Origin of the sequence: Castellaniella hirudinis (assembly GCF_047468865.1) — a bacterium.
Taxonomy (GTDB): Bacteria; Pseudomonadota; Gammaproteobacteria; order Burkholderiales; family Burkholderiaceae_B; genus Castellaniella; species Castellaniella hirudinis_A.
The window spans coordinates 1-111,194 of record NZ_JBLGTV010000008.1 but is presented as its reverse complement, the minus strand read 5'-3'; the positions used below and the strand labels follow the sequence as shown (position 1 = coordinate 111,194).

106 protein-coding genes, 1 tRNA gene and 1 other annotated feature (1 of these 108 running past the window's edge) are annotated in these 111,194 nt (G+C 63.7%); of the genes, 49 read left to right on the top strand and 58 right to left on the bottom strand.

Going from position 1 to position 111,194, the window contains the following annotated elements; genetic code table 11:
- Positions 1-971: the 5' portion of a CoA-acylating methylmalonate-semialdehyde dehydrogenase gene (locus ACMHYJ_RS11355; protein WP_414246282.1), read on the bottom strand. 541 nt of this gene lie to the left of the window's left edge; only the first 971 of its 1,512 coding nucleotides appear in the window; its start codon is at positions 969-971; the stop codon falls past the left edge of the window.
- Between the two features lie 118 nt (positions 972-1,089).
- Here ACMHYJ_RS11355 and ACMHYJ_RS11350 point away from each other — a divergent pair, with 118 nt between their 5' ends.
- Positions 1,090-2,049, top strand: coding sequence for a LysR family transcriptional regulator (locus tag ACMHYJ_RS11350; protein WP_414246281.1), 960 nt, complete (start codon positions 1,090-1,092; stop codon positions 2,047-2,049).
- On the opposite strand, the gene ACMHYJ_RS11345 is transcribed toward ACMHYJ_RS11350, so the two are convergent.
- Positions 1,989-3,443 (bottom strand): PLP-dependent aminotransferase family protein, encoded by a 1,455-nt coding sequence (locus ACMHYJ_RS11345; protein WP_414246280.1) that lies wholly within the window; start codon positions 3,441-3,443, stop codon positions 1,989-1,991. The two genes, ACMHYJ_RS11350 and ACMHYJ_RS11345, sit on opposite strands and share 61 nt — an antisense overlap.
- A 183-nt stretch (positions 3,444-3,626) precedes the next feature.
- On the opposite strand from ACMHYJ_RS11345, the gene ACMHYJ_RS11340 reads away from it, so the two are divergent.
- Complete coding sequence (locus tag ACMHYJ_RS11340; protein WP_414246279.1) at positions 3,627-4,955, top strand: aspartate aminotransferase family protein; 1,329 nt, start codon at positions 3,627-3,629, stop codon at positions 4,953-4,955.
- Positions 4,956-5,072: 117 nt separating this feature from the next.
- On the opposite strand, the gene ACMHYJ_RS11335 is transcribed toward ACMHYJ_RS11340, so the two are convergent.
- The 3 genes from ACMHYJ_RS11335 to ACMHYJ_RS11325 form a co-directional block, all read right to left on the bottom strand.
- Positions 5,073-6,242, bottom strand: a complete 1,170-nt coding sequence (locus tag ACMHYJ_RS11335; RefSeq protein WP_414246278.1) for a vWA domain-containing protein — start codon at positions 6,240-6,242, stop codon at positions 5,073-5,075.
- A gap of 115 nt (positions 6,243-6,357) precedes the next feature.
- On the bottom strand, positions 6,358-7,215 hold the full coding sequence (locus ACMHYJ_RS11330) for an AAA family ATPase (protein WP_414246277.1): 858 nt from the start codon (positions 7,213-7,215) through the stop codon (positions 6,358-6,360).
- 8 nt (positions 7,216-7,223) lie between these two features.
- A complete protein-coding gene (locus tag ACMHYJ_RS11325) occupies positions 7,224-7,655 on the bottom strand; it encodes a DUF1841 family protein (RefSeq protein WP_414246276.1) in 432 nt (143 codons plus the stop codon).
- Positions 7,656-7,766: 111 nt separating this feature from the next.
- Between ACMHYJ_RS11325 and icd the strand changes: the two genes are divergently transcribed.
- Positions 7,767-9,023, top strand: a complete 1,257-nt coding sequence (gene icd, locus ACMHYJ_RS11320; RefSeq protein ID WP_414246275.1) for an NADP-dependent isocitrate dehydrogenase — start codon at positions 7,767-7,769, stop codon at positions 9,021-9,023.
- A gap of 172 nt (positions 9,024-9,195) precedes the next feature.
- Entirely contained in the window at positions 9,196-10,410 is a 1,215-nt protein-coding gene (locus tag ACMHYJ_RS11315; RefSeq protein WP_414246274.1) for a tyrosine-type recombinase/integrase, read from the top strand.
- Here ACMHYJ_RS11315 and ACMHYJ_RS11310 read toward each other — a convergent pair.
- Together ACMHYJ_RS11310 and ACMHYJ_RS11305 are read right to left on the bottom strand one after the other, a co-directional pair.
- A complete protein-coding gene (locus ACMHYJ_RS11310) occupies positions 10,395-10,643 on the bottom strand; it encodes a helix-turn-helix transcriptional regulator (protein WP_414246273.1) in 249 nt (82 codons plus the stop codon). The genes ACMHYJ_RS11315 and ACMHYJ_RS11310 overlap by 16 nt on opposite strands.
- Positions 10,644-10,745: 102 nt before the next feature.
- On the bottom strand, positions 10,746-10,970 hold the full coding sequence (locus ACMHYJ_RS11305; protein ID WP_414246272.1) for a helix-turn-helix transcriptional regulator: 225 nt from the start codon (positions 10,968-10,970) through the stop codon (positions 10,746-10,748).
- Positions 10,971-11,843: 873 nt separating this feature from the next.
- Between ACMHYJ_RS11305 and ACMHYJ_RS11300 the strand changes: the two genes are divergently transcribed.
- Positions 11,844-12,107, top strand: a complete 264-nt coding sequence (locus ACMHYJ_RS11300) for a transcriptional regulator (protein ID WP_414246271.1) — start codon at positions 11,844-11,846, stop codon at positions 12,105-12,107.
- Positions 12,108-12,183: 76 nt separating this feature from the next.
- On the opposite strand, the gene ACMHYJ_RS11295 is transcribed toward ACMHYJ_RS11300, so the two are convergent.
- Positions 12,184-13,074 carry a hypothetical protein gene (locus ACMHYJ_RS11295; RefSeq protein WP_368649517.1) on the bottom strand — a complete coding sequence of 297 codons (891 nt, stop codon included), beginning with the start codon at positions 13,072-13,074 and terminating at the stop codon, positions 12,184-12,186.
- A gap of 13 nt (positions 13,075-13,087) precedes the next feature.
- Between ACMHYJ_RS11295 and ACMHYJ_RS11290 the strand changes: the two genes are divergently transcribed.
- The 6 genes from ACMHYJ_RS11290 (at position 13,088) to ssb (ending at position 18,209) form a co-directional block, all read left to right on the top strand.
- Positions 13,088-14,002, top strand: a complete 915-nt coding sequence (locus ACMHYJ_RS11290) for a Dam family site-specific DNA-(adenine-N6)-methyltransferase (protein ID WP_368649516.1) — start codon at positions 13,088-13,090, stop codon at positions 14,000-14,002.
- 677 nt (positions 14,003-14,679) lie between these two features.
- The gene (locus ACMHYJ_RS11285) at positions 14,680-14,982 is read left to right on the top strand and encodes a helix-turn-helix domain-containing protein (protein WP_368649515.1); all 303 of its coding nucleotides are present in this window, start codon (positions 14,680-14,682) and stop codon (positions 14,980-14,982) included.
- 565 nt (positions 14,983-15,547) lie between these two features.
- The gene (locus tag ACMHYJ_RS11280) at positions 15,548-16,078 is read left to right on the top strand and encodes a JAB domain-containing protein (RefSeq protein WP_368649514.1); all 531 of its coding nucleotides are present in this window, start codon (positions 15,548-15,550) and stop codon (positions 16,076-16,078) included.
- A 150-nt stretch (positions 16,079-16,228) separates the two neighbouring features.
- Positions 16,229-16,645 (top strand): DUF6573 family protein, encoded by a 417-nt coding sequence (locus tag ACMHYJ_RS11275; RefSeq protein ID WP_368649513.1) that lies wholly within the window; start codon positions 16,229-16,231, stop codon positions 16,643-16,645.
- 583 nt (positions 16,646-17,228) lie between these two features.
- Positions 17,229-17,636 (top strand): DUF6573 family protein, encoded by a 408-nt coding sequence (locus tag ACMHYJ_RS11270; protein WP_368649512.1) that lies wholly within the window; start codon positions 17,229-17,231, stop codon positions 17,634-17,636.
- Between the two features lie 84 nt (positions 17,637-17,720).
- Positions 17,721-18,209 carry a single-stranded DNA-binding protein gene (gene ssb, locus ACMHYJ_RS11265; RefSeq protein WP_414246270.1) on the top strand — a complete coding sequence of 163 codons (489 nt, stop codon included), beginning with the start codon at positions 17,721-17,723 and terminating at the stop codon, positions 18,207-18,209.
- A 533-nt stretch (positions 18,210-18,742) separates the two neighbouring features.
- Here ssb and mobF read toward each other — a convergent pair.
- Complete coding sequence (gene mobF / locus ACMHYJ_RS11260) at positions 18,743-21,637, bottom strand: MobF family relaxase (RefSeq protein WP_414246269.1); 2,895 nt, start codon at positions 21,635-21,637, stop codon at positions 18,743-18,745.
- Positions 21,638-21,845: 208 nt separating this feature from the next.
- Positions 21,846-23,276, bottom strand: coding sequence for a hypothetical protein (locus ACMHYJ_RS11255; protein WP_414246268.1), 1,431 nt, complete (start codon positions 23,274-23,276; stop codon positions 21,846-21,848).
- 283 nt (positions 23,277-23,559) lie between these two features.
- Positions 23,560-23,613 (top strand) — a sequence feature (sul1 is cis-regulatory element that is thought to sense ions involved in sulfur or methionine metabolism; They are found in Alphaproteobacteria).
- A gap of 91 nt (positions 23,614-23,704) precedes the next feature.
- Here ACMHYJ_RS11255 and ACMHYJ_RS11250 point away from each other — a divergent pair.
- Both ACMHYJ_RS11250 and ACMHYJ_RS11245 read left to right on the top strand, forming a co-directional pair.
- Entirely contained in the window at positions 23,705-25,189 is a 1,485-nt protein-coding gene (locus ACMHYJ_RS11250; protein WP_113933137.1) for a SulP family inorganic anion transporter, read from the top strand.
- Positions 25,190-25,199: 10 nt separating this feature from the next.
- Positions 25,200-26,054 carry a universal stress protein gene (locus tag ACMHYJ_RS11245; RefSeq protein WP_113933136.1) on the top strand — a complete coding sequence of 285 codons (855 nt, stop codon included), beginning with the start codon at positions 25,200-25,202 and terminating at the stop codon, positions 26,052-26,054.
- A gap of 63 nt (positions 26,055-26,117) precedes the next feature.
- Here ACMHYJ_RS11245 and ACMHYJ_RS11240 read toward each other — a convergent pair whose 3' ends face one another.
- The 21 genes from ACMHYJ_RS11240 to ACMHYJ_RS11140 all read right to left on the bottom strand — a co-directional run bounded on the left by ACMHYJ_RS11240 (position 26,118) and on the right by ACMHYJ_RS11140 (position 43,174).
- Positions 26,118-27,716 (bottom strand): type IV secretion system DNA-binding domain-containing protein, encoded by a 1,599-nt coding sequence (locus ACMHYJ_RS11240; RefSeq protein WP_414246267.1) that lies wholly within the window; start codon positions 27,714-27,716, stop codon positions 26,118-26,120.
- A 13-nt stretch (positions 27,717-27,729) separates the two neighbouring features.
- Positions 27,730-28,170 (bottom strand): hypothetical protein, encoded by a 441-nt coding sequence (locus ACMHYJ_RS11235; RefSeq protein ID WP_414246266.1) that lies wholly within the window; start codon positions 28,168-28,170, stop codon positions 27,730-27,732.
- Positions 28,171-28,175: 5 nt separating this feature from the next.
- On the bottom strand, positions 28,176-28,883 hold the full coding sequence (gene stbB, locus ACMHYJ_RS11230) for a StbB family protein (RefSeq protein ID WP_298017113.1): 708 nt from the start codon (positions 28,881-28,883) through the stop codon (positions 28,176-28,178).
- A 4-nt stretch (positions 28,884-28,887) separates the two neighbouring features.
- Positions 28,888-29,373 (bottom strand): hypothetical protein, encoded by a 486-nt coding sequence (locus tag ACMHYJ_RS11225; protein WP_414246265.1) that lies wholly within the window; start codon positions 29,371-29,373, stop codon positions 28,888-28,890.
- An 18-nt stretch (positions 29,374-29,391) separates the two neighbouring features.
- Positions 29,392-29,850: a hypothetical protein gene (locus ACMHYJ_RS11220; RefSeq protein WP_414246264.1), complete on the bottom strand. Its 459-nt coding sequence runs from the start codon at positions 29,848-29,850 to the stop codon at positions 29,392-29,394.
- 484 nt (positions 29,851-30,334) lie between these two features.
- Positions 30,335-31,252 (bottom strand): TrfA, encoded by a 918-nt coding sequence (locus tag ACMHYJ_RS11215; RefSeq protein WP_414246263.1) that lies wholly within the window; start codon positions 31,250-31,252, stop codon positions 30,335-30,337.
- Positions 31,253-31,372: 120 nt separating this feature from the next.
- Complete coding sequence (virB11, locus tag ACMHYJ_RS11210) at positions 31,373-32,428, bottom strand: P-type DNA transfer ATPase VirB11 (protein WP_414246262.1); 1,056 nt, start codon at positions 32,426-32,428, stop codon at positions 31,373-31,375.
- A complete protein-coding gene (virB10, locus tag ACMHYJ_RS11205) occupies positions 32,400-33,527 on the bottom strand; it encodes a type IV secretion system protein VirB10 (RefSeq protein ID WP_414246261.1) in 1,128 nt (375 codons plus the stop codon). Before virB10 ends, virB11 begins: the two co-directional genes overlap by 29 nt.
- On the bottom strand, positions 33,524-34,360 hold the full coding sequence (locus ACMHYJ_RS11200) for a TrbG/VirB9 family P-type conjugative transfer protein (protein WP_414246260.1): 837 nt from the start codon (positions 34,358-34,360) through the stop codon (positions 33,524-33,526). The genes virB10 and ACMHYJ_RS11200 overlap by 4 nt, the downstream gene beginning before the upstream one ends.
- A 28-nt stretch (positions 34,361-34,388) precedes the next feature.
- A complete protein-coding gene (locus ACMHYJ_RS11195) occupies positions 34,389-35,075 on the bottom strand; it encodes a virB8 family protein (protein WP_414246259.1) in 687 nt (228 codons plus the stop codon).
- The gene (locus ACMHYJ_RS11190) at positions 35,068-35,217 is read right to left on the bottom strand and encodes a conjugal transfer protein (protein ID WP_368648806.1); all 150 of its coding nucleotides are present in this window, start codon (positions 35,215-35,217) and stop codon (positions 35,068-35,070) included. The genes ACMHYJ_RS11195 and ACMHYJ_RS11190 overlap by 8 nt, the downstream gene beginning before the upstream one ends.
- A gap of 97 nt (positions 35,218-35,314) precedes the next feature.
- Positions 35,315-36,265 carry a type IV secretion system protein gene (locus tag ACMHYJ_RS11185; protein ID WP_414246258.1) on the bottom strand — a complete coding sequence of 317 codons (951 nt, stop codon included), beginning with the start codon at positions 36,263-36,265 and terminating at the stop codon, positions 35,315-35,317.
- 9 nt (positions 36,266-36,274) lie between these two features.
- Positions 36,275-36,991, bottom strand: coding sequence for a type IV secretion system protein (locus ACMHYJ_RS11180; RefSeq protein ID WP_414246257.1), 717 nt, complete (start codon positions 36,989-36,991; stop codon positions 36,275-36,277).
- 80 nt (positions 36,992-37,071) lie between these two features.
- Positions 37,072-37,458, bottom strand: a complete 387-nt coding sequence (locus ACMHYJ_RS11175) for a hypothetical protein (protein ID WP_414246256.1) — start codon at positions 37,456-37,458, stop codon at positions 37,072-37,074.
- Positions 37,459-37,648: 190 nt separating this feature from the next.
- Positions 37,649-38,191: a hypothetical protein gene (locus ACMHYJ_RS11170; protein WP_414246255.1), complete on the bottom strand. Its 543-nt coding sequence runs from the start codon at positions 38,189-38,191 to the stop codon at positions 37,649-37,651.
- 46 nt (positions 38,192-38,237) lie between these two features.
- Positions 38,238-40,667 carry a VirB4 family type IV secretion/conjugal transfer ATPase gene (locus tag ACMHYJ_RS11165; protein ID WP_414246254.1) on the bottom strand — a complete coding sequence of 810 codons (2,430 nt, stop codon included), beginning with the start codon at positions 40,665-40,667 and terminating at the stop codon, positions 38,238-38,240.
- Entirely contained in the window at positions 40,664-41,065 is a 402-nt protein-coding gene (locus tag ACMHYJ_RS11160; protein WP_414246253.1) for a type IV secretion system protein VirB3, read from the bottom strand. Before ACMHYJ_RS11160 ends, ACMHYJ_RS11165 begins: the two co-directional genes overlap by 4 nt.
- A 3-nt stretch (positions 41,066-41,068) precedes the next feature.
- On the bottom strand, positions 41,069-41,389 hold the full coding sequence (locus ACMHYJ_RS11155) for a TrbC/VirB2 family protein (protein ID WP_414246252.1): 321 nt from the start codon (positions 41,387-41,389) through the stop codon (positions 41,069-41,071).
- A gap of 102 nt (positions 41,390-41,491) precedes the next feature.
- Positions 41,492-42,127 (bottom strand): transglycosylase SLT domain-containing protein, encoded by a 636-nt coding sequence (locus ACMHYJ_RS11150; RefSeq protein ID WP_414246251.1) that lies wholly within the window; start codon positions 42,125-42,127, stop codon positions 41,492-41,494.
- A 12-nt stretch (positions 42,128-42,139) separates the two neighbouring features.
- On the bottom strand, positions 42,140-42,823 hold the full coding sequence (locus ACMHYJ_RS11145) for a TrbM/KikA/MpfK family conjugal transfer protein (RefSeq protein WP_414246250.1): 684 nt from the start codon (positions 42,821-42,823) through the stop codon (positions 42,140-42,142).
- A 57-nt stretch (positions 42,824-42,880) separates the two neighbouring features.
- Positions 42,881-43,174, bottom strand: a complete 294-nt coding sequence (locus tag ACMHYJ_RS11140; protein ID WP_414246249.1) for a plasmid mobilization protein — start codon at positions 43,172-43,174, stop codon at positions 42,881-42,883.
- A gap of 113 nt (positions 43,175-43,287) precedes the next feature.
- Between ACMHYJ_RS11140 and ACMHYJ_RS11135 the strand changes: the two genes are divergently transcribed.
- The 3 genes from ACMHYJ_RS11135 to ACMHYJ_RS11125 all read left to right on the top strand — a co-directional run bounded on the left by ACMHYJ_RS11135 (position 43,288) and on the right by ACMHYJ_RS11125 (position 45,900).
- The gene (locus ACMHYJ_RS11135) at positions 43,288-44,754 is read left to right on the top strand and encodes an ATP-binding protein (RefSeq protein WP_414246248.1); all 1,467 of its coding nucleotides are present in this window, start codon (positions 43,288-43,290) and stop codon (positions 44,752-44,754) included.
- Between the two features lie 538 nt (positions 44,755-45,292).
- On the top strand, positions 45,293-45,589 hold the full coding sequence (locus ACMHYJ_RS11130) for a type II toxin-antitoxin system RelE/ParE family toxin (protein ID WP_414246247.1): 297 nt from the start codon (positions 45,293-45,295) through the stop codon (positions 45,587-45,589).
- Between the two features lie 5 nt (positions 45,590-45,594).
- Positions 45,595-45,900 carry an addiction module antidote protein gene (locus ACMHYJ_RS11125; RefSeq protein ID WP_414246246.1) on the top strand — a complete coding sequence of 102 codons (306 nt, stop codon included), beginning with the start codon at positions 45,595-45,597 and terminating at the stop codon, positions 45,898-45,900.
- A 65-nt stretch (positions 45,901-45,965) separates the two neighbouring features.
- On the opposite strand, the gene ACMHYJ_RS11120 is transcribed toward ACMHYJ_RS11125, so the two are convergent.
- Positions 45,966-47,234 (bottom strand): MFS transporter, encoded by a 1,269-nt coding sequence (locus tag ACMHYJ_RS11120; RefSeq protein WP_414246245.1) that lies wholly within the window; start codon positions 47,232-47,234, stop codon positions 45,966-45,968.
- A gap of 17 nt (positions 47,235-47,251) precedes the next feature.
- The gene (locus ACMHYJ_RS11115; RefSeq protein ID WP_414246244.1) at positions 47,252-48,109 is read right to left on the bottom strand and encodes a class I SAM-dependent methyltransferase; all 858 of its coding nucleotides are present in this window, start codon (positions 48,107-48,109) and stop codon (positions 47,252-47,254) included.
- Between the two features lie 77 nt (positions 48,110-48,186).
- Between ACMHYJ_RS11115 and tehB the strand changes: the two genes are divergently transcribed.
- Positions 48,187-48,753, top strand: a complete 567-nt coding sequence (gene tehB / locus ACMHYJ_RS11110; RefSeq protein WP_414246243.1) for a tellurite resistance methyltransferase TehB — start codon at positions 48,187-48,189, stop codon at positions 48,751-48,753.
- Between the two features lie 10 nt (positions 48,754-48,763).
- On the opposite strand, the gene ACMHYJ_RS11105 is transcribed toward tehB, so the two are convergent.
- The 8 genes from ACMHYJ_RS11105 to betB all read right to left on the bottom strand — a co-directional run bounded on the left by ACMHYJ_RS11105 (position 48,764) and on the right by betB (position 62,416).
- On the bottom strand, positions 48,764-50,014 hold the full coding sequence (locus ACMHYJ_RS11105; protein WP_414246242.1) for an ammonium transporter: 1,251 nt from the start codon (positions 50,012-50,014) through the stop codon (positions 48,764-48,766).
- Positions 50,011-50,349 (bottom strand): P-II family nitrogen regulator, encoded by a 339-nt coding sequence (locus ACMHYJ_RS11100; RefSeq protein WP_414246241.1) that lies wholly within the window; start codon positions 50,347-50,349, stop codon positions 50,011-50,013. The genes ACMHYJ_RS11105 and ACMHYJ_RS11100 overlap by 4 nt, the downstream gene beginning before the upstream one ends.
- A 125-nt stretch (positions 50,350-50,474) precedes the next feature.
- Positions 50,475-53,207 carry a PAS domain-containing protein gene (locus tag ACMHYJ_RS11095; protein WP_414246240.1) on the bottom strand — a complete coding sequence of 911 codons (2,733 nt, stop codon included), beginning with the start codon at positions 53,205-53,207 and terminating at the stop codon, positions 50,475-50,477.
- Positions 53,204-54,271: a sugar ABC transporter substrate-binding protein gene (locus ACMHYJ_RS11090; RefSeq protein WP_414246239.1), complete on the bottom strand. Its 1,068-nt coding sequence runs from the start codon at positions 54,269-54,271 to the stop codon at positions 53,204-53,206. The genes ACMHYJ_RS11095 and ACMHYJ_RS11090 overlap by 4 nt, the downstream gene beginning before the upstream one ends.
- Positions 54,272-54,279: 8 nt before the next feature.
- Complete coding sequence (locus tag ACMHYJ_RS11085) at positions 54,280-56,493, bottom strand: putative bifunctional diguanylate cyclase/phosphodiesterase (RefSeq protein ID WP_414246238.1); 2,214 nt, start codon at positions 56,491-56,493, stop codon at positions 54,280-54,282.
- Positions 56,494-56,553: 60 nt separating this feature from the next.
- Positions 56,554-59,133: an EAL domain-containing protein gene (locus ACMHYJ_RS11080; protein ID WP_414246237.1), complete on the bottom strand. Its 2,580-nt coding sequence runs from the start codon at positions 59,131-59,133 to the stop codon at positions 56,554-56,556.
- Between the two features lie 125 nt (positions 59,134-59,258).
- Complete coding sequence (gene betA, locus ACMHYJ_RS11075; protein WP_414246236.1) at positions 59,259-60,932, bottom strand: choline dehydrogenase; 1,674 nt, start codon at positions 60,930-60,932, stop codon at positions 59,259-59,261.
- Positions 60,929-62,416 carry a betaine-aldehyde dehydrogenase gene (gene betB / locus ACMHYJ_RS11070; protein WP_414246235.1) on the bottom strand — a complete coding sequence of 496 codons (1,488 nt, stop codon included), beginning with the start codon at positions 62,414-62,416 and terminating at the stop codon, positions 60,929-60,931. Before betB ends, betA begins: the two co-directional genes overlap by 4 nt.
- Positions 62,417-62,525: 109 nt before the next feature.
- On the opposite strand from betB, the gene ACMHYJ_RS11065 reads away from it, so the two are divergent.
- Together ACMHYJ_RS11065 and ACMHYJ_RS11060 are read left to right on the top strand one after the other, a co-directional pair.
- On the top strand, positions 62,526-63,428 hold the full coding sequence (locus ACMHYJ_RS11065) for a LysR substrate-binding domain-containing protein (protein WP_414246234.1): 903 nt from the start codon (positions 62,526-62,528) through the stop codon (positions 63,426-63,428).
- Positions 63,429-63,465: 37 nt separating this feature from the next.
- Entirely contained in the window at positions 63,466-64,407 is a 942-nt protein-coding gene (locus ACMHYJ_RS11060) for a choline ABC transporter substrate-binding protein (protein ID WP_414246233.1), read from the top strand.
- 351 nt (positions 64,408-64,758) lie between these two features.
- Here the strand turns inward: ACMHYJ_RS11060 and ACMHYJ_RS11055 are convergent, their stop codons facing one another.
- Genes ACMHYJ_RS11055 through trxB form a run of 3 tightly spaced genes read right to left on the bottom strand, consistent with a single transcriptional unit; the run spans position 64,759 to position 66,874 of the window.
- The gene (locus ACMHYJ_RS11055) at positions 64,759-65,091 is read right to left on the bottom strand and encodes a DMT family transporter (RefSeq protein WP_414246232.1); all 333 of its coding nucleotides are present in this window, start codon (positions 65,089-65,091) and stop codon (positions 64,759-64,761) included.
- 51 nt (positions 65,092-65,142) lie between these two features.
- Positions 65,143-65,928, bottom strand: a complete 786-nt coding sequence (locus tag ACMHYJ_RS11050) for a Smr/MutS family protein (RefSeq protein WP_414246231.1) — start codon at positions 65,926-65,928, stop codon at positions 65,143-65,145.
- Positions 65,915-66,874, bottom strand: a complete 960-nt coding sequence (trxB, locus tag ACMHYJ_RS11045; protein WP_414246230.1) for a thioredoxin-disulfide reductase — start codon at positions 66,872-66,874, stop codon at positions 65,915-65,917. Before trxB ends, ACMHYJ_RS11050 begins: the two co-directional genes overlap by 14 nt.
- A gap of 45 nt (positions 66,875-66,919) precedes the next feature.
- Here trxB and ACMHYJ_RS11040 point away from each other — a divergent pair, with 45 nt between their 5' ends.
- Genes ACMHYJ_RS11040 through ACMHYJ_RS11030 form a run of 3 tightly spaced genes read left to right on the top strand, consistent with a single transcriptional unit; the run spans position 66,920 to position 71,407 of the window.
- A complete protein-coding gene (locus tag ACMHYJ_RS11040; protein WP_414246229.1) occupies positions 66,920-69,271 on the top strand; it encodes a DNA translocase FtsK in 2,352 nt (783 codons plus the stop codon).
- A gap of 1 nt (position 69,272) precedes the next feature.
- Positions 69,273-69,974, top strand: a complete 702-nt coding sequence (gene lolA / locus ACMHYJ_RS11035) for an outer membrane lipoprotein chaperone LolA (RefSeq protein WP_414246228.1) — start codon at positions 69,273-69,275, stop codon at positions 69,972-69,974.
- Positions 69,974-71,407: a replication-associated recombination protein A gene (locus tag ACMHYJ_RS11030; RefSeq protein ID WP_414246227.1), complete on the top strand. Its 1,434-nt coding sequence runs from the start codon at positions 69,974-69,976 to the stop codon at positions 71,405-71,407. The genes lolA and ACMHYJ_RS11030 overlap by 1 nt, the downstream gene beginning before the upstream one ends.
- Before the next feature lie 105 nt (positions 71,408-71,512).
- Here ACMHYJ_RS11030 and ACMHYJ_RS11025 read toward each other — a convergent pair whose 3' ends face one another.
- The gene (locus ACMHYJ_RS11025) at positions 71,513-72,151 is read right to left on the bottom strand and encodes a HutD family protein (RefSeq protein ID WP_414246226.1); all 639 of its coding nucleotides are present in this window, start codon (positions 72,149-72,151) and stop codon (positions 71,513-71,515) included.
- A 213-nt stretch (positions 72,152-72,364) separates the two neighbouring features.
- Between ACMHYJ_RS11025 and serS the strand changes: the two genes are divergently transcribed.
- A complete protein-coding gene (gene serS / locus ACMHYJ_RS11020; RefSeq protein WP_414246225.1) occupies positions 72,365-73,705 on the top strand; it encodes a serine--tRNA ligase in 1,341 nt (446 codons plus the stop codon).
- A gap of 51 nt (positions 73,706-73,756) precedes the next feature.
- Positions 73,757-73,847 (top strand) — tRNA-Ser (locus ACMHYJ_RS11015).
- A 485-nt stretch (positions 73,848-74,332) separates the two neighbouring features.
- On the opposite strand, the gene ACMHYJ_RS11010 is transcribed toward ACMHYJ_RS11015, so the two are convergent.
- Entirely contained in the window at positions 74,333-75,394 is a 1,062-nt protein-coding gene (locus ACMHYJ_RS11010; protein WP_414246224.1) for a hypothetical protein, read from the bottom strand.
- A 9-nt stretch (positions 75,395-75,403) separates the two neighbouring features.
- On the bottom strand, positions 75,404-77,251 hold the full coding sequence (locus ACMHYJ_RS11005) for an SLC13 family permease (RefSeq protein WP_414246223.1): 1,848 nt from the start codon (positions 77,249-77,251) through the stop codon (positions 75,404-75,406).
- Positions 77,252-77,443: 192 nt separating this feature from the next.
- On the opposite strand from ACMHYJ_RS11005, the gene ACMHYJ_RS11000 reads away from it, so the two are divergent.
- Complete coding sequence (locus tag ACMHYJ_RS11000; RefSeq protein ID WP_414246222.1) at positions 77,444-77,797, top strand: hypothetical protein; 354 nt, start codon at positions 77,444-77,446, stop codon at positions 77,795-77,797.
- A gap of 49 nt (positions 77,798-77,846) precedes the next feature.
- Here ACMHYJ_RS11000 and ACMHYJ_RS10995 read toward each other — a convergent pair whose 3' ends face one another.
- Positions 77,847-79,421, bottom strand: coding sequence for an MDR family MFS transporter (locus ACMHYJ_RS10995; RefSeq protein ID WP_414246221.1), 1,575 nt, complete (start codon positions 79,419-79,421; stop codon positions 77,847-77,849).
- Positions 79,422-79,548: 127 nt separating this feature from the next.
- On the opposite strand from ACMHYJ_RS10995, the gene ACMHYJ_RS10990 reads away from it, so the two are divergent.
- On the top strand, positions 79,549-79,854 hold the full coding sequence (locus ACMHYJ_RS10990; RefSeq protein WP_414246220.1) for a biotin--protein ligase: 306 nt from the start codon (positions 79,549-79,551) through the stop codon (positions 79,852-79,854).
- Positions 79,851-80,639: a biotin/lipoate A/B protein ligase family protein gene (locus tag ACMHYJ_RS10985; RefSeq protein WP_414246219.1), complete on the top strand. Its 789-nt coding sequence runs from the start codon at positions 79,851-79,853 to the stop codon at positions 80,637-80,639. The genes ACMHYJ_RS10990 and ACMHYJ_RS10985 overlap by 4 nt, the downstream gene beginning before the upstream one ends.
- A gap of 28 nt (positions 80,640-80,667) precedes the next feature.
- Here the strand turns inward: ACMHYJ_RS10985 and ACMHYJ_RS10980 are convergent, their stop codons facing one another.
- Complete coding sequence (locus ACMHYJ_RS10980) at positions 80,668-81,012, bottom strand: carboxymuconolactone decarboxylase family protein (RefSeq protein ID WP_414246218.1); 345 nt, start codon at positions 81,010-81,012, stop codon at positions 80,668-80,670.
- A 155-nt stretch (positions 81,013-81,167) separates the two neighbouring features.
- On the opposite strand from ACMHYJ_RS10980, the gene ACMHYJ_RS10975 reads away from it, so the two are divergent.
- Entirely contained in the window at positions 81,168-82,088 is a 921-nt protein-coding gene (locus ACMHYJ_RS10975; RefSeq protein WP_414246217.1) for a DMT family transporter, read from the top strand.
- On the opposite strand, the gene ACMHYJ_RS10970 is transcribed toward ACMHYJ_RS10975, so the two are convergent.
- From ACMHYJ_RS10970 to ompA, 5 genes are all read right to left on the bottom strand, one after another.
- On the bottom strand, positions 82,078-82,641 hold the full coding sequence (locus ACMHYJ_RS10970; RefSeq protein ID WP_414246216.1) for a DUF924 family protein: 564 nt from the start codon (positions 82,639-82,641) through the stop codon (positions 82,078-82,080). The genes ACMHYJ_RS10975 and ACMHYJ_RS10970 overlap by 11 nt on opposite strands.
- 57 nt (positions 82,642-82,698) lie before the next feature.
- Positions 82,699-83,682, bottom strand: a complete 984-nt coding sequence (locus ACMHYJ_RS10965; RefSeq protein ID WP_414246215.1) for a diaminopimelate dehydrogenase — start codon at positions 83,680-83,682, stop codon at positions 82,699-82,701.
- Positions 83,683-83,778: 96 nt separating this feature from the next.
- On the bottom strand, positions 83,779-84,441 hold the full coding sequence (locus tag ACMHYJ_RS10960) for an HAD-IA family hydrolase (RefSeq protein ID WP_414246214.1): 663 nt from the start codon (positions 84,439-84,441) through the stop codon (positions 83,779-83,781).
- A gap of 3 nt (positions 84,442-84,444) precedes the next feature.
- The gene (gene ubiG, locus ACMHYJ_RS10955; RefSeq protein ID WP_414246213.1) at positions 84,445-85,152 is read right to left on the bottom strand and encodes a bifunctional 2-polyprenyl-6-hydroxyphenol methylase/3-demethylubiquinol 3-O-methyltransferase UbiG; all 708 of its coding nucleotides are present in this window, start codon (positions 85,150-85,152) and stop codon (positions 84,445-84,447) included.
- 89 nt (positions 85,153-85,241) lie between these two features.
- A complete protein-coding gene (ompA, locus tag ACMHYJ_RS10950; RefSeq protein WP_414246212.1) occupies positions 85,242-85,814 on the bottom strand; it encodes an outer membrane protein OmpA in 573 nt (190 codons plus the stop codon).
- 373 nt (positions 85,815-86,187) lie between these two features.
- Between ompA and gyrA the strand changes: the two genes are divergently transcribed.
- From gyrA to cysM, 15 genes are all read left to right on the top strand, one after another.
- Positions 86,188-88,830 carry a DNA gyrase subunit A gene (gene gyrA / locus ACMHYJ_RS10945; protein WP_414246211.1) on the top strand — a complete coding sequence of 881 codons (2,643 nt, stop codon included), beginning with the start codon at positions 86,188-86,190 and terminating at the stop codon, positions 88,828-88,830.
- Positions 88,827-89,957 (top strand): 3-phosphoserine/phosphohydroxythreonine transaminase, encoded by a 1,131-nt coding sequence (gene serC, locus ACMHYJ_RS10940; RefSeq protein ID WP_414246210.1) that lies wholly within the window; start codon positions 88,827-88,829, stop codon positions 89,955-89,957. The genes gyrA and serC overlap by 4 nt, the downstream gene beginning before the upstream one ends.
- Complete coding sequence (gene pheA / locus ACMHYJ_RS10935; protein WP_414246209.1) at positions 89,950-91,038, top strand: prephenate dehydratase; 1,089 nt, start codon at positions 89,950-89,952, stop codon at positions 91,036-91,038. Before serC ends, pheA begins: the two co-directional genes overlap by 8 nt.
- Before the next feature lie 8 nt (positions 91,039-91,046).
- Positions 91,047-92,159, top strand: a complete 1,113-nt coding sequence (hisC, locus tag ACMHYJ_RS10930; protein WP_414246208.1) for a histidinol-phosphate transaminase — start codon at positions 91,047-91,049, stop codon at positions 92,157-92,159.
- Positions 92,156-93,043 (top strand): prephenate dehydrogenase, encoded by an 888-nt coding sequence (locus tag ACMHYJ_RS10925; protein WP_414246207.1) that lies wholly within the window; start codon positions 92,156-92,158, stop codon positions 93,041-93,043. The genes hisC and ACMHYJ_RS10925 overlap by 4 nt, the downstream gene beginning before the upstream one ends.
- Entirely contained in the window at positions 93,040-94,386 is a 1,347-nt protein-coding gene (aroA, locus tag ACMHYJ_RS10920) for a 3-phosphoshikimate 1-carboxyvinyltransferase (protein ID WP_414246206.1), read from the top strand. The genes ACMHYJ_RS10925 and aroA overlap by 4 nt, the downstream gene beginning before the upstream one ends.
- Positions 94,387-95,082 carry a (d)CMP kinase gene (gene cmk, locus ACMHYJ_RS10915; RefSeq protein ID WP_414246205.1) on the top strand — a complete coding sequence of 232 codons (696 nt, stop codon included), beginning with the start codon at positions 94,387-94,389 and terminating at the stop codon, positions 95,080-95,082.
- A gap of 103 nt (positions 95,083-95,185) precedes the next feature.
- Entirely contained in the window at positions 95,186-96,898 is a 1,713-nt protein-coding gene (gene rpsA, locus ACMHYJ_RS10910; protein WP_414246204.1) for a 30S ribosomal protein S1, read from the top strand.
- An 8-nt stretch (positions 96,899-96,906) separates the two neighbouring features.
- Positions 96,907-97,257, top strand: coding sequence for an integration host factor subunit beta (locus ACMHYJ_RS10905; RefSeq protein ID WP_414246302.1), 351 nt, complete (start codon positions 96,907-96,909; stop codon positions 97,255-97,257).
- 159 nt (positions 97,258-97,416) lie between these two features.
- Complete coding sequence (locus tag ACMHYJ_RS10900; protein ID WP_414246203.1) at positions 97,417-97,740, top strand: LapA family protein; 324 nt, start codon at positions 97,417-97,419, stop codon at positions 97,738-97,740.
- A 10-nt stretch (positions 97,741-97,750) separates the two neighbouring features.
- Entirely contained in the window at positions 97,751-98,959 is a 1,209-nt protein-coding gene (lapB, locus tag ACMHYJ_RS10895) for a lipopolysaccharide assembly protein LapB (protein WP_414246202.1), read from the top strand.
- The gene (gene rfaE1, locus ACMHYJ_RS10890) at positions 98,956-99,891 is read left to right on the top strand and encodes a D-glycero-beta-D-manno-heptose-7-phosphate kinase (RefSeq protein ID WP_414246201.1); all 936 of its coding nucleotides are present in this window, start codon (positions 98,956-98,958) and stop codon (positions 99,889-99,891) included. The genes lapB and rfaE1 overlap by 4 nt, the downstream gene beginning before the upstream one ends.
- Positions 99,888-100,889 (top strand): ADP-glyceromanno-heptose 6-epimerase, encoded by a 1,002-nt coding sequence (gene rfaD, locus ACMHYJ_RS10885; RefSeq protein ID WP_414246200.1) that lies wholly within the window; start codon positions 99,888-99,890, stop codon positions 100,887-100,889. Before rfaE1 ends, rfaD begins: the two co-directional genes overlap by 4 nt.
- Before the next feature lie 107 nt (positions 100,890-100,996).
- The gene (locus tag ACMHYJ_RS10880; protein ID WP_414246199.1) at positions 100,997-101,512 is read left to right on the top strand and encodes a ComEA family DNA-binding protein; all 516 of its coding nucleotides are present in this window, start codon (positions 100,997-100,999) and stop codon (positions 101,510-101,512) included.
- A 229-nt stretch (positions 101,513-101,741) separates the two neighbouring features.
- Positions 101,742-102,647: a cysteine synthase CysM gene (cysM, locus tag ACMHYJ_RS10875; protein WP_414246198.1), complete on the top strand. Its 906-nt coding sequence runs from the start codon at positions 101,742-101,744 to the stop codon at positions 102,645-102,647.
- A gap of 47 nt (positions 102,648-102,694) precedes the next feature.
- Here the strand turns inward: cysM and mltB are convergent, their stop codons facing one another.
- The gene (gene mltB / locus ACMHYJ_RS10870; protein WP_414246197.1) at positions 102,695-103,876 is read right to left on the bottom strand and encodes a lytic murein transglycosylase B; all 1,182 of its coding nucleotides are present in this window, start codon (positions 103,874-103,876) and stop codon (positions 102,695-102,697) included.
- A 10-nt stretch (positions 103,877-103,886) separates the two neighbouring features.
- Here mltB and ACMHYJ_RS10865 point away from each other — a divergent pair, with 10 nt between their 5' ends.
- The 6 genes from ACMHYJ_RS10865 to rplS all read left to right on the top strand — a co-directional run bounded on the left by ACMHYJ_RS10865 (position 103,887) and on the right by rplS (position 110,017).
- Positions 103,887-104,810, top strand: coding sequence for a histone deacetylase family protein (locus ACMHYJ_RS10865; RefSeq protein ID WP_414246196.1), 924 nt, complete (start codon positions 103,887-103,889; stop codon positions 104,808-104,810).
- 63 nt (positions 104,811-104,873) lie between these two features.
- Positions 104,874-105,623, top strand: a complete 750-nt coding sequence (locus ACMHYJ_RS10860; RefSeq protein WP_414246195.1) for an electron transfer flavoprotein subunit beta/FixA family protein — start codon at positions 104,874-104,876, stop codon at positions 105,621-105,623.
- Entirely contained in the window at positions 105,624-106,553 is a 930-nt protein-coding gene (locus ACMHYJ_RS10855; RefSeq protein WP_414246194.1) for an electron transfer flavoprotein subunit alpha/FixB family protein, read from the top strand.
- Between the two features lie 92 nt (positions 106,554-106,645).
- A complete protein-coding gene (locus tag ACMHYJ_RS10850) occupies positions 106,646-108,451 on the top strand; it encodes an acyl-CoA dehydrogenase (protein ID WP_414246193.1) in 1,806 nt (601 codons plus the stop codon).
- A 116-nt stretch (positions 108,452-108,567) separates the two neighbouring features.
- Positions 108,568-109,209 carry a peroxiredoxin gene (locus ACMHYJ_RS10845; protein ID WP_414246192.1) on the top strand — a complete coding sequence of 214 codons (642 nt, stop codon included), beginning with the start codon at positions 108,568-108,570 and terminating at the stop codon, positions 109,207-109,209.
- Positions 109,210-109,645: 436 nt separating this feature from the next.
- On the top strand, positions 109,646-110,017 hold the full coding sequence (gene rplS, locus ACMHYJ_RS10840; RefSeq protein ID WP_414246191.1) for a 50S ribosomal protein L19: 372 nt from the start codon (positions 109,646-109,648) through the stop codon (positions 110,015-110,017).
- 136 nt (positions 110,018-110,153) lie between these two features.
- Here rplS and ACMHYJ_RS10835 read toward each other — a convergent pair whose 3' ends face one another.
- The 3 genes from ACMHYJ_RS10835 to ACMHYJ_RS10825 all read right to left on the bottom strand — a co-directional run bounded on the left by ACMHYJ_RS10835 (position 110,154) and on the right by ACMHYJ_RS10825 (position 111,021).
- Positions 110,154-110,345 (bottom strand): BrnA antitoxin family protein, encoded by a 192-nt coding sequence (locus ACMHYJ_RS10835; protein ID WP_414246301.1) that lies wholly within the window; start codon positions 110,343-110,345, stop codon positions 110,154-110,156.
- Between the two features lie 13 nt (positions 110,346-110,358).
- Entirely contained in the window at positions 110,359-110,772 is a 414-nt protein-coding gene (locus ACMHYJ_RS10830) for a type II toxin-antitoxin system HicB family antitoxin (RefSeq protein WP_414246190.1), read from the bottom strand.
- 63 nt (positions 110,773-110,835) lie between these two features.
- Positions 110,836-111,021: a type II toxin-antitoxin system HicA family toxin gene (locus ACMHYJ_RS10825; protein ID WP_414246189.1), complete on the bottom strand. Its 186-nt coding sequence runs from the start codon at positions 111,019-111,021 to the stop codon at positions 110,836-110,838.
- Positions 111,022-111,194 lie beyond the last annotated feature (173 nt).

Genomic DNA, 111,194 nt, shown 5'->3' with positions numbered 1-111,194 from the left:
GCTTGGGGATCCATGCCGTGGGACACCTTCAGGGTGCGGGCGCGTTCGGCCAGAATGGGGATGATGCGGTCAGCGGCATCGCCCACCAGCACGGCCACGGACACGGCCATGCAGCGTTCGCCCGCCGCGCCGTAGGCGGAGCCGATCAGGGCGTTCACGGCCTGTTCCATATCCGCGTCGGGCATGACCACCATGTGGTTCTTGGCGCCGCCCAGGGCCTGCACGCGTTTGCCGTGCCGGGCGCCGCGTTCGTAGATGGATCGCGCAATCGGGGTGGAGCCCACGAAGCTGATGGCCTGGACGTCGGGATGGACCAGCAGGGCGTCCACGGTGTCCTTGTCGCCTTGCAGCACGGTGAAGACGCCGTCGGGCAGGCCGGCTTCGCGCAGCAGTTCGGCGATGCGCAGCGAGACCGACGGGTCGCGTTCGCTTGGCTTGAGGATGAAGCAGTTGCCCGATGCGAGGGCCAGGGGGAACATCCAGCAGGGCACCATGGCGGGGAAGTTGAACGGCGTGATGCCGGCCACCACGCCCAGGGGTTGGCGCACGGTCCAGTTGTCCAGCCCGGTGGCCACTTGCTCGGTGTAGTCCCCCTTCAGCAGTTGCGGGATGCCGCAGGCGAATTCGATGATATCGATCCCGCGGGCCAGTTCGCCCAGGGCGTCGCTGAACACCTTGCCGTGCTCGGCTGTGATGATGGCGGCGAGTTCTTCGCAGTGGGCATTCATCAGCTCCAGGAACTTGAATATCACGCGGGCGCGGCGCGGCGCGGGGGTATTGGCCCAGGCGGGAAACGCGGCCACGGCGGACTCGACCGCCGCTTCGACGTCGGCCGGGCAGGCCAGGCGCAGTTGCCGGGCGACCTGGCCGGTGGCCGGGTTGAAAATGGCCTGGGTCTGCGTCCCTTGGCCCGGGGTGCGCTGCCCGTTGATGAAATGCCCGACGTCGGCGGTATCGGTGTAAGCCTGCATGGAAGCCTCCAGAAAATGAGGGGTGGGAATTGATCTGCGGGCCAGTGTAGGAAGGCCCCGGTGGCTTGCATAGACCAAAAGACTGGAATCATTGTTCAAAATAGAGAACAATGATAGTATGGATTACAAGAACATTGATCGGCTGTGGCCGCACATACACTGGCTGAATGTCCTGGCGGAACAAGGCAGTTTTACGTCGGCCGCCCGGCGGCTGGCCGTCAGCAAGGCCGCCATGAGCCAGCGGGTGGCCGAGCTCGAAGCCGCCGCGGGGGTGCCGCTGGTGCTGCGCACCACGCGCTCGGTGCGCCTGACCGATGCCGGGCGTCAATTGGTGGACGACACCCGCGATGCCTATCTGCATATCGCCCAGAGTTTCGCCGAGGTGCGGGATCTCTCCACCACGCCCGCCGGGCTGTTGCGGATCACTGCGCCGGTGGCGTTTGCGCGCCAGCAGCTGGTGGCGTGCCTGCCGGAATTCATGCGGCGTCATCCCCGGATTCGTCTTGAGCTGGATATGCGGGACAGCCTGGTCTCGCTGACCTCCGAAGGGTTCGATCTGGCTTTGCGCCACATCGAAGTCCCGCCGGATACCTATGTGGCGCGGGTGCTTTGCCCGACCCGCGCACTGCTGCTGGCCAGTCCCGCCTACCTGGCGCGCCAGGGCACGCCCCGCAACCCCGGAGATCTCAAAGGCCACAGCCAGCTGCACTATCCCCGCCAGCAGGGGGTGGCCAACTGGGTGTTTCAGCCCGGCCGGGCCGCCTCGCCGGCGGCGTCGGTGACGGTGCCCATCCAGCCCTGTTTCGTGGCCAACAACAGCGAAGTGCTGCGGGACATGGCCTGTGCCGGGCTGGGCATCGCCGTCCTGCCGGATTTTTCCGCGCAGCAGGCGGTGCGCGAGGGGGCGCTGGTGCCGCTCCTGCCGGACTGGCGGCCTGTGAATACCTTTGGGCGCACGATCTTTGCCTTGCGGCCGTATTCGGCCCGCGCGCCGCGCAACGTCCGGGTATTGCTGGATTATCTCCTGGAAGTCTTCGCCGGCGGGTTCGATGGCGAGGCCGCCGCCCGTTCCTCCTGAAAAAATCGCCACAGGCGCGGGCTGGCGCTGTAGGCGACATTGAAGCGCAGCCAGTTGGTCTCCCGGCCTTCGGGGTCGAAATAACTGCCGGGGGCCAGCCAGATGCCGGCTTCCAGGGCGCGTGCCGCCAGGCCGAGCATGCCGTCGCGTGGTGGGGGGAACGGTGGCCTGGCCCACAGGAACAGGCCGGCGCCGGGTTCGGTCCAGACCTCGAATCCGTGCGCGCGCATCGCGGCCGCGACGTGGTCGTGGGCTTCGTGCAGGCGTTCGCGGATGCCGCGCAGATAGGTGTTGTGGCGGCCGTCGCGCAGGACGTGGAAAGCGGCGCGCTCCATCAGTTCGGCGGAGGTCAGCCCCAGCGACATTTTGGTGCGGGTGCATTCTTCCACCAAGGGCTGGGCGCAGGTCAGGTAGCCCACCCGGATGGACGGCGTCACGTTCTTGGAAAAGCCCGAGATATGAATGACCCGGCTGACGCCGGCCAGCGCCGCCAGCAAAGGGGCGGGCTCCGGCAGCAGGTCGCGTGAGACATCGTCCTCGACGACCAGGAAATCGTGGCGCTCGGCCAGCTGCAGCAGGCGAAACGCGCCGGGCATCGAAAAGCTGGCGCCAGTGGGGTTTTGCAGGACGGTGGTGACGAAAATCATGCGGATCGGGTGCCGGGATGCCAGTTTTTCCAGCGTGTCCGCGCAAATGCCTTCGCGCGTTCGGGGCACGGCATGCACGACGATCCCGCTGAGGGCGAGGATCTGCAGCAGGTTGGCGTAGCCGGGCGATTCCACCACGACATGGTCGCCCGCCCGCAGCAGCGTGCGCACCACGATGTCCAGCGCTTGGGTGGCCCCGTGGGTCAGCAGGATTTGGCCGGGCGCCACGGCCAGCCCGTGCGTTTGCAGGCGTTGGGCCAGGTGTTCGCGCAGGGGGTGGTAGCCCAGCGGATGCCCGTAGGCGGATATCTGGCCGACGGGAACCCGGCTGATTTGCCGCAGCGCGGGGGGCAGCCCGGCGGCGTCATGCCAATCGGGCGGCAGCCACCCGCACCCCGCCTTGATCGCAATCGAGTGGTCGGCAAAGACATCCGCCAGCAGCCAGGCCGAGCCGATGCGGGGCCTGACCCATTGGGGCACGGTGCTGGGCGCGGCGGGTTTCTGGCGGCTGACCCGGAAATTGGCGCCCGGCTGCGACTGCACCAGCCCGCGTGCCGCCAGGCGGTTGTAGGCGGCCGTGACCGTGAACGTGCTGATGCCGTGATCCCGGGAGAATTGGCGGATGGAGGGCAACGCCATGCCCGGGCGCAGGATGCGCTGACGGATGGCTTTTTCCAGCGCCGCGACCACCTGATCCACCAGGCTGGGTGCTTCTTTGCGTCGGCGGTCGGGGGTGAAGAAAATCATGGCGGGTCGCTGGGGTGAATGGGATCGGGATTCAAGTCGATTCAGTATTCAATACAGTGATCTGGATTTCAACTGTACAGTTATCCAGAAATTCTGTCACCGTGTCTGGTTTTCGCGGGTCGGCCACGCCAGAATGGGCCTACCGAATCCTTGGTCTCCGAAACCCTGCTCTGAGAGGCTGTCATGCAAGAAGTGAAGAAAACCCCGGACATGTCCAATTTGTGGATGCCGTTTACCGCCAATCGCCAGTTCAAGGCGCATCCCCGCATGCTGACTGCGGCTCAGGGGATGTACTACACCGCGGGCGACGGCCATCAGGTGCTGGATAGCACCTCGGGCCTGTGGTGCGTCAATGCCGGCCATGCGCGCCGGCCCATCGTGGAGGCCATCACGCGGCAGGCCAGCCAGTTGGACTACGCGCCCAGCTTCCAGATCGGGCATGAAGACGCCTTCCGTGCCGCTGCGGATGTCGCGGCCTTGATGCCCGAGGGCTTGGATCGGGTGTTTTTCACCAATTCGGGTTCCGAATCCGTGGACACGGCCCTGAAAATCGCCGTGGCCTATCACCGCGCCCGGGGCGAAGGCCAGCGCACCCGCCTGATCGGCCGTGAGCGCGGCTACCACGGGGTGGGGTTCGGCGGGATATCGGTGGGCGGGATCTCCCCCAACCGCAAGGCGTTTTCCGGGGTCTTGCTGCCGGGGGTGGATCACCTGCCGCATACGCACGACCTGGCGCACAATGCCTGGTCGCATGGCCAGCCCGCCTGGGGCGGCGAGCACTTCGCCGATGCGCTGGAAAGCATCATCGCGCTGCACGACGCCTCGACCATTGCCGCCGTGATCGTCGAGCCGCTGGCGGGATCCACGGGCGTGCTGCTGCCGCCCAAGGGCTACCTGGAAAGGCTGCGCGCCATCACTGAAAAGCACGGCATCCTGTTGATTTTCGACGAAGTCATCACCGGGTTCGGCCGCCTGGGCGCGGCCACCGCCAGCGAATTCTTCGGCGTTACGCCCGATCTCATTACCATGGCCAAGGGTATCAGCAACGCTGCCGTTCCGGCGGGCGCGGTGGCCGTGCGGCGCTCGGTGCACGACGCCATCATCGAAGCCAGCGCCGCCGGCATCGAATTTTTCCACGGCTACACCTATTCGGCCCATCCGCTGGCCACCGCCGCTGTGCGGGCCACGCTGGGGGTCTATCACGACGAGGGCTTGTTCCAGCGCGCCGCCCGCCTGGCGGCGCCGTTCGAGGCCGCCGCCCATGCCCTGAAAGGCAGTCCGCACGTCATTGACATCCGCAATCTGGGTTTGGTTGCCGGCATCGAAATGGCCCCGCGCGAGGGCGCCCCGGGCGCGCGCGCCGCCGAAGTCTTCGCCAAATGCTTCGACCAGGGGCTGCTGGTGCGCTATACCGGCGACATCATTGCGATTTCACCCCCGCTGATCATCTCGGAAGACGAAATCGCCCGGATTTTCGATACCCTGGCGGCGGTGCTGAAAACGGTGGATTGAGGGGGCGCGGCCTCCCCGGCGGTTGATTCGCGTCTTCGCCGGACAGCCCGCTCCCGCTCATGGCGGGCGATCGTCCAGACGGACATGCGGCAGGCGGGGCGCGTGTCGCCCGCCCGCTTATTTCGACAATTGCTTCATCCCTTGTTCCAGTCCTTCCAGGGTCATGCCCACCATGCGGTCGTGCATCAGTTCGCGCACGATGGCGATGGACTGCCGGTAAGGCCAGGATCCGGCGGGTTCCGGGTTCAGCCAGAGGGCGTGCGGCCAATGGCCGAGTATCCGCTGCAGCCACGCGGCCCCGGTTTCGGGGTTGTGGTGTTCGACTGAGCCGCCCGGGTACAGCAGCTCGTAGGGGCTCATGGACGCATCCCCCACCAGGATCAGCCGCCAGTCCTGGCCATAGCTGCGCAGCAGATCCCAGGTGTCCAGGCGCGCCTCGCGGCGGCGGCTGTTGTGCCGCCAGACCGATTCATACGGACAGTTGTGGAAATAAAACACTTCCAGGTGCTTGAATTCGCTGCGGGCGGCGGAAAACAGGGACTCGACCCGGGCGATGTGGTCGTCCATGCTGCCGCCCACGTCCAGCAGCATCAGCACTTTCACTGTATTGTGGCGCTCGGGCATCCATTGCAGATCCAGCAGGCCGGCCTGCTCCGCCGTGCCCCGGATCGTGCCGGGCATATCCAGCTCGGTGGCGGCGCCTTGGCGGGCAAAGCGGCGCAGGCGGCGCAGCGCCATCTTGAAGTTGCGCGTGCCCAGCGTCTGCTGGTCGTCGTAATCCCGGTACTGGCGCTGTTCCCAGACCTTGACCGCCGTGCGGTTGCCCGCCGATGGCCCGCCGATGCGGATGCCTTCCGGGTGATAGCCCCCGTGGCCGAAGGGGGACGAGCCCCCTGTGCCGATCCATTTGCTGCCGCCGGCGTGGCGTTCTTTCTGTTCGTCCAGGCGTTCGCGCAGCATCGCCATCAGGCGATCCCAGCCGTGTTTTTCCAGGGCCGCTTTTTCTTCCGCGCTGAGGTGCCTGCGCAAGGTTTGCCGTAGCCAGTCGGCGGGGATGTCCGGGTCGCCCGCCTGGGCCTGCAACTGACCGATGAACGCGGCAAATACGCGATCATAGCGGTCGTAGCGGGTTTCGTCCTTGACCAGGGCCAGGCGGGCCAGATGGTAGAAATCCTCGGTGCTGAGTGGGGCGGCCGGGCTGCGCAACAGCGTCAGCAGGCTGAGGAATTCCTGGATCGACACCGGGATGCCGGCGGCGCGCAACTGGGTGAAGAAATCAATCAGCATGCCGGCCCCCGGCGTGAGCGGCTGGGTGGCCAGCCGGCGGACACAGGCCGCAGTGCGCGCGGCGGCGGGCCTCCGGCGGACAAGCCGGCCGGTGCTGGACGCGGGAGCGCTGCATTCAGCGGCCCCGTTGGCCCAGCATGGCCAGGCGGCGCAGCAGGGACAGGTCTTGCTCGTTTTTCAGCAAGGCCCCGGCCAGCGGCGGGACGGCGTCCTGATTCAGGGTTTGCGGCGCGATGGATTCGGCCAGCAGCAGCCGCAGCCAGTCCAGGAATTCGGAGGTGGAGGGGCGTTTTTTCAGGCCGGGGACTTCGCGCAAATGAAAAAAGGCATCCAGGGCCGCCGACAGCACATCCTGGCGCAAAGCCGGAAAATGCACCGCCACGATGTCGGCCAGGGTGGCGCGGTCGGGAAAATCAATATAGTGGAAAAAGCAGCGGCGCAGGAAGGCGTCGGGCAGGTCTTTTTCGTTGTTGGACGTGATCAGGATCAGGGGCCGGTGGCGCGCGCGGATGGTCTCGCGGGTTTCATAGACGTGGAATTCCATGCGATCCAGTTCGCGCAGCAGATCGTTGGGGAATTCGATATCGGCTTTGTCGATTTCGTCGATCAGCACCACGCTGGGCGTGTCGGCGACGAAGGCCTGCCACAGAACCCCCTGCACGATGTAGTGGCGGATGTCGTGCACCCGGGCCTCGCCCAGCTGTGAATCCCGCAGGCGTGACACCGCGTCGTATTCGTACAGCCCCTGCTGGGCCTTGGTGGTGGATTTGATGTGCCATTGCAGCAAGGGGCGGCCCAGCGCGCGGGCGACTTCTTCGGCCAGCAGGGTTTTGCCGGTGCCCGGTTCACCCTTGACCAGCAGGGGACGCTGCAGGGTCAGGGCGGCGTTGACGGCCATTTTCAAGGCGTCGGTGGCGACGTATTGGTCGGTGCCTTCGAAGCGCTGGGGGGTGGGTTGTGCGGTCTGGGTCATGGTGTGTGTCAGTGGGTGCGGCTGGCGTGGCGGCGGATCAGGTCGAGGTAATGGTCGTTGTCCAGGGGCTTGCCCAGACGTTGGGCCTCCCAGACGACTTCGCCCAGGGCCTCCATGATGAGATGGACGGCTTCGTGTTCGTCGCGGGTCTGGATCAAGGCCGTCCAGGCGGCCCGGATGCCCGGCGGATGGTCGATGGACAGCTGCTCCTGGATGGCCAGGTGCATGGACAGATGCAGGAATGGATTGGTGCGGCCTGCCTCCACCGGATAATCGCGGTCGGTGGCGTCAGGCCGTTGCAGATCCTCGTGGTATTCGGGGTGGCGTTCCACCAGGTCGGCCGCCATGGTTTCCAGGGGCGTCAGCACGCCGCCTTCGCGGCGCTTGCGCCAGGCATCGATGAAGAAAAGCCGGGCCTGTTCTTTGGATGGATTGAACATAGTGGTGCTACAGTATCGAGTGCTTGGATGAACCCGATTTTACGTTAAACTCTTATATAAGACTTAAATCCTCTCTTTTTGAACAACAACCCCAGCAACACTGGAGCACTCATGTCCTATCAGCACATCAAGGTCCCGGCCGGTGGTCAGAAAATCACGGTCAATGCCGATTTTTCCCTTAATATCCCCGATGAACCCATCATCCCCTACATCGAAGGCGATGGCACGGGCCAGGATATCACCCCGGTGATGCTGAAGGTCGTGGATGCCGCCGTGGCCAAGGCCTACGACGGCAAGCGCAAGATCCACTGGATGGAAGTCTATGCGGGCGAAAAATCCACCAAAATCTATGGCCCGGATGTCTGGCTGCCCGACGAAACCCTGGAAGCCGTGCGCGACTATGTCGTGTCCATCAAGGGCCCGCTGACCACCCCGGTGGGCGGCGGCATCCGTTCGCTCAACGTGGCCCTGCGCCAGCAGCTGGATCTGTACGTCTGCCTGCGCCCGGTGCGCTATTTCTCCGGCGTGCCGTCGCCCGTGCGCGAGCCCGAGAAAACCGACATGGTCATCTTCCGCGAAAACTCGGAAGACATCTACGCCGGCATCGAATTCGAGGCCGAGTCCGACAAGGCCCGCCAACTGATCGAATTCCTGCAGGACAAGCTGGGCGTCAATAAAATCCGCTTCCCGGCCACGTCCGGCATCGGCGTCAAGCCGGTGTCGCGCGAAGGCACCGAACGCCTGGTGCGCAAGGCCATCCAGTACGCCATCGACAACGACCGCCCCACCGTCACCCTGGTGCACAAGGGCAACATCATGAAGTTCACCGAGGGCGGTTTCCGCGACTGGGGTTATGCCCTGGCGCAAAAAGAATTCGGCGCCCAGCTGATCGATGGCGGCCCGTGGTGCAAATTCAAGAATCCCAAGACCGGCCGCGACATCACGGTGAAGGATTCCATCGCCGACGCCTTCCTGCAACAAATCCTGTTGCGCCCGGCCGAATACGACGTCATCGCCACGCTGAACCTCAATGGCGACTATGTCTCCGACGCCCTGGCCGCCCAGGTGGGGGGCATCGGCATCGCCCCGGGCGCCAACCTGTCGGATTCCGTGGCCATGTTCGAAGCCACCCACGGCACGGCGCCCAAATACGCCGGCAAGGACTACGTCAACCCGGGCTCTGAAATCCTCTCCGCCGAAATGATGCTGCGCCACATGGGCTGGACCGAAGCCGCCGACCTCATCATCAGCAGCATGGGCAAATCCATCCTGTCCAAGAAAGTCACCTACGACTTTGCCCGCCTGATGGAGGGCGCCACGCAAGTGTCGTGTTCCGGTTTTGGCCAGGTGATGATCGACAATATGTAATCGGTTTTCGACTGATTCATTGAGGTCTGGAAAGGCCCCGTTTTCATAGGAGAGCGGGGCTTTTTTGTGTCCGGTGGGGTATGGCTAAATCCGGGGCCATCGCATCGGTTTGGGGCCATAGTTTGGGGCCATATTTGCTATCATGGCCCCAAAATTTCAGGACCATGGCCCCATGTCTCGTGCTTTTGCCTATGCGCTGCGCCCCGTCGTCATCAATGCCGCCAAACCCAAGGACAAACCCTATGCCTTGACGGATGGCGGTGGGCTGTATCTGGAGGTATTACCTACGGGTACGAAGGTCTGGCGCTACAAGTTTCATTTCGAAGGCCGTCGGGACAAGATCACCATCGGGCGTTACCCGACGGTTTCGTTGAAGGATGCCCGGCAGATCCATGCCGAACTGATGGACAAAGTGCTGAAGGGCGAGAACCCCAAGGCTAGCCGACAGAGTCGGCCCGGGAGCAGGGGTGATGCCCCTTCTGATCAGCTGACGTTCGAGACCTATGCCAGGAAATGGGTCGAAGAAACCCTGTTCTATCGTTCTGCCGCCTACCGAGCGCAGCAATTGCGTTGGCTGGAAAGCCATGTTTTCCCTGCAATCGGTGGTCGTCCGCTGGCCGCTGTGGCACCCCGTGAGGTGCTGGATGTTCTGGAGCCTTTGCGCACCACAGCCGTCACGGCAGAAGGTGTGCGGTCGCTCATTCAGCGCATCTACAACTACGCGATCCGCAATCTGGTCGCCGATTCCAACCCGGCCCTGATGGTGCGTGGTGCGATCAGCGTGCCCAAGCGCACCCACCACAAGCACCTGCTGGAGGCAGAGGTCGGTCGGCTCTGGCGACAGATCCCGCGCCAGGGCGCTCATTTCACGACCCTGGTGGCCGCGCAGATGCTGTTCTATACCATGGTTCGTAAAAGCGAGTTGATCCGCAGCCACTGGGCAGAATTCGATCTGACGACTGGAATCTGGGATATCCCCGCCGAGCGTATGAAGATGCGCAAACGCCATCGGGTTTATCTGCCCCGCCAGGCGGTGGCCTTGCTGCAGGCATTGCAGCCCATGACAGGCCACCAGGATTACGTCTTTCCGACCATCTATACCAGCAGTGGCCGTATCGCCCCTATGGGCGAGGCCAGCCTGAATCACTTTTTCAAACGAATCGATTTTGGTGTCCAGGGATTTGCGCCGCATGGCGTTCGTGGCACAGCGGCCACGCTGCTGCGAGAGCACGGCTTCCGGTCCGAGGTGGTTGAGCTGCTGCTGTCTCATGCCCCCAGGGGGCAGGTAGAGGCCGCATACAACCATGCTGAGCTGGGTCAGGAGCGCCGGGATGCCCTACAGTTTCTGGCGGATCATTTGGATCGGCTGGCTCAGCGGCCAGACTGAGCTTTTGCCATCGCCTGAATATCGGACAGGCGCCACACGACGGTGCGGCCGCCGATCCGCATACCCGGTGGTGCGATCCCCTGCTTGACCCATTCGTACCAGGTGGATCGACTGATCGGCAGAATGCCTGGCTGACCAGTCTTGGGGTTGCGGCAGATATCGGGCACGCGGACCAGGGTGTTGGAGGCGAAGAGTGGCCGGGTGTTTGCGGGAGTGTGTGGCGGTGTGTCCATGGATCGATCCTTCTGTCATGCATGGGTGACTGCGACTGCGTAGGGATTGCAGCCGGCGCTTTGCGGAGGCGGAATGCAGCGCCAGCGTGGTCTGGGGCTGTTTCAGGCAGCCTTGCTGCGCTCGATGAGCGCATGCAGACTGGCTGCCGTGATGCGGCTGGAGCGCTTGCTGATCTTGATGAGTTCCAGCTGACCTTCGTTGACCAGCCGATAGATGGTGGAGCGCGACACGCCCAGCTTGCGTTCTGCCACGCAGATGCGATAGAGCAGGGTGGTGCCGGTGGGTGGTTGGGGAAACTGAGCGGTCAAGGTGCTTGTCATCGTCATGCGTCGATCCTTCTGATGCTGGTGAACGTGCCAGGCTGAGTGATGGGGTGAATTTGTGTGCTTTGGTCGATGCCTTGTGCCGGACATCGGCCAAAGCGGGCTCGCCGGAGCCCTGGAGGCCGACCCGCCAAGATGCCGCGATGGGGGTCGGGTGCTTGGATCATCCCCGGCAGGGCCAGACGCTGGCCCGCCGGTGGCGGCTCGTCTGGATGCCAGGGACTGCGGTCTTTCTCGCTGTCGTCAAGGGATTACGTCGCCATCCCTGATGTTGGGCATTCGGATGAATGCACCGGGCGCTTCCTGCGAAGGGAAGTCCCCGCCGCACGCAGTCATCCGCGCCCCACGCGAGGGGCTGGCTGCGATTGGTGGATTTCATCGGTTTTCCTTCAACCCCGATGCGTTACAGGTTGCTGCGCAATCGCGTGCCGCGTAATCGGGCAGGGCGCAGTATTCATCGATTTTTGCTTGTTAAAGAGCCGGTCTGCCTGGTGCAGATGGGGTCTATTGTTATCAATCGAATAATACTTGTCAATAGGCAATAAGATGATTGATTTTTCAAGCATTTCCGGGTTTTACTAGAAGATGGATGAGCTTAACGAATCGTTCCGTCTGGGGGTGATACCAGATCGAGGCAAATTGTTTTTGCCTGTGACTATTTGACGTTGTAAGGGTGTCATACAATCCTTGATCGCCCCTAGAGGGGATCGACAAATGTTTGGTTCAGGTCGGTTCAGGATGTGTCACGTGTATGGGCGTCGTCATTTGACCCGCTGTTACAACTTCGCCGTCGGCCGCTGAACTTTTGCCTCACAAAACAGCCGAAAACGTTCAAGCTTCGTCACATCCAAATAGCTGATTTATCTAATAAAATCCATGTCGATGACATGGTTATGGAAGGATATGCCCGATTTTCAACCAGTCCGTGAAGCCTGTGCCGTGATGGGTGGGATGACCAAGCTCGCCAAGAAGCTGGGCGTGCCGGTGCCCGTGGTCAGCGGTTGGGCGTCAGGTACCCGCCCGGTGCCGATCATCCGCTGCGTGGAGATCGAGGAAGTGACGGGGGGGGAGGTCACCCGGAAGCAGTTGCGTCCGGATGACTGGTGGCAGATTTGGCCGGAATTACGGGGTGGGGATTGAAGGTAGAATGGAAGAGAGGATGCCCTGATTAATCGGTTTAGTGTTTATAGCCTGAGTGCACGGTAGTTAGGGCAAGTCAGGTTCTTTGGGCGCGCGGGGGGCAACTTCGGGGCGCACAGCCAGCCTCCGCCTTCTCCCTAGCGACCCATTCTCGTACGAGTACTGGGAGTCGCTCAACAACCTCGTAACCGAACAGCACCTCGTCAACATAGTTCATGTTCATCATGTCCACGATACGGCATAGGTAGCTGCGGCCGCATTCCCACCAGGTATAGCGGGCGTCGAGACAGAGCAGGTGCTCGACGCGGCGACCCTCATGCTCGTGCATTTCCTCAAGTTCCATGCCGTCAAGAAGCGTCTCATATACGCCATCAGCTACGCGACTGCCAAAAGTGGTGGTGTAGTAGTATTCCTTGATTTCCCAAATGGCGATAGGATTGACCACGCTAGGAAACGCGCCGTCCACACGCCGTGACAATGTCCTTAGCGGCATCGAGTCCTTGGTAAAAGTCGTTAGCTGTCTTGGGTCAGAGTTGAAGCCGTCACTGCCAACGATGTCTTCCACGATCATGTTTACCAATCCCGTCAAGTAGGCGACCTTCTTCATCGCACCCGACTGCTTGTTCATTGTCGCGGCAAGCCTTGGCTTTAGCTTAGCCTTCAATTCGTTGTAGACCCTCTCTGCACGAGCGGCATCCATGAGCCTCGGCTGCACAAAGTTGTCCAGCAAATTAGCTCGGTACTCGAAGTACTCACATAGCTTGGTGCCGAGTTCGGTCAGCTTGCCGTTGGCCACGAGGTGCGTGCTGGACAATCCTAGTTTTCGAAAAGCAGCAACAATACCGGCTGCATCCAGTTTCTTGATAGCGTCGGCACCGCGTCTAGTGTAACCTTGAGCTTCCGAGATGCTGCGAACATGTGCCCAAAATGCCTTGTTCTGGCCTTGGAAAGCTGGATGTGCTCTCATAAATTGTTTCCTTATGTTTATTCACACCGATAACTATACACAAACTCAGCTGTTCGACAGCACTATAGAGGCAAGCGTTCAGCCTAGTCTGCCTCCGCTCAAGGGGCAATTGCTGAAGTGGATTGGAAACAAACAAAAGTTTGCTACAGAAATTATCTACAATTTCCCGAAGTCCTTTGGCACCTACTTTGAGCCCTTCGTCGGTAGCGGAGCTGTGCTGGCTAAGCTGGCGCCCAAGCAGGCAGTTGCCGGTGACTCCTTTAAGCCTCTCATCGAAATTTGGACGAAGTTACACGACGATACTGATGCTCTCATTGAATGGTACGCTGAGCGCTATGCTCTGATCGCCAAGTTAGGCAAGCAAGAGGCCTACAGCCAAGTTCTAGCCAGCTACAATGCCGGTGCCAACGGTGCCGACTTATTGTTTCTTTCGCGCGTATGCTACGGTGGAGTAGTGCGCTTTCGCAAAAGCGATGGTTACATGTCTACGCCCTGCGGCCCTCATAAGCCCATGCCTCCAGAAAACTTTGCCGACCGTGCACGCATTTGGGCTGCCCGTACGCGGAGCGCTCGTTTCCAGCACGCTGACTTCGCTGAGACGATGAAGCAGGCCAAAGCAGGGGATATGGTCTACCTGGACCCACCGTATGTCGACAGTCAAGCAATCCTTTATGGAGCTCAAGGTTTCAGCTACCCGCGCCTTCTTGAGTCCATTGCTGACTGTAAGAAACGCGGCGTATATGTGGCGCTGAGCATCGACGGTACAAAAAAGTCTGGCGGAAAAACGGTCGAATTGCCAACTATTGAGGGTCTGTTTGAGCGCCAGGTGATGGTGCGCCTGGGCTCTTCAATGTTGAAACGCTATCAGCTGAAGGATCAAACAGCAGAGGGGCACTATGTCGAGGATCGTCTGCTTTTGACCTACTAACGAAGAAGCGCTCTGTAGGAGGCGAGGCTGGTTGGGCAAAATCGGGGCTTCAGAGTTTTCTTCTGCCTTCAACGATTAGTCTGGTAGCTTCTCTCAGGAGTAACTGCACGCGCTTCTCGTGCGTGACGCCAGAGAGATTCAGCTCGGTACATAGTTCGAAGACCGTCTTTTCGTTGAGTGGGATCTCCAAGTCGTGGAGAGCTGCATGTAGGAGAAGTTGAAGACAGAGACGCTGACGCTCTTCTTTGGGACCAAGATATTTTGACATTGGTGTTCTCCGTTGTTGTGGCTGAACCGTCATTTGGGCGTTGAAAAGAGCAATTTTTCCATGAGCATCGCTTTGAATCTTTTCAGTGTGCTAGGCGCGTGCTTGATAAGTGAATGCGCTTTTACAATCACTGGCGCTTGCAGTAAGTATTAGCCAGAAAATCTTGGCTGATGTCTTGGCATTATTAGGTGCCGGGTCTGTGTATGCTCAACAGGGTCAGTAATAAGCTCCCGACGCCTAGTCATCGTGTTTGCCGTCTCCCCCTGCAGTTAAGCTGCCCAAATATCCCTTTCTGGTCAGGTTGCCTTTCGGGGGGATCCTGGATGAATGCTTTGCACTCATGGCTAAGGAATCCTTAGTGTAAACGAATTTAAACACTAAGAACATCTTAGTTTTTGAGGGGTGGGATATGGGTCTTGTGGGAAGGCGCCTCAGGGAGGCACGAAAGGAAGCAGCGTTATCTCAGGAAAAGCTGGGAGTTCTGGCAGGGATCGATGAAATGTCAGCCAGTGCTAGGATGAACCAGTATGAGAGGGGAAAACACGTCCCCGACTTCGGGACTATCAGTCGGATTGCCGAAGTGCTGGACGTGCCTCCTTCTTTCTTCTATGCCGTGACTGACGATGAGGCATTGCTGCTGGTCAAGTACCACAGGCTGACAAGGACTATGCAGGCCGAGGTGCTGGTATTTATCAGCGAGCTAGGTAGATGAAGTGCCGTATTTTTGGTAGACATTGATGAGTTTGTAACATCGTTTCGCCACTTTCCCGTGTACATATATCAGGTGACTGTGCGTGTATGGTGCTTCTCCATGTTGACGGTACCATTGAAGGATTCCATATCAAGATGAAGATGGGCGCGGAGCCCATGGCTTTAGGGTTTTTGGATGTGTCGTATTCAGACCGTCCTCCGTCCGGTAGCGGCGCTCGCCGCGCGGCCGGTATCCGCAGTCCATCTCCACGGCGCGGGCAGCCATTGCCCTGATCTCGCCGCCCAAAACGCCGACTGTATCACTGCGCTCCTTTCTGCAAGGGGTGCGCGTTGCCGGGTACTCACCCGGTCCCTTCGTCTCTCTTCGTTCGCCTTCGGGCTGCGGCTTGCGTGCCCGCCCCTTTCCGGTCGTCCCTTCGTGATTCAGCGCGGCAAGGCGACGAACTCATGGCAACGGTGGCAAATCTAGCCAAGCGTAGAACTGCGAATACCGCAAAACCTACGTCCAGGCTCAGAATCTTCGGCCCCGGTAGCCGATCAACCCCGAAAGGAGAAAGAAAGCACCCATGAAGACGAACAGCACTGCCGCGCTGAGCTATGACAACATGAACGACGCACACCCTTTGTACGTGCGCAGCCCCAGCGGGCGCTACAAGCTTGCAACCGACGATCAGATCCTGGCCGCTGGCCGGGTGGCTGCTGAAAGCCTGATTTCTGTGTCCAATCCGATGGCGCAGCCTGCGCGGGTGGTGCAGTTCTTTCAGGCGAAGCTGGCCGGGCTGGGCCATGAGTGTGCGGCGTTCCTGTATCTGGACGCGCAGTTAAAGCCGATTCGCTACATCGAACAGGCCTTCGGGACGCTGTGCCATGCCAGCATCTACCCCCGCGAAATTGTGAAAACGGCCTTGCGTGTGAATGCCGCCGCGCTGCTGATGGCGCATAACCACCCGTCGGGGCTGGCCGAACCCAGCGCCCCGGATGTGAGCATGACGCGGCAACTCAAGCAGGCGCTGGCCCTGGTGGACATCCGCTTGCTGGATCATGTTGTGGTCGCCGCGACCCAGGCGGTTTCCCTGGCCGAACGCGGCCAAGTGTAAGGCGGTCAGCAGGGTGGGGCTGCGGCCCCGCCCTGTGCCAGGGCGGGCAGGCCGCGCCACCCCGCATGGGAGAAGGGCCATCCGGCACAAGCATCCTCGAATCCGGTCAGCCAGTCAGGCCCATTCCCTTTTTCAACAGGAGGTCACCCCATGAACACCTATGAAGTCGGCAACGGCGACCGCTTGAGCAGTAGGGCGCAGGCTATCCGCGATGGCCGATTGATAGATATTACGCGCCAGGCTGGCCGCGTTGGCTTTCGGGTGCCGGTGGCGATTACCCGCGCAGCTTGGCAGGATTGCGTGGAATGGGCGGACACCACGGCATCCCACGAAACTGAAGACTGCCGCTTGCATGATTTGCTGCGCGAGTTGAATGAACGCGCCGTATTGGCGTCGGAATTGGACCCTGAAGGCGTGGCGCTGATGCGGTTTTATCGGGTTCCGGCAGGGGCCGAGCACACCGTAGCCGAAGTGACGACGCTTGCCCTGCATAGCGGAATGGATGAACACGATATGCCCATCATCACCATTAGCCTGGCTGGCGAAGCCGACTATTCTGCCGCCTGACCGGCTGCATGACTGCGATCCCCCTCTGCATGGAGTGTCCGTGCCCCCGCCGCCATAGGCGTCGGGGCCGGGCTGTCGTGCTGCGCATCGAGCCCCATGCCGGGTCTTGACCCTGGCGGGCTTCCATCCCTTATGCCTTCGCGCCTTGCGGCGCTGCGCGCTTCGCTTGCCAGGCGGCCGCTGGCCGCAGATGGAGCCGCGCCCGTGCGGGCGCGACTAGGGGCGCTCGCCGCGCAGCCGATGCGGGGCGACAGATCCGCGCTACTGCCGACATCCCCGTCTTTCGTAAGTCCCGCCGCCTAAACCGCCGACGTGTACCACTCCGCGTCCAGCCTCCGAGGGCTTTCGCGGCATAAACGGCTGCCTCCCCGCTGCGCGGGTCCCCTCCATTTATTCCACGACCCTCTCCGGCAGGCCGCTGCATGGTCCAGATCGGCACGGCGACGGGACTCACGAAAGACGGCGGCAACACCGGGAGTCAGGATCAATCCCCCCACATCGCATCAACGATCCGGCTCAAGAATCTTCGAATCCGGTCAGCAGAAAAACCAGCCCCAAAAGGCTTTTTTGAAGGATGGAAACCATGAACAAGCTGTTTGAAGCATCAGACCTGATCCATGCCTACAGCCGCGCCCAGGCGGTGGCAGATGGTGTGCTGGTGGACGTGACCACGACGGCCCGCGAAGCCGGGTTTTCGGTGCCGGTCGCCATGACCCGCGCCGCCTGGGCCGATTGTGTGGAGTGGACCGAAGAAACCGACCGGCGCAAGGCGACGAGCCAGGACGAGGCGGGGCGCTTGTGGGATGTGGTGTGGATGGCGCACCGGGCCGCACGGCGGGCGGCAGGGGCTGGGTGCTGCGCCTTTGAAGTGCTGCGGGTGCCACGCGACGGCCGGGGCATCCGTCCGCGTAGCGCGGTGCTGACCATGCGCATCGGTGCCGGGGATGCCGGTGAGCCGGTCATCACGATTAGCCAGCCCAACGAGGACTGACAACCCCGGCCAATGCTTCGCGGCGCGGAGCATTGACAGCGGCTGTCGCTGAAATCCCAACCACGGAAAGCAAGGAGAAACACCATGGCATCAGTCAACAAAGTCATCATCATCGGCAACCTGGGCCGCGATCCCGAAGTGCGCTACAGCCCGGACGGTGCCGCGATCTGCAATGCTTCGATTGCCACGATGACCCAATGGAAGGACAAGGCCACGGGCGAGAAGCGCGAGGAAACAGAATGGCATCGAGTGGTGTTCTACAACCGCCTGGCTGAAATCGCGGGCGAGTATTTGAAAAAGGGCCGTTCCGTCTACATCGAGGGCCGTCTGAAAACGCGCAAATGGCAGGACAAGGAAACCGGCGCGGATCGGTACAGTACCGAAATCGTGGCCGACCAGATGCAGATGCTGGGTGGCCGTGACGGTGGCCCGGCTGCGGGTGACGATGTGGGCCAGGATGGCCCCAAGACCAGCAAGCCCGCTCAGTCGCGCAAACGGAGTGGGCGCGGTGCCGCACCTGCCGCGCAGCCTGCGGCCAGCGATCAGGCCGATGATATGGACATCCCGTTCTAATCCCGTCTGACCTTCCATCCCTGGGCCGCTTTTGCGGCCCTTTTTGCGTCTGCCCGTTGCCGTGCTTTGGTAGTGGGTTTCTGTCTGCCTGGTGCGCGTGTCCCAGGCTGCGCCTGGGTCCCTGCTGTGTGACGCTGCCTGCCCGGTTTCCGGTCAGGCTGGGCCGTTTGTCCCCAAATTCGCTGGCGCTCATTTGTGGCCTTAAACGTCCCACACATGACGCACCCCTGGCGGGGAGCCGGAAAGCCTTGCCCACCAAGGGTTTGCGGGGATTGGGCTGAATCCGGGATTGTGGAACACATAGGGCACTGGAATCACCTAAAGCATTGATCTATCAGCGAAAATGTCGGCCGCAGCCGTGGCCTAAAGCGCCGTAGACGGGTGTGCTATCTGGGTAGATGTCGAGTTAGAGACACCCTTGGGACATGAGGGGGACAAGACCGCGACATTGCCGCGACACGCGCAGGACATGGTCAATACTGCCTGGAGACTTCAGCGCGACATCGTGGGGACGGATGGCAGACAGTCTGGCGTCATTCGATTTCGAGGGCAGGGGCCGGCTGCGCATCGAGGGCGGTTTGCGGGTCATGCGGCTGCATGATGGGGTGCGCCATCTGCGACTGCACCAGGTCATGCGCCAAGCCCTTGTACCCCTGCCGGTCCACCCGTTCAGGCAGTTTTTCCGCATCGTCGGTGAATACCGTGACGGCATGCCGTTCCCGCGAAATACTGACGTAATAGGTGTCCTGGGCCGTGGTGCGGCTGAAACTTTCCGCGTTGTACAGCACCCGGTCGCAGGTCAGCCCCTGGGCGCTGTGTGCGGTGCTGGTATAGGCATAGTCTAGGTGCAGCGGCTGGTCGGCGGCCAGGGTGATGTGCCGGTTGCCTGCCGCGATGGTGATGCGGTCGGCATGGACCTCGACCACCTTGGCCAGTTGGCCGTTGACCAAGTCATGGCGGGCATCATTGCGCGTGATGCGGACCTGATCCCCTACGGATAACTCCGATTCGTTCAGGTGATACACCGACAGGCGGCTCATCGTCCTGGGGATGATGTCGATGGGGGGCTGGTTGGCTGCGTCCGTGCGCAGGGTGGCCACCGTGATGCGGTCATGCTGGGGCATGCCGATGACGCGATAGCGTTCGCCGCGTTTCAGGCCGCATTGGTAATCCCGTTCGGGCACCACGATATCGCCCACCGTGTAGTAGCGGGCCACGCTGCGCTGGGCGCGGGTGGTGTCATGGCGGGCCAGCAGCTGGTAACACTGGCCCTTGCCCTCCAGACCGCGCAGCGCATGGATGCGGGCATTGATGGCCTGGCGCGAGGCATTGGTGCCGGTGACGACCAGCGTACTGGCCTGTTCGCGCTCAGGCAGAGAGACATAGGCTTGGGCGATGGCCTCATAGCGGCCAGAACTGTCGCGGGTCTTGTGGCCGTGTTCATCCACGCTGAACTGATCGGGGATGGTCAGTACCTGATCCAGCAGCGGCAGGGACTGGCTGGCCTGGCCAGTGGCGGCCAGTTGCACGGCCTGGCGCAGCCGTTCGGACCGCTGGCGCTGGATGTCGCCCATGAGTACGGCTTTCATGCCATGTTCCTGCATCATGGCGAAGGCACGGCCCGCCTCAATGGCTTTGGTCTGTGCCGTGTCGCCCAGCAGCACCACCTTCGCGCCGGTGGGCTGGATGAGCGCCAGCAGTTTGTCCATCTGGCGCACGGGCACCACCCCGGCCTCATCAATGACCACCACGGTGTGCGGCCCCAGGCGGTCCGTGAAGCTGCGTTTGTCACGGGCGGCCAGCACCGAGGCGACGGTATTGGCCTGGACGCCATCTTTGCGCAGGTTGCGCACCATGTTGCCGTAGGGGGCCAGCGCCACCAAAGTCCGGTTGTGCTGTTGTAGCACTGTCTGGGCGTTTTGCAGCGCGAAGGATTTGCCCGTCCCGGCCAGCCCCTGGATGCCGCTGATCTGGTCGGCGTCTGTGGTGATCAGCATGACCGCCTCACGTTGTCCAGCGGTCAGGCGGGTATCCAGCCCTGGTTCGATGGCCTGGGCGGGCAGGGCAGCCAGCCAGGCGCCGCGTCCGGTTTGTTCCGCCGCCAGGATGCGGGATTCGGCTTCATGCGCCTGCCGGGTCGCGTAGCGCGGGCTTTCCATCAGCAGCCGTCCCTGGGCGATGGCCTGGTCTACGAGCTGCAAGGCAGACTCATGGGACGACCCGTCCAGGCGCACGACCTCTGCGGCCCAGCCCTCACGGATCATGGGTGCCGCCTGGGTGTCCTGGGTGCTGCGGTAGTGGGGCGCTTCGCGGATCAGGGTGCCTGCCTGGACCTGTGCCTGGATGGCGGCCTGGATGCTGGTCACATCGGTATGGCCTCCGGCATGGCGCACGGCCTGTTGCAGCAGATCGGCCAAGGGCATGACCGATTCGCGTTCGGCCAGATGCGAAATGGCCCAGGTTAACGATGCCTGGGCCACCAGTGAGGACGATTGATCCGCTTCATGTTGCGGCTGGGCCTGTGGCCCCGCCTGCCCAAACTGGATGCCGATGGCGGCAGCGGCTTCCTTCCAGGTCTGATGCAATGCGGTGCGGCTCATGTCCTGGGCCTTGGCTTGCCGGTGGGCCAGGTTGATGCCCTGGCGCAGTGCATGGGGGGCCTGGTCGCGGCTGGTGCCCCGTGCAGACAGTTCCGCCGTGATGCCGGTGCTGCGTTTGCTGAAAAACTCGATCTGCTGGCGGCTGATGTGCGCCAGTTCGATATGGTTTTTCTCATGGCGCACGGCGTAACCCAGCGCCCGGACGTTGCGTTCCAGCGTGGCCTGGTAGATGGAGTCCGTGACGCGCAGGAGTTGGAAAATCTGTTCGTTGGACAGCGCCACCCATTGACCATCGACCCGCTGCGTCAGGTTCATCAGCAGGGCGTGGATATGCAAATGGGGATCGGGGGCCGCGCCTTCCGTGGGCCGTGCGGTTTCGTGGCGGAATTTGGCGATGATCAGATTGCCGGTGTGTTCCACGCGGGATTTGCCGCCTTCCTTGCGTCGGCCCATCGCCAGGTGCTTTTCTACATAGGCCAGCGCCGTGGATACAGCATCATCATTGGCCTGGATCAGGCGGTCGTCACCGCCGATCAGCGCCTGCAAGGTGATGCTTTTGGGCGCACCAAAGGTCAGGTCCAGCGCGGCGCGGGCCTTGGCGTCCTTGCGCACGGATTGACCAGCGGTGATGCCGTGCCCAAAATCGCCCTGGAGCATGGCTTTGAAGCGGGCCGGGTCAATGGCACCGACCGCGCCCAGGCGGCGGGCACCTTCGCCTTGCCAGGTCGCGGCGCTGCCATCGCGGCTGTAATAGTCATCGGCCTGGTCGGCATAGTAGTGGGTAGCGAGGGCTGCACGGACCCGATAGATCTGGCTGTGCGAGATCATGGAGACTCCGGGATGGGGGATGATTAAAAAAAGCCAGCGGACGCGAAAGGTGCGTCGATGCAGGCTGTTGGGAGAAGGAGGGGCGAGATTACACAGGGTTGTCCACGATAACTGTGGATGTCTGATTTCGGCCAACTACGGTCGTAGCTCTTGCCACAACGGCTTTACTGCCTAGAATTGATCCATGCCCGAAACTTTGGGGATAGCGTCAGGGATACAGGTTCCAGTGTGCCCCGTGCTGCATCGGGGAGTTCTGCGGTGCCACGACTGTGCGCGGCACCTGTGACGGGACGATGCCCTGCACTCGGAGGTCGTCGACTGTCTCGTCGAGTTCGAAGAGTATGGAGGCACGCTGGTGGGCGTGTAGCCGATGGAACCGGACCAACGCAACAGGTGCATCGCCAAAATCAAAGTCTGGCATGCCAACGAGAAGCTTCTCGGTCCGACGGCGCTCTACATCGGCGCCCTCCATCGTTTCAGCGGCTAGGTGGATGATCGACGGTTTATCACGAGGCACCTGCTTCACGGCATCTGAGAGCAGTTTCTTGATGTCTTTCGCCTTTTTTTCAATCGACATCTCGGAGTCGAAGTTCCGTGTAAAGCCGCACGCAAACAAGACATCCTCGACGTACATGCCGAGTTCCGGCACGTCGCAGCCGTTCACGTACCCGGACTTGACAAGCGGGAAGAGCGTGACCGATGCGTCTTCAGGTGCCCAGTCGCCGCCGATCACCTGTGTCAGCATGGGCGAGTAAGCTTTCACGCGAAACTCTCCCATATGTCGGCGAACTCTCGCTTGATTGATCAGGCGAGCCTTGATCGTCGCCTGATCGTTGTCCATCAGAACTCGCTCGCCCGATCCGATCGGCAGAGACGATTGCCAGAGATCCAGCAGGAAGTTGTCGGGCAATTCGGCAGGATCTACGTGGAAAGTGCCCTTGAACCACACCCATTGATGTTTTTCGAGCAGGATATGATGACCAGCATCCCACAAGCGTAGAAATTGGTTGCGCTCCTTCTCCGAGTAACCGGTTGTGCGATCCATGCGTTTGCACTCGACGAAAAACTCTTGATCTCCGCGCACGATACGCATGTCTGGAGTCTTATCCTGACCTTCTTCGATGAACGTCACGTCCCAGCCTTCTTCGGCGTAGGCAAGCGATACCAGCACCTCAAAGAAAAGCCCGTCGGGCTGCTTGCGGTGCTCCTTCAATAATTCGTCCAGTTTGCGCTCAATCCCGACCACGCGGTGGGCGTGCTGCCATCTGGCACCGAGGCCGGCAAAGAATGGAAGGATACGCTGTGACTGGCTTACATCCGTACAGAGCGGATCGTTAATCGCCTGGTCGCACAAGAAGAGGTACCAGCCCATTTCGTCCTCGCGCACGCGTATAGACTGAGCCTCGGCGAGCTTGGGACCGTTCACGCGCTCCCTCAGGTAACCAAGCACCGCATCCCGGCGCTGCTGCCAATGCTCGGGCGTCATACGGTCCAGGAACGGTTTGAGTCCGGCTTTCAGTGCTTGCCGGGTGGGGTCGTCGTCCGCCATGCCCATCGCTTCGGCCAATTCGCGTTTGTTCCGTTTAATCGCTTCCCTTTCGCGTTGCTCGCGGTTGCCGCGCCGACGTGCTTCCCCCATGCTCTTCTCCTTATTGGTATGAAGATTGTACGGAAATCCAGTGCGAGAGCGCTCGGCACCACACAGGTCCGCCAACGTCCGCTTCGGGTCGAAATCAGCCCTCTATAAATGACTGCTTCCGACCCAAAGCAGAAGTTCGACTTTCAGGGTTTGAACCTGTGTAGTGCGCGGTCCCTAGATTTAGCCAGGACGTCGGCCACCTCGCTTTCTGAACTTCACAGTCATGTATAATTTCGCGTTACAGCACCTGCAATGGATGCTGCGTCGCTACGACAGAGACTTAAGTGGACTCGGCAGCGCCGGGTGGCTCGGCCGGGCGCCTATCCCTCGGAAACTCCAAGCGAATAATGGCTCGCTCCGAGACCAACTCTTAGCCACATCCCTCGGCACGTTCGCCACGCTTGCTAACTTCAGGTTAGTCAAAATTCATGTCTTTTCTTTCCACGTTTCGCCGCGAATGGATGTCCAATCCCCGCGCCGATATTCTCGCGGGCATCGTCGTCGCCCTTGCTCTTATCCCAGAAGCTATTGGCTTTTCCATCATTGCAGGTATTGACCCTCGCGTAGGCCTTTATGCCTCTTTTTCCATTGCGGTAATCATCGCTTTCGTCGGCGGTCGGCCGGGGATGATTTCAGCAGCAACCGCTGCTATAGCAGTATTGGTCGTACCCCTGGTCAAGGAGCATGGGGTGGAGTACCTCTTCGCTGCTACGATTCTTATGGGTGTTTTCCAAGTATTGGCAGGCTTTCTCCGGCTCGATTTACTGATGCAGTATGTCTCGCGGTCGGTGGTTACGGGCTTTGTGAATGCGCTGGCGATTCTGATCTTCCTTGCGCAGTTGCCCCAGCTCACTAACGTCACCTGGATGACGTACGTCATGGTTGGCGCCGGCTTGGCAATCATCTATCTCTTTCCCCGCCTGACGAAGGCTGTGCCGTCGCCCCTGGTTGCGATCGTGGTACTGACCATCATCTCGATCTATGGCGAATTGCCCGTCAACACCGTTGGCGACATGGGAAAGCTACCCTCGTCGTTACCGGAATTCCTGATTCCCAACGTGCCTTTCAGCCTGGAAACGCTACGCATCATCTTTCCCTATTCCCTGACCATGGCCGCCGTGGGATTGCTTGAGTCGATGATGACAGCGCAAATCGTTGATGACCTGACCGACACGCCAAGCGATAAGCGCCGGGAATGCAAAGGCCAGGGGATCGCCAACTTTGTGACGGGATTCTTTGGCGGAATGGGCGGCTGCGCCATGATTGGCCAATCCGTGATCAACGTGAAGTCAGGAGGATCCACACGCCTTTCGACTCTCGTGGCGGGCGCTTTTCTCCTCTTCTTGATTGTGGTGCTTGGTCCGCTCGTCGCACAGATTCCGATGCCTGCGCTGGTCGCCGTCATGATTATGGTGTCGATCGGCACTTTCAGCTGGAGCTCGATCCGAAACTTACGTTCACATCCTTGGCAATCATCCGTGGTGATGATTGCCACCGTTGTCGTTGTGGTCTGGACGCACGATTTGGCACAAGGGGTGTTGGCCGGTGTAATCCTTAGCGGGTTGTTCTTCGCAGGAAAAGTAAAGCGACTACTCACAGTCAAATCGGCACTATCCCAAGATGGGAGCACGCGCACGTATGCTTACTCGGGCCAAGTGTTTTTTGCTTCTACCGAGCGCTTTTCTGAAGCCATCGACTTCAAGGAGGTGGTGGACAAGGTTTTGCTCGACGTTTCAGCCGCACATTTCTGGGATATTTCCGCTGTGGGCGCCTTGGATAAGGTGGTAATTAAGCTTAGGCGGGAAGGCACTTCAGTGGAGGTCGCCGGTTTAAATGAAGCCAGCGCAACCATTATCGGACGATATGCCACGCATGACAAACCCGGTGCAGACGCTCAGTCTGTCGGCCATTAGGAGAAGAAATATGTCAAAGATCCTCGCATGTGTTGATGCGTCCCCGTATGCAATGTCCGTGTGTGACCTCACGGCTTGGTTGGCGTCGCGGTCTAAGTCCGATATAGAACTACTACATGTCGTGCAACGCAAAAGCGCCGTTGCCACCCGCCATGACTACAGCGGGGCGATTGGCCTGGGTGTAAAAAGTGAGCTTCTGGAAGAGTTGACCCGCATCGAAGAGGCCCAGGGAAAACTTGCCGTCCAAAGTGGTCGTGCGCTGCTGAATGCTGCCCAAACTAGAATCGAGCTGAATACCGGCGGGAAGATCGAACAAGTTCATTTGCATGGCGGCATCATCGAGACGATACTCGAGCGCGAAGCCGAAGCTGAACTCGTCGTCATGGGCAAACGCGGTGCATCCAGTGAGTTCGCGACCGCCCATATCGGGTCAAAAATTGAACGCGTTCTGAGAGCCAGTAAAAAGCCTCTCGTTGTCGCCCCGCAGCAATTTTTACAACCAGAAGAGGTCGTGATCGCCTATGACGGCGGCAAATCGATATTGCGTGCGTTGGAGTATGTGGCTAGTTCACCCATTCTCAACGGAATGCCCGTTCACCTAATAATGGCTGGCGAGGAGTCTGAGAGTCGTCGCGGCGATTTGGAACGTGTTGTGTTGACCATAAGCGCAAATGGAGGCAACGCAGACTGGTCACTTCTTCCCGGTGCGCCGGATAAAGTCATCGCGGACTACATGGCGGATCGACCCAGTTCAATGCTCATTATGGGCGCTCACGGCCATTCGCCCCTTCGGACTCTGATCGTGGGGAGCACTACGACGGCAGTAATTCGAGCAATCCATGCGCCCATACTGCTTATTCGCTAGCCAAGAATCTTTGGTGATGACCGCCGTGCATTTCAGTCGTCTGCTTTTGGCCGAAAGTAGTCATCAAGCTTCTGAAAATGATGTGACTTTCTCCATAAACCGCCGATACGGCATTTTCACCCTGGCCACAGGCAAATCTCCCGCCATCGCCACATACCCCTTCAGCACCGGCAGCGCCTGAATCTGCGCCGCCGTCACCACATCCTCAGTCGTCCGGTCCATATTATCTGAAGTGTTGCGGTGATCGACACTGCGGCTAACACTGAATTTCGGGCGCTCGACTTCATGCTTGCCCAGGCTTTCGCTCATGTCGCGGGCCGTCTGGGGATCGGTGCGCGATCCGCCCAGAACCGCCAGGTTGCGGAAGCTGGCCCGCAGGGTGGTGGCCATGGTGCGCCCGTAGATGTGTTCCAGTTGGGATGTGCTCTGCAATCCGGCGACGATGCGCAGCCCATTCTTGCGGCCTTTGGTCAGCCCGGCCTCCAGCGATGGCAACCCTTCGAGGCTGGCCAGTTCGTCAATGAACAGCCACCAGCGCCTGCCGGTGTGCTCGGGCATGGACAGAATGGATGTGATGAACACATCGACCCAGGCCGACACCAGCGGCTTCATGGCATGCATCATGTCTTCGCGCCAGTTGATATACAGATTGCCCGCCTGCGGGTCATCCAGCCAGCCGCGGATGGAGAACGGGCCGGGCTTCATACTGGTGTGTTCCGACAGTTTGTTGGACAGCACAAATCGGGCTGAGGACAGCGCCTTGCTGGCCTCACTGGAACCGACAAACAGGGACTCTGCCAGAGTGCCTTCCAGGAATTGTTTGAGCGTCTTGGGATCTTCGATGGTGCAGAGGCGAAACAGATCCATGATCTGGGCTTTTTTTCCCTGTAGCTGATAGAGTTTTTTGGCCGTTTCGCGCAGCAGCAGACGGCCAAAATCGTTCCATTCCTCTGCATTTTTGTCCTGGCTCATGGGGACCAGGGAACGCGCCAGGTGCTTCCAGTCATAGTCGGCCCGCACTTCGTTGAACAGCGACCAGCCTTCGCTGCGGGCGTCATACGGATTCAGGATCACATCGCCTGGTTGCCAGAACTTGCTCAGCATGTCGCCGTTCGGATCAATGACGATCATGCGGTCATTGCGCAGCGGTTTGCGGACTGACAAGGAGCCGGGTTGACTGTTTTTTGATCTGGCTTGCACGGAGGCCGCCATATTGCGCAGCAGCACGGATTTGCCCGACCCCGTGGCCCCGCTGACCAGCAGATGCAGGTTTTCATTGGCGGTCGGCAGCGGGATGCCCGCCACGTCGATCTGTTGATGACCGGGTTCGGTGCAGAGCTTGGACAGGTGTTTGGTCGTGGTCATGCGGGTGCCCCGGACGAAGCGTTTGTAGGCCGCGCCTTCAAACCCTTGGGTTTTTGCGGTGCGGCCCACGAACAGGATCAGTGCCAGGGCGGTGAGCAGGCCGATGCCCAGCGCCCCGTAGAGCAGCGGATAGCCTGGCGTCAGTTTCACGAAATACCAGGCTGTGCGGCTATTCCAGTCCTGCCAGGCCATGCCGCTGCCGTAGGTGGCGGCGGTCATCCAGGCACCGACCGGAAAGAGGCCCAGGGAAAAGGCGGCAATGCGCCGCCGCGTGATGGGAGAGAGCAGGGTAGACATGGGGGTTGTGCCTTCAAGAAACGAGCCATTGGCCCAAAGCCAGCCCAGCCAGCATCCCGCCCAGGATGCCGGATGCGCCGCCGATGACCATGGCGATGACCGTCATGCGCCGTGCTGACTGCCGGGCGATCTGGGCGCATTGCGCGGATTCTTCGGCCAGGTGCGTCAGCCGAACGCCTGTGGCGTCCAGCATGGCCTGCATGGCGTGTTGTGATTGTTCATGGATGGGCGTGGTGACTTCGCGCAAGGTGGCCGCCAGATGGCGGTCCAGTTGCCGGGGGAGCAGTTGCAGGGCTTCGGTCAGCGCCTGGATGTGCGGTAGGGCCTGGTCCTGGCGTTGGCCGATGGCCTCCAGCCGGTCCACCAGGCTGGCGACCTCGCCCAGCACCTCGCGGTACAGCAAATCCAGCTTGGTGCGGGCCTGGCCCCCAGCCGGGTTGGGGGATGTGTCCATGGCGTTCACGCAAAGAGGGCGGCAAAGGCCGCATGCATCTGCCGATCCACGGGCCGGGCCAAGGCCCGCAAGGCATGCATGTTGCTCAGGTGCGAGATACGGTCATGGTCACTGCGATCCGTTTGCTGCAACAGTGCCCGGTAGTCGGTCTGGTCGGCCAGCACATCGGCAATGGTCGTGCGCAGATCGGCCAGCAGTTCAAACACTTCGTTCTCGAAAATGGCCGCTTTGGGGTTGGCCTGGGCTTCGCCGGTTTTGGCGGCATAGGCCAGCAGCGACGGGAATTCTTCCTCGACGCTGGTTTCTACGCGATTGAACAGCAGCCGCACCCGGTCCGGGGCGACCCCCAGCCCTGCCAGCGCGGCCACCGTCTTGATGGTTTCACGTTGGGCCTTGCCGGTGTTGATGACCGGCAGAACGAAGTAGCTGATTTCTTCGTGGGCACCCTCGTAGCGCATCATGTGCGCCAGAAAATCCTCGATGTTGCTGGCCCCAACATCCACGATGGCATCGTCACGGGTGAGCAGTTCGCGGAACAGTCGTCCGAAGTGTTCACCGCGCAACTGATCGACCGACAGGCCCAGATCCGCGCCGGTTTCGTTGGTGGACTCGACGGCAAAAATCTGTGCGCCGTTCATGCGCGGGGCCAGCAGGTGAGAGGCAACGACGGTTTTGCCGACCGAGCCGGTGTAGTTGAGGACTGCGACTTTCATGGGTTCATTCCTTGTCTTGGGGAGTGGGGTTGGTGGCTTTCTGGCGTTGTTCCAGGCCTTCGCGCCGCAGGGCCTCCAGGTCTACCCGCATGTTGCGGATTTGCCGAAGGTCGCTGGGCGTTTCAATGCCGTGGGGCCGCCCTTGGATGGCATCCACGGGCGGCGGAGAGGGTGTGGTACGGGGTGTTTCGGGCGCGGTGCGGTGCGCCGTGGGTGTGGGGGGTGTCACAGGGACGGCTGGGGCCGCTTGCGGACGGTTGGCCTTGCGCCAGCGGCGCAGTGTCGTGATGTAGGTGCTGGACCGCACGGCCAGTCCGGCCTGGGCCAAGTCCTCCATGATGGCGGCATGGGGGACGCCTGCGGCCAACTGCGTTTCAATCATCGGGAACAAGGCCCGTAGCTTGGCTGCGATGCGCAAGCGCGGGTCCAGGCTGTCCAGCACGGCCCGGTAACGGACCACGGGATCGGGTTTGGTGAAGTGTTCGGTCATCGGGGCTTGCCTTGCGGATCAGTGTTGCAGCGCAGGCAGCGCCTGGGCCTGTTTGCCGTCCAACCACGCCAGGCCCGCCGCGTGAGCCTCGTCATAGGCGCATTGGTTATCGGCAAAGCGCACGGACTTGCCGCGTGCCGGGAAGTGGCCGCAGCCGACTTCTTCGCCCTGGTCCAGCAGCCGCAGCAAGTAGCCTTCGCCGTCGCCGCTGCGCGGCACGATTTCAAAGGAGAAACGCAGTTGGGCCTGGGCCAGATCGGTCTGAAACTGCCGGGCGACAGCCGGGACGCGGGCGGCCCATTCGGTGCCGATTCGATCCAGGGCATCGGCGATGCTGTAGCCGCGTTCATGCAGCCAGTCATTGCGATCCAGCACCAGGGCGGCGGTCAGGGCTTCGCCCAGGCTCAGTGCGCCGATGCCTTCGCGGGCGGCACGTTGGGCGATGGCCAGCAGTCGCGTGTCGAGATTCGAATGCATGAGAACTCCTTTGCCCTGTCGGTTGGAAGGGCGGTCGTGAGGATTGAGAAGGGGTTGCCCGGATGGGCAGATGTCGCTCTGTTGCCGAATCCCAGCCGCCATCGGGTGGCGGCCCGGTGTGGCGGATGGAGACGGACGGGGTGTGCTGCGATCAGTGTGGGTAGGCGAAAGACTTATCCACAGGTCGCTTCTGGTAGAAGAAAGGTAGAAATAAGGTAGAAGGCTTTTTGATGCCTGGAAAACCGCATGAATAAAGGCTTTCAGCCATCAGGGGCGCGATGCTATGCCGACAAAGCGCGATGCTATGCCGATAACCCGCGATGCTATGCCGATGCAGGCGCGATGCTATGCCGATAGCTGGAATGACTTATCCACAAGCTGAAATTGATCAATGATTGACCAATTTCAGGCCGATTTCCGGTTTGGGTTTCCCCGTGTTTTCGACAGTTGGCAGATCAGGGCGCGATGTAATGACGATGGTTGCTCAACGGTCCAGGCGGGTCCAGACTGCCTGTTCGTGGCCCCGGCTTGCCGCCTCGATACGGGGGGCCACGATGACTTCCAGGGCTTCCAATTCAGCCAGGCTGCGTTCCAGGCTGACCCTGAAGTCGCGCATCCGTCCGGTGTATTGGGCGCGATCCTTCAAGATGTCCAAGCTGTATTTCTGCTGCATGTCGGCGGAGGTGCCGATCAGCCGTTGCAGACTTTTGGACAAGTCATAGCGCATTTGCAGGCGTTTGCTCCAGTCCAGCAACGCGTATTCCCGATTGCCGAAGATTTGCGCCCAGCGCGGGTCGGCATAGATCGTATAGCTGCCGTTGCGCTCGTCGTAATCGAACCCGCCGATCATGGCCAGCACGCGGGCTGATGGGTGATTGCCGTAGCTATATTTCACCGAGCCGTCTTTGCGCCTGGCTTCGATGCACAGGGTAAAACGGGCCAGGTCTTTCATGCCTTCGTGCAGCCATTCGTATTGACTGCCCCCGGTGGGCCTGCCCATGCCACGCAGGAAATCTGCACGGTTGATGGAGGGGGCTTCGCCCAGCAGCGCCGTGGTTTGCAGGTACATGGCGTGCATCCAGATGTCGGCGTGGTCTTCGCTCAGTTGCTTGCCCGAGCCTTTGAGCAGAATGTTGCTGCCTTCCAAAAACACCGTGTCATCGTGCAGGGGACGCCAGCCGCGCCGCACCGGGGCAAAGATGGAACTGCGGGCGATGTAGTTGGGAATGGCGCGGGCTGTTTCGTTGATGCCGGGCACGATGAAGGGGGCCGGAGTGGTAGCCTCCTTTCCAGCGGCGGCGGCAATCGCTTGCTGGGCCTTTTGCTGGGCGCGTTGCATGGCGGCAGACAGGCGCAGCAGGGTGCTGGCCTGCTGGAAGGGCAGGCGGGTGGGTGCGGTCATGGGAAATGCTCCAGACAGGCCCGCCCAAGGCCTGCCGGATTCGTGAGCAAGGCCTCACGCGGGGTCAGGGGGAAAGAAGGTGACAGAACGGGTGCCGGCAGTGCCCGGCACCCAGGGGGATCAGCAGGTTTGCAGCGCGGCGGGTGCTGGCGTGTCCAGCAGTGCCGTGTGTGGCGTAAACCAGAGTTCCTTCAACCGGAAACGCTCGAAATACAGCACGATGTCCACGGTATGGCGCAGAAACGCCTGGATGGTTGCCAAGTCCAGATTGCCGCCCGTGGGCGACTGTTTGATCAGCACCGCCAGGCGGTCAAAGGTATCGGCGGCACTATTGGCATGCGTGGTGGTCACTGATCCAGGGTGGCCGGTGTTCAGCGCGGCCAGGTAGTCCCAGGTTTCAGGGCCGCGCAGTTCTGCCAGAAAGATCCGGTCTGGTGACAAGCGCATGCAGGCCGCCAGTGCATCGGTGGCCGATACCCGGCCCCGGACGCCGCCATACATCAGGTGAATACGGTTGCGGTGCCGGGGCAGCATCAATTCATGCGTGTCCTCGATGGTGATGAGCCGTTCATCGACCGGCACCCGGTCAATGAGTGATCGGGCGAAGGTGGTTTTGCCCGAGCCGGTTGCACCCGCGACCACAATGTTTTTACGAGCCAGAATGGCTGCATGCAGGAAGGCCGGGATGTTGCTGCTGGCCTTGAGTTTCAGCAGGTTCTGGTCAATGGGCGACATGCCGCCCGCAGCAGCCCGGGCCGCTGCATCATCGACGGCATCAAAAGCGCCCTGGGCTTGCAGCGTCTCCAGGGTGAACGCTGCCTGGGCATGCTTGCGAATGTTGACGGCCAGGGTGCCGTCAATGCAGGCCGGAGGCTGCACAATCTGGCCGCGTTCACCGCCGGGCAGCACGACCGACAGGATGGGTGATTTCGCCATGTGGTTGTAGGCCGCCAGGGCAGTCGCCAGGGCCTCCAGATGCGGGTAGGTCAGCGCGGGGCATTCGTGCAGCATCCAGGCGCCCCGCACACGGCTGTAGCACTCACCGGGCCGCACAATGGCGATTTCCGTGACGGCTGCATCGTCCAGGTGTGCGGCCAGTGGCCGCAAAAACGTGTTGACGGCAATCGCCCGATCAAAGGGGCGCGGCTCAGTGGATGGGTTCGAGGTCATAGACATGGCTGAAATCCAGGTCGCGGGCCACCATGATGCCGATGCGCGTACCTTGGTTTTTGTAAAGGGTTGGGGGGATGTCGAGCGACTTTTCCAGAATTTTGGCGATGACTTCCTGACTGCCTTCGCGTGTGTTGTCGAAACGGATGTTGTTGCTGCCGGACTGACCCTGATTGGCTGCCCAGGCGCCAAAGTCACCGACCAGGGACAACAGGATGGCGTTGCCGAAGCGATCCCAGAAGTGGTTGTCGGTATGCCCATCGACTCCCGCTTCGCCCAGCGGGCCGGTGCCAGGGGAACCCAGGTTGACGATGACGCCGGTGGGCGTTTCCAGCCGGTTCCAGGTGATAAAGGCCCGGCCTTGTCCTTGGTCGATGCCTCCCGACTGGTAGCCGGTGAATTTGGTGCCTGCGTCGATCAGCTTGACCTTGCCGTTGGTGCTCATGACATCGTGGGTGGCCAGGCAGGTCAGCAAGCCCGCCTGGGTGCTGACCAGTTTCGTCTGCAAGGTGCAATCGATCATCGTGCCTTGGGTGAGCAGGAAGTTTCGATTGCCCAACTGCCCGGCGACCGAGGGGGCCAGTTCCAGGGGCCGCAGCTTGTCGGCCAGTGGCCCTGCATCGGCCAGCGGGCCGCTGGCGTTTTGAGTCGTGCCGCTGTCCGCCGAGGATTCCGTCAGCGGGCTGTCCAGCCTGCGCTGCGCCACTTCATCGACCGCAGGCGGTGGGGTCGGTGCGGGTGGCGGGACGTAGTAGGTACGCGCCTGTACGGCAGGCGGTGGCGGGGCCTCACGCTTGGGCGGCGGCGCAGGCCGTTCGACCTTGGGGGCTTTGAGGCGGTTGGCAATACCGCTGCGTTCCCCGTCCGGGCCGGGGTCAGTCTGCGGAGCGGATTCGCGGTGCCAGACCTTGAACAGGGTTCCCGCTGCAATGGCCAGCGCAATCAGGATGATGAGCCAGAGAAAGGCGCGAGCACCGCGTGGGGCGCTGTGGCCCGCCGTTTCCAGATCCGCAGGTTCCCGATCCAGGTTCAAGGGGAGCTGGTTTTGTTCGTGGGGTGCCGTCGTGCCATCGCCCGAGGGGGGGATGTTCGGATCAGTGGTCATGGTGTATTCCTTGAGATGCCCTTCACCCGGCGTCGCACTGCCGGTGACGTGGTCCCGGTATCGGGCGGCACTGTCGTGGCGCTGTAGGTTTCGTTATGGATGGCCAGCACCAATTCACCCAGGCGCAGGTGCCACAGCGCCGAGGTGCGATGCAGCACCATCGTGCGGTCATCGGCCATGTGGTAGTTGGTCAGCACTTCCTGACCGTCTGGGGTGACGCGATAGACCGCCGGGATGTCTGCCCCTGGCGCAAATTGCAGCCAGGTCTGACGGCCATCGTCCCATGCGTGAACGGGCGCAATGCTGGTGTCGCCGCTGCGTGTATAGGCTTGCCAGTTCACCGGCATGCCGGTGGCTTGCAGAGATCGCTCGATGGCCGCTTGCCGGGCGGCCTGATCCCGCAGTTTGGCTGCGGTTTCGGGGTATCGGATGACCAGCTTGTAGAGGGCCGGGGCGTTGCGCTGATCGCTGTAGGACAGCCGAAAGCTGTAATCATGCCGATTGGTCACCACGATGAGATTGGTGTTCGCATCCTGGGCCGTGGGTTTGAAGAACAGGTGGTTGTCCTTGTAGGTAAAGGCATAGGCCTTGCTGTCGCCGAAAACGTGATAGACGTAGCGTTCATCAGGGGCCAGCACGATATGGGTGGCCACACCGATCACGGCATCGAGCTGGATGACATCGGCAGCGTTGTAGTTCACATAGCGCACACGGTGGTCCCGCTGTGCGGATCGGGGGTATTCCAGGGCCAGGGCGCTGGCGCTCAGGGTCAGATTGAGTGCCAGGCCCAGGGCGCATGCCAGGGCATGCCGCCTGAGCAGGGGTGTGTTCATGGGGGATTCCTTCGGATGCGCCGGGCGTTTAGCGCGACAGGTCGGCGGCCAGGTCATAGCGCGTGACCTGAAAGCCCAGGGGATTGCGCCGCGCAACGGCTTCGGTCAACGGCACCTTGGCGTACTCATAGGCCATGGTGGCAATCAGGTGGCTGACTTGCGTGACATCGCCCGTGTTCACATCGCGTTCGGTTTTGGTGAAACGGACGATGGCTGCCTGGTTGGCCCCCAGCGTGATCGAATGAACCTGTACGTCCACTGTGCCCTGGGTGCCCAGGCGTGTGGTGACAGCCTGCGGCCCTTCAAAGCGTTTGCCGTAGGCCGTCTGGATGGGCGGCGACGAGAGTAGGGCGCAGGTGTCGAATTGCTCCTGGATGGTCTGCCAGCTATAGCTTTCGCAGTTCAGGACGTAGCTGTTGAGGAAATACTTGGCGATGCGTTCACCGTAGTCCTCCAGGGGCTGGCCCAGGCGGCTGACATGCTCGATGGTGCCGGTGGCATCATTGACCCGCACCACATACATTTCAGGCGGCTGCTTTAAGGGCGTCAGGCCGATGACGGCCCCGACCGCAGCCAGCGCCAGGATGCCCGCACCGCAGGCCACTTGCCAGGCGCGTTTACGACTGTTGATCAGTTCGCCCAGGTGGTCACGTTCCAGGCCTCTGGATTGCTCCAGGTAGGCGGCGATGTCTTCGGATTTGAGCGTGTCAGCCATGGTTCATGTCTCCCTGGAAGGTGGGGGGCGTGGCATTGACCGGAATGCGGGGCGAATCAGGCGGCTGCGGCGGCTGGGGCGCATGAAAGGCGCAGCCAGCCAGCAGCCCAGCCAGGGTCAGCGTGGCGATGAGGGATTTCATGGGTAAAGGACTCCTAGCCTGCCGGGCGCGGCGGGCCATGATGGGATGAGAAAGACACCGAATCTAGACTGTGGAGACAGCAGGGGCAGCGGCTGGATTACTTGGCGCGGGGCCGCAGCATGCTGCGCAAGCGCAGAATCGAAAAGGCGCCATGGGCGGCAGAACCAATCCCCAGGCGGGCACCGAAGCCATTGGACAGGCCTGCAGCCAGGCCGGGGAGCATGATCATGATGACAAGGCTGGCGATGCCGACCAATATCTGCGCACCGAATAAAGACAGCACATCCGTGATGCCGCTTTCTGTCTCGACGGCAATCATGCGCAGCAGTTGGATGTTCATTTGAAGCAGCAGCCCGAAGACGAGTCCGGCCAACAGGGCCAGAAATACGAAATTCAGAGCTTGTGACACCCAACTGTTGAACAACTGCTTGGTGGGCTCGAACAGCGTTGCTGCGATGAATAGGGGGCCGACCGCCACCACCAGCGCCATGCCCACTTTGCACACGACGATGACCACCATGATGATGCTGCCCACAACGGCCGAGGAAAAGCTGATGAGGGTGGCCAGGATGCTGACCAGAACTTCTCGCGTGGACGGCATGAAGTTGTACCAGGGCTGTTTGCTGGCTCCCAGCATGGCATTGGCTGCTTCGCTGGTTTCCTGCTGCAGTTTGTCCACTTCTGCGGCAACATCACCTGTTCCCAGAGCCAGCGTTGTCACGTCGTCAGGCAAGGCGACCATGGCCTTGGCGATGTCGTTCTGGTACAGGCCTCCCGCACCAAAGAACAGGGAGATGATGACGACCATGATGGCTTTCTTGAAGAATTCGGTCACGGTCATGCCGGCTTGACCGTGCATAAGCGCAAAGGCATAGACGACAAATTGCAAGGTCAAGCCCACGACGACGATGGGAGCCAGGGCTTCGAACAAGGCCTGTATGGGGCCGTTGATTGCGTTGCTCAGAACATGCTCAGTTTGGCCCATGACCCATTGGGCAATTTCATTGGGGCCAGTCGGCGGGGCTACCGAGGCATCAAATTTAGTCATGATGCTGCCTTATGGTCGTGAAGGTTCGGCAGCAGTCGCATGGCTGGATGATCCTGGCTGGTTGCCAAACCAGCCGCCATAGACTCGTTCTGCGCGGGCTTGCAGCAGGTTGCGCTCGGCATCGAGTTGCTGCGAAGCAAGTTGAATCCTGGCTTGTTCCGCCTGGATGTTGGCTTGCTCAATCTGGATGCGGGCCTGTAGCTCGGCAATTTCCTTCGGATTGGTCGTCTGATTGATCTTGTCCTGCAAAGCATCCACGTTCGCCAGGCGTCGGGTCATGGCGTCGTAGGCGCGCTGGCTCATGGCCTTGGATGTGGCTTCAATATTTAGCGCCCGTTCAGAGAGCGTTCGACGATCCTCCTGGAAATTTACAGGGGTCATCACCTCGTCTGTGATGCGGCCCACATCGCCATCCAAATTTGAACTGCCGGAGCGGTTCAGCAGGTCCTGCGCATTGGCAGGCAGGGCGGCGCGTAGCTGATTTCGGATATCGGGGTTGCCGACCACGTTGCCGTAACCGCTGGACTGTGTGAAGGCCGCCAGCTGGCTTTTGGCGGTGGCCAACTGGTCGGTCAGGTTTTGCAACTGATCTTTGGCGGTCAGTAGCTGTTCCTGTAGTTGGGCAATGGTGGCGGCGTCCACGGTGGGGATGCCGCTGGCGTGGACGGGAGAGAGGGATGAAGCGGACAGGGCAATGCCCGCCGCAATCAGCTTGCAGCGTGTCATGGGAGACTCCGATGGAATTGGCAGCGGGTGGTGCTGCCGGGAAGAGGCCTGCGCTTCAGGCAGGCCAGTCGTGCGGGCAGTTAACGGCTGGGTTTCTTGACCAGCGCGGCCTCGTATTCAGCCTGGGTGATGCGTTTGGCCGTTGTGTTGTCGGAGGTGATTTGGTCGGTAGCTTCGTCGTAGGCCACATGCTTGGTGCCTGCCACGATGAGGATGTTGTCTGCGTCGCCCGGGACGGCGGGGGACGTATGCGCTTGATAGCCCACTTTGCCGAGATTGTTCCAGCCATTCACCGTAAACAGCAGACTGTCGCCATTGCGTTTGATATGAATGAGCGTTGGCGGATAGCGGCCAAGGTCGGTCAGCCAATACCCCACGAACTTCTCCCCGTCAGGCTCCGTCTTGCATCCGGCCAGGATAGTCAGCAAGGAAGCGCCAGAGGCAGCAATGAAATATCGTCGGTTCATGAGGTGTCCTATGGTGAAAGGTTGATGGGGTGTACCTGGTGCCGCTTGAAGATTGCCCAGGCGTCGGCCACGCTGCTGGCGGGTCCAGCTTTTGTAAGCCAGTACGCCCGCTCGGATGGTTTCAGGATGTTCCACCAGGCCATGCCGCTGGCTTCGTCCGCCGTGGGCGGTCGGTTCAGGTCTGAAGAATTTACGGACATAGCTCTGGCCCCTCCGTTTCATGTGCCGGCCCCTGGGGTTGCAGGGGGTGATCGAAGCGCACGCCGATCAGGTCAGCGATGCGCTGCCAGTCGGCGGGTTGCGGGCGGTGGCCATCGGCCTCATGGATGTGCAGGCTGTAATACTTATGCACACCTTGCTCGAAATATTCGCGATCTTCACGCGGGGTCGAGGACGAGAACCAGAGGTACGGCGTATGCCGTGGGTCCGAGGCGGAGGGCGAATCCATGCCGTGGTCCTGAGCGATACGCTGCAATTCATTCGCATCGACGGCTTCGCGCTCGATGACGGCTTCGCCTTGGCTGAATTGCCCTCGATCCAGATCATCCTGGGTCCAGCGTTCGCTGTAGATCGAGATCAGGAAGGTGTCTGCTGCGGCCGTCGATTCCGGCATTTCCAGGCCCAGGCGGTTGTAAAAGGCGTGATCCTTGAGGGCTTCCTGAATCTGCTGGATCTGTTGCTGTTCCAGGCTACGGACGTGCTCAGTCCGGCGCCGATCTGCGTCATGCTTCATGAGGGGGTGTCCTGTGGAGATGGCCGGTCATGCGTGACCGGCGTGGTTACTGGCGGGCTTGCTTGACGGCGGCCAGGTAGACCGGCAACCAGGCGGCGGGGTCGGTCCCGGCCTGGGCGACGGCCTGTTCTGCGATGTCTGCCATGTCCGGGCTGCCGGAGAACACCAGCAGTTCGTCGTCGCAGCCCGATAAATCCAGTTGGGCGACGGTGACGCCGGCCCCTTGCTTGACCAGAAACTTGCGGCTGGCTTCGCCCAGGCTTTGGAGCAGTTCAAATTCCGCGACCGTCAGGCCAAAGCCCTCGATGTAGTCGCGGGCGCGGGCCTTGGGGTTGGGCAAGAGAATCAGGGTGGCCGTTTGCTGCACCAGGGATGCGCCGACAGGGTTGTCGAGGATGGCCCCCGGTTCCTGGGTCGCCAGCGCCAGCACCCCGTTTTTCTTGCGGATGGTGCGGGCCGCGTCCTGCATGGACTCCTGAAAATGCGCGTCTTTCAACGGGTGCTGGCACTCGTCGTACAGATTGATGATGCGCCGCCCATCGTGCAGCGCATCGATGCGGTGTTTCAGGTACAGGGTGGCTGCGCCGCGCACTTCGTCATCGTCCAGCAATTCCGTCAGATCAAAGCCAAAGAGGGCTGGCCGGGCACTGCCGGTTTGCAGGTTCAGATCGTCCGTGGGGTTGTCGAATACCCAGCCGTATTCACCCCCCTGGCACCAGGGGGCCAGGCGGGCGTGGATGGTGCTGCGGGTGTCATCCTCACTGTAGGGGTTGGGCAGCAAGGTGTTCAGGGTGGACAGCGTTCTGGCCGGTCGGTCAATCAGCGTGGTCAGCTGCTGAACCGCCTGGGTGATGTCCGCCCGTTGCCGGGTGGTGACGGCTTCGCCCTGGCGTTCGGCCAAGTAGATGACCAGGCGCACCATGAAGGCCACATTGCCCTTGGTGGGTTCCATCTGAAAGGGATTCCAGCCGGTCGGCTCCCCCAGGCGGATATTGAAGTACCGCCCGCCCAGGGCCATGATGAGTACCTGCATGCCCTGGTCTTTGTCCCAGACCACGCAGGCAGCCCCGAATTTCTGCGCCTGGGTGACCAACATGCCTTGCAGCACGGTTTTGCCGGTGCCCGTCATGCCGATGATCAGGGTGTTGCCTGGGCGGCGTTTGCCGGTTTCGTCCAGGTCTTCCGTGGAGGCATGGAAGTTGAAGAAAAAGGGCGATCCCGTCTGCGTTTTCAGCATGGTGACGGCTGGCCCCCAGGGGTTTCCGGCAGGCTTGCCCGTCAGCTGGTTGTGCAGGCTGGAAAAGCACAGGAAATTCAGGGAGGTCACCGGCACGGGCCGGGGCCGCCAATGCCAGTTGCCCGGCAGTTGCGCCCAGAACCCGGCTTCCAAGGCCCGGTCCAGGGGCCGAAAGCCTACGGCGTCTTCGGCCAGGGCGGTGGCCGTCTGCGCCAGCGCCTGACGCACGCTGTCTGCCGAGGTGCCATACACCAGGAGAGTGGCATGATGATCCCCCAGGCCCAGGCGGGCCGAGGTCAGATCGTCCATCACATCGGCCAGTTGCGTGACCTGACTGACCGAATCGTCACCCGAGTCCAAAAGCAGCTTGTGGTGTTTCTTGACAAGTTTTTTGGCGGCGGCTCCTGTGTGACTGCCCCAGGATTGCGTCAGCACAAACTCGTGGGGCAGGCCCAGCAGTCGGTCCAGGTGGCCTGGTTTGGTAGCTTCCGGGTAGTCGCGCAATTCCATCATGCCAAAGAGGCGTGACCCGGCGACGGTGCGCAGTTCGCCCAACTCGCCGTGGCGGCCAAAGATGGGACGGGCCTGCGGCAGGGTTTCGCGCAGCCGTTCCCGGCTGATCGGCACGGGCCGATGAGTGCCCGACAGCAGGAACCCCAGAAATTCAGCCGTTTCGCTGAACGCCAGCCCCCGGCGATCCACGATGCCGAGGATCTGCGGATCGTAGCGGTACAGTCCTGCGGTCAGTGCCCGCACGGCGCTGTCCAGGCGTTCGATGGATTCGTCTTGCCAGTGAGCCAGGCGTTTTGCATCCGCCTTTTCCAGGCTGGCGAAGGTGCCCAGCACGGGGTCTGCGACGGGATGAATCAGCACACTCAGGTACAGGTCATTGACCATCAGCCCCGCGGTGTCGAACGTCGCCCGGTAGGCCGCATCAAAACGGGTGGCGAAAGGTTGTGCAAACGTGCTGTCGGGGTATTCCGTCACACGCCTGCGGATGATGTGCGAATACAGGCCGAGCGAGCCCATGGGCAGGCCGCGCAGCACATTGTGCAGGGCCTCGATCCAGTCTTTCAGTTCAGCCTGGCCGTAGGCGTCCGGTGCCCGACCAGCGACCTTGATGACCGCCAGGTATTCGTGGTTGTCGCAGGCAATGATGCGGTCGGTGACATGGTGGGAATAGGGCAGATAGCGGGAAACCAGCCGTTCATCAACGGCCAGTGCGGTGGCTGCGGTCATGGCAGAGTCCTTCGGGAAAGCAAACGGCGCCAGGGCCGGTTGCGGTGGTAGCCCTGCGGGGCATAGCTGGAACCGCGCCAGAATTGCTGCTGGCGATTCGTGCGACGGGTCTTGAGTTCCAGCCAGAGGATGTCGATGGCTTTGTCGTCATCGCGGGTGAGCATGGCCAGCGTGGGCATCACGACCAGCAGTAGTCCCCACCAGGCCAGCCCGGCTGTCATGGCAATGATGGCCACGCATGCGAACGCGCCGAGCATCAGGGTGGTGGGGATGCCCATGAAGGTCGCCTTGCGGCCCAGGCCCTTGAACACGGGATAGGTGTTCGGGGGCTGATGGTCGGGAGACTGGTCTGTGTGGCCGGTGCGGGCGGCGCGTGTGCTGCTGGTGCGGGTCGCCATGGCTTACTTCCAGAGCAGCACAACGAGTTCGGCTGCGGACCCGGCCAACAGCACGCCAATGCCCCAGCGGATGGCGTCATCCTTCCTCATCACTTCGGCCGAGTACAGCACGAAGATGATGACGCCGATGATGACGGCGGCAATCGGCAGAATGATGTCCAGATTGTCTTTGAGGGTTTGCAGCGTGGTCCGGGCGCGCGACAGGCCGCCCAGAGACTGCGCCCGTGTCGCGTGACTGACCATCGCCAGTGTCCAGAGTGTCACCAGCCTGTCCATGAAATGTCGCGGGGTTGTCTGGAGTGTGAGGTGTGGCAATTTCTGCATGGCATGACTCCTGCCCCAGACGCCGGCAGGCGTGTTGGGGTGTGGGGTGGGAAAAGAAAGAGAAAGTCAGCGGGCCGCGCTGGATGCGGTGCTGTGGAGGGATCAGTGGGCCGGTGGCTGAAAGCCATCGGCGATGGGATGCGCCGTAAAACCGTCCGGGGTGCCGGGTGGCTGGGTGGGTGTCTGGGCTGGTGCTGTATCCGGGCTGTCCGCCGTGGCGGGTGGCGCGTCTTCAGCGGATGCCGCATCGTCGGGGTCTGGCTTGAGGGCCGGGACCACGATGCCTGCCTGGGCCAGTACCTTGCCCACATAGCCATTGGCAAAGCCCCGCGTGAGGTTGCCGGTGTTGTAGCAAGACAGTGCCGCCCGCAAGGCTTGTTGCGGGTGGCGATGATGGCGCAGCGCCCTGGCGTAGCAGGTGGATAGCACGGTCTGGGCAGCGGTCAGATTCTTGCAGGGATCGAAAACCGTTGTGCTGTCCAGGCCCAGCCAGTGCCAGTTGCGCACGTTGATCTGGCCCAGGCCTGCATCGAAATCCACACCCTGGGCAATCAGGTCCTGGGCGGTGCGCTGGGCTTCTTCCAGTGTGCTGGGTTGCTGGATGGATGCCTGGCGCTTGTTGTTCACCCCAATGGCGTATTGCCGTGCGCCCGACTCGTGGCGAATCAGTGCGTCCAGCGTGACCGGGTGGATGTGCGGTGCGCAGGCAAGGGCGAGGGAGGCCAGGGCAGGAAGCATGGCGCGGCCCCTTTAGAAACCGGCCCGGTGCCTGGGGTCGGACAATGAAAAATTCCAGCCTGCGGCCCATTGGCCGTTGTGATCCGCGTCCCATTTGGCCTGGGCCGCGTCATAGTCCACGGCCTTGACCCAGCGCCCGCCCATGGTCGGGCGACCGACATAGCGGATGGACAGTTCGTAAGTCCAGGCGTGATCGTTGTAGGCCACGCACCAGGCGGGCAACTGCGTCAGCGTCACGGTGGGCAGCGGTTGGACTTCGTAGATGGGTTCCCGGTTGCCGGTGGATGCGTCGTATCGGTAGCCGCGCAGTCGCCATTTGTAGGCGGTGTCCGCGTAGTTGCGATTCAGATAGTCGGCATCACACTTGCCTGCGCCGTGTGAAATGGCGTCCACCCGGTCGGCCATGCCGGGTTCCGTGGCCGCAGGGCACTGCGCCAGGAAGGCGCGGCGGGCGGCGACCGTCGCATCCCAATCCAGGCCATGACGGTTGTATTTGAGGATGCCGAAATAGTGATCCAGCGATGGGTTGCATTCGCCTGGGCGCAGGCTGGACGACAGGCAGAGCGTGGCTTCGCAGGCTAGGCGCGGGATGCCGGTCAACAGGTCAGCATCGGCGGTGCCGGAGGCATGGGCAAAGGGAGCCAGGACGCAGGCAAGCGCCAGCGCCCCGGCCCGCAAGGCGGGAAGGGTGTGCATGGGGAGATTTCCTGGGGAGAGGGGACAGCAGGTGGCCGAAGAGTGGCCGGGGAGGGGTTAGCGGCGTTGCAGCAGCGTCTGTTGGGCCAGGGCGATGTGTTCGGGCTTGGCCATGGCCCGCACCAGATGGGCGGTTTCAACCGCAGCGGTGCGGGTATCGCGGAGCTGGCCCAGTTCGGCCACTATCTGGCGTAGCAGCGTCAGTTCTTCCTGTAGCGTATCGTCAGCAGCCAGGCGGCGGCGGATGTAGTTCGACAGGGACAGGCCGGATAGGGCTGCGGCTTCGCCCAGCCGCGCAGCATGAGATGGGGTCACCCGGATGCGGATGACCTCGGAGAGGGGTTCAGTCATGGGTTTTCCTACGAGTGATTTCAACGTTGATCTGTGTGTTTGGCCTTCGGCATTGGGAAGAAGGGGACGAGCCTCTGCGGTATCATCAGGCCATCTTTGTCGCCGTCCTAGCCATGAACATGACCCCTTCAGACCCGCGCATGGTTGCGCTCGTTGACGATCTTCGCAAGCTTCCTGCTGAATCAGAGTGGGTTGAGTTCAAGCACAACAACTATGACGCGGTCCTGATAGGAAAATTGATTTCTGCTATCTCCAATGCAGCAAGGCTTGCGGGTCAGCATTTTGGCTATGTTGTTTGGGGACTGCGTGATGATGATCATGAAGCTGTGGGCACCACCTTTCAGCCGTCACGCGAAAAGCAGCAGAATCAGCCGTTGGAGCTCTGGTTGTCCCAGCGGCTTCAGCCGGATGTTGCCATTTCGTTCCAACCAATCGAATATAGGGGCGTACACCTAGTCCTTTTGGAGATTCCGGCTGCCGTTACCAGCCCTGTCGAGTTTGAGCGGACGGCGTATATCCGCATAGGCAGCGCGACGCCTCGGTTGTCCGACCATCCTGACCGGCTCCGATCCCTTTGGGGGAAATTGCAGCCCTATGTTTGGGAGAGCGGCATTGCGGATCGGTTTATGACCGATGAAGATATCCTGGCTCGCCTGGATTACGACAGCTACTTTGAGTTTATGGGGCAGCCGCTTCCTGAGAGCCGTAGTGCAATTCTTTCCAGACTGGAGTCTGAGCGTCTGATCAAGGCCGATGCCGGAGGTCGATGGAGCCTCACCAATCTTGGCGCAGTGCTTTTTGCAAAGCGGCTTGAGAATTGCTCCCCTTCGATTGCCAGAAAGGGTGTCCGTTTCGTTGCGTATGGTGGCATCAATCGGGCATGTACCGTCACGCATCGTCGGGATGAGCAGAAAGGATATGCGTGTGGGTTTGAAGGGCTTATAGACTTCATCAATGGCCTGTTGCCGCGTAATGAGCATATCGGCAAGGTCTTTCGTGAGGAAAGGCCTTTGTATCCTGCGATTGCTCTGCGCGAGCTGATCGCCAATGCACTGATCCACCAAGATATGACGATCACTGGCGCAGGCCCCCTGATTGAGTTGTTCAGTGATCGTATGGAAGTCACCAACCCAGGGCAGCCGCTCGTTCAGCCAGACAGGTTCCTGGATGCGCCTCCACGGTCACGGAACGAGGGTCTTGCGGCGCTGATGCGAAGGATGCGTCTTTGCGAAGAACAGGGAACCGGGATAGACAAGGTGCTTGCCGCCGTGGAGTTGCACCAGTTGCCTCCACCTGATTTCAGGGTGGAAGGGGATGCCGTGCGTGTCGTGTTATATGCACCCAGGCGCTTCGCTGACATGACGCTCGAAGAGCGAATCCGGGCTTGCTATCAGCATGCTGCGCTAAAGTGGGTGAGCGGCCAGCGGATGACAAATACAACGCTGCGTGAGCGTTTAGGCATCGAGACACAGAATGCTGCTCAGGCATCGGGGGTGATCAAGCAGACGCTAAATAGTGGCCTGATCCGCCCAGCGGACCCTGAGCGTCCAAGATCGGGATACGTTCCGTTCTGGGCCTAGTTACATTTTTTGATGGCGTTTTGATCGGATCGCTGTTTTTGCGGTTTCTGGCACGCCAGTAAATTGAAAGCCCTAATAAATCAATGACTTGCTGTTCCTGACTTTTTTGATGACCTTTTGATCCACGTGTCTATCTTCCCTGTGATGCGGTGTGACCTGACATCAGGTCGGCATGGGGCAGTTTGGGGCCATGATTGGGGCCATGATGTTAAGTAAATATCCATAAGTCGATGATTTTTCTATGGATTAAATCAAATTAGAGGTTTTGATCGACAATATGTAAGTCTGTCTACCGTCGTATCAGGTAGTACACGAAACCCGCATTCCACATAGGTTTGCGGGTTTTTCTTTCGGTTGTTCGTATCAGTAAGTCTGAGGGTTACCGCAAGCAGATGCGTTCCAGATTGGAGCGGTTCGCGTGGCCTGAGAGTGGGGCAATAGCGCTTGAGGATGTGCGCCCGGCTTATCATGACAACGGACTTTGTCTTGGATGCGATTCAAGGTTGACGCAGTGTGAACAAATGATTACATTAATTCCATGTTCACAATCAAGCAAACGCCCGAGTTCCTGCACTGGATTGGCGGCCTGAAGGACGGCATGGCTCGCATCCGCTTGGCAAAGCGCTTGGACAAAGCACAGCGCGGCAACCTGGGCGATGTGGGGCCGGTAGGCGAGGGCGTCAGCGAAATGCGTGAACACTTTGGCCCGGGTTGGCGGATGTATTACGTCCAACGGGGTGACGTGCTGATTGTCATGCTGGGTGGTGGCGGCCAGTCCACACAGCAAGCCGACATCAAGCAGGCCGTTGCACTAGCGAAGTCGCTGCAGGATTAACGCACATGACCAAGACCACTAAGATTTCCGAGCTGCCTGAGTTCGGCATGGCCGAAGTCCTCAAGACGGATGAAGACATTGCCAACTATCTGACGGCCGTTCTGGAAGAAAACGATCCCGCCGAGCTTACCCATGCCCTGGGTGTCATCGCTCGTGCGCGTGGCATGACCGAGGTCGCACGGGCCAGCGGCCTGACGCGCGAGGCGCTCTATAAAGCATTGCGCCCCGGTTCGCACCCGCGCTTCGATACCATTGCCCGTGTGTGCGCCGCGTTGGGCGTGCAACTGACCGCCCGGCCTGTGCATCCATAGGCTTGCTCTAGTCGCCGGCGGGGGGAGTACGCAAAACCCGCATTCCGCACAGGTTTGCAGGTGTTTCATGCCCAGGCATTGTGCCCGGGCTTTCGTCCGCGCCGCCGCAGCGCCGCCAATCCCAACAGCGTCAAGGCGGCGAACATCGCCCCGCACAGAAATGTCCCGCGGTAGCCCCAGGCGTCCCACAAGGCCCCTGCGATGATGCTGGCCAGCAGCAGGGCCAATCCGGTCAGCAGATGGAAGACGCCGAAGGCGGTGCCGCGTAGTTCGGCCGGGCCGCTGTCTGCGATCAGGGCGCTGAATACGCCTTGCGTGAAGCCCAGGTGCAGCCCCCACAACACGACGCCCAGGGTCAGCCCGGCCAGCCCCGGGACAAAGGCCAGCACCAGGTCGGCCATCAGCAGCAGCCCCAGGCCGATGGCCAGGACGGCCAGGCGATTGACGCGATCTGAAAGCGCGCCGGCCGGGTAGGCGGACAAGGAAAACGCAATCCCCATCAAAACCAGAACCAGAGGGGCCGACATGGGGGAAAGCCCGGCGTCGCTGGCCCGCAGGATCAGGAAGGCTTCACTGAAACGGGCCAGCATGAAAAGCACCCCGATGCCCACCACCTGCCAGTAGCCTGCCCCCAGACGGGTCATTGCGGCGCGTGACAGCGGGGCGCGTGGCCGTGGGGCGCTTGGTTGCCGGGGCTCGCGCACAAAGGCCAGCAAGACGCCGACAGCCAGGAATGCCGGGATGACGGCAATCCAGAAGACCGTTTGAAAATGGCTGGCCGTGAGCCACATCAGGCCCATGGCCAGCAGCGGCCCGGTGAACGCGCCGACGACGTCCAGGGTTTGCCGCAGACCGTAGGCGGCGCCGCGCAAGGCCGGCGGCGTGACATCGGCCACCAGCGCGTCGCGCGGCGCCCCGCGTATGCCCTTGCCGATGCGATCCACGAAGCGGGCGCCGATCAGCCAGCCCAATGTGTCGGCCAGGGGGAACACCGGCTTGGTCAACGCCGCCAGACCATAGCCCAACGCCGCCAGCAGCTTGCGTTTGCCGAGCCGGTCACTCAATGCGCCGGAAAAAACCTTGGCCATGGAGGCGGTTGATTCGGCAATGCCTTCGATCAGCCCGACGGCAAGCACTGGCGTGCCCAGCACCGCGACCATGTAAAGGGGCAGCAGCGCATGGATCATCTCGGACGAAATATCCATCAGCATGGAAACGAAGCCGAGCGCCCAGACGCTGCCGGGCACCGCCCGCCAGCCCGCCCTGCGGCCGGCGCGGGCTGGTTTTGGCTGGTCTGCCGGCGGTTCGCCCGAGCCTGTTGTTTTCAGTGGCATGTCACTCGATTCCGGCGTCAAACATGGTCATCGAACCCTGCGCCGGGCTGGCGGCGCCGCACATCCACCAGCAGATGCCCCACGATGTCGCGGTGCCGGGTGTCGACCTTGCTGTCCACGGCCCGGTGGCGCAGGGTGTCGCGCAGCGCCCGGCGGCGCGTTTCGGTGCAGTCGGCCCCGCGCCACAGCCAGCTGGCATAGCGATCCACGATCCGATCCGGGTCGTGCCGGCTGGTCTTGCTGTGTTCTTCAAACTGCAGCTGAGGCAGGTAGCCCCAGGCATACAGCAGATTGAAAATCGCCAGCAGGTCGTCGGCGACCCGAATGCCGCCGGGATCGCGCATCAGGCCGAAGCCCAGCAGTAAATCTTGCAGCAGGCTGTCTTCGCGGTGGGTGTACAGGCTGATGCAGACGGCCTGCCGGCTGGCCTGCAGGACTTTTTTCAGCATCGCCACGCTGGAAATCGCCGGGCTCTTGTGCAGGAACACTAGGTCGAAGGCCTGATCCCAGCCCCGCGTGGACAGATCCAGGGTTTCCCAGGCCGATTGCACCAGGTTGTCCGGCGGATAGGGCAGGCCGCTGGCCCGCAGTTTGCGATGCGCTTGCGCCACCATGCCCGCGGAGATTTCCACCCCGCTGATCCGGGCGCCCTGGCGCAGGAATTCCAGCAGATGGCGTCCCGCGCCAAAGCTGATGTCCAGCACGGCCTTGCCGGACAAATCCATGTGCTGCCGCACCAGATGCAGGGCCATGTCGTCCCGGGCCACGGTGAAGGCGCCGACTTCCTCGGCCCTGCGATCCCAGGCCTGGGCCTGCCGCGCCAGGTCGGGCTGTTTGCTGTCCAGCCGCTGGCTGAAGTATTCGGATGGGTTCATGGCCTTGCTTTAGGGTTATCCGGCTGGTTTTCTCGGGCCTGGTCTACACTGGGCGGCAAACGGAACAAGGAAGCTTCATGGCAGTCGATTTGAATCAAAAATACGGGCTGAACCCGGCCCACAGCGAAGTGGTCTCGGCCTGCCAGGTCGTCCCGCCGGGCGCCGCCCTGGACATGGGGTGTTCCAGCGGGCGCAACGCCCTGTACCTGGGGCAGCGCGGCTTTGTGGTCACCGCGGTGGACACCAACCCGAATGCGTTGGGGCATTTGCAGTTTATCATCGACCAGGAAGGCCTGGATGCCGTCACCCCGCGCCAGTATGACATCGGCACCGCCCGCCTGGATGCCGATTACGATTTCATCGTCTGCACCGTCACCCTGATGTTCATCGACCCGTCCCGGGTGGATGCCGTGCTGGCCGATATGCGGCAACACACCCGGGCCGGCGGCTACAACCTGATTGTCTGCGCCATGGATACCCCCGACTATCCCTGCCCCATGAATTTCCCCTTCACCTTCGGGCCCGGCCAGCTGGATGCCGCCTACCAGGGATGGGAACGCACCAAGTACAACGAAGACGTGGGCACCATGCACAATGGGGCCCGGCTGCGGTTTGCCACGCTGCTGGCGCGCAAACCCGCCTAGGCCAATCACCCTACGCCTGGATGTTGTAGGCGCTTTCTCCGTGCGACCCGATGTCCAGGCCCCTGCGCTCGTCGTCTTCGGGCACGCGCAGGCCGGTCAGCCGTGCGGCGGCCCAATAGGCCAGGCAAGCCACCGCGCCCGACCAGACCAGCGTGATCAGCACGCTTTTGCACTGCACCCAGACCTGGTGGCCCATGCTGAACGTATCCGGGTTCGGCCCGCCGGTGCCGCCCAGCGCCGGGGCGGCCAGGATGCCGGTCAGGATGGCCCCGACCATGCCGCCCAGGCCATGCACGCCGAACACATCGAAGGCATCGTCGGCTTTCAGCAGGCGTTTCAGGCCGCTGACGCCCCACAGGCAGATCGGGCTTGCCAGCGCGCCCAGCAAGATCGCCCCCAGCGGGCCGACGAAGCCGGCGGCCGGGGTAATGGCCACCAGGCCGGTGACCGCCCCCGTGGCCGCCCCCAGCATGGACGGCTTGTGTTTTTGCAGGCATTCGCCGCCCAGCCAGGCCAGCGTGGCGGCGGCGGCCGCCAGTACCGTGTTGATGAAAGCCAGGCCCGCCAGGCCGGAGGCCGCGCCCGCCGACCCGGCATTGAAGCCGAACCAGCCGACCCATAGCAGCGAGGCCCCCACCATGGTCAGGGTCAAGCTGTGGGGCATCATGGCTTCTTTGCCGTAGCCAATGCGCGGCCCGACGAACCAGGCCCCGGCCAGGGCGGCGACCCCGGCGTTGATGTGCACGACCGTGCCGCCAGCGAAATCCAGCGCGCCGTCTTCGGCCAGCAGGCCGCCGCCCCAGACCATGTGGGCCAGGGGGATGTAGCTGAAGCTGAACCACAGAATGGAAAAAAGGAGCACGGCCGAGAAGCGGATGCGCTCGGCGAAGGCCCCCACGATCAGCGCCACGGTAATGGCCGCGAATGTGCCCTGGAAGGCGACGAAAACATATTCCGGCACGGTGGGCAGGACGCCGGACAGCGTGTCGGGCGTGATGCCCCGCAGCCCGAGACGCGCGAAGTCGCCGAAGAACAAGCCTGTGCCGCTGAAGCTCAGGGAGTAGCCATACAGGCCCCACAGCAGGCTGATGAGCGCGAAAATGGTGAAGACCTGCACCAGAATGGACAGCATGTTCTTGCTGCGGGCCAGGCCGCCGTAGAACAAGGCCAGGCCCGGCAGCGTCATCAGGATGACCAGCAGCGTGGCGGTCAGCATCCAGGCGGTATCGCCGGAGTCGGGCAAAATGGCGGCCGGGTTCATAGCGCCCCCTGTCCGGTTTCACCCGTGCGGATACGGATGGCTTGTTCCAGCGGCAGGATAAACAGCTTGCCGTCGCCGATTTTCCCGGTGCGGGCCGCCGCCTCGATGGCCTCGGCCACCGGCGCGACTTGCGCGTCTTCCAGGGCAATTTCGATCTTGACCTTGGGCAGGAAATCGACCACGTATTCCGCGCCCCGGTAAAGCTCCGTGTGGCCCTTTTGACGGCCGAAACCTTTGGCTTCGGTCACGGTGACGCCTTGCACGCCGATGGCGGAGAGGGCCTCTCGCACCTCGTCCAGCTTGAATGGCTTGATAATGGCAATGACCAGTTTCATGCGGATTTCTCCTGAGTGTTGGGTTCAGAAGAAATCAAGCAAAAACCATGCCAACCCTTGCCCGGCATCCACCGGCGGCGCAGTCCCGATATGCTGCCCGGTGAGCCGGACAGCATATCGGCACATCAGCGCGCCGGCCGGTGCCGGGGGCTGGCGGGGGCCCGCAGGGGCAGCGTCAGGGTGAACCGGGTGCCTTTTTGCGGCGTGCTGTCCACCCGGATGCGTCCGCCCAGCAGGCCGGTGACCAGGGTATGCGTAATGTGCAGGCCCAGGCCCGATCCGCCCTGATTGAGCCGGGTGGAAAAGAAGGGGTCGAAAATGCGCTTCAGATTGGCCTCGGGGATGCCGCAGCCATCGTCCTGCACGATCAGGACAATGCTGCCGGCCGGCTTGGCGAGGTCGAGATCCAGCAGGATATTGCCGCTCTGGCGGCCTTCGAATGCGTGGATCAGCGCGTTGTTGATCAGGTTCATCAAGACCTGGCCCAGCGGGCCGGGGTAGCTGTCCATCATCAGCCCCGGGGGCACGTCGCTGGTGAGCTGGATGGGGGTTTTGCGCACGGCGGGCTGCATCGCCATGATGACTTCGTCCACCACGCTGTGCAGGTCGAAGGCGCGGCGTTGGTCGCTGGCCTGGTCGGCCGCCAGTTGCTTGAAACTGCCGATCAGCTCGGCGGCGCGGCTGAGGTTGCGTTCGATGATCCGCCCGCCTTCTTCGACGTCTTCCAGGTAGCCGGCCAGCGCGCTGCGGGTCAGCCCGGTTTCGGTCTGGCGGCGAAAGCGCCGGTGCGTATCCACCAGCGTGGAGGCCACGGTCACGGCATTGCCGATCGGGGTGTTGAGCTCGTGCGAGACCCCCGCCACCAGGGCGCCCAGCGAGGCCAGTTTTTCGCTTTGCAGCAGTTCATCCTGGGTGTGGCGCAGCCGATCCAGGGTGGCGCGCAGGGTCTTGGTGCGCTCTTGGACTCTTTGTTCCAGGCTGCTGTTCAGGCGTTCGATCTCCTGCTCGCGCAGCTTGCGCGCCGTGACATCCAGTTCGATGCCGTCGAAGACCAGGTGCCCGTTGGACAGCCGCCTGGGCGAGGAGACAATCAGGGACCAGTGCTGGCGTCCGTCCGGCAGGGTGGCGCGCACTTCGACTTTGAACGTATCCAGATTTTCCAGGCACTGCCGCTCGTGGGCCTCGATCATGGCCTGGTCGGCGGGGTTGAGCTGCCGCCGGATCAGATCCGGGTCTTGCAGCACCGCCGCGGCCTGGACGCCGTGCAGGGTTTCGACGCCTTCGCTGACGTAGGTGTACCGCCGGCTTGCGCCCGAGGGGCCGCAGTCGACCTGGAACACCATGCAGTTGGGGATGTTGTTGCTGATCAGCTGCAGGCGTTCCTGGCTTTCCCGCAGGCGGTTTTCGGTTTGCTTCAGGGCGTCGACGTTGATATGGGTGCCGATGGTGCGGGACGTGGGGCGGCCTTCGGCATCCCGCAGGGTGCTGCCGCGCGACCACACCCAAATCCAGGAGCCGTCCGCGTGGGCCAGGCGGAATTCGTTTTCGTACAGGCTGGTCAAGTCAGAGGCCAGGTATTCGCTGAAACTGCGCGTGGCGCGCGCGCGGTCGTCCGGGTGCAGCAGGGCTTTCCAGGCGGCGTTCAGGTTTTGTTGCGGCAGATCCGCGTAGTCGGCGGGGTCGCGGCCCAGCATGCTGAAGTATTCCGGGCTGCACCACAGATGGCCGGTGTTGGCGTCCCATTCCCAGACGCCGGTGCCCGACGCCTTCGCCAGTGCGCGGAAGCGTTCGCTTTCCTGGTGGAATTCCTGTTCCGCCCGGCGTCTGTCGGTGATGTCGAAGCGCGCCCCCGCCATGCGGACGGGCCGGCCCTGGTCGTCGCGCTGGACGATTTGCCCGCTGTCGAGCACCCAGACCGTCTGCCCGTCCGGGTGGAGGATGCGGTATTCGCATAGATAGCCGGCCGCCTGGCCGGACAGATGGGCATCCAGGGCGTGCTGGAAAAGCGCCACATCGTCTGGATGGCACTGGTCCTGGATGTTTTCCTTGGTGATGGGCTGGGCCGCGTCGCCCAGGTATCCGCTGATGCGCGCCCATTCTTGATTGACTTGCACCTGGTTGGTGGCCAGGTTCCATTCCCAGGTGCCGGCCCCCAGGGCGTCCAGGATTTCGCCCAGGCGGTGGCGCTGATCCGCCATGTTGGCGGCCAATTGGCGAACGGGCCGGCCGAAATGCCGGCTGACGGCCAGGGTGGCCAGGATGCCGGCCAGCAGCAGGGCGCCCAGCAGGCCGGCCACGTAGAACAGATCGTCGCGCATGGCGGTGTCCTGCCGCGCGCCGGAAATTCCCACTTGCATGATGCCCTGGAATTCATTGTTGAAGCCGCCCCGGTAGGCCAGGCTGACCTCCCGCACGGGCTGGCCGTCTTCCAGGGTCTGCAGGCGGATCTGCGGGACGGCGCCGGCTTGCAGCAAAGGGGCGAGGCGGGCGAATTCGCGGGAGGGCAGGTGCGTGCGGGCGTTGGGAAGCGGGTGGCTGTCGGCCACGATGCGGCCCTGGGTGTCGATCAAGCGCACATAGGCGATGCCGCTTTGTTCCCGGGCGATCTTGTCCAGCAACAGCTGCACCTGGTACTGACCGGAGAAACTGACCCGGCCGACGGCGTCGGACAGCAGCTGGGTCGTCAGGGTGACCAGGCGGTTTTGTTCCCGCTCGGCCGCGGTGCGCACGTACCAGCCGATGGCCAGGGACACAGCCAGCATCAGGCCCAGAATCAGCAGGCCGAAGGCCAGCGCCATGCGCCGGTCGATGGTGGAAAAATCCAGCCTGCGGTCCGTGTTGCGGCGCGGCGCTTTCATGGCGGCGTCCGGGCGGAAGCGCCATGCCAGACAGGGTCGCTGGAGGCCCAGTGTTTTTTGAATGCGGCGGGGATGGGGCCGGCCCAGCCGGGATATCGGGGCAGCGTGTCTTGCGTGATCGGGAAAGTGGGGATGAGGATGCGGGCCGGAACGGCCCGGCCCCGCAGGAGATCGTGGAGTGTGTCCGCCACCTGGGCGCCCAAGGGGCCGCAGAACTGCGCGACGTCGATGCGCAGCAGGCTGCCCGCCCGGATATAGGGCAGGGCGGCCGGGTCGCCGTCGATGGTGGCGATGCCGATTTCGTGGCGTCCCGCCCGCGCCAATGTCTCGACGACCGCCAGCCCCGCGCCGTCGTTGACGGCGAAAATGGCGTCGATGCTGCCGGTGTCGGGGAAATCCTGCAGGATCAGCCGTCCCGCCACCCGTCCCGCCGCCGGCGTGACGGCCCGATAGGAGCGGACGATCTGGAAAGCGCGCCGCCGGTCTTTCAGGCCGTCCAGAAAGCCATTGAGCCGTTCGACCGTGGAGGAAACGGCGGGATATTCCACCAGCACCAGACGGATCGTCGTGCCGACCCTGAAGGTGCTGGCCAGGTATTCTCCGGCCAGGTATCCCGCTTGGTAATTATCGGAGGAGATGTAGGCGGCCAGGGTTCCGGTGCTGATGTATTGATCGTAGGCGATGACCGGGATGCCCGCCAGATTGGCGGCGGCCAGGGGAGCGGCCAGGGCGGCGTTGTCGGTGGGCTGGACGATGAGGGCGTCCAGCCCGGCCGCCACCATGGCCTGCATATGTTCGATCTGGCGCGTGATGCCGTCCGGGCCATCGCCGGCCACCCGGGGGTGCAGGTGGATTTCCGGGGTGTTTGCCTGTTGCGCCGCCCGGTTCAGGTCGGCGATCCGGGTCTCCAGCCCCTGGCGCATGGCCACCTGGCCGGCAATGGTGGATGACCAGTACAGCGCCCCGACCCGCCAGGCTTTGCCGGCGGGCGCGGCCCGGACGCCCAGCCAGGGGGCCAGCCCCGCCAGCAGCATCGATACCTGTAGGGCGCGCCGGGAGATCATCGTATCCCCTAGCGGCTGTCGGCCGCCTGTTGGATGAGCCACTGCCTGAATGCCTCGGCGTCCAGTGGACGCGAGAACAGATAGCCCTGGCCTTCGTCGCAGCCGGCGGCCAGCAGCGCCAGGCGCTGGGCCTCGGTCTCGATGCCTTCGGCGATGGTGGCCACCTGGAGGTGGCGCGCCAGGGCGATCACGGTGCGGGCGATGTCGAAGCTGTCGTCCGGGCCTTGGTCGCCGCTGACAAAGCTGCGGTCGATCTTCAGGCGATCCAGCCGCAGGCGTTGGATGACGCTCAGGGAGGAGTATCCCGTGCCGAAGTCGTCCATGGCGACACTGATGCCCCGTGCCCGCAGCGCGTCCAGCCGGCTGGCCAGGCGGTTGATGTTGCCGATGGCCACGGATTCGGTGAGCTCGATTTCCACCTGTGCGCCGGGGACGCCGACGGCGTCCAGGATGCCCAGGAAGCGCAGGACGAACTCGGGTTCGGCAAACTGCACGTGGGACACGTTGACGGCCACCCGGAAATCGGGCTCGACGAGATGGCCCAGGCTTTTGCGCCATTTCAGGGCGGTGCTGAAGACCCACTCGCCGATCGGGATCATCAGGCCGGACTGCTCGGCCAGCGGGATGAAGCGATCCGGGGGGATGAATTGGCCGTCAGGGGTTTTCCAGCGCAGCAGGCACTCGGCGCCCACGACCCGGCCATCGTGCAGGTTGACGAAGGGCTGGAAGTTCAGGAACAGGCGTTCTTCGGAGAACGAGGCGCGCAGGCGGTTCAGCAATTGGATGCGGTCGCGGGCCGCGTCGGCCTGGGTGGCCTCGAACACCATGGCTTTGCCGCGCTGGAAGCGCTTGGCTTGCTTGAGCGCCGCCCCGGCGTTTTTCAGGATGGCGACGCCGGGCTGCGGGTCGTGGTGCAGCTGAACCAGCCCGGCCGTGGCGGACAGCCGCAGCGGCTCGCCCGCGGGCATTTCGATGGGCGTGGCGAACACCTGCGCGATGCGCTGGGGCGTCAATTGGCTGGCGGGCCCGTACAGGCCGAACAGGTCGCTGCCCAGGCGCGCCACCATGGTGTCGGCGGGGAAACTGTTGCGCAGCCGCTGGGCGGCCATTTGCAGCACCGCGTCGCCGTAGCTGTCGTCCAGGATGCTGTTGATGTCGGCGAAATTATCCAGATCCAGCAGGGCGACGGCATCCTTGCCGGGTAGCCGGCGGTCGATGGCCGCGACCAAGGCATTGCGGTTGGGCAGGTTGACCAGGGCATCCAGGTAGGCCAGGTCGTTGATGTCCAGGTAGAGCTGCAGGTTCTCGAAGGCCACGGCCAGGTTGCTGCAGAAGACTTCCAGCAGGCCGCGTTCAAGGTCTTGCAAGGAGCCCGGGATATCGACGAAGGCCGCCAGGGCCTGCGTGCCCTTGCCGGGAAAGTACAGACTGACCCCGTCGCTGAAATGGTGCCGCTGCGTGTCGAGCGCCTGCAGCAGATGGGATTTGACCCGCTGATCCGGGATGTCCTGCAGGGCCATGCCGATCCAGTTGTCATAGCACCCGGCGGCGGCCAGCACGTAGGAAGGGGTGCCGGGTTCCGGCATGGAGGCGCACACCAGGCATTCTTCCTTGACCTGCAGCAGGGCGCACAATTGGGTGGCCAGCCCGCTGGCGAATTTTTTCAGGCCGGCGGGCTTGCTGAGTTGGGTGGTGGCCGCGAGGATTTGTTCCAGCCCGCGGCGGCTGGATTCCAGCTGCCGGATCTGGGCGTAGGACCGCACCGCCATGGTCAGGCTGGTGAAGAGCCTGACTTGGGTGAGTTCGGATTTGGTCTTGTAGTCGTTGATGTCGTACAGGCGGATGGTGTCGATCTCGGGGGCGTACCCGGGCTGGCCGGTGCGCAGAATGATGCGGATGGCCGGGTTGGCCAGATCTTCGCGGATTTCCCGCACCAGTTGCAGGCCTTCGTCGTTGCGGCCCATCACCACATCGACCAGGGCGACGGAAAAATCGTCGCGCTGCCGCAGCAGCGCCAGCGCCTGTTGGGCCGAATACGCGTGGCTGAAGGCCAGGGGGCGGCCTTCGATTTCTGTGTTTTTCAGGGCCAGCGTCGTGGCTGCGTGGACGTCGGGCTCGTCGTCGACCAGCAGGATCTGCCAGGCGTGGGCGGGTGAAAGGGTGTCCGGGTTGGCGGTTTCTTCCATGAAGGTGAAAGCATCGTCCTCGCGTTCAGCCACCATGTCGTCTCCATTATTGTTATGGCCTGCCTTGCAAAATCTTGCTGCACCGGCCCGTTCCTGTCAAGCCGGCGTTTCGTAGGCCGTCGCGGGCGCGGGGCGGCCGAATAAGTATCCCTGGGCGCGGTCGCAGCCCATGGCCCGCAGTTTGTCGCGCTGGGCGTCGGTTTCCACGCCTTCGGCGACGACGCTCAGGGCCAATGACGCGGCCAGGCTCAGAACCGCCGCGACAATGGCCGAGCTGCGCTGCGGCTGCCCCGTCCCCAGCGGCGTGATGAATGAGCGGTCGATTTTCAAGGTCTTGATCGGAAACTGGTGCACGTGGCTGAGTGAGGAATAGCCCGTGCCGAAGTCGTCCAGCGCGATGCGGATGCCGGTTTCGCTGATGGCCTGCAGGATTTTGCCCGTTCCGGCGGGGTCGGACAGCAGCGTGCCTTCTGTGACCTCGATGCACAGCTGGTGGCAGTGGACGCCGGTGCGCTCCAGCAGATTCAGAAGCCGGTTGAAAAAGTGCCGGTTCTGGAAGTGGCGCGGGGAAATATTGATGTTGAGGATGCGGTTCTGGCCCAGTAGCGGCACCGCCGCCGTCAGCGCCAGCTGGTACATGTGCCAGTCGATGGCCTCGATCAGGCCCGTGGCTTCGGCGGCGGGCAGGAAAGCCGCCGGACTCAACAGCCCGCGCTCCGGGTGTCGCCAGCGGATCAGGGCTTCGTATCCCGTCACGATGCCGTCGTTCAGGCTGACGATCGGTTGGAAATACGGCACGAACTGCGCCTCGTCCAGGGCGGTGCGCATTTGCTGTTCCAGATCCAGCACGTTCATGGCGGCGGTCTGGATGTGTTTGTCGAACAGCACGAAGCGCTGCCTGCCCGTCAGTTTGGCCTGGTACAGGGCCGTATCGGCGTCGTGCAGCAGCTGATCCACCGTTTGATAGTCGGGGGTGCTCATGGCAATGCCGATACTGATGGAAACGTGCAGCAGCCGGTCGTCGGCCCGGATGGCGGCTTCCATGCGGGTCTGGATGCGCTGGGCCACCCTGCTGGCGGTTTCGGCCCGCGGGCAATTGTTCAGGAGAATCGCGAATTCGTCGCCGGCCAGGCGCCCCAGGATGTCGGGGGAGCGCACGCAGCCGGCCAGGCGCTCGGCAACGGCCTTCAGGACGGCGTCGCCCGTCAGGTGCCCGAGGTTGTCGTTGAACAGCTTGAACCGATCCACGTCCAGATACAGCAGCGCAAAGCCCTGCGTCGGGTCGATGTGCTGCCGGGCCAGGGCCTGATCCAGATGGTTGCGCAGGTACAGGCGGTTGGGCAGCCCGGTCAGGGGGTCATGCATCACCTGGTGCCGAAGTTGCCGCTGGGCCTGTTCACGCACATTGATTTGCTTGCGCAGTTCTTGGGTGCGTTCCAGCACGCGCTGTTCCAGCTGGGCGTTCAGCGCCTGCAAGGCTTCGTCCTGCAGGCGCCGCTGCAGGGTGCTGGCGATCTGGTACGACACGAAAGTCAGCAGGTCGGCGTCTTGCGGGGTGTAGTGCATGTCGGGCTGGTAGCTTTGCACGACCACGACGCCCATCACCCCGTGGGGCCCCAGCAGCGGCGCGCCCAGCCAACTGCTGGCTGGCGCGCCATAGGTCGAGGCGTCGACTTCGCCCTGCGCGATCAGCAGGTCGATCTGGTGGTTGTCCAGCAGCAGGGTCTCGGCGCGGCGGATGGCGTATTCGCTCATCCCTTTGCTCATGGGGCGCGCGCTGAGGAGGGTGCCCGAGTGATCGACGTAATAGGGGAATTCCAGGTTTTTTCCGTCTTCGCTGACCAGGGCGATGACGAAGTTCGTGGCGTTCAGCAGTTCGCCGACCGCCGCATGGATGTTGCGGTAGAAATTTTCCTGGGTGTCTTGGTTGTGGCTCAGGGCGGCGATGCGGTACAGCGTGGTTTGCAGGTGCGCGGCGCGTTCGCGCTCTTGGATTTGTTCTTTCAGCTGGGCGTTGGCCAGGGCCAGTTCGCGGGTGCGCTCGGCGACTCGGTGTTCCAGCGCCTCGTGGCCCAATTTGCGTTCGACCGCGTTCAGGACGTGTTCCGCCACGAAGGCCAGCACGTCCTGGTCGGCCGCCGTGTAGGACTGCCCGGGTTCGTAGCTCTGAACCGCCAGCAGGCCCAGCACTTCGCCGTTGCGCAGCATGGGCACCCCCATGAAGTCCGTCGACGGCGTGCCCACCCGCTGCCGGGGGTGCAGCCCGAGGCTGCTGGCGATGGCATCGGATTGGCCCCGCATGGGCTGGCCATGCCGGATGAGCCGCAAGGTGATGGTATTGGCCAGCTCCTGGGTGGTGAATACCTGATTGGGCGAATAATACTGGCCGTCGCGGGTGTCGGCGAAATAAATGAAGCGGAGGGTTTGCCGCAACGGGTTGTGCAGCGCGATGAAGAAGTTCTCGGCGTACATCAGCTGGGCGATGATGCCGTGCAGCCGCTTCAGCAGGCTTTGCATGTCCAGCCCCGAGGCCGTCGTGTTGGCGATGTCGAACAGGGCGCGCTGCAGGCGTTCGGAGTGTTCCAGTTGCTTGATGGTGGCTTGCAGCCGCTGGATATCGGCAGCAGAGGAGGGCGGCCGTGCATGGCCCGGCTTTGACCGCTGCGTCTGATTCATGAGGACCCCCCATTGCCCTGCTGGTTGCCTGATGATTGATTCTTGGTTCAATCAAGTATAACGGTCAACATGGCGGCTGATGGGGGCCGGCAGGGAAAGCCCGTATGGCGGTGGGGGGCGGGCGCTCAGGCCGCGCCGCGGCTTGGGCCGTTGGCGACATGATAAGGGACGTCGGCGCGCGGCAGCGGCGCATGGCCCAGGATGTCGTCGGCCAGCTTCTCGGCCATCATGATGGTGGTGGCGTTCAAGTTGCCCGTGATGATGCGCGGCATGATGGCGGCGTCGATGACCCGCAAGTGCTGTACGCCGTGCACACGGCCGCGCCCGTCCACCACGGCGTGCTCGTCCTCGCCCATGGCGCACGACCCGCAGGGATGGTAGGCGGTTTCTCCGTGCCGGCGGATGAAGGCGTCCAGTTCGGCGTCGGTCTGCGCCACGGCGCCCGGGCTGATTTCCCGCCCGCAGTAGGCCGCCAGGGCGGGTTGCCGCATGATGTCCCGGGTGATGCGGATGGCTGCGCGCAAGTCTTGCCAATCCTCCGGGTGGGCCATGTAGTTGAATTGGATGCGCGGCGCCTGGGCGGGATTGGCGGACACCACCTGAACCTGTCCCGTGCTGCGCGAGCGCATGGTGCCCACGTGGGCCTGGAACCCGTGCTCCAGGATGGCCCCGCTGCCGTCGTAATTCACGGCGACGGGCAGGAAATGGTATTGGATGTTCGGCCAGGCCGCATCGTCGCGGGTGCGGATGAAGCCGCCGGCCTCGAAATGGTTGCTGGCGCCGATGCCTGTGCCGGACCATAGCCATTGGGCGCCGATGCCGGGCTGGTTGCGCCACAGCAGGGCGGGATATAGCGAGACCGGCTGGGTGCAGGCGTATTGCATGTAGATTTCCAGGTGATCCTGCAGCCGGGCCCCGACGCCGGGCAGTTCGTGGTGCAGGGCCACCCCGGCCGCCCGCAGGATCGCCGCCGGGCCGATGCCCGAGCGCTGCAGCAGCGCGGGCGAGGCGATGGCGCCGCCGCAAAGCAGAACCTCGCGCCGGGCGTGGGCCTGGTGCGGGACGCCCCGGTGCTGGTAGCTGACGCCATAGGCGGTCTTGCCGTCCAGCAGCACCCGCTCGGTCAGCGCATGGGTGCGGATGGTCAGGTTCGCCCGGTCACGGGCGCGATCCAGGTAGCCGCGCGCCGTGCTGGCCCGCCGCCCCCGGGGTGTCGTGGTGCGATCCATGGGGCCGAAGCCTTCCTGACGGTAGCCGTTGAGATCGTCCGTGCGGGCATAGCCGGCTTGCACGCCCGCGTCGACCAGAGCGTGGAACAGTGCGTTGTTGCCCGGTTTCGGGGTGCAGACTTCCAGGGGGCCGCCTGCCCCGTGGTAGTCATTGGCGCCGATGTCGCGGTTTTCCGCCCGGCGATAGTATGGCAGGCAGTCCAGGTAGGCCCAGTGCGCCAGGCCGGGGCGCTGCGCCCAGTGATCCAGATCCAGGGCGTTGCCGCGGATATAGCACATGCCGTTGATCAGGGATGAGCCGCCCAGACCTTTGCCGCGGCCGCAGCTCATGCGCCGCCCGTCCATATGGGGCTCGGGTTCGGTTTCGTAGGCCCAGTTGTAGCGTCGCCCCTGCAGGGGATAGGCCAGGGCCGCCGGCATCTGGGTGCGGAAATCGAAGCGGTAGTCGGGGCCGCCGGCTTCCAGCAGCAGCACCGAGACATTGGGGTCTGCGCTCAGGCGCAGGGCCAGCACGTTGCCGGCGGAACCCGCCCCGACGATGATGTAGTCGTAGTCCTGCGGTCTGCTCATAGCATGGGGGCCTTTTGAAAAACGGAAACGAAATCGCCCAGTTCGACCTGGATGGACTTGACCTGGGTATGGCTGTGCAGCGTCATGATGCCGTTTTCACGGCCCAGGCCCGAGTCCTTGTAGCCGCCCACGGGGACGGCGGCGGGGGATTCGCCCCAGGTGTTGATCCAGCAGATACCGGCCTGCAGGGCATGGATCACGCGGTGGGCGCGCGCCAGCTGCTGCGTGACCACCCCGGCGGCCAGGCCGTAGGCGGTGTGATTGGCGCGGCGGATGGCTTCCGCTTCTGTGTCGAAGGGCTGGATGGCCATGACGGGGCCGAAGATTTCGTCGCGCACCAGGTCGCAATCGTCCGGGCAGTCGGTGAATACCGTGGGCTGGACGAAATAGCCCTGGCGGCAGGCCGGCGTGTCGATGCGCCCGCCGCCGGCCAGCAGGCGCAGGCCCTGGGATCGCGCCTGCTGGATATAGCGCAGGGTTTTGTCCATCTGGGCCTGGCTGGCCAGGGGGCCGAAGTTGGTTTCCGGGGCCAGGGGATCGCCGGCCCGAATGTAGGCCAGGCGCTGCACGATGCGGGCTTCCAGTTCGGCTTGCACGCTTTTTTGCACCAGCACGCGGGTGCCGTTGGTGCATACCTGGCCGCTGCTGAAGAAATTGGCCATCAGCGCGATGTCGGCGGCGCGGTCCAGGTCGGCATCGTCGAAGATGATCAGCGGGGATTTTCCGCCCAGTTCCAGGGTACTGATTTTCAGGCGGGCGCCCGCCGCCTGGGCCAGCACCTTTTTGCCGGTGGGCACGCTGCCGGTAAAAGAGATTTTCTGTATGCCCGGGTGCGCGCTCAATAGCGCCCCGGTGCGGGCATCGCCCAGCACAACGTTGAAGACCCCGTCGGGCAGGCCGGCCTCGGTGTAGATTTCGGCGAGCTTCAGCGCGCTGGACGGGGTGATCTCGCTGGGCTTGAAGACCATGGCATTGCCGGCCGCCAGGGCGGGGGCGGATTTCCACAGCGCGATCTGGATCGGATAGTTCCACGCGCCGATGCCGGCGCATACCCCCAGGGGCTCGCGCCGGGTGTAGGCGAAGGCGGTCTCGCGCAGGGGAATGTGCGCGCCTTCCAGCGCGGGGGCCAGGCCGGCGAAGTATTCCAGCACGTCCGCGCCGGTGTGGATATCGACGCTGGCGGTTTCGCTCAGGGGTTTGCCGGTTTCCAGGGTTTCCAGGCGGGCCAGCGCGTCGTTGCGGGCGCGCAGCAGCGCTACGGCGCGCAGCAGGATGCGCGCCCGCTCGGCGGCGGTCATGGCGGCCCAGGCCGCTTGTCCCCGGGTGGCCGACGCCACGGCGTGGTCGATGTCCCCGGCGGTGGCGACCGGGGCGTGCGCAAGTATTTTCCCATTAGCTGGGTTGATGGATGGCAGGGTGTCCCGGGCGTCTGTCTGGCAGTAGGTGCCATGGACGTAAGACTGCAGCTGTACAGGGGTAGGCATCAAAATCAATCTGGTTCAGTGATTAAATCTGTTTATACTATAACTGATCCCGTCCTGACCATCCTTCTGCCGCATCCGGATCCGTTCGATTCATGCATAAGGCAAATTTATGTCTAAACTGAAACGCCTGCCTCCGCTGGAGGCCCTGGTGTTTTTCGAGTCCGCCGCCCGGCTGCAGAGTTTCAGCGCCGCCGCGCGGGAACTCGGCACCACGCAGCCTGCGGTCAGTCACCGGATCGGGCAGGTCGAACGCGACCTGGGGGTGCCTTTGTTCACCCGCCGGCATCGGGGGGTCAGCATCACCCCGCCGGGGGCCGAACTGCTGGACGCCGTCCGCCAGTGCACGCGCACCCTGGAGGCCGTCACCGAGAAAATCCGCGCGCATCGCACGCGGGCGGCTTTTACGGTGGCGTCCGATTTTTGCTTTGCCACGTACTGGCTGATGCCGCGCCTGCCCGACCTGCTGCGCCAGGTGCCGGGCCTGGAAATCCGCCTGCTGACTTCCGAGGAGGATTTCGATGTGCTGAGTCCCCTGGTGGATTTCGCCATCGCCTTCGGGCCCGGCCAGTGGGATGGCTGTCAGGCCGACCTGTTGTTTGCGGAAACCGTGCTGCCGGTGTGCAGCCCGGCGTATCGGGATCGCGTGGGGCCGTGGCCAGACCCCGCCGCGCTGGGGCGCGCCACGTTGTTGCACCTGGATAGCCCGGGGCCGGCGCGTTGGCTGTGCTGGGACGATTGGTTCCAGGCGTGCCGGCTTGCCGCGCCCGCCGGGGGCGGCATGGTGTTCGACAACTCGACCCTGACCTTGCAGGCGGCGGTGGCAGGGCAGGGCGTGGCGCTGGGCTGGGTGCCTTTGGTCGAAGACTTGCTGCGGCGGGGCGATCTGGTCGTCGCGCTCGATCGGCCGGTGACCACGGACAATGGCTATTACCTGGTCGAACCGCTGCCCAGCCAGGCTTCCCCCCGGCACCTGGGCTTTCGTCGCTGGCTGCAGGCCGCCCTCGCGGTTTGACGCCGGCCCATCAAAGACTATTCAAAGGAGATTCCTCATGACATTGAATCGGACAATGGCCGCGCTGGCCTTGGCCCTGGCGGGCGCGACCGCGGTGGCCGCCGAACCCGCCAGCTGCCAAAAAGTCCAATTGGGCGACGTCGGCTGGACGGACGTCGCCGCCACCACGGGGGTGGCTTCCCTGCTGCTGGACGGCTTGGGATACACCCCGTCCAAGATGATTGCGTCCGTGCCGATCCTGTTTACCGGCCTGAGCACGGGGCAGGTCGATGTGTTCCTGGGGTACTGGACGCCGACCATGACGCCCATTGCCCAGCCGTTCATCGACAAGCAGCAGATCGACGTGCTCGCGCATCCCAATCTGGAGGGCGCCAAATACACACTGGCGGTGCCGGATTACGCCTATCAGGCCGGGCTGCGCACTTTCCAGGACATCGCCCGGTTCGCCGACCGGCTCGACCATAAGATCTACGGCATCGAACCCGGCAACGATGGCAATTTACTGATCCAGAAAATGATCGACGAGAACCAGTACGGCCTGGGCGATTTCGAGTTGATCGAATCCAGCGAGGCCGGGATGCTGGTGACGCTGCGGCGCGCGGTGCCGCAATCCCAGTGGATGGTTTTCCTGGGCTGGGAACCCCATCCGATGAATTTCAACCAGAAGATCGACTACCTGGATGGCGGCGACGAGGTCTTCGGGCCGGACTATGGCGCCGCCAAGGTCTATACCGCTGTCTCCAGGGGCTACGCGGATCAATGCCCCAACGTGGGCCGCCTGGTCGGCCAGCTGGTTTTCAGCACCGACATGGAAAACCAGCTGATGGTGCCCATCATGGACGGGGTCGAGCCCGAAGACGCGGCGCGGGATTGGCTGCGCCGCAATCCTCAGGTATTGTCCGCCTGGCTGGAGGGCGTCACCACCTGGGACGGCCAGGCGGGTTTGGCGGCGGTGCGGGCGCATCTGCAGCTGGAGTAACCCAGGGCCTAGGGACATCCCTAGGTGCTGGAAGCGGCTTTAGCCTGCATAATGCACCCCATGCAGGTGAGGAGACAGCCCTGCTTGGGCACTGGCGCGACGTAGATGGCGCTTTCATTTGTAGGCAGTACCCATAAAAATCAAAATCAGGCGGGGCCGGTGTTCTACACCGGCCCTGTTTATTTGGTGCGCCCGGCAGGGCGCACCCACGGCAGGATGTGAGTCCCTTGCTCGCTCGACCAGGATCAGCGTCAGTCGTTCCCGGTTCCTCGCCGATTCACTCCCGACCGTTTCCGCGCCGTTCCGCGTCGGCGGGCCGTGGCTGGGCTGCCCGCCCGGGTCGGGCGCGGGTCAATGGCCGGTGGCCGAAAACACATTCAGCACGACCACCCCCGCTAAAATCAGGCCGATGCCGATCAGCGCAGCCGTATCCAGCGCCTGGCCAAAGACAAAATAGCCGATGACGGCAATCGCCACGATGCCCACCCCCGACCAGACCGCGTAGGCGATGCCCACCGGGATGGTCTTCAGGGCCAGGGCCAGCAGATAGAAGGCCAGGCCGTAGCCGATGACCGTGAGGGCGGACGGCACCAGCCGGGTGAAGCTGTCGGAGGCTTTCAGGGCGGAGGTCGCCACGACTTCGGCGACGATGGCGACAATCAGGTAGATCCAGCTCGGGCTCATGGCGTATCCAGAAAAAAGCGTGGCGCGCGCCGGCCGGGGCCGCCGGGCGCGTCAGGGGGTGGGCGGCAGGCGCAGCAGGGCGACCACCGCGCCGGCCCCGCCGTCGCGTTCGCCGCATTCGGCCCAGGCCTGTATCGCCGCCAGGCGGCACAGGTGCTGGCGGATGGGCGTTTTCAGGACGGATTGCCCCTGGTGCGAGCCGAAACCTTTGCCGTGGACAATGCGGATGCAGCGGATGTCGTTTTCCAGGCAGGAATTCAGGAACCTTTCCAGGCGTCCGTAGGCTTGTTCCAGGGTGCTGCCGTGCAGATCCAGCGTGGCCTGCGCCACCCATTTGCCGCGCTGCAGACCGCGCAGCAGATCGGGCCCGCAGCCGGGTTGCAGGAACTGCCTGGCTTCGGGGTCGAAAGCCTGCTGCGGCGGCCGGGCGCGCTGCCGGGGCGGCCGGATGGCGGGCGGGGGCGGGTCGGCTTCGCCTTGGGCGTGCAGGCGCCGCGTTTGCAGCACGGCGTCGGGATCGCGCGGGCCGGACGCGCGGGCGCGCGGCCCGCGGTCGGGCAGGGGCTGCACGAGGCGCATGGCCTGGCGGAACAGGGCGCGATCGGCGGGCGCCAGGCTGGATGCCACCTGGGCGGCATCGTCGGGGTCTGGCGGCGTCGCCGGCCGGGTCGCCGGCGCGGGGGCGGCCATCAGCTTCCGGTGCGCCTTGGCCCGCCGCGCCGCCGTGGCTTCCTGGGCGGCGGCCTGCCGGGCGGCGGCCTGTGCCTTGGCCGCCGCCTGGACGGGGGCGGATCGCAGCCGCCGCAGGTCGGCCAGGCCAGGCTTAGTGTCCTTCATTCTCCAACCACCGCTGTGCGTCCAGGGCGGCCATGCAGCCCGTGCCGGCGCTGGTGATCGCCTGGCGATAGACGTGATCCTGCACGTCGCCCGCCGCGAATACGCCGGGCACGGAGGTCATGGTGGCCAGGCCCTGCAGGCCGCTGCGGGTGGTGATATAGCCGTTTTCCATGGCCAACTGGCCTTCGAACAGGCCCGTGTTGGGCTTGTGGCCGATGGCGATGAACGTGCCGGTGACCGCCAGGTCTTCGGTCTGGTCGGTCTGGGTGTTCAGCAGCCGGGCCCCGGTGACGCCGGAATCGTCGCCCAGGACTTCCTGCAGCTGGTAGAACAGCTTCAGGCGCATGTTGCCGTTTTCCACCTTGTCCATCAGCTTGTCGACCAGGATGGGCTCGGCGCGGAACTTGTCGCGGCGGTGCACCAAGGTGACCGTGCGGCAGATGTTGGACAGGTACAGGGCTTCCTCGACGGCGGTGTTGCCGCCGCCCACCACCAGTACGTCCTGGTTTTTATAGAAAAAACCGTCGCAAGTGGCGCAGGCCGATACCCCGCGACCCATGAAATTGTGCTCGGATTCCAGCCCCAGGTACTGGGCCGAGGCCCCGGTGGCGATGATCAGGGCATCGCAGGTGTAGTGGGCGCCGGTGTCCCCGGTCAGGGAAAACGGGCGCTTGGACAGATCCACGCTGGCGATATGGTCGAACACCATTTCGGTGTTGAAGCGCTGGGCGTGCTCCATGAAGCGCTGCATCAGGTCGGGGCCCTGAACCCCGGCCACGTCGGCGGGCCAGTTGTCCACTTCGGTGGTGGTCATCAGTTGGCCGCCTTGTTCCAGCCCGGTGATCAGCACCGGCGACAAATTGGCGCGGGCCGCATAGACCGCGGCGGTGTAGCCTGCCGGGCCGGAGCCCAGAATCATGACTTTGGCGTGTTTTACAGTGGACATCGCGGAAATTCCCTTCATCATCAACCCGGCAATTATAATGGCGGGATGGCTAGAATTCCGGTGACCTCTCCACGCTCCACTCGTAATGTGCGCAATGGCCCTTCGGCCTTGCAGACCCGCCTGGGCGGCTTGCTGCGCGAAGCCCGCTGGATTCTGCTGGCGGCGGTCGCCGCGTGGCTGGTTCTGGTGCTCGCCACCTGGCATGCCACAGACCCGGGCTGGTCGCATTCGGTGCATGCCGGGGTCACGCAGAACCTGGGGGGCACGTTCGGCGCCTATGTGGCCGACCTCCTGCTTTATCTCTGCGGGCTGTCCGCCTGGATCTGGGTGCTGTTGCTGCTGCGCCGCGTCGTGGCCGGGTTCTATCGCCTGACGCGGGTGGTGCTGCCCGCCAAGATCCCCGAACTCCTGCCCCGCGTGCGCTGGGAAGTCGGCATCGGCTTTACCCTGTTGTTCCTGGGCTGCATGGGCATCGAATCCCTGCGCCTGCAAAGCTGGGGCGTGTCCCTGCCTGCGGGGGCCGGGGGCCAACTGGGGCATGTGCTGGCCGGTCTGGTGTCCGCCACCGCCGGCAGCGCGGGGGGCACGTTGCTGCTGCTGGCGTTCATCGTCGTGGGCGCCAGCCTGTTTTTCGGGTTTTCCTGGCTCAATGTCTCCGAGCGCGTCGGCTTTCTGCTCGAAACCGCGTGGCGCCGCGCGGTGGATTTCAGCAATTCCTGGCAAGACCGCCGGGTCGGCCAGAGCGCCAAGGCCGCCCGCGAGGAAATCGTCGAAACCCGCCAGACGCAGCTGGTGCATGACCAGCCCGTGCGCATCGAACCCACCGTCACCTCGGTGCCCAAGTCGCCCCGGGTTCAGCAGGAAAAACAGCAGACCCTGTTTACGCCCAAGGAAATCCCCCTGCTGGCGGCCGGGCTGCCCGCCCTGTCTTTGCTGGATGCGGTGGAACAGGCCCCCGAGACTGTCTCGCCCGAAACGATCGAATTCACCTCGCGTCTGATCGAAAAGAAACTGTCCGACTTCGGCGTCAATGTCACCGTGGTTGCCGCCCAGTCCGGCCCGGTCATCACCCGCTACGAAATCGAGCCTGCCACCGGGGTCAAGGGCAGCCAGATCGTCAACCTGGCCAAGGATCTGGCCCGGGCGCTCAGTCTGGTGCGCATCCGGGTGGTGGAAACCATTCCAGGCAAGAACCTGATGGGGCTCGAACTCCCCAATCCGCGCCGCCAGATGGTGCGTCTGTCGGAAATCCTCGGATCGCAGGTGTACCACAGCAGCGCCTCGCTGCTGACCATGGCCCTGGGCAAGGACATCGCGGGCAACCCCGTGGTGGCGGATCTGGCCAAAATGCCCCATTTGCTGGTGGCGGGCACCACGGGCTCGGGCAAGTCCGTGGGGATCAACGCCATGATCCTGTCCCTGCTGTACAAGGCCGATGCCAGCCAGGTGCGCCTGATCCTGATCGACCCGAAAATGCTCGAAATGTCCGTCTACGAGGGCATCCCGCACCTGCTGGCGCCCGTCGTCACGGATATGCGCCATGCCGCCAATGCGCTCAACTGGTGCGTGGCCGAGATGGAAAAGCGCTACAAGCTGATGAGCAAACTGGGGGTGCGCAACCTGGCGGGCTTCAACGCCAAGGTGCGCGAGGCGCAAAAGCAGGGCCAGCCCCTGACCAACCCGTTTTCCCTGACCCCCGATGCGCCCGAGCCCCTGAACGCGCTGCCCATGATCGTGGTGGTGATCGACGAACTGGCCGACCTGATGATGGTGGTGGGCAAGAAGGTCGAGGAACTTATCGCGCGCCTGGCCCAGAAGGCCCGGGCGGCGGGCATCCACCTGATCCTGGCCACGCAGCGCCCCAGCGTGGATGTGATCACGGGTCTGATCAAGGCCAACATCCCCACGCGCATCGCCTTCCAAGTGTCTTCCAAGATCGACTCCCGCACGATCCTGGATCAGATGGGGGCTGAAACCCTGCTGGGCCAGGGCGACATGCTGTATCAGCCGCCCGGCACCAGCGTGGCCACCCGGGTGCACGGCGCCTTCGTGGACGACGACGAGGTTCATCGCGTGGTCGAATCCCTTAAAGAATCCGGCGAGCCCGACTACATCGAAGGCCTGCTGGAAGGCACCCTGGAAGGCGAGACCGGCGATGGGGTCGGTTCCGTCACGGGCTTTACCGACCAGGAAAACGATCCCCTGTACGACCAGGCGGTGGAAGTCGTCCTGCGCAGCCGGCGGGCGTCCATCTCTTTTGTGCAACGCAATTTGCGCATTGGCTACAACCGCTCCGCGCGCATCCTCGAACAAATGGAACACGCCGGCCTGGTCAGCCCGCAGCAACCCAACGGCAACCGGGATATCCTGGTGCCTGCCAAACCCGAGGAAGACTGAGGTGCCGATGAAATCCCTGTTCAATCTTGCGCCAGGCCCCGCCATCCGCTCCGGGGCCGGCGGCGGCCGTGCCCCTGGCCTGCTGGCCGCCGGGCTGTTGGCGCTGAGTCTGCTGGCCCTGCCCGGCCAGTCCCGGGCCGTGGACACCGCCCAGGTTCAGCTGCAGGCGTTCGTGGATCAGGTGAAATCCGCCACGGGCCGCTTCACGCAGGAACAAGCCACCCCGGACGGGCAAGGCAGCCGCGTACAGTCGGGCGAGTTCGCGTTTCAGCGCCCGGGCAAATTTCGCTGGCAAGTCTTGCAACCCTATGCCCAGCTGATTGTCTCGGATGGCCGGCAGGTGTATCAGTACGACCCCGACCTGGAACAGGTCACCCAGCGCCGGGCCGGGCAGGCCATCGGGGCGTCGCCGGCCGCTTTGCTGTTTGGCGAAGGCACGCTGGCCGATACCTTCAATCTGCAGGCCCAGCCCGACCGCGATGGCCTGCAGTGGCTGCGGGCCATCCCCAAGACCCCGGATGCGGGCTTTACCCATGTCGACATCGGCTTTGCCGATGGCCTGCCCCGGCGTCTGGAACTCCTGGATGCGTTTGGCCAGGCCTCGCGCATCCAGTTTTCCCAGATCCAGGCCAATCCTGGCATTCCGGCGGCGCAATTCCAATTCCAGGTGCCCGAAGGCGCCGATCTGGTCAAGATGGATTGATGGCCGAACCCGTAGACCTTCTGGGCGATGCCTTGACGCCGCCCGATGCCGATTCCCCCGCCGGGCAGCGCTTGCTTCGCGGCGGCGGGCGGGGGTCTGCGCCGCGCGCGTCCGGCCCGGCGGCGGGCGGCGTGCCCGCCGCGGCCGCCGCCCATGCGCCCTTGGCTGAAACCCTGCGCCCCCGCACCCTGGACGACGTCATCGGGCAGGCCCATTTGCTGGGCCCGGGCAAGCCCTTGCGCCTGGCGTTTCAGTCGGGCAAGCCGCATTCCATGATTTTCTGGGGGCCGCCGGGGGTAGGCAAGACTACCCTGGCCAGGCTGACTGCAACGGCCTTCAAATGCGAGTTCATCGCCTTGTCCGCCGTCTTCTCGGGGGTCAAGGACATCCGTGCCGCGATGGAGCAGGCGGAACAGAATCTGGCGATGGGCAAGCACACGCTCTTGTTTGTGGACGAAATCCACCGGTTCAACAAGTCGCAGCAAGACGCGCTGCTGCCCTATGCGGAAAGCGGCCTGGTCACTTTCATCGGCGCCACCACCGAGAACCCTTCCTTTGAAGTGAACTCGGCCCTGCTGTCCAGGGCGCAAGTCTATGTGCTGAAGTCGTTGACGGAAGACGAACTGAATCTGCTCTTGAAGCGGGTTCAAGAAGCAGGCGCTTTGGGCGGCCTGGCGTTCGCGGACTTGGCCGTTGAAACCCTCATCGGCTATGCGGATGGTGACGCCAGGCGGTTCTTGAACCTGTTGGAACAGTGCCAAACGGCGGCGGGGGCCGCCGGGGTCACGCGGATTGATGCCGACTTTGTGCAGAATGCCTTGACTTTGAACAGCCGGCGTTTCGACAAGGGGGGCGACAATTTTTATGACCAGATTTCTGCTTTGCACAAATCCGTTCGCGGCTCTCATCCCGATGCGGCGCTCTATTGGCTGACAAGGATGTTGGACGGCGGCGCTGATCCCAAGTATTTGTCTCGGCGGATTGTGCGCATGGCCTGGGAAGACATTGGCCTGGCCGATCCAAGGGCCATGCAGATCGCCAATGATGCGGCCTTGACCTATGAACGGTTGGGCAGTCCTGAAGGCGAACTGGCGCTGGGCCAAGCCGTCATCTATCTGGCTGTTGCCGCCAAGAGCAATGCGGGTTACATGGCCTACAACCAGGCCAGGGCCTTCGTGAAGCAGGACAAGTCCAGGGAAGTGCCTGTGCACCTTCGCAATGCGCCGACCCGGCTCATGAAGGAACTGGGTCATGGCCATGCGTACCGATATGCGCATGACGAGCCCAATGCCTATGCCGCGGGCGAAACTTATCTGCCGGATGGCATGGGAGAGCCCGGTTGGTATCAGCCGACGCCCAGGGGGCTGGAAATCAAGATCGGCGAGAAGCTGGCCCTGTTGAGAAAGTGGGATGATGAAGCGGGTAGCCAGTGAACCATGGCCTGTCGTTCATTGTCCCAGTTCACCTTGCCTGCTGGGCTGCGGCCTGTGTCGCTGTCGTGGGTGTCGCTTCCCGGCCGACATGCCACCGGACGGGCATCAGGGACGACCTTCGACCCGGGCCGCCGCCGCTGGGTACAGGTTGATCCTGGCGTCGACCAGCCGGGCGTCCGGCGTCAGCGGGCTTAATTCCAGCCCGAAAAATGGCACGTAATCCAGCGTGATATGCAGCGTATCGCCGGTGTCCAGCAGCCGCTGGCCGCCCAGGTGGGGCGGCAGACTGGTTTGGAATCGGCCCTGCACGCAGTGCAGCAGGGTGTCGCCCGGGCGCAGGGACAGCTTTTGCCGGCCGCTGCGCATGTCCACGCAGCCGTGGGCTTGCTTGCGGCGCAGCATCAGGTTGAAGTCCTGCGCCGGGCCACCCGCCAGCGCGGCGTCGTAGGGGGTTTCGCCGGCGAAATACAGCCGCGCCCCGGTCTCCAGCAGAGTGTCTTGCCCGGTGTCGGAGCGTGTCAGGCGCAATGGCCCGCCATGGGTCAGCATCAGGATGCGGTCGATGTCTTCCCAATAGGAAAAAGGGCCGTCGGCGGCGATCTGGGCGGCGCTGACGCGCCAGATGAAGTCATCCATGCCTGCGTCTGCCGGGAAAATCGCAATTTGCCGGGTGCTGCCACCCCCGTTTTTCCAGGGGCTGGGGATCAATTCGGTGCTGGGGATCAGGCGTATCGTTTCTTGCATGGCGGCGTTGCGCGCCCCACGGGCCAAGCGGGCGGTGTTGCGCGGGATGCCCGGCGGGCGGCGGCTGGATTATTCAGGGGAACCTTAATTTAATACAATAACGGCATTGTGGGCGGCTTGCCCCTGTTTTCCGGTGTTGGCCCGTCCGTATTCTGGGCTCAGTCTATCCCGCCCGGGGCCAGTCCCGGGCCTCATCCTTATTCGCTCATCGCCATGCTAGATACCAATCTGCTGCGCAAAGACCTGGATCGCGTCGTGCGCGCCCTGGGCCGCCGCGGCCTGACTTTCGACACAGACCGTTACCACGCCCTGGAAGCCCGCCGCAAGGACGTCCAGGTGCAGACCGAAGCACTGCAGGCCCGCCGCAACGCTCTGGCCAAGCAGATCGGGCAGCTCAAGTCCCGTGGCGAAGATGCCTCCGCCGTGCTGGCCGAATCCCAGGCCATCCCCGACCACCTGAAAGCCCTGGAACACGATCTGGGCGCCATCCAGCACGAGTTGCAACAGTGGCTGATGACCATCCCCAATCTGCCCGACGACAGTGTGCCCGATGGCGCGTCCGAGGCCGAGAATGTCGAAGTACGCCGCTGGCTGCCGGGGGCGGCCGACGCCTCGGGCAACCCTGCCGGGCTGGGCTTCGAGCCCCGCGATCACGTCGCCCTGGCCGAGCCCTTCGGGCTGGATTTCGACGCTGCCCGTGCGCTGGTGGGCGCGCGCTTCATGATGCTGCGCGGCCCCATCGCCCGCCTGCATCGCGCCCTGGCGCAGTTCATGCTGGATACCCAGGCCGGCGAGCACGGCTATCAAGAATGCTACACCCCCTATATCGTCAACAGCTCCACCCTGTACGGCACGGGCCAGTTGCCCAAGTTCAAGGACGATATGTTCTGGGTCACCAAAGGCGGGCAGGGCAGCACACCGGACGATGAGGGCCAGGCCGAAGACCTTTATCTGATCTCCACCGCTGAAATCCCCCTCACCGGCACGGTGCGCGACCGCATCCTCGACGCCCAGGATCTCCCCATCAAGCTCACTGCGCATACGCCGTGCTTCCGTTCCGAAGCCGGCAGCGGCGGGCGCGACCTGCGCGGCCTGATCCGCCAGCACCAGTTCGACAAAGTCGAAATGGTGCAGATCGTCCATCCCAGCCAATCCTGGGCGGCTTTGGACGAGATGGTCGGCCATGCCGAGCACGTCCTGCGGGCCCTGGGCCTGCCCTATCGGGTGGTGCTGCTGTGCGCGGGCGATATGGGGTTTGGCTCGGCCAAGACCTTCGATCTCGAAGTGTGGCTGCCCGCGCAGAATACCTGGCGCGAGATCTCCTCGGTCTCCAACTGCCTGGATTTCCAGGCCCGCCGTTTGCAGGGGCGCTTCCGCCCCGAAGGCCCCAAGGCCAAGCCCGAATATCTGCATACACTCAATGGCTCCGGCCTGGCCGTGGGCCGGGCCATGGTGGCGGTGCTGGAAAACTACCAGCAGGCCGATGGCAGCATCGTCATCCCGCCCGTGCTGCGGCCCTATATGGGGGGACTGGAAATCATCCAGGCGGCCTGATGGCGATCCAGATTCTATGTTAGAATGCGCAGCTTGACCGCAGTCAAAGCCGGACAGGTGGCAGAGTGGTCGAATGTACCTGACTCGAAATCAGGCGTGCGTTTATAGCGCACCGTGGGTTCGAATCCCACCCTGTCCGCCAGAATATAAATAAAATCAAGCTGCTACGGCATTCGGGTTGCAATCCTGGATGCCGTTTTCTTTTTTCGTTTCGGCCTCATGTGTCCAAAACGTGACCGCACCAGCGTGGGCCTCAAGGTGGCTTGGTGCCAGGTGTGGGCGTACTTCATCACCATTTCAAGCATATCCCTTCAGAGCAAGCATGAACGGCAAGATAAAGTAGAGCGCCGAATCGCCATTCTTCGCTATCCGGGATTTCTGCCCAGGATTCGCTTGCTGGTTTCTGCCATCAGCTTTGCGATCTCCGCTTCGGCCTTGGTGGTGTTCAAGCCTTCGGCGTTGCTTATCATGGCATGCCTGCAGTCATTTCGCCAGCTGTGCTCTCCTCTCAATATAGTCCCGCTCACCCGGCTGACTGCCATATCGGTATGCGTTGATCTGCTTGTAGTCTTTCGACATCAGCAGCAAGTGGGTGACGTCAATGCACTGAGCACGATCAACCGGGCCTCAGTGCAGCACGGCACTACCGTCGGCGTGGCTGTCGCCGGCGGTGCGCTGCGGGTACAGCGTATGGGAATTCCGGGCCGATTGCACGTAGATGGATGGCAGGCGCAGGCCCCGTCCGGCCAGTTGGGCGGGGCGCAGGGCGATCAGGTAATCCTGGCTGTCCTCGGGGGGCGGCAGGGTCTGGCCCGGTTTCAGGGCTTTCAGCGCCAGGCGGGCGGTTTGTTCCCCCAAGCCGCCGGGCGAAGGCACCACCGCCAGGCTGCCGCCACCGATCACGAACGATTCCCGGATGCCGATCGGCAAGGGCTTGGCGTGGCGCTCGGTCCAGTCGGCCAGGATCAGCGGGTTGATGTCTTCTTGCTGATCCGGTGAGATTGACAGGCCGCCGGTGCTCAACACCAGCAGGATGTCCGCCTGCTCCGCCAGGGCTTGCACCTGCTTTTGCCAATCCATGTAATCCGTGACCAGGTCGACGCCCAGGAAATGGTGCTTCCCCCAGTCGTGCGCCTGCACCTGCAGGGCTTCGGCCCGCCCGGTGAGGTCGTTGATCCCGATGGCGCGGATGCGCTGCGGCTGATCCCCGAGAAACTGCAGGATGTCCACGATCTCGTCGAGGGGCAGGATTTCATGCACCCCGGTCACGTTGGCGGCTTCGGGATAGCCGAATTGCTGCGGGTCTTCGCTGATGGCATAGATGATTTTCGGCGCGGCGGCCCCCGCGTAATGACGGCCGACATAGTCTTGGGCTTCTTCGCCCACGGCGACCACGACGTCCGGCCGCCAGCTGTCGATGAGTTCGCGGCTGCGCTGGCTGGCGGCGGCCCATTGCCGGGGGCTGAGGTATTGGGAATACATCATGTAGCGCCAGCGCGTGAACAGCGGCTGCAGATGGCGGTCGAGTTCGCGCCGGAATCCGGCATCGAAGGCCTGCTCCCAGGGGCCTTCTTCGGAAAATCCGTGCAATACCAGGAGCTTGGGTTTTTGGTGATTGAACCCCACCAGGGATGCCAGCAGCAGCACCGCCAATATCCCTGCGCAGATCACGGCCAGTCGGTTTTTCATGGCGTCCCCTCAGTACAAGCCCAGCCACTGCCAATAGGGGATGGAGGCATAGGCCAGCGCGACGCGCAGGGGATTCAGCCACCAGGCGTAGTGGAAGAAAGCGGTTTCATTGCAGCGGGTGTGCAAGCCCGCCCCGATGGCCTGCTGCAAGGCGGAGTTTTGGTGCGGCATGAACCAGATGTCTGAAAACAAAGAGGCCAGGAACACCACCAGCCAGGGGTGTATGCCCTGATTGAGGCCGACGGGCATCAAAAGGGTGACGGCCAGGATCATACCGGCGGTCAGGGGCAGCACCAGCCGCAGCCCGACCGTGACGATCAGCGCCAGCAGGATGAACCAAGCCAGACTGCCGTTCACCCATTGCAGATGGCCGCCGATGGCCTCGATCATCAGGTCGTCCAGCTTGAGGTACTGCATGGCCTCGGTCAGGCCGTCCAGACTGAGCAGGAAAAAAATCAGGGGCCAGTCGATCTGGGTCTTGAAGCTGCCCTTGTTGAACAAGCCCATCAGCAGCAGGCCCACCAGGATCAGGCCGGCCAGCCAGGCCGTTTGCGACTGGTGCCATTGGGGAATCGTGGCTCCCAGCAAGAACACCACGAAAGCGATGGCGGCCACCCATTCGGGCGGCCGCCAGGGCCCCAGCAGCCGGATCTGGGCATGGATGCGCTGCGCGGGCAGAGGGCGGCTTGGCTCGGCGCGAAACCGGAAGCGCATCACCAGCAGGTGCGTGGCCAACAGGCCCAGCGCCACCACGGCGGCGCCCACCAGCCAGGCGAGCCCCTGGAATTCGCTGCGGATCTGCGACGGCATCATGGTGAAAGCCGCCAGGTTGGATGATTTCGCAGTCAGCAGCAGGGGGGAAAACAAGGTGGCCCCCGTAAACACCGCGATCATCAGCGCGCTGGCCTGAGGGCCTTGGGCCCGCGCGCCCAGGCTTTGATCCATTTCCCGGTACAGGGGCAGCAGCAGTGTCAGGCGCGCATTGGATGACGGCATCACGATCGACAGCAAGAAGCCGAACAGCGTCAGGGCCGCCCGGTGCCAGAATGCGGAGTCCGGCAGGCGCACCAGCACCCACAGCATCAGCCGGTAGGCCAGGCCGGAACTGACCACCACCGCCGCCAGGGCATAGACCCCCAGCAGCAGCAGGAAAGTGCGTGAATAGAAGCCGTGCAGGGCGACCTCGGCGGGAACCAGGTTGATGAAAAGCATCGCCACCACGGCCAGGATCGGCGGGATGAATTCGTCGACCAGGGAAAACAGCCACATCAGGGCGGTCAGGGAAAACAGCCCCAGGTATACCGCCCCTTGCGGGGGCAGCCCGGCCTGATCCGCCAGCCACCAGATGCAAGGCGGCAGCACCAGGGCCGTGGGCCAGCCGATGCGCTGCTTGAGCGGCAGGGTGGCTGTGGCCGGCTTGGCGGCGGGCGTGATGGATGCCGCCGGGAGGTCGCCCAGCCGGGTCGCCAGCGCCATCAGCGCGGCTGATTTCAGGCTGGGGAGGCGCCCCGAGAGTTCACCCAGCAGCCCGCGCGGCACGCGCACGGCCTGTACGTCCCCCAGCGCCCGGGCGTCCGTCAGGTAGGTGGCGGGCGTGGGCAGCTGGTCGGCGAAGGCTTCGTTGCCAAAACCCTGGTTGGCCGACAGCAGCACGGGGGCTGCGGCGGGGCTTAACTGAACCTGGCCGTCCAGTATCCAATAGTAGTGTTGTGCCGACTGCCCGGCCTGGTAGATCAAGTCCTGGTCGGCAAAGCGGCAGGGCTCGGCCGCGGCCAGCAGACGGGCGCGATCCAGGCGGGCCAGCCCGTTGAGCAGCGGGTGCGACTGGATGGCGGCAGCGAGTTGGTCTACCTGCATGGAAACCCGAAGATTTGATGTTTGCGCCACTGTAACATCATCGCCCGGGCCGGGTCTGTAGGGATTCCTCCCGTCCCGGCGGCCGCTTGGGCAGCCGTTTGGGCAGCCGCTTGAACCGGGGGCATTGTCGGCCATCGGCAAAACGCATATAGTGAATACAGGATCAGTCACTGCAAATTGTCGGAGGCCTTCATGTCTATCCAAGCCCTGCATTTTGTATTGGATGTCGATGGCAACGGGGCCGTCGCCGGCTGGGAAGTCCTGGACGCCCTGAAATGGGGTTTCAGCCTGCCCGGGCGTCTATTGACCGAAGCCCTGGGCAATCTCCCCTGGCTTGCCGATGCCTTGGGCATCCAGGCGTCTGCGGCAACGGGGTATGCCAGCTTCCACGGCTTGCTGGCCACGGGATCCAGTCTGGTGTTCTGGGTGCTGGTGCTGTATGGCCTGACGCGCATTGGCGCGCGGAAAAGCCCCGACGACACGCAGGCTGATCCCCCCCGCGTGCCGGGCATGCCGCACTATCGGGGCCCGCAGCCCAGAAAATAAAGCCGGCCGCCGGTTTCGGGGCCAGGATGGCCGCCTGCCTGCGCGGCTCTCAGGTTTGCGGCATGGGCGGGTGCCTGGGCACCAGCAGTATCGCCAGCAAGGTCAGCACGGCCACCCAGATCATGCCCACATAAACCTGATGCGTGGCGCTGTCGAACACCGTCAGCAGGTACTGGTGCAGGGCCGAGGCAGCCGGGCTGCTTTGCAGCACGCTCATCACGTCCCGGGCCGCCGGCAGGGGGGCTTCCAGGGTGGCGGGCGCGGTTTGCATCAGCGATTGCATGGCATTGTTGAACAGCGCGCCCACGACGGCGGCCCCCAGGCTTTGCCCCAGGTAGCGCGACCACATGTTGGCGCTGGTGGCCACGCCCCGCTGGTGCCAGGGGACGATCGACTGCACGCCCACCAGCAATGGGGTCGACAGCATCCCGAAGCCCGCCCCCAGCAAGATCTGGTTGGCCGTCACCAGCCAGGTGGCGGGCCGGGGCGGCAGCCACGCGAACCACACCACGGCCAGCAGGATCAGCACGCCGCCAAACAGAGCCGTATCGCGGAAACCGAAGCGCAGATACAGGTGGCCGGACCAGGCCGAGGCGCTGACCCAGCCCAGGCTCATGCTGGCCAGCACCAGGCCGGCGCTGATGGGGCCCAACCCCATGACCGATTGGGCGTAGACCGGCAGATAGGTGCCCGGGGCCATCATCACCAGGCCCATGCCCAGCACCCCCAGGTTGGATCCCAGCATGACCCGGTTGCGCCAGACCCAGCCCGGCATGATGGGTTCGGCCGCCGCGCGTTCGTGGGCGATGGTGGCCAGGATCAGGATGCCGGCCAGCCCGAACGTGATCACGCTGGCTGGCGAAGACCAGGCCCAGGCATTGCCGCCTTGCAGCAGGCCGAACACCCCGAGGGAACCCGCCAGCATCATCAGAATGGCGCCGGTGTAGTCGATGCGGTGCGCATGGCTGGACGTGGTTTCGTGCAAGTACCGGCCAATCAGGAAAATGGCCGCCAGGCCGATGGGCAGGTTGATCAGGAACACCCAGCGCCAGCTGGCGTATTCGGCGAAGGCGCCGCCCAGGGTGGGGCCGACGATGGCGGCGATGCCCCAGACGCTGGATAGCCAGCCCTGAACCCGGGCTCGTTCGCGCGTGGAATACAGGTCGCCCGCCAGGGTGTTGACCGTGGCCATGATGGCGCCCGCGCCCAGGCCCTGCAGTGCGCGGAAGACGATAAGGGGCACCATGCCCCAGGCCAGCGCGCAGGCGGCCGAACCCAGCAGGAACACGGCGGAGCCGCCGACCAGCACGGGCTTGCGGCCGTAAAGATCGGCCAGCTTGCCATAGAGGGGGATGGTGATGGTCTGCGCCAGCAGGTAAATGGAGAACAGCCAGCTGAAGTGCTCGAATCCGCCCAGATCGCCCACGATCTGCGGAATCACCGTGGCGACGATGGTGATGTCCATGGCGGCCAGGGACATGGCCAGCATCAGGGCGGCCAGAATCCAGCCGCGATGCGGGATCGGCCGTGCCGTGTCGCTGCGGCCCGCGTCCGGCGCGGCGCCGCCGTCTGGGGCGGCCGGAGTGGGCGGTGCCGCCGGGATGGGATGGGGTGTTTGCATCATGGGTCAATGGAACCGGGTGCACTATGTTAGCGCGTTGCCGACAGGGAGATCGTGGCGCGGGCGACCCGGCAGGCGGCATAATAGGAGGCTTCAGCACAGGGAACCGCGCTTCACCACAGGAAACCGCATGACTCAGCAAACAGGCGGCCCCCGGTCGGGCCATGGCGAATACAAGATCCCCGGCGGCAAGCTGGTCGTGGTCGACCTGCGGGTGCGGGACGGCCGTCTGGCGCAGGTCAGCGTGTCGGGTGATTTTTTCCTCGAACCGCCCGAGGCCCTGGATCGCATCAATGCCGCCCTGGAAGGCCTGGCGGCCGATACCGATGCCCAGGCACTGGCCCGGGCCGTGCAGGCGGCCTTGCCGGCGGATGCGCAGATGTTCGGCCTGACGCCCGAAGGCATCGCGGTCGTGATCCAGCGGGCGCTGGCATGACGGCCGCCGCCGCCCGCAGCCAATGGTCGGACTTTAATTGGCGCTTGCTGCACCCCGAACCGCTGCAGCCGCTGCAGCACATGGCCCTGGATCAGGTATTGCTGGACGAAGTGGCCGCCGGCCGCCGGCCGCCCACGTTGCGGATCTGGGAATGGGCGGCGCCCGCCGTGGTGATCGGCATTTTCCAGTCGCTCAAGAACGAGGTCGATGCCCGCCAGGCCCAGGCGCACGGCATCCAGGTGGTGCGTCGCATCAGCGGGGGCGGCGCCATGTTCGTCGAACCCGGCGACACCATTACGTATTCTTTGTACGCGCCCTTGTCCCTGATCGAAGGCATGAGTTTTCATGAGGCTTATGCCTATATGGACAGCTTCGTGCTGCAGGCTTTGGCGGAACTGGGCATCAAGGCCTGGTATCAGCCGTTGAACGACATCACCTCCGAGGGCGGGAAAATCGGCGGCGCCGCCCAGGCCCGCCGCGGCGGGGCGGTCCTGCACCACGTCACCATGGCCTACGACATGGATGCCGACAAAATGGTGCGGGTGCTGCGCATCGGCCGCGAGAAACTGTCCGACAAAGGCACCGCATCGGCCGCCAAACGGGTGGATCCCCTGCGCAGCCAGACCGGCCTGGCGCGCGAGGCCATCATCCAACGGATGCTGGAGACCTTCAGGCGGCGCAATGGCTTGCGCGACGACACCCTGAAACCCGCCGAGCTGGCCGCCGCCGGGCGGCTGATCGAAGAAAAGTTCGGCACCGAGGCTTGGCTGGCCAAGGTGCCGTAGATCGGGGCGCGGTGCGGTTGGGTGCTTGCTATTTGTGCGTGTGCAGGCTTTCCAGGGTCTGCAGCGCCAGGGTGGCGTGCGCGTAGGCTCCGCCCGCGCGCATTTCGGCCGCCACCCAGATGGCTTCCATGATCTCGGCCCCCGAGGCCCCCGCCCGCGTGGCCCCCTCAGTGTGGCCTTTGATGCAATAGGGGCATTGGGTCACGTGCGCGACGGCCACGGCGATCAGCTGTTTGGTCTTGGCGTCCAGGGCGCCCGGGGCGAACACCGCCTTGCTGAACGCCTTGAAGGCCGCCAGGGGTTCCGGGGCGAGTTCGGCGCGTTTTTTGGCCAGTTCCGGGGTGATTGGGGGAAACATCGGCGTATCGGACATCAGCGACTCCTGTGTGTGGGACGGCTATCCATGATAGACCCGGCCGAGTGATCGGGGCAGGGGTCTCCCTGCTGCCGGCAAGCCCATTGGCCGCCAGGACGAGGCGCTGCCCTCTACAATGCGGGGGTCATCGATCACCGGATCTCCGACCCGCCATGAAGCGCAAACCGATGGACGCCCTGGCCGGCGGCACCATGCTGTTGCTGTGCCTGATCTGGGCCATGCAGCAAATCGCCCTCAAGGCCACTGCCGCCGATTTTTCCCCGGTATACCAGATTGCCGCGCGCACGGTGGGCGGCGCCTTGCTGGTGGGGCTTCTGATGGCGTGGCGCGGCCCCGCCCCGGGGGCGGCGCTGCGCTGCTGGAAGCCGGGCGTGCTTGCCGGCTCCCTGTATGCCCTGGAGTTCATTCTCCTGGGCGAAAGCCTGCGCTTCACGACAGCGGGCCATGCCGTGGTGCTGTTGTATACCGCCCCGATCTTTGCCGCCCTGGGCCTGCATTGGAAATTGCCCGAAGAGCGCTTGGCGCCGTTGCAGTGGCTGGGGGTGGTCTTGGCCTTTGCCGGCGTGGGGCTGGCGTTCCTGGTGCGTGAATCCGGGCCGGTTTCCCTGGCGCCGGCCATGTTGCTGGGGGATTTCCTGGCGCTGCTGGGCGGGGCCGCCTGGGGGGCGACCACGGTGGTGGTGCGGGTCACCCGCCTGTCCGAACTGCCCGCCAGCCAAACCCTGATGTACCAACTGGTGGTCGGCGCCGCCTGGCTGCTGCTGTCCGCTTTCGCCCTGGGACAGGCGCATTTCAATGCCACTCCCCTGGTCTGGGCCAGCCTGACGTTCCAGATCCTTTTTGTCGCTGTGGCCAGCTACCTGACCTGGTTCTGGCTGCTGCGCAGATACCTGGCATCCAGGCTGGGGGTGTTTTCCTTTCTGACCCCGCTGTTCGGCGTCGTGCTGGGTGCCTGGCTGCTGGGCGAACCCATCGGCAAAGGCTTTTTATTCGGGGCTTTGTTGGTGGTGCTGGGGGTGGTGCTGCTGAGCGGGTATGGCTGGTATGCCCATTGGCGCGCCTTTAACCGCTGAAGCCGCCTTGATCCAGGAAGGCCTGTTCTTCGGGGGTGGTTTGCCGCCCCAGGGCCGGGTTGCGGTGCGGAAACCGCCCGAACTGCGCGATGACGTCGCGGTGCACCTGGGCCCAGGGCATGGCTTCCGGCGCGTGTTCCCGGTAAAGCGCCAGGGCTTCGTCCTGGGTGGGGAGATCCTCGGCATGCATGTAGGGCAGCAGGATGAAATTACGCAGTTCGGGCGCGAACTGGCCCAGGTGCGCCAGGCTTTGGCGGGCATAGGCCAGCGCCAGCCCATCGGTGGCGAACATGTGTCCGGTATCCCGGAAGGCGTTGCGGGGGTATTGATCCAGCAGCAGGATCAGGGCCAGGGCCGATTGCGGCTGCCGCAGCCAGTGCGTCAGCGCTTGCCGGGCGGCGGCAAAGTGGGCCTCCTGGAAGCGCTGGCGGAATTCCGCATCGAAGTGCGTGTCTTTGGCAAACCATTTCTGGGGGCCGGCGGCCAGCCAGAAGTCGACGACGGCTTGCGCGTCGGCCATCGCGGGGGTCGCTGTTTGGGGGGGATGGGTCATCGGAGGGCTCCTGTCGGGTGGCCGGCGCGGTCCGCCGGGGCGGGCCGCTTCGGGGAATCACAGCAGTTCGCGGCGCAGGTCGGCGGCGGATTTGGGCGACAGCAGGCCGGGCGCCACGTCGAATACGCTGCGCGCGCCGGTTTCTCCGGCCTGCTTCAGGCGCCAGGCCGCCCGGGCATAGGCCACCAGCACGCTGGACGTGAACCCGGGGTTGCTGGCCAGCTTGAGCGAGTATTCCATCACCTGGGCGTCGTCCTGGCCGGAGACCCCGCTGCGGATGACGAAGCCGCCGTGCGGCATGCCAGAGTGTTCGCGTTGCAGCGTATCGGCGTCGATGAAATGCACGGTGGTGTCGTAGTCGGCGAAATAATCCGGCATGCTGGTGATGGCCTGCCGCACCTGCTGGGCATCGGCGTCGGGCTGCAGCACCACGTAGCACACCCGGGTGTGTTTTTCGCGGGTGCCGAGCCGGGGCTGTTCGCCCGCCCGCACGCGCTGCACGGCCTGATCCACGGGGATTGTGTATTGCACCCCGGCGGCCACACCGGGCACGCGCCGGATGGCGTCCGAATGCCCCTGGCTCAACCCTTTGCCCCAGAAAGTATATGTGCCGCCCTGGGGCAGGATGGCTTCGCCCATCAGGCGGTTGATCGAAAACAGGCCCGGATCCCAGCCCACCGCCAGGATCGACACCTGGCCGCCGGCCCGGGCGGCGTGATCCAGCGCATCGAAGTATTCCGGGATGCGGGCGTGGGTGTCGAAGCTGTCGACCGTGGTGAACCATTGGGCCAGCCGGGGGCCCTGGACGGGCAGGTCTTCTTTCGACCCGCCGCACAGGATCAGCACATCAATGTCGTCGCGGTGCGCGGCCGCCTCATCCAGCGGCCACACGGGCACGGCGGACTGGGCCAGCGCCGCCGGAGCGCGGCGGCTGAAAATGCCGACCAATTGCATGTCCGGGTGTTGGGCGATGGCGGCCTGAGCGCCGCGGCCAAGGTTGCCGTAGCCGGCGATGCCGATGCGGATGGGGGATGAGGCCATGGAATTCCTTTTTCTGGTCTGGAGAAGCGGCGACGAACGCCGGTTTTATTGTACCGGCCAGCCGGCGGAAGGCGGGGGGGTGGGGCGGCGGGGCCGTCAGGCCCGGGCCCACTGCTGGATGATCGCCCAGAGGTCGGCGGGCCGCTGGGCGATGGCGTCGGCGGCCCAGTCGGCCGGGTCGTCGGCGCAATAGCCGTAGGCGGCTGCCACGGTGGCCATGCCGGCGGCCTTGCCCGCCTGGATGTCGCGCAGATCATCGCCCGCGTACAGGCATCGGCCGGGGTCGAACCCCGCCAGCCGCGCCGCGTGCAGCAGGGGTTCGGGGTGGGGCTTGGTGTAGGGGGTGGTGTCGCCGCCCACGGTGACCCGGCAGCGGTCTTGCAGGCCCAGGTGCCGCACCATGGGCAGCGCCAGGTATTCAACCTTGTTGGTGACGATGCCCCAGGCCATGCCGGCCTGATCCAGCTGGCCCAGCAGCGCCTGGACTCCCGGGAACAGGCAGGCTTGTTCCAGCATGCCCTGGGCGTAGTCTTCCAGGAATTGCGCCTTGCAGCGGTCATAGGCATCGGTGCCGGGATCCAGCCCCAGGGCGGCCTTCAGCAGGCCGCGGGCGCCGTGGGACGCGTGCGGCCGCAGGGCTTCGTAGGGCAGGGCGGGCAGGCCCCGGTATGCGCGCTGCCGATTGGCGGCGGCCGCCAGATCCGGCGCCGTATCGGCCAGGGTGCCGTCGAAATCAAACAGAATCAGATGGGTGGACATGACTCAATCCGGGCGCCGCGCCGCCATGAAATAATTGACGCCTGTATCGGCACTGAGCTGATACAGGCGGGTGAGGGGGTGGTATTGCATGCCGCTCAGTTGGGTGACGTCCAGCCCCGCCCGGCGGGCGGCGGCCGCCAGTTCGCTGGGCGTGATGAACTGCCGATAGTCGTGCGTGCCCCGGGGCACCATGCGCAGCAGGTATTCGGCGGCCACGATGGCCAAGGCAAAGGATTTCGGGTTGCGGTTCAGGGTGGAAAAACACACCAGCCCGCCCGGGCGCACCAGGGTGGCGCAGGCCTGGACGATGGCGGCGGGATCCGGCACGTGTTCCAGCAATTCCATGCAGGTGACCAGGTCGAAGGCGCCCGGGTGGCGGCTGGCGTAGTCTTCGGCACTGGCGCACTCGTACTGCACGGAGATACCGGATTCGTGCCCATGCAGGCGCGCGACCTGCAGCGATGGCTTGGCCAGGTCGATGCCCGTGACGTGCGCGCCCTCGGCGGCCATGGCCTCGGTCAGCAGACCGCCGCCGCAGCCGACGTCCAGCACTTTGCGGTCGTGCAGGCCGCCTGCCTGGCCGCGTATCCAGTCGATGCGCAAGGGGTTGATATCGTGCAGGGTCTTCAGATCGCCCTGGGGGTCCCACCAGTTGGAGGCCAGGGCGCCGAATTTGTCCAGCTCTGCGGTGCTGGCGTTGACTGTTTGCATGGGCGGAATCCAAAAAAACAAGGCCCCGCGTGCGCGGAGCCCTGAATACTGCTGCGTCGTGGACGCAGCAAACCGTGAGACCGGAAGAATTACTTGCGGGTGCCGACGATTTCGATTTCCACGCGGCGGTTTTGCGCACGGCCTTCGCGGGTCTTGTTGGTGGCAACCGGGTCGGCTTCGCCCTTGCCCTCGGTGTAGACACGGTCAGCGGGCACGCCCTTGCTGATCAGGTATTGCTTCACGGAGGCGGCGCGGCGATCGGACAGCTTCAGGTTGTAGGCTTCGGTGCCGATGGAGTCGGTGTAGCCCACAGCGATGATGGTTTCCAGATTCATCGATTGGGCCTGTTGGGCGACTTGATCGAGAACTTGCTTGCCTTCGGGTTTCAGGTTGGATTTGTCGAAGTCGAAGAAGGTGTCGGCGTTAAGGACGATCTTGCTGGCCGTCGGCGCAACGACTTCGGATTGTGCGACCGGCAGGCCGCAGAATTCGTTGGCGGCAGTGGCGGGCGTCCAGAAAGCATCGCGCCAGCAGTTTTCACCGCTTGCATCTTTCCAGACATGGCCGTCGACGTTGGTCCAGTTGTCGGAAGCCGACGCGGTACCCACGGCAGCCATGGCAGCGATGGCGAGTCCAATAGCGATTTTGGAGGGTTTGTTCATGTTTCTCCTCGTTTGAGCATGATGCTTGAAAGTGACCGCAGCGAACCCCCGCCGCATCTCGATAGAACATTTCCAGTATAGCAATGTTTAGTTCGAAATTTAGTTCGAAAACTGTCTATTGCGCTGGGTTTGGTGCGTGTTAGCCGAAATCTTAAGGCATTTTTAGCGCCTGGGTTAAGTGTTGGCGGCTTGGTGCGGCACTCTGTGGAGGATTTTGCGCGGGCCGGCTGTCCAGATGTGGGATTTTCGCAACGCCTGGGCCGGGTGGCGCGGCATGCGGCCCGGCCTGGCGGCAGGCTTCATCTCTCTGTGTGGATGATAGAATCAGCGATTGCCCCTGGCTGAGTCAGGCCCATTGGTTTCGGACATAAACATGGAATCCTTCGCTAAAGAAACCCTGCCCATTTCGCTGGAAGACGAAATGCGGCGCAGCTACCTGGATTACGCCATGAGCGTGATCGTGGGGCGTGCCCTGCCGGATGTGCGCGACGGGCTCAAGCCCGTGCACCGGCGGGTACTGTTTGCCATGCACGAACTCAACAACGACTGGAACCGCGCCTATAAAAAGTCGGCGCGTATCGTCGGGGACGTCATTGGTAAGTATCACCCGCACGGTGATTCCGCAGTGTACGACACCATTGTTCGCATGGCCCAGGATTTCTCCCTGCGCTATATGTTGGTGGACGGCCAGGGCAACTTCGGCTCGGTGGACGGCGACAGCGCCGCGGCCATGCGCTATACCGAAGTCCGGCTGGCCAAGATCGCCCATGAGCTTCTGGCCGATATCGACCAGGAAACCGTCGACTTCGGCCCCAACTACGATGGCAGCGAACAAGAGCCCCTGCTGCTGCCGTCGCGCCTGCCCAACCTGCTGGTCAACGGCAGCGCCGGGATCGCGGTGGGGATGGCCACCAATATCCCGCCGCACAACCTGTCCGAGGTCGTCGAGGGCTGTTTGCATTGCCTGCAGCATCCCGATTGCACCATCGACGAACTCATCGAACGCATCCCCGCGCCGGATTTTCCCACCGGGGGGATCATCTACGGCATGGCCGGGGTGCGCGAAGGCTACCGCACCGGGCGCGGGCGCGTCATCATGCGCGCCAAGGCTCACTTCGAAGACCTGCCGCACGGCAACCGCCAGGCAATCGTCGTCGATGCCATTCCGTACCAGGTCAACAAGAAATCGCTGCAGGAACGCATCGCCGAGCTCGTCAACGAAAAGAAAATCGAAGGCATCTCGGACATCCGCGACGAATCCGACAAAGACGGCATGCGCCTGGTGATCGAACTGAAGCGCGGCGAAGTCCCCGAGGTCGTCCTCAATAATCTGTACAAAAACACCCAGCTGCAGGAAACCTTCGGGATGAACATGGTGGCCCTGGTCGATGGCCAGCCGCGCCTGCTCAACCTGAAACAGATGGTGCAGTATTTTCTGCGGCATCGGCGCGAGGTCGTCACCCGCCGCACGATTTTCCAGCTGCGCAAGGCGCGCGAGCGCGGCCATATCCTGGAAGGCCTGGCCGTCGCCCTGGCCAATATCGACGACTTCATCGCCATCATCAAGGCGGCCCCCACGCCGCCGGTGGCGCGCCAGGGCCTGATGGATCGCAACTGGGATGCCGTCCTGGTGCGCGAGATGCTGGCGCGGGCGGACGCCAACGTGGCCTCGGGCGGGCGGGAGGCCTATCGGCCCGAAGGCCTGGAAGCCCATTTCGGTCTGCAGGCCGACGGCCAGTATCGCCTGTCCGAAACCCAGGCCCAGGAAATCCTCAATATGCGCCTGCAGCGCCTCACCGGCCTGGAGCAGGACAAGATCGTGGCCGAGTACCGCAGCGTCATGGACACCATCGCCGACCTGCTGGACATCCTGGCCCGTCCCGAGCGCATCACCGCCATCATCGGCGACGAGCTTCAGGCCATCCGAGCCGAGTTCTCCGCGCCGGGGCAGGATCCGCGCCGCTCGGAAATCGAATTCAACGCCACCGAGCTCGAAACCGAGGATCTGATCACCCCCATGGACATGGTGGTGACGCTGTCGCGCAGCGGCTACATCAAGAGCCAGCCTTTGTCCGAATACCGCGCCCAGAAGCGCGGCGGCCGGGGCAAGCAGGCCACCGCCATGAAAGAAGACGACTGGGTCGACCAGTTGTTCATCGCCAATACCCACGATTATCTGCTGTGCTTCTCCGACCGGGGGCGGGTCTACTGGCTGAAGGTCTGGGAGGTTCCCCAGGGGTCGCGCAATTCGCGTGGGCGTCCCATCGTCAATATGTTCCCGCTGGTCGATGACGAGGCCATTACCGCCGTGCTGACCGTCAAGGCCTTCAGCGACGACCAGTTCGTGTTCATGGCCACTTCGCGGGGCACCGTCAAGAAGACCCCGCTGTCCGATTTCTCCAATCCGCGCAAGGCCGGCATCATCGCCGTGGGCCTGGACGAGGGCGATTACCTGATCGGGGCCGATCTCACCGACGGCCAGCACGACGTCATGCTGTTCTCCGATGCGGGCAAGGCCGTGCGTTTCGATGAAAACGACGTGCGCCCGATGGGCCGCGCCGCGCGCGGCGTGCGCGGCATGTCGCTGGACGAGGGCCAGTCCGTCATCGCCCTGCTGGTGGCCGAAGACGAAACCCACAGCGTCCTGACCGCCACCGAAAACGGCTACGGCAAGCGCACCTCCATTGTCGAGTACACCCGCCACGGCCGGGGCACCAAGGGCATGATCGCCATCCAGACCTCCGCCCGCAATGGCAAGGTCGTCAGCGCCGTGCTGGTGCGGCCGGACGATGAAATCATGCTGATCACCACCAGCGGCGTGATGGTGCGCACCCGGGTCGCCGAAATCCGCGAAATGGGCCGCGCCACCCAGGGCGTCACCCTGATCAACGTGGATGAGGACAGCCGCCTGATCAGCGTGCGCCGGGTGGCCGAAAGCGATGCCGACGAGGATGGCGCCGAAGACGGCGCCGAGCCCGCCGATGATGACAACCCCACCCCGAAGGATCCCGCATGACCCGTCCCTGGAATTTTGCCGCAGGGCCTTCCACCCTGCCCCTGGATGTTTTGCAGCAGGCCGCCGCCGATCTGTGCGATTGGCGGGGCAGCGGCACGTCCGTCATGGAAATGAGCCATCGGGGCAAGCATTTCAGCCGCATCCGCGACGAGGCCGAAGCCGACCTGCGCGCTTTATTGTCGGTGCCCGATGATTTCGACGTGCTGTTCATGCAGGGCGGGGCCTCCGCCCAGAATGCCCTGGTGCCGCTCAACCTCATCGGCCGCGACGGCCGCCACCGTGCCGATTATGTGCTCAGTGGCCATTGGGCCAAGAAATCCTTCAACGAAGCCGGGCGCTACGGCGACATTGCCGTGGCCGCCAGCGCCGATGCCGCCACGACCCAGGCGGGCCGCGAATACGGCCCGTGGTGTTGGCTGCCGGGCCAGGATCAATGGCGGGTGCGGCCCGACGCGGCGTATCTGCACTTGTGCGCCAACGAGACCATCGGCGGGGTCGAGCAGGCCGTCATGCCGGACATGGCCGCCCTGGGGGCGCCGGATGTGCCCGTCGTGGCCGACATGTCGTCCAACATCCTGTCGCGCGCCATTGATTTTTCCCGGCTGGGCGTGGTCTACGCGGGCGCCCAGAAAAACGCGGGGCCGGCGGGCGTTACCCTGGTGTTCGTGCGCAAGGATCTCATCGGCCATGCCCTGCCGCAGTGCCCGTCGGTGTTCGATTACGCCCCCGTGGCGGCGGCCGGCTCCATGTTCAACACCCCGCCCACGTTTGCCATCTACATGGCCGGGCTGGTGTTCAAATGGCTGCTGGAACAGGGCGGGGTGGCCGCCATGGATGCGGCCAGCAGCCGGAAATCCAGCCTGCTGTATACCTACATCGACCAGTCCTCGCTGTATGAAAACCGCATTCATCCGGCGGTGCGCTCGCGCATGAACATCCCGTTCTTCCTGCGCGACGAATCCCTCAATGCGGCATTCCTGGCCGAATCCGAAGCCGCGGGCCTGCTGGCCCTGAAAGGCCACAAGGCCGTGGGCGGGATGCGGGCCTCGCTGTATAACGCCCTGCCGCTGGCGGGCGTGCAGGCCTTGGTCGCTTTCATGCAGGACTTCGAGGCCCGCCATGGCTGAATCCGACCTGCAGGCCAGTCTCGAACCCTTGCGCAACCGGATCGACGCGCTGGACGAACAGATCCTGGTGCTGCTCAATCAGCGCGCCCAGACGGCCTTGCAGGTGGGGGATGTCAAAAAGCGTTTCGATGCCACCGGCCCGGTGCTCAAACCCGAGCGCGAGGCCCTGATCGTCCGCCGCTTGCAGACCATCAATGGCGGCCCGATCCCGGAAGCCGCCGTGGCGGCGATCTGGGGGCAGATCATCTCCGCCTGTCGGGGCTTGGAAAGCACCTTGACGGTGGCTTTTCTGGGGCCGCAGGGCTCGTTTTCCGAACAGGCCGCCCACGAGCATTTCGGCCAGGCCATCCACAGCCTGCGCTGTGAATCCTTCGACGAGGTCTTTCGCTCGGTCGAGGCCGCCCAGGCCGACGTCGGCATGGTGCCCGTCGAAAACTCCACCGAAGGCGCGGTCAACCGCAGCCTGGATCTGCTGCTGCATTCTTCGCTGAAAGTGCTGGGCGAGCGCACCATCCGCATACATCACAACCTGCTGACCCGCACCGGCGGCCTGGAAGGCGTGCGCCGGGTGCTGGGGCATCCGCAGGCGCTGGCGCAGTGCCAGGCCTGGCTCAGTCGCAATCATCCGGGCCTGGAACGCACCCCGGTGGCCAGCAATGCCCAGGCCGCGCGCATGGCATCCGAAGATCCCGCCTGTGCGGCCATCGCCGGCGACTCGGCGGCGGTGGCCTGGGGGTTGAGCGCCGTGGCCAGCGGCATCCAGGACGATCCCCAGAATCAGACCCGCTTTCTGGCTGTGGGCCCCCGCGACGCCGGCCCGACGGGGCGCGACAAAACCAGCCTGATCATGGCGGTGCCCAATCGTTCGGGGGCGGTCTACGACATGCTGGCCCCCTTGTCGCAGCATGGGGTGTCCATGACGCGCCTGGAATCCCGTCCGGCCCGCACCGGGCAATGGGAATACTATTTCTACGTCGATCTCCTGGGCCATCACCAGGACGAGGCCGTGCAGCAGGCGCTGGCCGAACTCCGCCAGCAGGTGGCCTTTTTCAAACTGCTTGGCTCCTATCCCAGACAATGAGGCAACGCATGACATCGCTCCTGGCTCCCGAACACGTCCGGGCCATTGCCGCCTACCAGCCCGGCAAGCCCATCGAAGAACTGGCCCGCGAATACGGGCTCGATCCCGCCGAGATCATCAAGCTGGCGTCCAACGAAAACCCGCTGGGCTGCTCCGGCCGCGTCCGGGAAGCCCTGTGCCAGGCTGCCGCCAGCCTGCAGGGCCGTTATCCCGACCCCAACGGCTTCGACCTCAAAGCCGATCTGGCCGCCCGCCATGGCGTGCCGGCCGCCTGGATCACTTTGGGCAACGGTTCCAACGATTTGCTGGAACTGGCCTCGCTGGCCCTGCTGGACGAGGGCACGTCCGCGGTGTATGCCGAGCATGCCTTCGTGGTGTATCGCCTGAGCACCCAGGCGCGCGGCGCGCGCCATTGCCAGGTGCCCGCCAAACACTTCGGCCATGATCTGTCCGCCATGCTGGATGCGATTGCCGAGGACACGCGGCTGGTCTTCATCGCCAACCCCAACAACCCCACCGGCACCCACGTGCCCGCCGCGCAAATCCAGGCTTTCCTGCAAGCGGTGCAAGACCGCCACGGCAGCCGCGTCACCGTCTTGCTGGACGAAGCCTACGACGATTATCTGGATCCCGCCGAGCGGGCTGACAGCGCCCAGTGGGTGCGGCAGTACGACAATCTCATCGTGACGCGCACCTTTTCCAAAGCCTATGGTCTGGCCGGGCTGCGGGTGGGCTATGCCCTGGCGCAGCCCGGGCTCACGGATGTGCTCAATCGGGTGCGTCAGCCCTTCAACGTCAATGCCCTGGCCCAGCTGGCCGCCCGGACTGCCTTGGCCGATGCGGATTTCCTGGATCAGACCTACCGCCTGAACCGCCAGGGCCGCCAGCAGTTGCAGGACGCCTTTGCCGAGCTGGGGCTGGACTTCATACCCAGCCACACCAATTTCGTGCTGGTTCAGGTGGGCGATGCCGCGCGCATCCACGACGAGCTGCTGCGCCGCGGGATCATCGTGCGTCCAGTGGCGGGCGACGGCCTGCCCCGGCACCTGCGGGTGTCCATTGGCCTGCCCCAGGAAAACACCCGCTTCATCCAGGCCCTGGCCGACATCCTGCGTCCATGACGTCGGTGCCCGAACCTCTGGTGCCGGTCCTGGCGGTGGTGGGCACGGGCCTGATCGGGGGCTCGTTCGCCGCCGCGTTGCGGCGGGTCGGCCAGGTGGGCCGGGTACTGGGCGTGGGCCGCAATCCGGCGGCCCTGCAAAAAGCCCGAGATCTGGGCTTGATCGACGCCGCAGCCGATATCCGCCAGGCCGCCGCCCAGGCCGATCTCATTTTTCTGGCCACCCCGGTGGGCGCCATGGCGGGGCTGCTGCGTTCGCTGGCGCCGATCTTGCGGCCGGGCACCGTGGTCACGGACGCGGGCAGCACCAAGGCCGACGTGGCCGGCCTGGCTCGGGAACTCTTGGGCGACCGCTATCTGCAATTCATCCCCGGCCACCCCATTGCGGGCTCTGAAATGACCGGCCCCGAAGCCGCCGATGCCATGCTGTACCATGGCCGCAAGGTCGTGCTGACGCCGTTTGGCGAGACCCCGGGAGCGGTTCAGCACTGGCTGATCCGGGTCTGGGAGGCCTGCGGCGCCCGGGTGCAGCTGATGGACCCGGCCGCGCACGATCGCGCCCTGGGCTGCGTCAGCCACTTGCCGCATTTTCTGGCGGCCGTGTTCATGGCCCAGGTGGCGCACGCCGAGGATGCCGACACCCGCTTGAGCCTGGCCGGCACCGGCTTTCGGGACTTCACCCGGATCGCGGCGGGCTCGCCCGAGGTCTGGCGCGATATTTTCGCCTCCAATCGCCAGGCGGTTTTGCACGAACTCGACGATTTTGAACGCACCCTGCTGCATTGGCGCAACGCGCTGCAGGACGAATCCCACCCTGAAACCTTGGAGACCCTGCTGGAACAGTCGGCCTTGGCGCGGCGGTTCTGGGGCGGACGCATGCCATGACTTCATCTTCACCCGCTTTAACCCTGAATCCCGCAGTGCGCGCCCATGGCGTGGTCAGCCTGCCGGGTTCCAAGAGCATTTCCAACCGGGCCTTGCTGCTGGCCGCCCTGGCGCGCGGGACGACGGTGTTGTCCGGCGTCCTGGATTCCGATGATACGCGGGTCATGATCGCCGCCCTGCAAAGCCTGGGCGTGGATATCCAGGCGGAGGGGCCGGGCACCTGGCGCATCGCGGGCGCCAGCGCCTGGCCGGTGCGCCGGGCCGATCTGTTCCTGGGCAATGCGGGCACGGCATTCCGGCCCCTGACTGCCGTGCTGGCGGTCATGGGGGGCGATTATCGCCTGTCGGGGGTGCCGCGCATGCACGAGCGCCCCATCGGCGATCTGGTGGATGCGCTGCGTCTGCTGGGCTGCGCGGTGGACTACGACCAGCAGCCGGGCTATCCGCCCCTGGCCCTGCGCGCCGGTTCGCTGCGGCTGGATCGGCCCGTCCGGGTGCGGGGCGCCGTGTCCAGCCAGTTTCTGACCGCTTTGCTGATGGCGGCCCCGTTGGCGGCGGCCCGCCTGGGCCAGGATGTGGTCATCGAGCTCGATGGCCCCCTGATCTCTCGCCCCTACATCCAGATCACGCTCAACCTGATGGCGCGTTTTGGCGTGGCTGTGCAGTGCGACGACCGCTGGACGCGCTTCACCATTCCGGCCCGAGCGGCTTACCAGAGCCCGGGGGATTACCCGGTCGAGGGCGATGCGTCTTCGGCCTCGTATTTCCTGGGGCTGGGGGCGATCGCGGGCGGCCCCATCGAAATCCGGGGGGTTGGGCGAGACAGCATCCAGGGCGACCTGGCCTTCGCCGAGGTGGTCGAATCCATGGGCGCTCAGGTCGACCGCCAGCCGCATGTCCTGGTCGTGCGGGGCTGCGCAGTGGCCCAGGGCGCCCGCTTGCGGGCGTTCGACCTGGATTTCAATCTGATCCCGGATGCCGCCATGACCGCCGCCGTGCTGGCGCTGTATGCCGACGGGCCGTGCCGCTTGCGCAACATCGCCAGCTGGCGCGTCAAGGAAACCGACCGGATCGCCGCCATGCATGCCGAACTGGCCCGCCTGGGGGCCCGGGTCGAATCCGGCCCCGACAGCCTGACAGTCCATCCCCTGGCCGCGGCCGATTGGCGCCGCGCCGATATCGCCACCTACGACGACCACCGCATGGCCATGTGTTTTTCCCTGGCCGCGTTCGGCCCGGTGCCCGTCACGATCCTGGATCCGGATTGCGTGGCCAAGACCTATCCCCATTATTTCACCGACTTCCAGCGGCTGCTGCAGCCCGAAGCCGGGCAGGAGGTTTGAATGCATCCGACCGCTTCCGCGCAGACACCGTCCGGGGCCGCGCCCGTCATTACCATCGACGGGCCGACCGCGTCGGGCAAGGGAACCATCGCCCAGCGCGTGGCCGAGCGCCTGGGGTGGCGCGTGCTGGACAGCGGCGCCCTGTATCGCCTGACGGCGCTGGCGGTTCAGGACGCCGGGGCGGACGCCTGCAACGAACCGGCGGCCGCGGCGCTGGCGCGTCAACTGGACGTGCGCTTCGATGCCGGCGGCGTCTGGCTGCGGGATCGGGACGTCACCCAGGCCATCCGCCGGGAAGCCATCGGCAACCTGGCTTCGCAGGTGGCCGCCTGGCCCGCGGTGCGGACGGCCTTGCTGGCGCGCCAGCGCGACTTCCGCGCCGCGCCCGGCCTGGTCGCCGATGGCCGGGACATGGGCACGGTGGTGTTTCCCGATGCGCCCCTGAAGATATTCCTGGACGCGGCCGTCGGCGTGCGTGCCGAAAGACGCTATAAGCAGTTGAGTGAGAAGGGAATTTCTGCTAATCTAGACGACCTTTTAAACGACCTTCGAGACCGGGACGCCCGGGATCGGGGTCGGGCGCATGCGCCGCTTGTGGCGGCGCATGATGCCGTTACCATTGATTCATCCCATATCGGGGTGGATCAGGTGGTGCAACAGGTGCTGGCCTTGTGGTCGGCACGTGGGCCTGCCTGATGCGGCTTGACCGGCGCGCCGGTTCGTATCGGGCGGGGTTTATTTCACTCCGCCGGGTTTCATCCTGGCGTGTCGGCCGCATCCGGCCTATGGATACTTGTTCATGTCCACCCTAACCCCCGAAGCCGCCCTGGGCGGCGAAAGCTTTGCCGATCTGTTTGCTGCCAGCATCAAAGATCAAAACATGCGCTCCGGCGAAGTCATTTCCGCCGAAGTCGTGCGTGTCGACCACAATTTCGTCGTGGTCAATGCGGGCCTCAAGTCCGAAGCCTACATCCCCCTAGAAGAATTCCTCAATGACCAGGGCGAACTCGAAGTCGCCGACGGCGACTTCGTGTCCGTGGCGATCGACTCCCTCGAAAACGGCTACGGCGACACCATCCTGTCGCGCGACCGCGCCAAGCGCCTGTCGGCCTGGCTGCAGCTCGAACAAGCCCTCGAATCCGGCGAACTGGTCAATGGCACCATCACCGGCAAGGTCAAGGGCGGCCTCACCGTCATGACCAACGGCATCCGCGCCTTCCTGCCGGGCTCCCTGGTCGATCTGCGCCCCGTCAAGGACACCACCCCCTACGAAGGCAAGACCCTCGAATTCAAGGTCATCAAGCTTGACCGCAAGCGCAACAACGTCGTGCTGTCGCGCCGCGCCGTGCTCGAAGCCAGCATGGGCGAAGAACGCGAAAAGCTGCTCGAAAACCTGCACGAAGGCGTGGTCATCAAGGGCATCGTCAAGAACATCACCGACTACGGCGCGTTTGTCGACCTCGGCGGCATCGACGGCCTGCTGCACATCACCGACATGGCCTGGCGCCGCGTGCGTCACCCCTCCGAAGTCCTGTCCGTCGGCCAGGAAATCGAAGCCAAGGTGCTCAAGTTCGATCAGGAAAAACAGCGTGTGTCGCTGGGTGTCAAGCAGCTGGGCGAAGATCCCTGGATCGGCCTGGGCCGCCGCTACCCGCAAGGCACCCGCCTGTTCGGCAAGGTCACCAACCTCACCGACTACGGTGCGTTCGTCGAGGTCGAAGCCGGCATCGAAGGCCTGGTGCACGTTTCCGAAATGGACTGGACCAACAAGAACGTCGATCCGCGCAAGGTCGTGACCTTGGGCGAAGAAGTCGAAGTCATGGTTCTCGAAATCGACGAAGACCGCCGCCGCATCTCGCTGGGCATGAAGCAGTGCCGCCCCAACCCCTGGGAAGACTTCGCCGCCAACTTCAAGCGCGGCGACAAGGTTCACGGCGCGATCAAGTCCATCACCGACTTCGGCGTGTTCGTCGGCCTGCCCGGCGGCATCGACGGCCTGGTGCATCTGTCCGACATCTCCTGGACCGAATCCGGCGAAGACGCTGTGCGCAACTTCAAGAAGGGCGACGAGATCGACGCGGTGGTGCTGGGCATCGACACGGACAAGGAACGCATCTCGCTGGGCATCAAGCAGCTCGATGGCGATCCCTTCAACAACTTCGTGGCCACCTACGACAAGGGCGCCGTCCTCACCGGCACGGTCAAGTCGGTCGAACCCAAGGGCGCCGTGGTGACCCTGTCGGTCGATGTCGAAGGCTATCTGCGCGCTTCTGAAATCTCCGCCGGCCGCGTCGAAGACGCCACCACGGTGCTGAAAGACGGCGACTCGGTCGAGGCCATGATCATCAACATTGATCGCAAGGCCCGCTCCATCCAGCTGTCCATCAAGGCCCGCGACAACGCCGAGACCGCCGACACCATTCAGCGCATGACCGAAGCCAGCGCCTCGTCGGGCACCACCAACCTGGGTGCCCTGCTCAAGGCCAAGCTCAACGAGCAGCGCGACCACTGATGCCTGGCCTGACCAAGTCCGAGCTCATTGCCGTGCTGGCGGGGCGCCACCCTCAGTTGGCGCTGCGCGACATGGATCTGGCCGTCAAGACGGTGCTGGATGCGATGGCCGACGCTTTGGCGCAGGGCCAGCGCATCGAAATCCGCGGCTTTGGCAGCTTTTCGCTGTCGCGGCGTCAGCCCCGCGTGGGGCGCAATCCGAAATCCGGCGAGACCGTGATGGTGCCAGCCAAGCTGGTGCCGCACTTCAAGCCGGGCAAGGAACTCCGCGAACGCGTGGATCAGGGGCCGGATGCCGTCGACTGCGACGAACCGGCGACTGCGACCGACTTGTATCAGATGCAGTTCTTCAACGAATAGGCATACCGTCCCGCGGCCCACGCCGGGCAGCGGGCGGATGCGGAATTCGGGGCGGCCGCGAGGCCGCCTTTTTTGTCTCTTTTTCGTGCGTCCGGCCGGCGGGCCGGGCCGCCGGGTTTTCCCTTTACAATAAGAAGATTCCCCCTAGGAGCTTGGCTTATGCGCTATTTGATCTGGTTGCTGCGTTTGGTGATATTCATCATAGTGCTGTTGTTCGCCTTGAAAAACACCGCGCCAGTCGATGTGGGCTTGTTTGCCGACCACGTGCTGCAGCAGGTTCCCCTGATCGTCGTCATGCTGGTGGCGTTCGTGCTGGGGGCGGTCTTTGGCTTGCTGCTGGCGGTTTCCGCCATCTTGCGCCGCCGCCGGGAAATCAACCGCCTGCGCCGCGAACTGGCCCGCGCCCAAGAAACCCTGGCGCATCCGTCGACGGGCACCGGCCCGGTGATCCCGGAAACCGCCGCGCCTCTGGCGCCCTTGTAATGGGGCGACCGTGGATTTCGAAACCTGGTGGCTGATTTTCGTCCCGGTGCTGTTCGGCCTGGGCTGGATGGCGGCGCGCTTTGATTTTCGGCAGATGCTGTCCGAAACCCGCGCCTTGCCGGATTCCTATTTCAAGGGGCTCAATTTTCTTTTAAACGAAGAACCGGACCGGGCCATTGATGCCTTCATCGAGGTCGCCAAGCTCGACCCCGAAACCACCGAACTGCACTTCGCCCTGGGCAGCCTGTTTCGCCGGCGCGGCGAAATCGAGCGCGCCATCCGGGTGCATCAAAGCCTGCTGTCGCGCCAGGATCTTCCCCTGGCCGACCGCGAGAATGCGCAGCTGGCTCTGGCGCAGGACTTTTTCAAGGCTGGCATGCTGGATCGTGCCGAACAAGGCTTCCAGGCGATCACCCACACGCGCCATGCCCAGGAAGCCATCCGCGCCTTGATCCGCATCTACGAATCCGAACACGACTGGCTGCGCGCCATCGACACCGTGCAGCAATTGCGTGGGCGCGCCAACGAGGCCGTGCCGCAGCTGTGTCACTATCACTGCGAGATCGCCCAGGCGCTGCTGGCCGCCCGGCCGGTGGACGCGCCCGCCGTGGTCGCGGCGCTGGACGCCGCCGACAACGCCGCTCGCCAGCATGGGGCGACCCCGGCGGCCGAAACCCGCATCCGCCTGCTGCGCGCTCAATGGGCGGCCCAATGCGGCGACCTGGACGCCCAGCGCCTGCAGTTGCTGGACATCCTGAAAAGCGCGCCCGAATACGCCGGCCTGGTGGCCCAGGCCGTGCTCGACTGCCATATCGCCCTGGGGCGTGGCGCCGAGGGCCTGGACATTCTGCGGGCCCAGTACCAGCGGCTGCCCACGCTGGACCTTTTCAACGTGGTGTTTCGCGCCTTGCGGGCGCAGCAGGGGGCCGGCCCCGCCTGGGCCTATGGCCGGCAGGTTCTGCAAACCCATCCCTCCCTGCTGGGCCTGGATCGCCTCCTGGAAGTCGAACTTGCCCAGGATGGCGCGCCGCCCGACCAGGGGCTGGCGCCCGGGGCCGATCTCGGCCTGTTGCGCAGCCTGATCCATAAACACACGCAGCGGCTGGATCGCTATGCCTGCAGCCAGTGCGGCTTTGAGGCCCAGCGCTATTATTGGCAATGTCCCGGCTGCAATGCCTGGGAAACCTATCGTCCCCGCCGTCTGGAGGAAATCCGATGACCCCGTTCCCGACGGCTGCCGTCCAGGCCGCGCGGATTCTCGTCGTGGGCGACATCATGCTGGATCGCTATTGGTTCGGCGAGGTCGACCGCATTTCGCCCGAGGCCCCCGTGCCGGTGGTTCGGGTCGCCCGCCGCGAAGACCGCCTGGGCGGGGCGGCCAACGTGGCCCGCAATATCGCGGCCCTGGGGGCTCAGGTGGGCCTGCTGGGCATTGTCGGCGCGGATGAGGCCGGCGCCCGGGTGCGGGCCATGCTCGGCGAAGCCGGCATCCACGATGGCCTGGTCGAAGACCGTGGCGGCATGGACACCACCTTGAAGATGCGGGTGCTGGGCCGCCAGCAGCAGCTGCTGCGGGTGGATTTCGAACAAGGCCCCGGGCCCGCCGCCCTGGATGCCCTGCGCCAGGGTCTGGGCCAGTGTCTGTCCGGGTACGACCTGCTGGTGCTGTCCGATTACGCCAAAGGCGCGCTGTCGCAGGTGGAAAGCCTCATCCAGATGGCTCGGCAGGCGGGCGTGCCCGTGCTCATCGACCCCAAGGGCCACCGCTATAAGCGTTATGTGGGGGCCACCTTGGTCACCCCCAATCGCAGCGAAATGCAGGATGCCGTCGGCCGCTGGGAGTCCGAGGACGACCTGACACGCCGCGCCCAGGCCCTGCGCGAAGAACTTTCCCTGGAAGCCTTGCTGATCACGCGGTCCGAGCAAGGCATGACCCTGTATACCCAGGCCGGCCGCCAGCACGTCGATGCGCAGGCGCATGAAGTCTTTGACGTGTCGGGGGCCGGGGATACGGTTCTGGCCACGCTGGCCAGCGCGCGCGCGGCGGGCCTGGGGTGGTTCGACGCCATGGCCTGGGCCAATCGGGCGGGCGGCATCGTCGTGGGTAAACTGGGTACTTCCATCGTGACCGCACAGGAGCTTTCATCATGATCGTCGTCACCGGCGCCGCCGGCTTCATTGGCAGTAACCTGGTGCGGGGCCTCAATGCCCGGGGGGTCACGGACATCCTGGCCGTCGACGACCTAGCCGATGGGGACAAATTCCGCAATCTGGTCGATTTGCAGATCGCCGACTACCAGCACAAGGACGATTTCCGCCAGTCGGTGCGCAGCGGCCAGCTGCAGCGCCCGGATGCGGTATTCCATCAGGGGGCCTGCTCGGACACCACCGAGCGCGATGGCCATTTCATGATGGACAACAACTACCGGGTCACGCTCGAACTCCTGGACTACTGCCAGGCACGGGAAGTCCCGCTGATCTATGCGTCCTCGGCCGCAGTGTATGGGGCGGGGCCGCACTACATCGAGGCCCCGGCCAACGAAGCCCCCCTCAATGTGTATGGCTATTCCAAGCTGCTGTTCGACCAGGTGCTGCGCCGCCGCCTGGATCGCCTGACCGCGCAGGTGGTGGGCCTGCGCTATTTCAACGTCTACGGCCCGCGCGAACAGCACAAGGGGCGCATGGCATCGGTGGCTTTCCACAACATGAACCAGTTCGTCGAGCAGGGGCATGTGCGCTTGTTCGGCGGCTGGGACGGCTACCCGGATGGCGGCCAGCGGCGCGACTTCGTCTTTATCGACGATGTCGTGCGGGTCAACTTGCATTTCCTCGATCACCCGGAGGTCTCGGGCATCTTCAATTGCGGCACGGGCCGCGCCCAGCCGTTCAATGATGTGGCGCAGTCCGTGGTCAACAGCCTGCGGGTGCATCAGGGCCAGTTGGCCCTGCCGCTTGAAGAACTGGCCGGGGCCGGGCAGTTGCGCTACATCGATTTCCCGGACGACCTCAAAGGCCGCTACCAGAGCCATACCCAGGCCGACCTGACCCAGCTGCGGGCGGCGGGCTACGGCCATGCCTTCTGCGACGTGCAGACGGGCGTCAACACCTATGTGCAGCGCTTGCTGGCGGGCGGGCAGCTGCGTTGCTGATTTTTCCGTGAAAACGCCTGTGTGACAAATTCGATCAAGCCGGGGGCTGTCGCGGCTTGATTGCGGGCACCATGGTCAGACCTTCCACTTTTCACAGGAGTCTGTCCATGAATCCGTTTTTGCATGACACCGTCGCCCGGCCCGGCATCGAGACCCCGGGTATTCATTCCGAAACCTTCGGTTCGCCCGCCTGCCCGTCAGGGGATGGCGTGCCGTGCCCGCCGGCGACGCGGGGCCGCGCTGTCGGCCGGGCGGTGGCCAAGGCTCGGGGGCGCCGGCGCGGGGCGCGCCTGTCCCGCGTCATCGGGGTGGCCGCCTTGGCCTGGGCGGGGGCGGCCGGCGCCGTCGACCTGAACACCGCCACGCTGGATCAATTGCGCGGCATCCGGGGCATCGGCGCAAAAACCGCGCAGGTCATTCTGGATGAGCGCAGCCGTGGGGGCCGCTTTGCTTCGTTTGCGGATTTGTCCGATCGGGTGCGCGGCATTGGCCCGCGCCGCGCCCAGGCCTTGCGGTCGGCGGGCTTGACCATCGATGGCGGCGGCACCCGTTTGCCGAGCGCGGGGGCCGGGGGCAGCCCGACGCCCGGGGCGCCGTCCGGTCGGCCAGCCGACAAACCGTAAAACCCCGGGGAAGGCAGGCGATCCGCCAGGCTGTGGCCGAGTGGACGCCCCGGCGGGCCACCCGGCGCGGCGGCGGAGATCGCGGCCGCGCGCCGGGGGGCGCGGCAAACGGCACCGGGCCATCGCGGCCCGGGCTGTGGAAATCGCCCGGATATTCCTTTGGCGCATAAGCTTATTTGACTTGTGCGGATTGCCCGTCGGCACCGAACAGCGGGTGTATGATTTCGGCATGAAAACCTATCCTACTATCGAAGACATCGTCGGTTCCACGCCCCTGGTGCGCCTGCAGCGCGTGTCGGGAGAGGCGGGCGAACCGCGCGGCAACGTGATCCTGGCCAAGCTCGAAGGCAATAACCCGGCGGGTTCCGTCAAGGATCGGGCGGCGCTCAGTATGATCCGGCAGGCCGAACAACGCGGCGACATCCGCCCGGGCGATACCCTGATCGAGGCCACCAGTGGCAACACCGGCATCGCCCTGGCCATGGCCGCCGCCGTGCGCGGCTATCGCATGATTCTGCTGATGCCGGATAACTCCTCCCAAGAACGCTGCGCCGCCATGACGGCCTATGGCGCCCAGTTGATCCTGACCCCCGCCGACCAGGGCGGGATGGAATACGCCCGCGACAAGGCCTTGCAGATGCAGGCCGATGGCCTGGGCGTGGTGTTGGATCAGTTCTCCAACGAAGACAACCCCCTGGCGCATCGTGAAACCACCGGCCCCGAAATCTGGGATCAGACCGATGGCCGGGTCACGCATTTCGTCAGCGCCATGGGCACCACGGGCACCATCATGGGGGTGGGGCAGTACCTGCGCGCGCGCAATCCCGCCGTTCAGGTCATCGGCGCCCAGCCCGCCGAAGGCGCCCACATTCCGGGCATCCGCAAATGGCCCGAGGCCTACCAGCCCAGCATCTACCACCCGGATCAGATCGACGCCTTCCAGCCGATCACCCAGGATCAGGCCGAGACCATGGCGCGCCGCCTGGCCGCCGAAGAAGGCATTTTCGGGGGGATTTCCTCCGCCGGGGCGGCGGTGGCGGCCCTGCGGGTGGCGGCCACAGTGCGCGACGCCACCATCGTCTTCATCGTCTGCGACCGGGGCGACCGCTATCTGTCCACGGGCGTGTTCGGCTGAGGGCCGCAGCCCCCGGGCCGGCTGGCCCGGACGCGGGGATCGTCGCGTCAATCAAACCGGTCGGGGCCGCCATAGCCGGTCTGCCGGGCGATTTCCCGGGCCAGCTCGGCCACCGAGGCCGCGTAGAAGTAACTGCGGTTGTAATGGGTGATCGCAAAGAAGTTCGGGGTGACGGTGCGATAGTCGTGCGTGCCGCGGATTTCATCCCGCAGGTCGATCACCCCCAGGGGCTGGGTTTCCCAGCGGGTGCCGCCCCCCGGCAGCGCCCGGGCCCCCGCGGCCTTCAGGCGCGTCCAGTCGGTGGTGGGGGCCAGGCCGTCCTGCAGCAAAGGGCCCACCTGGGCCGGCAGGCTGACCGGCGCGAACACGGGCACGCCCGGCACCCAGCCGTGCAATTGCAAGAACCGGCCCACCGAGGCAATCGCATCGTCGATGCTGCGGGCTAGGTCGATGCGGCCGTCGCCGTTCCCGTCGGCGGCATAGCGCATCAGGCTGCCCGGCATGAACTGCGGCAGGCCCATGGCCCCGGCGAACGAACCCTCCACCGTATAGGCATCCAGCCGGCCCTGCTGGTGCAGCACGATCAGGTCGGCCAGTTGCTGGCGGAACATGGCCTGGCGTTCCGGCCGATTGGGGTCGGGATAGCGAAAGCCCAGGGTCGCCAGCGTATCCAGCACCCGGTGGTTTCCCGTGAATTGGCCGTAGACGGTCTCGATGCCGATAATCGCCACCAGGATGGAAGGCGGCACGCCGGTCTGCGCGCTGACCTGATCCAGTGTGGCGCGGTGCGCTTGCCAGAAGGCCACGCCGCGCCGGATGCGGATGGGATCGACGTGGCGCTTGCGGTAGCTTTCCCAGGCGCGCCGGATGCGTCCGCCATGGCTGGGCGGGGCCATCAGGCGCGCGGCAGCGGCGTTGTACCGGGCGCTGCGCAGCAGGGCTTCGACCTGATCCAGGGGCAGGCGCTGGGCGGCGGCGGTCTCGCGGGCGAACTGGTGGATTTCAGGTAGCAGCGCACCCTGGGCATTGACGAAATCGCCCATTGGCGTTGCGGCTTGGCCTGGGATTTGAGTTCTGCTAGAATTAATACGTTCGTTTGAAACGATTGTTTGATTTTGGGCCTTGTCGGCGTCTAGCATCCGGTGGCTGCTTTGGTCACTGCTGCTGGCGCAGCCCGACAAGAAAAAAGACGCTACGGCAACTTGCAAAAAACGGGTTGGTCTGAACATAATCGCCCTTATGGAGACACTATATATTACTCACCCCGCCTGCCGCCTGCACGAAATGGGCGATTGGCACCCCGAATCCCCGCAACGCCTGGATGCGGTGTCCGATCAGCTGGTCGCCAGCGGTTTGATGGGGTTCCTGGTGCCGCAGCAGGCGCGTCCAGCCCAGGCTGCCGACGTGCTGCGCATCCATACCGCCGATTACCTGGATTTCCTGCGCCGGCATGCGCCCGCGCAGGGGCATTTTCCCCTGGACCCGGACACGGTGATGAATCCGCACACGCTGGATGCCGCCTGGGCCGCCGCCGGGGCGGGGCTGACCGCGCTGGATGAAATCCTGGCGGGCGAAGCCCAGACCGCTTTTTGCGCCATCCGTCCGCCTGGCCACCATGCCCGGCCCGGCCAGGCGCTGGGGTTCTGTTTCTTCAATAATGTGGCCATTGCCGCGCGCTATGCGCTGGATCGCCACGGCCTGGAACGCGTGGCCATCGTCGACTTCGACGTGCACCACGGCAATGGCACCGAAGAATCCTTCATGCACGAAGACCGTGTCATGATGTGCAGTTTCTACCAGTATCCGCTGTTTCCCGACACCCGCCAGGAAAACCTCGGGCCCAATATGATCAATGTGCCCGTGGATGCCTATTCCGACGGCCAGGTGGTGCGCGATATCGTCACCAGCCGCTGGTTGCCGGCCTTGCGCCGGTTCCAGCCGCAACTGGTTCTGATTTCCGCTGGTTTTGATGCCCACCGCGAAGACGACATGGGCAGTCTCAAGCTGGTCGAGGCGGATTACGCCTGGATCACCCAACGCCTCGTCGAGGTTGCCGCCGAATCCGCCCAGGGGCGGATCGTCAGCTTCCTTGAGGGCGGGTACGACCTGTCCGCCCTGGGGCGCAGCGCGGTGGCGCATGTGCGGGCGCTGGGGGGTTATTAACATGTCTGGACACCCGCTCGTCGCGGATGCGCCGTTTCCACTTTCTTTTTAGGAGTTAGCTCGATGAAGGTCCTGGTGCCTGTCAAGCGCGTCGTTGACTTCAATGTCAAGGTACGCGTCAAATCCGATCACACTGGCGTGGATACCGCCAACGTCAAGATGTCCATGAATCCCTTCGACGAGATTGCAGTCGAAGAAGCCGTCCGCCTGAAGGAAAAAGGCGCGGTCGCCGAGGTCATCGCCGTGTCTTGCGGCGTGGCGCAATGCCAGGAAACCCTGCGCACCGCCATGGCCATCGGCGCCGATCGCGGCGTGCTGGTGCAAGACGATGCCGAACTCCAACCGCTGGGGGTGGCCAAGATCCTGGCCGCGCTGGTCAATAAAGAACAGCCCCAGTTGGTGATCCTGGGCAAGCAGGCCATCGACGACGATGCCAACCAGACCGGTCAGATGCTGGCCGCGCTGCTGGATTGGCCGCAGGCCACCAATGCCAGCCAGGTCGAAATCCAGGGCGAACGCGTCCAGGTCACGCGCGAGGTCGATGGCGGGCTTGAAACCCTCAGCTTGGCCCTGCCGGCGGTGATCACCACCGACCTGCGCCTGAACGAGCCGCGTTATGTCACGCTGCCCAACATCATGAAGGCCAAGAAAAAGCCGCTGGAAACCACGACGCCCGCCGATCTGCAGGTCGACGCCGCGCCGCGTCTGAAGACCCTCAAGGTCACCGAGCCGCCCAGCCGCTCGGCGGGGGTGATCGTGCCGGATGTTGCCGCACTGGTCGACAAACTGAAAAACGAAGCAAAGGTGGTGTAAATGAGCATTCTGGTTATTGCCGAACACGACAACGCCCAATTGGGCGCCGCAACCCGCAACGTCGTGGCCGCCGCGGCGGCCCTGGGCGGGGACGTCCATGTGCTGGTGGCGGGTTCCGGCGCGCGCGCCGTGGCCGAGCAGGCCGCCCAGTTGGCCTCGGTCGCCAAGGTTCTGCTGGCCGACGGCCCGTCCCTGGCCGACGGTCTGGCCGAGAACCTGGCCGCCCAGGTCCTGCAACTGGCCGATGGTTACAGCCATCTTCTGTTCGCCGCGACCGCGTCGGGCAAGAACGTGGCCCCGCGCGTGGCCGCCAAGCTCGATGTCGCCCAGATTTCCGATATCGTCGCGGTCGAATCCGCCGATACCTTCGTGCGTCCCATCTATGCGGGCAATGCGCTGGCCACGGTGCAGTCGGCGGATGGCAAGAAAGTCATCACTGTGCGCACCACGGCCTTCGATCCCGTGGCGGCCGAAGGCGGCAGTGCCGCCGTCGATGCCGTCGACGCCGTGGCCGATTCCGGCAAATCCGCCTTTGTGGGCCGCGAGCTCGCCAAGAGCGACCGTCCCGATCTGACCGCCGCCGCCGTGGTGATATCCGGCGGCCGGGGCCTGGGCAGCGCCGAGAACTTCAAGCTGCTGGATCCCTTGGCCGATAAGCTGGGCGCTGCGCTTGGGGCTTCGCGGGCGGCGGTCGATGCGGGCTATGCCCCCAACGACTGGCAGGTGGGCCAGACCGGCAAGATCGTGGCGCCGCAGCTGTACATTGCCGTGGGGATTTCCGGGGCCATCCAGCACTTGGCCGGGATGAAAGATTCCAAGGTCATCGTGGCCATCAACAAAGACGCCGAAGCGCCCATCTTCGGCGTGGCGGATTACGGCTTGGTGGCCGACCTCTTCGAGGCCGTGCCCGCGCTCACCCAGGCGCTGTAATTCTTGTTTTTCGCGGGCCCGCCGATGGGCCCGCTTCATTTCTTGCGTATGCATGGGCCTGTGGCCGACATGTGCGCTCCCCAGGAAAAACCATGACATATCAGGTTCCGACTCAGGATATCCGTTTCATTTTGCGCGAACTGGCCGATCAGGCGGGCGTGCTGGCCTTGCCCGGCTACGAGGAAATCTCCGATGACCTCGTGGATGCCGTGCTGGAGGAAAACGCACGGTTCGTGGAACAGGAAATCGCCCCGCTGAACCGCGTAGGCGATACCCAGCCCGCCCAATGGCACGACGGCACGGTGCAGACCACGCCGGGGTTCCAGGCGGCCTTCCAGGCCTTCGCCCAGGGCGGCTGGCAGGGTCTGCCGCACGATGCCGAATTCGGCGGCCAGGGCCTGCCGAAAATCGTTTCGGCGGCGGTCACCGAAAGCATCAATGCCGGCAATCTGGCCTTTTCCCTGTGCCCCCTGCTGACCGACGGGGTGATCGAGGCCTTGTCCATGGTCGGCACGGCGGAACAAAAAGCGCGCTTTATCCCGCCCCTGCTGGAAGGCCGCTGGACGGGCACCATGAACCTGACCGAACCCCAGGCCGGGTCGGATCTGGCCCTGCTGAAAACCCGGGCGCTGCGCCAGGACGACGGCAGCTACCGCCTCAGCGGCCAGAAAATCTTCATCACTTATGGCGACCACGATCTGGCGGACAACATCATCCACCTGGTGCTGGCCCGCACCCCGGATGCGCCCAAGGGCGTCAAGGGGATTTCGCTGTTCATCGTGCCCAAGTTCCTGGTGCGGGACGATGGCGGTCTGGGCGCGCGCAACGATGTGTATTGCGCCTCGCTGGAGCACAAGCTGGGCATCCACGGCAGCCCCACGGCGGTGCTGCTGTATGGCTCGGGCAAGGGCGAGGTGGGCGAGGGTGCCGTCGGCTACCTGATCGGCGAAGAAAACCGCGGCCTGGAATATATGTTCATCATGATGAACGCCGCCCGTTACGCCGTGGGCCTGCAAGGGGTGGCGGTTGCCGAGCGCGCCTTGCAGCATGCCCGGGCCTATGCGGCCGAGCGCGTCCAGGGCAATGCGCTGGAAGGCTCGGCGGGGCCGGTCTCCATCGACCACCATCCCGACGTGGCCCGCATGCTGGGCGTGATGCGCGGGCTGACCGAAGGCGCGCGCGCCGTGGCTTATGTGGCGGCGGGCTACCGCGACAAGGCGGCCCACGCGGCCGACCCCGAGCAGCGGGCGCAGGCCAAGGCCATTTACGAATACGCCGTGCCCATCGTGAAGGCTTTTTCCACCGAATCGTCGGTGGAAGTGGCGTCCCTGGGGGTGCAGGTGCATGGCGGCATGGGCTTTATCGAGGAAACCGGCGCGGCCCAGTATTATCGCGATGCCCGCATCCTGCCCATTTACGAAGGCACGACGGCCATCCAGGCCAATGATTTCATCGGTCGCAAGATCGTCCGCGATGGCGGGCAGGTGGCCTCGGGGCAGATTGCCGGCATGCGCGCCACGGTGGCGGGATTGCGCGCCGCGACCGGCGCGCACGCCGCCGCACTGCGGCATATCGCCCAGTCCCTGGACGATGCCGCCCTGGCGTATGAATCCGCCGTGGGTTTCGTGCTGGCGCATGTGCGTGAAGACATCCGCGGCGTGTTTGCCGGCAGCGTGCCGTGCCTGATGCTGGCGGGTACGGCCCACGCGGGCTGGCAACTGGGCCGGGCGGCCCTGGCGGCGGCCGCGGCCTTGGAAAAAGGGGAAACCGATCCCTACTACACCCGCAAGATCGCCACGGCGGTGCAGTATGCCGTGCATGTCCTGCCGCGCGCTGCCGCCTTCAATGCCGCGATCCAGGCGGGCGGGCTGGCCGACCGATATGCCCGGCCCGCTTAAATATACATATAACTTAGTTGTACTTTAACTCCAGGCCTTATTCTGCAAGAATATTAAGTGTCTAAACGAATTGGGCGGCCCGGGGGTTCGGGCCGCCGACACTTAAGGAGTATTTGATGGCCACTTTGCGTCTGGGCGATGTCGCCCCTGATTTTGAACAAGATTCGTCCCTGGGGAAAATCAACTTCCACGAATGGCTGGGCGATGGCTGGGGCGTGCTGTTTTCCCACCCGGCCGACTTTACCCCGGTGTGCACCACCGAATTGGGCTACACCGCCATTGTGTCGGGTGAATTCGCCAAGCGCGGCGCCAAGGTGATCGCGGTCTCCGTCGATGGCAAGCAATCCCACATCGACTGGATCAAGGACATCAACGACACCCAGAATACCGATGTGCAGTACCCGATCCTGGCGGACGAAGACCGCAAGGTCGCCAACCTGTACGACATGATCCACCCCAACGCCAGCACCACCGCCACGGTGCGCTCGGTGTTCGTCATCGACCCCAGCAAGAAAATCCGCCTGATCCTGACCTATCCGGCCAGTACGGGCCGCAATTTCGATGAAATCCTGCGCGCTCTGGATTCCATCCAACTGACGGACAACTACAGCGTGGCCACGCCGGTGAACTGGAAGCAGGGCGAAGACGTCATCATCGCCCCGTCCCTGAAAGACCCGGCGGTTCTGAAAGAAAAATTCCCCAAGGGCTACACGGAAGTTCGTCCTTACCTGCGCACTACCCCGCAGCCCAACCTGTAAGTATCGCCGCTCGGCCCGGGTAAACCGGGTTGAGCCAGGCGCTGGGGCTACTGTGCCCTGGCAGAATGGCCGCCCTTGGGCGGCCATTTGTCGGATGGGGCGTCGTCATGCGGGATACCCCGGCCCGGCAAATACCGGGCCTGTTGCAATTCAGGCCTTGCCTTGATAACTGTGTTTAATTACAGTATTGTAAAGCTGATAATAAACACAGTATTCAAGGGGCGTCATGAAAAAAATCATTCAGGATATCTTCATGGTGGCGCTGTGGGCCGCCATGGTTCCGGGCCTGTTGTGGTTTGGCAGCGCCTTGGGTTTCTGAGGCCGGGGTTTTGATACTGAGGCCAGGGGTTTCTGATATAATCGTCGGCTTACCGCATCCTCTGCTGGGGCGCTAAACTGAACCAACAGCCCCACCCATGATGCCTTGGAGCCCATCTTGAACATCATCGAAACCCTAGAGCGCGAAGAAATCGCGCGCCTGACCGAAGGTCGCACCATTCCTGATTTTGGCCCGGGCGATACCGTCATCGTCGGTGTCAACGTCATCGAAGGCACGCGCAAGCGTATCCAGGCCTATGAAGGCGTGGTCATCGGCCGCCGCAACCGGGGTCTGAATTCCGCCTTCACCGTGCGCAAAATCTCGTCCGGCGAAGCCGTCGAGCGCACCTTCCAGCTGTACTCCCCGCAGATCGCCTCCATCGAAGTCAAGCGCCGCGGCGACGTGCGTCGCGCCAAGCTGTACTACCTGCGCGGCCGCACCGGCAAGGCTGCTCGCATCAAAGAAAAGCTCGTGCGCAAGGCCGTTTGATTCCACCGGCCAGCCAACAAAAAAGCACCCGACTGGGTGCTTTTTTGTTGACGGCCGCTCCAAGGCAGAAACGACCCCTTCGGGGGAGAGCAGGCCCCGCCATTGAGCGGGATTTTGCGTTTCTGGTAGCGCTGGACTACTTGCGCTGATGGGCATCCAGCCAGTCACGCAAGGCAGAGTCGATGCGACCTTGCCAGCCCGGGCCAGTTGCCCGGAAATCGGCCAGCGTAGAGGCTGATAGCCTGATGGTGATGCGTTCTTTTGTTGGCTCTTTTTGTGGGCCGCGATAGTCCTGCTTGCAGGCTACCCGAGCTGATCGCCGGGTGATAGATTAAATCCCGTCAGGCCAAGGCCACATCAAGACGCCGCCCCAGGATGGACAGTGCTGATTCGACGGCCTCGATCTTTGAGGCGTGGCCCAGGTCGAGCAGCCGATCGACTTGGGGTGGATGAACGCCCAGTGCACGGGCCAGGTCGGCCTTGCGCATTCCTTGGCGAACCATTTCATCGGCGAGGAGCAGCTTTGCCGTAGCCGACGCTCCAAGCGCTGCTGGTTCTCCAAAATCGAAGGATACGGCAGGAATGGGGCGGCGTGCATCAACATACATTTGCAGTGCGGCTTCCAGTCCCTCAACGGCCTGATGAGGGGCGTCAGCTTTCGTTTCAGCCACAGCGGCAGCTTCCGGCACATCCGGGAACTGAATCAGAAGTGTTCCGTTGTCGTCAGGCGTCAGGGTGTAGCGATAGGTCAACATGTGTGGCTCCTCATGATAGGGAAGGCATACAGCGGTGGGGCGATCCTTTCGAGCCCCCCTGGTTTATTTCAGCCCCAGGTCTTTCTTGATCTTGTTCACCAGTCCCGAGCCTATTTCCTTGCTGCCGTGGTCTGGAAAAACCGTCATTCGATCACCTAGGGTCGCTTTGTAGTGGCTGCTTCCGGCTTTGTGTGGAGTGAACGCCACACCTTGCTTGAGCAGCCACGGCCTGAATTCGCTGTATTTCATTACCTCCCCTGTGTTATTCCAATGAGGTAATTATAAACAAGAATAAGCAAATAAGTTGCTTGACACAACATAAAAGATTTATTTCTCCTCCTGCAGCTGTCAACGCCGACTGAAAACTGACCCACTTTCGTCGGAATCGTCGGAGTAAATCTGACCCACCCCGGCGTCCAAAA

Coding starts and splice junctions, on each gene's coding strand:
- ACMHYJ_RS11350 (WP_414246281.1), top strand. CDS start 1,090: ATGGATTACAAGAACATTGATCGGCTGTGGCCGCACATACACTGGCTG.
- ACMHYJ_RS11345 (WP_414246280.1), bottom strand. CDS start 3,443: ATGATTTTCTTCACCCCCGACCGCCGACGCAAAGAAGCACCCAGCCTG.
- ACMHYJ_RS11340 (WP_414246279.1), top strand. CDS start 3,627: ATGCAAGAAGTGAAGAAAACCCCGGACATGTCCAATTTGTGGATGCCG.
- ACMHYJ_RS11335 (WP_414246278.1), bottom strand. CDS start 6,242: ATGCTGATTGATTTCTTCACCCAGTTGCGCGCCGCCGGCATCCCGGTG.
- ACMHYJ_RS11330 (WP_414246277.1), bottom strand. CDS start 7,215: ATGACCCAGACCGCACAACCCACCCCCCAGCGCTTCGAAGGCACCGAC.
- ACMHYJ_RS11325 (WP_414246276.1), bottom strand. CDS start 7,655: ATGTTCAATCCATCCAAAGAACAGGCCCGGCTTTTCTTCATCGATGCC.
- icd (WP_414246275.1), top strand. CDS start 7,767: ATGTCCTATCAGCACATCAAGGTCCCGGCCGGTGGTCAGAAAATCACG.
- ACMHYJ_RS11315 (WP_414246274.1), top strand. CDS start 9,196: ATGTCTCGTGCTTTTGCCTATGCGCTGCGCCCCGTCGTCATCAATGCC.
- ACMHYJ_RS11310 (WP_414246273.1), bottom strand. CDS start 10,643: ATGGACACACCGCCACACACTCCCGCAAACACCCGGCCACTCTTCGCC.
- ACMHYJ_RS11305 (WP_414246272.1), bottom strand. CDS start 10,970: ATGACGATGACAAGCACCTTGACCGCTCAGTTTCCCCAACCACCCACC.
- ACMHYJ_RS11300 (WP_414246271.1), top strand. CDS start 11,844: ATGTCGATGACATGGTTATGGAAGGATATGCCCGATTTTCAACCAGTC.
- ACMHYJ_RS11295 (WP_368649517.1), bottom strand. CDS start 13,074: ATGAGAGCACATCCAGCTTTCCAAGGCCAGAACAAGGCATTTTGGGCA.
- ACMHYJ_RS11290 (WP_368649516.1), top strand. CDS start 13,088: ATGTTTATTCACACCGATAACTATACACAAACTCAGCTGTTCGACAGC.
- ACMHYJ_RS11285 (WP_368649515.1), top strand. CDS start 14,680: ATGGGTCTTGTGGGAAGGCGCCTCAGGGAGGCACGAAAGGAAGCAGCG.
- ACMHYJ_RS11280 (WP_368649514.1), top strand. CDS start 15,548: ATGAAGACGAACAGCACTGCCGCGCTGAGCTATGACAACATGAACGAC.
- ACMHYJ_RS11275 (WP_368649513.1), top strand. CDS start 16,229: ATGAACACCTATGAAGTCGGCAACGGCGACCGCTTGAGCAGTAGGGCG.
- ACMHYJ_RS11270 (WP_368649512.1), top strand. CDS start 17,229: ATGAACAAGCTGTTTGAAGCATCAGACCTGATCCATGCCTACAGCCGC.
- ssb (WP_414246270.1), top strand. CDS start 17,721: ATGGCATCAGTCAACAAAGTCATCATCATCGGCAACCTGGGCCGCGAT.
- mobF (WP_414246269.1), bottom strand. CDS start 21,637: ATGATCTCGCACAGCCAGATCTATCGGGTCCGTGCAGCCCTCGCTACC.
- ACMHYJ_RS11255 (WP_414246268.1), bottom strand. CDS start 23,276: ATGGGGGAAGCACGTCGGCGCGGCAACCGCGAGCAACGCGAAAGGGAA.
- ACMHYJ_RS11250 (WP_113933137.1), top strand. CDS start 23,705: ATGTCTTTTCTTTCCACGTTTCGCCGCGAATGGATGTCCAATCCCCGC.
- ACMHYJ_RS11245 (WP_113933136.1), top strand. CDS start 25,200: ATGTCAAAGATCCTCGCATGTGTTGATGCGTCCCCGTATGCAATGTCC.
- ACMHYJ_RS11240 (WP_414246267.1), bottom strand. CDS start 27,716: ATGTCTACCCTGCTCTCTCCCATCACGCGGCGGCGCATTGCCGCCTTT.
- ACMHYJ_RS11235 (WP_414246266.1), bottom strand. CDS start 28,170: ATGGACACATCCCCCAACCCGGCTGGGGGCCAGGCCCGCACCAAGCTG.
- stbB (WP_298017113.1), bottom strand. CDS start 28,883: ATGAAAGTCGCAGTCCTCAACTACACCGGCTCGGTCGGCAAAACCGTC.
- ACMHYJ_RS11225 (WP_414246265.1), bottom strand. CDS start 29,373: ATGACCGAACACTTCACCAAACCCGATCCCGTGGTCCGTTACCGGGCC.
- ACMHYJ_RS11220 (WP_414246264.1), bottom strand. CDS start 29,850: ATGCATTCGAATCTCGACACGCGACTGCTGGCCATCGCCCAACGTGCC.
- ACMHYJ_RS11215 (WP_414246263.1), bottom strand. CDS start 31,252: ATGACCGCACCCACCCGCCTGCCCTTCCAGCAGGCCAGCACCCTGCTG.
- virB11 (WP_414246262.1), bottom strand. CDS start 32,428: ATGTCTATGACCTCGAACCCATCCACTGAGCCGCGCCCCTTTGATCGG.
- virB10 (WP_414246261.1), bottom strand. CDS start 33,527: ATGACCACTGATCCGAACATCCCCCCCTCGGGCGATGGCACGACGGCA.
- ACMHYJ_RS11200 (WP_414246260.1), bottom strand. CDS start 34,360: ATGAACACACCCCTGCTCAGGCGGCATGCCCTGGCATGCGCCCTGGGC.
- ACMHYJ_RS11195 (WP_414246259.1), bottom strand. CDS start 35,075: ATGGCTGACACGCTCAAATCCGAAGACATCGCCGCCTACCTGGAGCAA.
- ACMHYJ_RS11190 (WP_368648806.1), bottom strand. CDS start 35,217: ATGAAATCCCTCATCGCCACGCTGACCCTGGCTGGGCTGCTGGCTGGC.
- ACMHYJ_RS11185 (WP_414246258.1), bottom strand. CDS start 36,265: ATGACTAAATTTGATGCCTCGGTAGCCCCGCCGACTGGCCCCAATGAA.
- ACMHYJ_RS11180 (WP_414246257.1), bottom strand. CDS start 36,991: ATGACACGCTGCAAGCTGATTGCGGCGGGCATTGCCCTGTCCGCTTCA.
- ACMHYJ_RS11175 (WP_414246256.1), bottom strand. CDS start 37,458: ATGAACCGACGATATTTCATTGCTGCCTCTGGCGCTTCCTTGCTGACT.
- ACMHYJ_RS11170 (WP_414246255.1), bottom strand. CDS start 38,191: ATGAAGCATGACGCAGATCGGCGCCGGACTGAGCACGTCCGTAGCCTG.
- ACMHYJ_RS11165 (WP_414246254.1), bottom strand. CDS start 40,667: ATGACCGCAGCCACCGCACTGGCCGTTGATGAACGGCTGGTTTCCCGC.
- ACMHYJ_RS11160 (WP_414246253.1), bottom strand. CDS start 41,065: ATGGCGACCCGCACCAGCAGCACACGCGCCGCCCGCACCGGCCACACA.
- ACMHYJ_RS11155 (WP_414246252.1), bottom strand. CDS start 41,389: ATGCAGAAATTGCCACACCTCACACTCCAGACAACCCCGCGACATTTC.
- ACMHYJ_RS11150 (WP_414246251.1), bottom strand. CDS start 42,127: ATGCTTCCTGCCCTGGCCTCCCTCGCCCTTGCCTGCGCACCGCACATC.
- ACMHYJ_RS11145 (WP_414246250.1), bottom strand. CDS start 42,823: ATGCACACCCTTCCCGCCTTGCGGGCCGGGGCGCTGGCGCTTGCCTGC.
- ACMHYJ_RS11140 (WP_414246249.1), bottom strand. CDS start 43,174: ATGACTGAACCCCTCTCCGAGGTCATCCGCATCCGGGTGACCCCATCT.
- ACMHYJ_RS11135 (WP_414246248.1), top strand. CDS start 43,288: ATGAACATGACCCCTTCAGACCCGCGCATGGTTGCGCTCGTTGACGAT.
- ACMHYJ_RS11130 (WP_414246247.1), top strand. CDS start 45,293: ATGTTCACAATCAAGCAAACGCCCGAGTTCCTGCACTGGATTGGCGGC.
- ACMHYJ_RS11125 (WP_414246246.1), top strand. CDS start 45,595: ATGACCAAGACCACTAAGATTTCCGAGCTGCCTGAGTTCGGCATGGCC.
- ACMHYJ_RS11120 (WP_414246245.1), bottom strand. CDS start 47,234: ATGCCACTGAAAACAACAGGCTCGGGCGAACCGCCGGCAGACCAGCCA.
- ACMHYJ_RS11115 (WP_414246244.1), bottom strand. CDS start 48,109: ATGAACCCATCCGAATACTTCAGCCAGCGGCTGGACAGCAAACAGCCC.
- tehB (WP_414246243.1), top strand. CDS start 48,187: ATGGCAGTCGATTTGAATCAAAAATACGGGCTGAACCCGGCCCACAGC.
- ACMHYJ_RS11105 (WP_414246242.1), bottom strand. CDS start 50,014: ATGAACCCGGCCGCCATTTTGCCCGACTCCGGCGATACCGCCTGGATG.
- ACMHYJ_RS11100 (WP_414246241.1), bottom strand. CDS start 50,349: ATGAAACTGGTCATTGCCATTATCAAGCCATTCAAGCTGGACGAGGTG.
- ACMHYJ_RS11095 (WP_414246240.1), bottom strand. CDS start 53,207: ATGAAAGCGCCGCGCCGCAACACGGACCGCAGGCTGGATTTTTCCACC.
- ACMHYJ_RS11090 (WP_414246239.1), bottom strand. CDS start 54,271: ATGATCTCCCGGCGCGCCCTACAGGTATCGATGCTGCTGGCGGGGCTG.
- ACMHYJ_RS11085 (WP_414246238.1), bottom strand. CDS start 56,493: ATGGTGGCTGAACGCGAGGACGATGCTTTCACCTTCATGGAAGAAACC.
- ACMHYJ_RS11080 (WP_414246237.1), bottom strand. CDS start 59,133: ATGAATCAGACGCAGCGGTCAAAGCCGGGCCATGCACGGCCGCCCTCC.
- betA (WP_414246236.1), bottom strand. CDS start 60,932: ATGAGCAGACCGCAGGACTACGACTACATCATCGTCGGGGCGGGTTCC.
- betB (WP_414246235.1), bottom strand. CDS start 62,416: ATGCCTACCCCTGTACAGCTGCAGTCTTACGTCCATGGCACCTACTGC.
- ACMHYJ_RS11065 (WP_414246234.1), top strand. CDS start 62,526: ATGTCTAAACTGAAACGCCTGCCTCCGCTGGAGGCCCTGGTGTTTTTC.
- ACMHYJ_RS11060 (WP_414246233.1), top strand. CDS start 63,466: ATGACATTGAATCGGACAATGGCCGCGCTGGCCTTGGCCCTGGCGGGC.
- ACMHYJ_RS11055 (WP_414246232.1), bottom strand. CDS start 65,091: ATGAGCCCGAGCTGGATCTACCTGATTGTCGCCATCGTCGCCGAAGTC.
- ACMHYJ_RS11050 (WP_414246231.1), bottom strand. CDS start 65,928: ATGAAGGACACTAAGCCTGGCCTGGCCGACCTGCGGCGGCTGCGATCC.
- trxB (WP_414246230.1), bottom strand. CDS start 66,874: ATGTCCACTGTAAAACACGCCAAAGTCATGATTCTGGGCTCCGGCCCG.
- ACMHYJ_RS11040 (WP_414246229.1), top strand. CDS start 66,920: ATGGCTAGAATTCCGGTGACCTCTCCACGCTCCACTCGTAATGTGCGC.
- ACMHYJ_RS11030 (WP_414246227.1), top strand. CDS start 69,974: ATGGCCGAACCCGTAGACCTTCTGGGCGATGCCTTGACGCCGCCCGAT.
- ACMHYJ_RS11025 (WP_414246226.1), bottom strand. CDS start 72,151: ATGCAAGAAACGATACGCCTGATCCCCAGCACCGAATTGATCCCCAGC.
- serS (WP_414246225.1), top strand. CDS start 72,365: ATGCTAGATACCAATCTGCTGCGCAAAGACCTGGATCGCGTCGTGCGC.
- ACMHYJ_RS11010 (WP_414246224.1), bottom strand. CDS start 75,394: ATGAAAAACCGACTGGCCGTGATCTGCGCAGGGATATTGGCGGTGCTG.
- ACMHYJ_RS11005 (WP_414246223.1), bottom strand. CDS start 77,251: ATGCAGGTAGACCAACTCGCTGCCGCCATCCAGTCGCACCCGCTGCTC.
- ACMHYJ_RS11000 (WP_414246222.1), top strand. CDS start 77,444: ATGTCTATCCAAGCCCTGCATTTTGTATTGGATGTCGATGGCAACGGG.
- ACMHYJ_RS10995 (WP_414246221.1), bottom strand. CDS start 79,421: ATGATGCAAACACCCCATCCCATCCCGGCGGCACCGCCCACTCCGGCC.
- ACMHYJ_RS10990 (WP_414246220.1), top strand. CDS start 79,549: ATGACTCAGCAAACAGGCGGCCCCCGGTCGGGCCATGGCGAATACAAG.
- ACMHYJ_RS10985 (WP_414246219.1), top strand. CDS start 79,851: ATGACGGCCGCCGCCGCCCGCAGCCAATGGTCGGACTTTAATTGGCGC.
- ACMHYJ_RS10980 (WP_414246218.1), bottom strand. CDS start 81,012: ATGTCCGATACGCCGATGTTTCCCCCAATCACCCCGGAACTGGCCAAA.
- ACMHYJ_RS10975 (WP_414246217.1), top strand. CDS start 81,168: ATGAAGCGCAAACCGATGGACGCCCTGGCCGGCGGCACCATGCTGTTG.
- ACMHYJ_RS10970 (WP_414246216.1), bottom strand. CDS start 82,641: ATGACCCATCCCCCCCAAACAGCGACCCCCGCGATGGCCGACGCGCAA.
- ACMHYJ_RS10965 (WP_414246215.1), bottom strand. CDS start 83,682: ATGGCCTCATCCCCCATCCGCATCGGCATCGCCGGCTACGGCAACCTT.
- ACMHYJ_RS10960 (WP_414246214.1), bottom strand. CDS start 84,441: ATGTCCACCCATCTGATTCTGTTTGATTTCGACGGCACCCTGGCCGAT.
- ubiG (WP_414246213.1), bottom strand. CDS start 85,152: ATGCAAACAGTCAACGCCAGCACCGCAGAGCTGGACAAATTCGGCGCC.
- ompA (WP_414246212.1), bottom strand. CDS start 85,814: ATGAACAAACCCTCCAAAATCGCTATTGGACTCGCCATCGCTGCCATG.
- gyrA (WP_414246211.1), top strand. CDS start 86,188: ATGGAATCCTTCGCTAAAGAAACCCTGCCCATTTCGCTGGAAGACGAA.
- serC (WP_414246210.1), top strand. CDS start 88,827: ATGACCCGTCCCTGGAATTTTGCCGCAGGGCCTTCCACCCTGCCCCTG.
- pheA (WP_414246209.1), top strand. CDS start 89,950: ATGGCTGAATCCGACCTGCAGGCCAGTCTCGAACCCTTGCGCAACCGG.
- hisC (WP_414246208.1), top strand. CDS start 91,047: ATGACATCGCTCCTGGCTCCCGAACACGTCCGGGCCATTGCCGCCTAC.
- ACMHYJ_RS10925 (WP_414246207.1), top strand. CDS start 92,156: ATGACGTCGGTGCCCGAACCTCTGGTGCCGGTCCTGGCGGTGGTGGGC.
- aroA (WP_414246206.1), top strand. CDS start 93,040: ATGACTTCATCTTCACCCGCTTTAACCCTGAATCCCGCAGTGCGCGCC.
- cmk (WP_414246205.1), top strand. CDS start 94,387: ATGCATCCGACCGCTTCCGCGCAGACACCGTCCGGGGCCGCGCCCGTC.
- rpsA (WP_414246204.1), top strand. CDS start 95,186: ATGTCCACCCTAACCCCCGAAGCCGCCCTGGGCGGCGAAAGCTTTGCC.
- ACMHYJ_RS10900 (WP_414246203.1), top strand. CDS start 97,417: ATGCGCTATTTGATCTGGTTGCTGCGTTTGGTGATATTCATCATAGTG.
- rfaE1 (WP_414246201.1), top strand. CDS start 98,956: ATGACCCCGTTCCCGACGGCTGCCGTCCAGGCCGCGCGGATTCTCGTC.
- rfaD (WP_414246200.1), top strand. CDS start 99,888: ATGATCGTCGTCACCGGCGCCGCCGGCTTCATTGGCAGTAACCTGGTG.
- ACMHYJ_RS10880 (WP_414246199.1), top strand. CDS start 100,997: ATGAATCCGTTTTTGCATGACACCGTCGCCCGGCCCGGCATCGAGACC.
- cysM (WP_414246198.1), top strand. CDS start 101,742: ATGAAAACCTATCCTACTATCGAAGACATCGTCGGTTCCACGCCCCTG.
- mltB (WP_414246197.1), bottom strand. CDS start 103,876: ATGTTCAGACCAACCCGTTTTTTGCAAGTTGCCGTAGCGTCTTTTTTC.
- ACMHYJ_RS10865 (WP_414246196.1), top strand. CDS start 103,887: ATGGAGACACTATATATTACTCACCCCGCCTGCCGCCTGCACGAAATG.
- ACMHYJ_RS10860 (WP_414246195.1), top strand. CDS start 104,874: ATGAAGGTCCTGGTGCCTGTCAAGCGCGTCGTTGACTTCAATGTCAAG.
- ACMHYJ_RS10855 (WP_414246194.1), top strand. CDS start 105,624: ATGAGCATTCTGGTTATTGCCGAACACGACAACGCCCAATTGGGCGCC.
- ACMHYJ_RS10850 (WP_414246193.1), top strand. CDS start 106,646: ATGACATATCAGGTTCCGACTCAGGATATCCGTTTCATTTTGCGCGAA.
- ACMHYJ_RS10845 (WP_414246192.1), top strand. CDS start 108,568: ATGGCCACTTTGCGTCTGGGCGATGTCGCCCCTGATTTTGAACAAGAT.
- ACMHYJ_RS10830 (WP_414246190.1), bottom strand. CDS start 110,772: ATGTTGACCTATCGCTACACCCTGACGCCTGACGACAACGGAACACTT.
- ACMHYJ_RS10825 (WP_414246189.1), bottom strand. CDS start 111,021: ATGAAATACAGCGAATTCAGGCCGTGGCTGCTCAAGCAAGGTGTGGCG.